The 81,545-nt window shown below is 56.0% G+C and carries 77 protein-coding genes; 48 read left to right on the forward strand and 29 right to left on the reverse strand.

Features of this window, described 5'->3' with window-relative positions; translation table 11 throughout:
- From VGC62_RS05870 to VGC62_RS05880, 3 genes are all read left to right on the forward strand, one after another.
- On the forward strand, window positions 1-623 hold a 623-nt coding region (locus VGC62_RS05870), incomplete at its 5' end, for a class I SAM-dependent methyltransferase (RefSeq protein WP_331186125.1).
- Window positions 624-627: 4 nt separating this feature from the next.
- Window positions 628-1,347, forward strand: a complete 720-nt coding sequence (locus VGC62_RS05875; protein ID WP_331186126.1) for a lipopolysaccharide kinase InaA family protein — start codon at window positions 628-630, stop codon at window positions 1,345-1,347.
- Window positions 1,344-1,571: a hypothetical protein gene (locus VGC62_RS05880; protein WP_331186127.1), complete on the forward strand. Its 228-nt coding sequence runs from the start codon at window positions 1,344-1,346 to the stop codon at window positions 1,569-1,571. Before VGC62_RS05875 ends, VGC62_RS05880 begins: the two co-directional genes overlap by 4 nt.
- A gap of 59 nt (window positions 1,572-1,630) precedes the next feature.
- On the opposite strand, the gene glpK is transcribed toward VGC62_RS05880, so the two are convergent.
- The gene (gene glpK / locus VGC62_RS05885) at window positions 1,631-3,136 is read right to left on the reverse strand and encodes a glycerol kinase GlpK (protein ID WP_331186128.1); all 1,506 of its coding nucleotides are present in this window, start codon (window positions 3,134-3,136) and stop codon (window positions 1,631-1,633) included.
- 340 nt (window positions 3,137-3,476) lie between these two features.
- Between glpK and ybaK the strand changes: the two genes are divergently transcribed.
- Both ybaK and VGC62_RS05895 read left to right on the forward strand, forming a co-directional pair.
- Complete coding sequence (gene ybaK, locus VGC62_RS05890) at window positions 3,477-3,947, forward strand: Cys-tRNA(Pro) deacylase (RefSeq protein WP_331186129.1); 471 nt, start codon at window positions 3,477-3,479, stop codon at window positions 3,945-3,947.
- Between the two features lie 98 nt (window positions 3,948-4,045).
- Window positions 4,046-4,828, forward strand: a complete 783-nt coding sequence (locus tag VGC62_RS05895; protein WP_331186130.1) for a PhzF family phenazine biosynthesis protein — start codon at window positions 4,046-4,048, stop codon at window positions 4,826-4,828.
- Window positions 4,829-4,847: 19 nt separating this feature from the next.
- Here VGC62_RS05895 and VGC62_RS05900 read toward each other — a convergent pair whose 3' ends face one another.
- The gene (locus VGC62_RS05900; protein WP_331186131.1) at window positions 4,848-5,933 is read right to left on the reverse strand and encodes an ABC transporter ATP-binding protein; all 1,086 of its coding nucleotides are present in this window, start codon (window positions 5,931-5,933) and stop codon (window positions 4,848-4,850) included.
- Window positions 5,930-6,850 carry an ornithine carbamoyltransferase gene (gene argF / locus VGC62_RS05905; protein WP_331186197.1) on the reverse strand — a complete coding sequence of 307 codons (921 nt, stop codon included), beginning with the start codon at window positions 6,848-6,850 and terminating at the stop codon, window positions 5,930-5,932. Before argF ends, VGC62_RS05900 begins: the two co-directional genes overlap by 4 nt.
- 452 nt (window positions 6,851-7,302) lie before the next feature.
- Here argF and VGC62_RS05910 point away from each other — a divergent pair, with 452 nt between their 5' ends.
- The 3 genes from VGC62_RS05910 (at window position 7,303) to grxD (ending at window position 10,325) form a co-directional block, all read left to right on the forward strand.
- Window positions 7,303-7,605 (forward strand): hypothetical protein, encoded by a 303-nt coding sequence (locus VGC62_RS05910; protein WP_331186132.1) that lies wholly within the window; start codon window positions 7,303-7,305, stop codon window positions 7,603-7,605.
- Between the two features lie 170 nt (window positions 7,606-7,775).
- On the forward strand, window positions 7,776-9,884 hold the full coding sequence (locus tag VGC62_RS05915; protein ID WP_331186133.1) for a molybdopterin oxidoreductase family protein: 2,109 nt from the start codon (window positions 7,776-7,778) through the stop codon (window positions 9,882-9,884).
- Between the two features lie 111 nt (window positions 9,885-9,995).
- Window positions 9,996-10,325, forward strand: a complete 330-nt coding sequence (gene grxD / locus VGC62_RS05920) for a Grx4 family monothiol glutaredoxin (protein ID WP_331186134.1) — start codon at window positions 9,996-9,998, stop codon at window positions 10,323-10,325.
- A gap of 201 nt (window positions 10,326-10,526) precedes the next feature.
- Here grxD and bfr read toward each other — a convergent pair whose 3' ends face one another.
- The 4 genes from bfr to pyrC all read right to left on the reverse strand — a co-directional run bounded on the left by bfr (window position 10,527) and on the right by pyrC (window position 13,331).
- Window positions 10,527-11,000 (reverse strand): bacterioferritin, encoded by a 474-nt coding sequence (bfr, locus tag VGC62_RS05925; protein ID WP_331186135.1) that lies wholly within the window; start codon window positions 10,998-11,000, stop codon window positions 10,527-10,529.
- Between the two features lie 201 nt (window positions 11,001-11,201).
- Window positions 11,202-11,420: a bacterioferritin-associated ferredoxin gene (locus tag VGC62_RS05930; RefSeq protein WP_331186136.1), complete on the reverse strand. Its 219-nt coding sequence runs from the start codon at window positions 11,418-11,420 to the stop codon at window positions 11,202-11,204.
- Between the two features lie 190 nt (window positions 11,421-11,610).
- Window positions 11,611-12,288 (reverse strand): ribonuclease T, encoded by a 678-nt coding sequence (gene rnt / locus VGC62_RS05935; protein ID WP_331186137.1) that lies wholly within the window; start codon window positions 12,286-12,288, stop codon window positions 11,611-11,613.
- Window positions 12,285-13,331, reverse strand: a complete 1,047-nt coding sequence (gene pyrC, locus VGC62_RS05940) for a dihydroorotase (RefSeq protein WP_331186138.1) — start codon at window positions 13,329-13,331, stop codon at window positions 12,285-12,287. The genes rnt and pyrC overlap by 4 nt, the downstream gene beginning before the upstream one ends.
- A 147-nt stretch (window positions 13,332-13,478) precedes the next feature.
- On the opposite strand from pyrC, the gene VGC62_RS05945 reads away from it, so the two are divergent.
- Together VGC62_RS05945 and VGC62_RS05950 are read left to right on the forward strand one after the other, a co-directional pair.
- Complete coding sequence (locus VGC62_RS05945; RefSeq protein WP_331186139.1) at window positions 13,479-14,387, forward strand: flagellar protein MotY; 909 nt, start codon at window positions 13,479-13,481, stop codon at window positions 14,385-14,387.
- Window positions 14,388-14,518: 131 nt separating this feature from the next.
- On the forward strand, window positions 14,519-15,736 hold the full coding sequence (locus VGC62_RS05950; protein ID WP_331186140.1) for an argininosuccinate synthase: 1,218 nt from the start codon (window positions 14,519-14,521) through the stop codon (window positions 15,734-15,736).
- Window positions 15,737-15,833: 97 nt separating this feature from the next.
- Here VGC62_RS05950 and VGC62_RS05955 read toward each other — a convergent pair whose 3' ends face one another.
- Window positions 15,834-16,175 carry a hypothetical protein gene (locus VGC62_RS05955; RefSeq protein WP_331186141.1) on the reverse strand — a complete coding sequence of 114 codons (342 nt, stop codon included), beginning with the start codon at window positions 16,173-16,175 and terminating at the stop codon, window positions 15,834-15,836.
- A 924-nt stretch (window positions 16,176-17,099) separates the two neighbouring features.
- Window positions 17,100-17,615 carry a hypothetical protein gene (locus tag VGC62_RS05960; protein WP_331186142.1) on the reverse strand — a complete coding sequence of 172 codons (516 nt, stop codon included), beginning with the start codon at window positions 17,613-17,615 and terminating at the stop codon, window positions 17,100-17,102.
- A gap of 1,205 nt (window positions 17,616-18,820) precedes the next feature.
- Here VGC62_RS05960 and VGC62_RS05965 point away from each other — a divergent pair.
- Entirely contained in the window at window positions 18,821-19,447 is a 627-nt protein-coding gene (locus VGC62_RS05965) for a response regulator transcription factor (RefSeq protein ID WP_331186198.1), read from the forward strand.
- A gap of 150 nt (window positions 19,448-19,597) precedes the next feature.
- Here the strand turns inward: VGC62_RS05965 and VGC62_RS05970 are convergent, their stop codons facing one another.
- The 4 genes from VGC62_RS05970 to metG form a co-directional block, all read right to left on the reverse strand.
- Complete coding sequence (locus VGC62_RS05970) at window positions 19,598-19,780, reverse strand: PA3496 family putative envelope integrity protein (RefSeq protein ID WP_331186143.1); 183 nt, start codon at window positions 19,778-19,780, stop codon at window positions 19,598-19,600.
- 105 nt (window positions 19,781-19,885) lie between these two features.
- Complete coding sequence (nth, locus tag VGC62_RS05975; RefSeq protein ID WP_331186144.1) at window positions 19,886-20,524, reverse strand: endonuclease III; 639 nt, start codon at window positions 20,522-20,524, stop codon at window positions 19,886-19,888.
- Window positions 20,525-20,576: 52 nt separating this feature from the next.
- On the reverse strand, window positions 20,577-21,620 hold the full coding sequence (gene rsxB / locus VGC62_RS05980) for an electron transport complex subunit RsxB (protein WP_331186145.1): 1,044 nt from the start codon (window positions 21,618-21,620) through the stop codon (window positions 20,577-20,579).
- A 104-nt stretch (window positions 21,621-21,724) separates the two neighbouring features.
- Entirely contained in the window at window positions 21,725-23,767 is a 2,043-nt protein-coding gene (metG, locus tag VGC62_RS05985; RefSeq protein ID WP_331186146.1) for a methionine--tRNA ligase, read from the reverse strand.
- A 175-nt stretch (window positions 23,768-23,942) separates the two neighbouring features.
- Here metG and apbC point away from each other — a divergent pair, with 175 nt between their 5' ends.
- Window positions 23,943-25,037, forward strand: coding sequence for an iron-sulfur cluster carrier protein ApbC (apbC, locus tag VGC62_RS05990; RefSeq protein ID WP_331186147.1), 1,095 nt, complete (start codon window positions 23,943-23,945; stop codon window positions 25,035-25,037).
- A 117-nt stretch (window positions 25,038-25,154) separates the two neighbouring features.
- On the opposite strand, the gene VGC62_RS05995 is transcribed toward apbC, so the two are convergent.
- A complete protein-coding gene (locus tag VGC62_RS05995; protein ID WP_002554837.1) occupies window positions 25,155-25,364 on the reverse strand; it encodes a cold-shock protein in 210 nt (69 codons plus the stop codon).
- 309 nt (window positions 25,365-25,673) lie between these two features.
- On the opposite strand from VGC62_RS05995, the gene dcd reads away from it, so the two are divergent.
- Both dcd and VGC62_RS06005 read left to right on the forward strand, forming a co-directional pair.
- Window positions 25,674-26,240, forward strand: coding sequence for a dCTP deaminase (gene dcd / locus VGC62_RS06000; protein WP_331186148.1), 567 nt, complete (start codon window positions 25,674-25,676; stop codon window positions 26,238-26,240).
- Between the two features lie 144 nt (window positions 26,241-26,384).
- Window positions 26,385-26,606: a hypothetical protein gene (locus VGC62_RS06005; RefSeq protein WP_331186149.1), complete on the forward strand. Its 222-nt coding sequence runs from the start codon at window positions 26,385-26,387 to the stop codon at window positions 26,604-26,606.
- A gap of 88 nt (window positions 26,607-26,694) precedes the next feature.
- On the opposite strand, the gene pdeM is transcribed toward VGC62_RS06005, so the two are convergent.
- Both pdeM and VGC62_RS06015 read right to left on the reverse strand, forming a co-directional pair.
- On the reverse strand, window positions 26,695-27,351 hold the full coding sequence (gene pdeM, locus VGC62_RS06010; protein WP_331186150.1) for a ligase-associated DNA damage response endonuclease PdeM: 657 nt from the start codon (window positions 27,349-27,351) through the stop codon (window positions 26,695-26,697).
- Window positions 27,348-29,840: a ligase-associated DNA damage response DEXH box helicase gene (locus VGC62_RS06015; protein ID WP_331186151.1), complete on the reverse strand. Its 2,493-nt coding sequence runs from the start codon at window positions 29,838-29,840 to the stop codon at window positions 27,348-27,350. The genes pdeM and VGC62_RS06015 overlap by 4 nt, the downstream gene beginning before the upstream one ends.
- Before the next feature lie 176 nt (window positions 29,841-30,016).
- Here VGC62_RS06015 and VGC62_RS06020 point away from each other — a divergent pair, with 176 nt between their 5' ends.
- The 7 genes from VGC62_RS06020 (at window position 30,017) to VGC62_RS06050 (ending at window position 37,552) form a co-directional block, all read left to right on the forward strand.
- Window positions 30,017-31,051, forward strand: a complete 1,035-nt coding sequence (locus VGC62_RS06020) for a ligase-associated DNA damage response exonuclease (RefSeq protein ID WP_331186152.1) — start codon at window positions 30,017-30,019, stop codon at window positions 31,049-31,051.
- Complete coding sequence (locus VGC62_RS06025) at window positions 31,048-32,763, forward strand: ATP-dependent DNA ligase (RefSeq protein ID WP_331186153.1); 1,716 nt, start codon at window positions 31,048-31,050, stop codon at window positions 32,761-32,763. The genes VGC62_RS06020 and VGC62_RS06025 overlap by 4 nt, the downstream gene beginning before the upstream one ends.
- Before the next feature lie 372 nt (window positions 32,764-33,135).
- Window positions 33,136-33,918 (forward strand): transporter substrate-binding domain-containing protein, encoded by a 783-nt coding sequence (locus VGC62_RS06030; protein WP_331186154.1) that lies wholly within the window; start codon window positions 33,136-33,138, stop codon window positions 33,916-33,918.
- A gap of 265 nt (window positions 33,919-34,183) precedes the next feature.
- Entirely contained in the window at window positions 34,184-34,912 is a 729-nt protein-coding gene (locus VGC62_RS06035; protein ID WP_331186155.1) for an ABC transporter permease, read from the forward strand.
- Entirely contained in the window at window positions 34,909-35,619 is a 711-nt protein-coding gene (locus tag VGC62_RS06040) for an ABC transporter permease (RefSeq protein WP_331186156.1), read from the forward strand. Before VGC62_RS06035 ends, VGC62_RS06040 begins: the two co-directional genes overlap by 4 nt.
- A gap of 37 nt (window positions 35,620-35,656) precedes the next feature.
- The gene (locus VGC62_RS06045) at window positions 35,657-36,775 is read left to right on the forward strand and encodes a succinylglutamate desuccinylase/aspartoacylase family protein (RefSeq protein ID WP_331186157.1); all 1,119 of its coding nucleotides are present in this window, start codon (window positions 35,657-35,659) and stop codon (window positions 36,773-36,775) included.
- A gap of 12 nt (window positions 36,776-36,787) precedes the next feature.
- Complete coding sequence (locus tag VGC62_RS06050; protein ID WP_331186158.1) at window positions 36,788-37,552, forward strand: ABC transporter ATP-binding protein; 765 nt, start codon at window positions 36,788-36,790, stop codon at window positions 37,550-37,552.
- 391 nt (window positions 37,553-37,943) lie between these two features.
- On the opposite strand, the gene VGC62_RS06055 is transcribed toward VGC62_RS06050, so the two are convergent.
- The 3 genes from VGC62_RS06055 to VGC62_RS06065 all read right to left on the reverse strand — a co-directional run bounded on the left by VGC62_RS06055 (window position 37,944) and on the right by VGC62_RS06065 (window position 41,637).
- The gene (locus VGC62_RS06055) at window positions 37,944-39,266 is read right to left on the reverse strand and encodes an MFS transporter (protein ID WP_331186159.1); all 1,323 of its coding nucleotides are present in this window, start codon (window positions 39,264-39,266) and stop codon (window positions 37,944-37,946) included.
- Window positions 39,267-39,567: 301 nt separating this feature from the next.
- On the reverse strand, window positions 39,568-40,812 hold the full coding sequence (locus VGC62_RS06060; protein ID WP_331186160.1) for an HlyC/CorC family transporter: 1,245 nt from the start codon (window positions 40,810-40,812) through the stop codon (window positions 39,568-39,570).
- A gap of 12 nt (window positions 40,813-40,824) precedes the next feature.
- A complete protein-coding gene (locus tag VGC62_RS06065) occupies window positions 40,825-41,637 on the reverse strand; it encodes a cytochrome C assembly family protein (RefSeq protein ID WP_331186161.1) in 813 nt (270 codons plus the stop codon).
- Between the two features lie 248 nt (window positions 41,638-41,885).
- Between VGC62_RS06065 and ffh the strand changes: the two genes are divergently transcribed.
- The 10 genes from ffh (at window position 41,886) to VGC62_RS06115 (ending at window position 54,582) form a co-directional block, all read left to right on the forward strand.
- Complete coding sequence (gene ffh / locus VGC62_RS06070) at window positions 41,886-43,262, forward strand: signal recognition particle protein (RefSeq protein WP_331186162.1); 1,377 nt, start codon at window positions 41,886-41,888, stop codon at window positions 43,260-43,262.
- Window positions 43,263-43,511: 249 nt separating this feature from the next.
- Window positions 43,512-43,763: a 30S ribosomal protein S16 gene (gene rpsP / locus VGC62_RS06075; RefSeq protein WP_331186163.1), complete on the forward strand. Its 252-nt coding sequence runs from the start codon at window positions 43,512-43,514 to the stop codon at window positions 43,761-43,763.
- 5 nt (window positions 43,764-43,768) lie between these two features.
- The gene (gene rimM / locus VGC62_RS06080; RefSeq protein ID WP_331186164.1) at window positions 43,769-44,305 is read left to right on the forward strand and encodes a ribosome maturation factor RimM; all 537 of its coding nucleotides are present in this window, start codon (window positions 43,769-43,771) and stop codon (window positions 44,303-44,305) included.
- Between the two features lie 3 nt (window positions 44,306-44,308).
- Entirely contained in the window at window positions 44,309-45,061 is a 753-nt protein-coding gene (trmD, locus tag VGC62_RS06085) for a tRNA (guanosine(37)-N1)-methyltransferase TrmD (RefSeq protein ID WP_331186165.1), read from the forward strand.
- Window positions 45,062-45,104: 43 nt separating this feature from the next.
- The gene (gene rplS / locus VGC62_RS06090; protein WP_063322826.1) at window positions 45,105-45,455 is read left to right on the forward strand and encodes a 50S ribosomal protein L19; all 351 of its coding nucleotides are present in this window, start codon (window positions 45,105-45,107) and stop codon (window positions 45,453-45,455) included.
- Between the two features lie 310 nt (window positions 45,456-45,765).
- Window positions 45,766-46,506: a thioredoxin fold domain-containing protein gene (locus VGC62_RS06095; RefSeq protein ID WP_331186166.1), complete on the forward strand. Its 741-nt coding sequence runs from the start codon at window positions 45,766-45,768 to the stop codon at window positions 46,504-46,506.
- Between the two features lie 133 nt (window positions 46,507-46,639).
- On the forward strand, window positions 46,640-47,944 hold the full coding sequence (locus tag VGC62_RS06100; RefSeq protein ID WP_331186167.1) for a homoserine dehydrogenase: 1,305 nt from the start codon (window positions 46,640-46,642) through the stop codon (window positions 47,942-47,944).
- A 105-nt stretch (window positions 47,945-48,049) separates the two neighbouring features.
- Window positions 48,050-49,474, forward strand: coding sequence for a threonine synthase (gene thrC / locus VGC62_RS06105; protein WP_331186168.1), 1,425 nt, complete (start codon window positions 48,050-48,052; stop codon window positions 49,472-49,474).
- Window positions 49,475-49,614: 140 nt separating this feature from the next.
- The gene (locus VGC62_RS06110; RefSeq protein ID WP_414705750.1) at window positions 49,615-53,214 is read left to right on the forward strand and encodes a transporter substrate-binding domain-containing protein; all 3,600 of its coding nucleotides are present in this window, start codon (window positions 49,615-49,617) and stop codon (window positions 53,212-53,214) included.
- Between the two features lie 84 nt (window positions 53,215-53,298).
- Window positions 53,299-54,582 (forward strand): EAL domain-containing response regulator, encoded by a 1,284-nt coding sequence (locus tag VGC62_RS06115; protein ID WP_331186169.1) that lies wholly within the window; start codon window positions 53,299-53,301, stop codon window positions 54,580-54,582.
- Here the strand turns inward: VGC62_RS06115 and VGC62_RS06120 are convergent.
- The gene (locus tag VGC62_RS06120; protein ID WP_331186170.1) at window positions 54,547-55,206 is read right to left on the reverse strand and encodes a response regulator transcription factor; all 660 of its coding nucleotides are present in this window, start codon (window positions 55,204-55,206) and stop codon (window positions 54,547-54,549) included. The two genes, VGC62_RS06115 and VGC62_RS06120, sit on opposite strands and share 36 nt — an antisense overlap.
- A gap of 95 nt (window positions 55,207-55,301) precedes the next feature.
- On the opposite strand from VGC62_RS06120, the gene VGC62_RS06125 reads away from it, so the two are divergent.
- Together VGC62_RS06125 and VGC62_RS06130 are read left to right on the forward strand one after the other, a co-directional pair.
- Window positions 55,302-55,481 carry a hypothetical protein gene (locus VGC62_RS06125; RefSeq protein ID WP_331186171.1) on the forward strand — a complete coding sequence of 60 codons (180 nt, stop codon included), beginning with the start codon at window positions 55,302-55,304 and terminating at the stop codon, window positions 55,479-55,481.
- Window positions 55,482-55,657: 176 nt separating this feature from the next.
- The gene (locus VGC62_RS06130; RefSeq protein ID WP_331186172.1) at window positions 55,658-55,954 is read left to right on the forward strand and encodes a DUF3509 domain-containing protein; all 297 of its coding nucleotides are present in this window, start codon (window positions 55,658-55,660) and stop codon (window positions 55,952-55,954) included.
- Window positions 55,955-56,246: 292 nt separating this feature from the next.
- Here VGC62_RS06130 and VGC62_RS06135 read toward each other — a convergent pair whose 3' ends face one another.
- Entirely contained in the window at window positions 56,247-57,131 is an 885-nt protein-coding gene (locus VGC62_RS06135; protein WP_331186173.1) for a TIGR02285 family protein, read from the reverse strand.
- Between the two features lie 301 nt (window positions 57,132-57,432).
- Between VGC62_RS06135 and VGC62_RS06140 the strand changes: the two genes are divergently transcribed.
- From VGC62_RS06140 to VGC62_RS06150, 3 genes are all read left to right on the forward strand, one after another.
- A complete protein-coding gene (locus VGC62_RS06140) occupies window positions 57,433-57,975 on the forward strand; it encodes a YaeQ family protein (RefSeq protein ID WP_331186174.1) in 543 nt (180 codons plus the stop codon).
- Between the two features lie 59 nt (window positions 57,976-58,034).
- Window positions 58,035-59,750 (forward strand): single-stranded-DNA-specific exonuclease RecJ, encoded by a 1,716-nt coding sequence (recJ, locus tag VGC62_RS06145; protein WP_331186175.1) that lies wholly within the window; start codon window positions 58,035-58,037, stop codon window positions 59,748-59,750.
- Window positions 59,751-59,870: 120 nt separating this feature from the next.
- Entirely contained in the window at window positions 59,871-60,977 is a 1,107-nt protein-coding gene (locus tag VGC62_RS06150; protein WP_331186176.1) for an NADH:flavin oxidoreductase/NADH oxidase, read from the forward strand.
- 56 nt (window positions 60,978-61,033) lie between these two features.
- Here the strand turns inward: VGC62_RS06150 and VGC62_RS06155 are convergent, their stop codons facing one another.
- From VGC62_RS06155 to bglX, 3 genes are all read right to left on the reverse strand, one after another.
- Entirely contained in the window at window positions 61,034-62,362 is a 1,329-nt protein-coding gene (locus tag VGC62_RS06155; protein ID WP_331186177.1) for a sigma-54 dependent transcriptional regulator, read from the reverse strand.
- Window positions 62,356-64,113 carry an ATP-binding protein gene (locus tag VGC62_RS06160; RefSeq protein ID WP_331186178.1) on the reverse strand — a complete coding sequence of 586 codons (1,758 nt, stop codon included), beginning with the start codon at window positions 64,111-64,113 and terminating at the stop codon, window positions 62,356-62,358. Before VGC62_RS06160 ends, VGC62_RS06155 begins: the two co-directional genes overlap by 7 nt.
- A gap of 181 nt (window positions 64,114-64,294) precedes the next feature.
- The gene (bglX, locus tag VGC62_RS06165) at window positions 64,295-66,589 is read right to left on the reverse strand and encodes a beta-glucosidase BglX (protein ID WP_331186179.1); all 2,295 of its coding nucleotides are present in this window, start codon (window positions 66,587-66,589) and stop codon (window positions 64,295-64,297) included.
- Window positions 66,590-66,926: 337 nt separating this feature from the next.
- Here bglX and VGC62_RS06170 point away from each other — a divergent pair, with 337 nt between their 5' ends.
- Genes VGC62_RS06170 through VGC62_RS06180 form a run of 3 tightly spaced genes read left to right on the forward strand, consistent with a single transcriptional unit; the run spans window position 66,927 to window position 68,912 of the window.
- Window positions 66,927-67,496 carry a LemA family protein gene (locus VGC62_RS06170; RefSeq protein WP_414705751.1) on the forward strand — a complete coding sequence of 190 codons (570 nt, stop codon included), beginning with the start codon at window positions 66,927-66,929 and terminating at the stop codon, window positions 67,494-67,496.
- Window positions 67,496-68,266: a TPM domain-containing protein gene (locus tag VGC62_RS06175; RefSeq protein WP_331186181.1), complete on the forward strand. Its 771-nt coding sequence runs from the start codon at window positions 67,496-67,498 to the stop codon at window positions 68,264-68,266. The genes VGC62_RS06170 and VGC62_RS06175 overlap by 1 nt, the downstream gene beginning before the upstream one ends.
- A gap of 28 nt (window positions 68,267-68,294) precedes the next feature.
- Entirely contained in the window at window positions 68,295-68,912 is a 618-nt protein-coding gene (locus tag VGC62_RS06180) for a TPM domain-containing protein (protein ID WP_331186182.1), read from the forward strand.
- Between the two features lie 19 nt (window positions 68,913-68,931).
- Here VGC62_RS06180 and VGC62_RS06185 read toward each other — a convergent pair whose 3' ends face one another.
- Genes VGC62_RS06185 through VGC62_RS06200 form a run of 4 tightly spaced genes read right to left on the reverse strand, consistent with a single transcriptional unit; the run spans window position 68,932 to window position 71,718 of the window.
- Window positions 68,932-69,894, reverse strand: a complete 963-nt coding sequence (locus VGC62_RS06185) for a GlxA family transcriptional regulator (RefSeq protein WP_331186183.1) — start codon at window positions 69,892-69,894, stop codon at window positions 68,932-68,934.
- 44 nt (window positions 69,895-69,938) lie between these two features.
- Window positions 69,939-70,262, reverse strand: coding sequence for a hypothetical protein (locus VGC62_RS06190; protein WP_331186184.1), 324 nt, complete (start codon window positions 70,260-70,262; stop codon window positions 69,939-69,941).
- Between the two features lie 56 nt (window positions 70,263-70,318).
- Window positions 70,319-70,780 (reverse strand): GNAT family N-acetyltransferase, encoded by a 462-nt coding sequence (locus tag VGC62_RS06195; RefSeq protein ID WP_331186185.1) that lies wholly within the window; start codon window positions 70,778-70,780, stop codon window positions 70,319-70,321.
- Between the two features lie 41 nt (window positions 70,781-70,821).
- On the reverse strand, window positions 70,822-71,718 hold the full coding sequence (locus VGC62_RS06200) for a chemotaxis protein (protein WP_331186186.1): 897 nt from the start codon (window positions 71,716-71,718) through the stop codon (window positions 70,822-70,824).
- A 296-nt stretch (window positions 71,719-72,014) separates the two neighbouring features.
- Here VGC62_RS06200 and hmpA point away from each other — a divergent pair, with 296 nt between their 5' ends.
- The 9 genes from hmpA (at window position 72,015) to VGC62_RS06245 (ending at window position 81,205) form a co-directional block, all read left to right on the forward strand.
- Complete coding sequence (gene hmpA, locus VGC62_RS06205; protein ID WP_331186187.1) at window positions 72,015-73,196, forward strand: NO-inducible flavohemoprotein; 1,182 nt, start codon at window positions 72,015-72,017, stop codon at window positions 73,194-73,196.
- 348 nt (window positions 73,197-73,544) lie between these two features.
- A complete protein-coding gene (locus VGC62_RS06210; protein WP_331186188.1) occupies window positions 73,545-74,054 on the forward strand; it encodes a disulfide bond formation protein B in 510 nt (169 codons plus the stop codon).
- Between the two features lie 471 nt (window positions 74,055-74,525).
- Window positions 74,526-75,461, forward strand: a complete 936-nt coding sequence (gene cyoA / locus VGC62_RS06215; protein ID WP_331186189.1) for a ubiquinol oxidase subunit II — start codon at window positions 74,526-74,528, stop codon at window positions 75,459-75,461.
- A 3-nt stretch (window positions 75,462-75,464) separates the two neighbouring features.
- Window positions 75,465-77,483 (forward strand): cytochrome o ubiquinol oxidase subunit I, encoded by a 2,019-nt coding sequence (cyoB, locus tag VGC62_RS06220; RefSeq protein WP_331186190.1) that lies wholly within the window; start codon window positions 75,465-75,467, stop codon window positions 77,481-77,483.
- Between the two features lie 3 nt (window positions 77,484-77,486).
- A complete protein-coding gene (cyoC, locus tag VGC62_RS06225) occupies window positions 77,487-78,113 on the forward strand; it encodes a cytochrome o ubiquinol oxidase subunit III (protein WP_331186191.1) in 627 nt (208 codons plus the stop codon).
- Window positions 78,114-78,452 (forward strand): cytochrome o ubiquinol oxidase subunit IV, encoded by a 339-nt coding sequence (gene cyoD / locus VGC62_RS06230; RefSeq protein WP_331186192.1) that lies wholly within the window; start codon window positions 78,114-78,116, stop codon window positions 78,450-78,452. It begins immediately after the preceding gene.
- 10 nt (window positions 78,453-78,462) lie between these two features.
- On the forward strand, window positions 78,463-79,353 hold the full coding sequence (gene cyoE / locus VGC62_RS06235; RefSeq protein WP_331186193.1) for a heme o synthase: 891 nt from the start codon (window positions 78,463-78,465) through the stop codon (window positions 79,351-79,353).
- Window positions 79,354-79,574: 221 nt separating this feature from the next.
- Window positions 79,575-80,477 (forward strand): glycosyltransferase family 2 protein, encoded by a 903-nt coding sequence (locus VGC62_RS06240; protein WP_331186194.1) that lies wholly within the window; start codon window positions 79,575-79,577, stop codon window positions 80,475-80,477.
- Between the two features lie 44 nt (window positions 80,478-80,521).
- Complete coding sequence (locus VGC62_RS06245; protein ID WP_331186195.1) at window positions 80,522-81,205, forward strand: CatB-related O-acetyltransferase; 684 nt, start codon at window positions 80,522-80,524, stop codon at window positions 81,203-81,205.
- Between the two features lie 30 nt (window positions 81,206-81,235).
- Here the strand turns inward: VGC62_RS06245 and VGC62_RS06250 are convergent, their stop codons facing one another.
- Entirely contained in the window at window positions 81,236-81,364 is a 129-nt protein-coding gene (locus VGC62_RS06250) for a hypothetical protein (RefSeq protein WP_331186196.1), read from the reverse strand.
- Window positions 81,365-81,545 lie beyond the last annotated feature (181 nt).

An 81,545-nucleotide genomic window follows, 5' to 3' on the forward strand; every position in this document is an offset into this window, starting at 1 on the left:
ACCATGCGCGAAAATATTTGCACAAGCATAAGGATGGATTGGCGCGCACGCTGTCTCATCGCCGGGATGAACAATTGGCCAGGCGCGCACTGGCATTAGCGGGTGAGCCAGGCCTGGTGATGGACTTGCCCTGTGGTGCCGGTCGTTTCTGGCCTTTGTTGGCGGAAAAGGCCAATCGAGTGATCATAGGCGCCGATAACTCAGCGGCTATGCTGGAGACGGCATGCAAGTCTCAATCACCGGAGGTGATGAAAAGGGTACAGCCCTTGCAGACGTCCGCTTTTGCGATTGATATGCCTGACAATGCTGTGGACAGCATTTTTTGCATGCGGTTATTGCACCACGTTGGTGATCCGCAGCATCGGGCGATCTTGTTGAAGGAGTTTCATCGAGTTACGCGCGATAGCGTGATTATTTCGTTGTGGGTTGATGGCAATTTCAAAGCCTGGAAGCGCAAGCGCGCCGAGCGTAAGCGCCAGCAGGAAGGCTACCAGAACCGTTTTGTGTTGCCGGTGGGCACAGTAGAAGCAGAATTCGAGCACGCAGGATTTCGCATCCAAGAGCGATTGGATTTCCTGCCGTTGTACGCCATGTGGCGAGTGTATCTATTACGTAAGAGGTAACAGGATGGCCGTTGATTTCGTAGCAGACCTGGCAGTACCGGCCAAGGACCGCTTCGCTTATTTCTGGAACACGCGCGGGGACTGGGTGGAGGAGCCTAATCGTCGTCGTGGTGGAGAAAGTGGTGTACAGCGCGTTGTATCGGAGAATGGTCGGCTGTTGTACGTAAAACGTCAGACTGGGCACATCTATCGTAGTTGGTTACATCCGTTCGGTCGTCCGACAGTGTTGCGTGAGCGCGATGCCCTCGAAGGCCTTCGTCAGCTCAATGTCAACGTGCCGAGAATGGTGTTCTGTGGCGCCGAACGCGACGAGAACAATGAATGGCGCGCGTTGCTGGTAACCGCTTCTCTGGATGGCTTCGAAGAAATCGAAAACTGGTACGCCTCAGGCGGTCGCGAACATTTTGGTGAGGTGCTGCATGACCAAATGCTCAAGGCGCTCGCGGAAAATCTGGCGCGTATGCACAAGGGCAGGTGGCAGCACAGCTGCATCTACATCAAGCACGTTTTTGTGCGAGTGGTAGGCGAGGGGGCTGACGCCAAACCTGAGGTGGCGTTGCTCGATCTTGAGAAATGTCGCCGCCGTCTGACGGCCTACGCGGCTGCACAACACGATATGAAGCAGTTGCGTCGCCATTCGTCGTTCAAATCTGCAGATTGGAGCAAGCTGGTCTACTTTTACGAGGCGGCATTTGGCAGCTCTATCAAAGGTTTAGATCGATGAAGTTAGAAGTGGCACGAGGTTTGTTCCTGGTCTCAGCATTGGGGATTGCCTCTATCGCTCTCGCGGCCTGGGATCAACCTGGGCCGAAGATCCTTGGTGCCGAACATGGCGAAGGAGTCTGCTATCTTCCACGCACAGCGAAGGCAGAGGTCGCTGCCCGGCCTGATCATGATTTGCTGTTATTGATGTATGGTCTAGTCCAGGGGGCAGGGCGACAAAATTGAATCCACCACTTGACTGAAAGGCCCGTTGATCGGGCCTTTTTTGCCTTCTGTGAAGCGTCTCAATCTGCCGATTCGTGTGGCTCCCAATCTCGAGTGCGGTCCACCGCTTTCTTCCAGCCGGCGTAGAGCTTCTCTCTTTCGGCCTCGTTACATTGCGGGTCGAATCTGCGTTCGATCACGGCCTTGTCTTTCAACTCGTCCAGGCTACTCCAGAAGCCAATCGCCAGACCGGCCAGATAGGCTGCGCCCAGCGCCGTGGTTTCGCGCATCTTCGGGCGTTCGACTTGGGTGCCAAGGATGTCCGCCTGGAATTGCATGAGGAAGTTATTCGCCACGGCACCGCCGTCGACGCGCAACGCTTTGAGGCGCTCGCCCGCGTCTTGCTGCATGGCGTCGAGTACGTCCCGGGTTTGATAGGCGATGGATTCCAGCGCAGCACGAATGATGTGATCGACCTTCACACCACGGGTCAGCCCAAACAAAGCACCGCGGGCATAAGGGTCCCAGTAGGGTGCGCCAAGGCCGGTGAAGGCCGGGACCAGGTACACGCCGTTGCTGTCCTTGACCTTGGTGGCGAAGTACTCGGTGTCTATCGAATCGTTGACGATCTTCAGTTCGTCACGTAGCCACTGCACGGTCGAGCCGCCGTTGAACACAGCCCCTTCAAGCGCGTAAGCAACTTCGCCACGCGGGCCGCAACCAATGGTGGTCAGTAAGCCGTGGTTGGATTTAACGGCTTTTTTGCCCGTGTTCATCAGCAAAAAGCAGCCGGTGCCATAGGTGTTTTTTGCCTGACCAGGCTCGACGCACATTTGCCCGAACAGTGCTGATTGCTGGTCGCCCGCGATGCCGGCAATCGGGATGCCGCTCTTGCTGTGGCCATAGACTTCGGACGACGATTTGACCTGCGGGAGCATCTCGCGTGGTATGTCCAGCACGTCTAGCATCCGTTGGTCCCATTCCAGGGTGTGGATGTTGAACATCAGGGTGCGCGAGGCATTGGTGTAGTCCGTGACGTGGGTCGTGCCGCCCGTGAATTTCCAGATCAGCCAGCTATCGACCGTGCCAAACAGCAGTTCACCACGACGCGCGCGTTCACGACTGCCTTCGACGTGGTCGAGGATCCATTTGAGTTTGCTGCCGGAAAAGTACGGATCGATGACCAGGCCGGTGGTTTCCTTAATGTAGTCCTCAAGACCCTCACGCTTGAGTTGCTGACAGATCTCGGTACTGCGTCGGCACTGCCAGACCACTGCGTTGTAAATGGGGCGGCCGGTGTCTTTTTCCCAGACCACTGTGGTTTCGCGCTGATTGGTGATGCCAATGGCGGCGATTTGGTTGTGATGCAGATTGGCCTGAGCCAGAACCTTGGTCATGCACGCGGTCTGGCTGGCGAAAATTTCCATGGGGTCATGTTCTACCCAGCCAGGCTGCGGGTAATGCTGAACGAATTCGCTTTGAGCCGTGCTGACCACATTGGCGTCGCGGTCGAAAACAATGGCGCGGGAGCTGGTCGTACCTTGGTCAAGGGCGATGATGTAGTTCTTATTCTTCGTATCAGTCATGTCGATTGCCTGGTAATAAAAGCCGGTTTCAAGAGCACTCATGAATCTGTAGTGCGACACCTGTGAGCAATGATCTTGTGCAGCCAGCGAAACGTCGCATCAGTTTACGTCCAAACTCCGGCCAGACTCACCGATGCACCAAGTAGCCTCTGAATATTCGTATTCGAAAAAATATAGACATAAACGAATCATGTCAAAGTCAAAAATGAACAGTCTCCTTCGTGTCGAGGGTTGTGGTTTTTATTGACGTCGGGCGCCACGGGGTGAGGCGTTTGCGGAGCAGATGGCCTAAAGTAATGGCACTTCTTTATACATTGCCAGGTACGTCTGGAGTGCCCGCATGACCCCCGCATTGGATTTACTGAAAAAAGTTCGCGCCGAACACCGTATTCACAGCTATGAACATGATCCCAAGGCGGCATCTTATGGCCTTGAGGCGGCTGAGAAACTGAGCTTGCCCCCCGCTCAGGTATTCAAGACATTGCTTGCGAGCACTGAAAAAGGTGAGTTGTTGGTGGCGGTAGTGCCCGTCGTGGGTACCCTTGATCTCAAAGCGCTGGCCCATGTTGCAGGCGCAAAGAAAGCTGAAATGGCCGACCCTGCTGCTGCGCAACGCGCGACCGGTTATTTGTTGGGCGGCATCAGTCCGCTGGGCCAGAAGAAAAGGCTTCGAACATTCATCGATGTATCCGCTCAATCCTTTACAACGATCTTCGTCAGCGCTGGGCGACGTGGGCTTGAAGTCGAGTTGTCAGCGGCTGTGCTTGCTCAACATACTCACGCGACATTTGCGCAGATTGGCCGCGATTGATTCAGGTGCATGGTTAGACTCCCTGAGTCACTGGTGTGTAGGAATGAGGTGTGGCGACCCGCTGGTCGCTGTTGTGATTAATCAATGGGATGTCCTCCATGCAGCTTGAATTTCATCAAGTAGATGCTTTTAGTGACCGGCCTTTCGCTGGCAATCCTGCGATGGTTTACCGACTGGATACCTGGCTCGCCGATGAATTGATGCAACGTATTGCTGCCGAGCACAACCTGGCCGAAACCGCCTTTTTGGTGCGTGAAGCCCAGGGCTGGCATATCCGTTGGTTCACCCCAGCCACTGAGGTGCCGTTGTGCGGTCATGCGACGCTGGCCAGTGCTCATGTGTTGTTCGAGATATACGGCGAGACGTCGGAGCGTATTGAGTTCATCGGTAAGTCAGGCCCGTTGAGCGTCAGTCGTGAGGGGGGGCGGCTGCTTTTGGATTTTCCGGCGATGCCCTCGATTGAGGTTGGCGTCACAATCGATATCGAGCGTGCATTGGGTGTTGAAGTGGTCGATGTATTGGGCGCTGCCGAGTTGATGGTGGTACTGGACTCAGAACAGGCGGTGCGCGACTGCAAACCTGATATGGCAGTTATCGCTCGGCTGCCGTGGCCAGGAGTGATCATCACCGCCAGGGGCGAGCAGTATGATTTCGTCTCGCGCTATTTCGCACCGGGCTTGGGGATCCCCGAGGATCCGGTGACTGGATCGACTCATTGCGCATTGATCCCGTATTGGTCGCGGCGGCTGAATAAGCTCAGTTTGAGCGCGTATCAATGCTCTACACGCGGCGGAGAGTTGTTCTGCCGCCTGGAAGGTGAACGGGTGAAGATTGGCGGATATGCAACGTTGGTGGCGAGTGGAAAGTTGACGGTCGGTTGATGCAGGACTTTGACTGCTCTTACGCAGGTTCTACGCTTGGAGCGTGAGCCGGTACACTCCCTACCGCTGGGAACAACACCAGATGCTCAGCGGTAACGTCTATGCCAACAAGATCACCGGCATTCAAATCGGTATGGCTTGGGAACAGAGCCTCCAGTTGAGTGCCCGTTGGCAACTGCAGACGATACAGGGTTGCGGCGCCCTGAAAGGTCTTGCTCGCCACGCGAGCCTTCAATGCGCTGTCGGGTGCATAAACGATGTCATCGGGGCGCAGCAATACATCCATTGGAGCGCCACTGATACCAGCGTAAGCCCGATTGCCACGCAACACACCCAATTCGGTCTGTACTGACTCAGCGTCGATCAATTGCCCACGAATGAAGTAGCCTTGACCAATGAAACTGGCCACGAATGGCGAGGCTGGCTCGTGGTACAGGTTGTAGGGCGTGTCCCACTGTTCCAGCCGGCCTTCTTTGAAGACCCCCACGTGATCGCTCACCGCGAAGGCCTCTTCCTGATCATGGGTCACCAAAATGGCACTGGTTCCGCGGGCCTTGAGAATGTCGCGCACCTCATGGCTCAGTCGCCGACGCAATTCGCCATCAAGGTTGGAAAACGGCTCGTCCAGCAACAGCAGTTGCGGTTCGGGTGCCAGGGCCCGCGCCAATGCCACGCGCTGTTGTTGGCCACCAGACAGTTCATGAGGATAACGTTTGCCCAGTGCGCTCAGGTTGACCAACTCCAGCATCTCGGTTGTCAGCTGCGCCAGCCGTGGGTGATTGCGAATGCCAAAGGCGATGTTCTGGGCGACAGTCAGGTGTGGGAACAGCGCGTAGTCCTGAAACACCATGCCAATGCGGCGCTTTTCGGGGGCCAACGTAAAACCCGCACGTGAGATGACTTCGCCATCAAGGACGACTTCACCCTCATGGACCGGCTCGAAACCAGCGATGGCGCGTAGCGTCGTGGTCTTGCCGCATCCCGATGACCCCAACAAACATCCGATGTCGCCAGCGTTGAGGTGCAGGTTCAAATCCTGCACCACGCGTTGGTTTTGATAACCACAGACCAGGTTGCGCAGCTTCAACAGCATGGGCGCACTCATGCAGGCCGTAACGCCGGAGCGACGAGGAACTCAAGCAGCGCCTTTTGCGCATGCAAACGGTTTTCCGCCTGATCCCACGCCACTGAGCGGGGGTCGTCCAGTAGGTCCTGGCTGATCTCTTCACCGCGATGGGCGGGCAGACAATGCATGAACAGTACGTCTTCAGCGGCCAGGTCCAGCAACGCACGATTTACCTGGAAGGGTGCGAACAAGGCAACGCGCTTGGCGGTTTCTTCTTCCTGCCCCATTGATGTCCACACGTCAGTGCTGACCAGGTGCGCGCCTTTTACAGCGTCACGGGGATCGCGTGTGAGCGTCACCCGGTTTCCGGCGAGTGCGAGGAAGCGCTGCTCGGGCTCATAGCCTTCGGGACATGCGATACGCAGATTAAAGTCGAACTGGATCGCTGCTTCTATATAGCTGTTACACATGTTATTGCCATCGCCGATCCAAGCCACCGTCTTGCCCTTGATCGAACCGCGATGCTCAAGGAAAGTCTGCATGTCGGCCAGCAACTGGCAGGGGTGCAGATCGTCGGACAGCCCGTTGATCACGGGAACGCGGGAATGGGCAGCGAACTCGGTCAGGTTGCTGTGAGCAAAGGTACGAATCATCACCGCATCAACCATGCGCGACATCACCCGGGCGCCGTCGGCAATAGGTTCGCCCCGACCCAACTGGGTATCCCGAGGGGACAGAAAAATGGCCTGACCGCCGAGCTGGATCATGCCCGCTTCAAAGGAAACCCGGGTACGTGTCGAAGATTTTTCGAAAATCATCGCCAGTACGCGGCCTCTCAGTGGCTCGAAAAGTACGCCGCGGTTACGCAGGTCCTTTAGCTCTATGCCTCGACGAAGCACGCCGACGAGTTCATCTGGCGTGTAGTCCATCATCGAGAGAAAGTGCCTTGCGCTCATCATTAACAACTACCTTTCTGCAACAGACCGCAGATCCTCAAAGCCGGGTTTTATCGGGAAAACGGGCGAGACCTGCGGCGAAAGCCGCACGGGGCGACGAATTAGGGAAGGCGCGATGGTATAAGCAAATGTCGCTTCGTGCCAATGCCCCGCGTCATCGGGATAACTTCCTCAGACGCTCGGTAGCCGGAAAGCGGGGTTTTTAGACGCTTTTTAGTATTTCCGGATGCTACTGTGGCACGAGCGATAAGGCACTTAGCCAGCTTCGCGCGTTTCGAAGGGCTCAGTTGTACACTGCCGATCTCTACGTTGGCAATTACTGCCGATACGGTAACAGTTGCAATCGGTCATGAAGCCTTCTGCGACATGCATCACGCCTCGCAAGCCTGAACGTTTCTTAATTATCCAGCGTGAGTTATAAATAGCGCCTATATGTACCTAGGGGGTGGGGAATGGATTCAAAAGAGAAACAACTGACGGAACTGCTTGGGCTCACTGCCCGCACCCTCACGCACCTCACCGCGTCCATGACCTCGATGTCATTCGAGCTGATGCGCAGCGACGATGAGGTCACGCGTTCTGCCGGTCGCCGCATGATTGATCGTATGGCGACCATCAGCTCCGGTCTGGACGACCACTGGCGCTTGATCGGTGAGTTGACCGGGGTTCAGGTCTCTCAGGAGCAGGTCGAGACAGTTCACGAGATTCAGCTCCAGCGCAAAGTCGTTACCCCAATCGGTGGCTCTGGGTCTTAGTCTGATCTGCATGTTGGTCAGTGCTTGGCTCTTTACTCGTGAGAGTGTCTATCGGCGCGCCTGATGCTGTGCGATTCATATCACGAACCCTTCTGGCGAAGTGCCGAACCAAGCTCCATAGTTTTGTTTCTGCGATCCCATGATTGCCTTACAAAAATATGAGGCTGGCGATGACCAAGACCCTCCACCACCGAGCCTGTCACCTGTGTGAGGCCATTTGCGGCCTGACCATCGAAACCACCCTCGACGATAATGCCGAGCCCCGCATTACCTCGATCAAGGGCGATGCGCTGGATACCTTCAGCCGTGGTCACATTTGCCCCAAGGCGGTGGCGCTACAGGATATCCAGAATGATCCTGATCGCATACGCCAACCGATGCAGCGAGTCGGTACACAATGGCGCGCTATCGGGTGGCAAGAGGCCTTTGACCTAGTGGCGGAGCGCTTGCTTGATATTCAGCAACGGCACGGGCAAAACGCGGTGGCGGTGTATCAGGGTAACCCCAGCGTCCACAACTATGGCCTGATGACCCACAGCAATTACTTTCTGGGTCAGCTGAAAACCCGCAATAGATTCTCCGCCACCTCGGTGGATCAACTTCCGCAGCACCTCACCAGTTACTTGATGTATGGCCACGGCCTGTTGCTGCCGATTGTCGACATCGACCACACCGACTTCATGCTGATCCTGGGCGGCAATCCGTTGGCCTCCAATGGCAGCATCATGACCGTGCCGGATGTGGAGAAGCGCCTGAGGGCGATTCGGGCGCGTGGGGGTAAAGTCGTTGTGGTTGATCCGCGCCGCAGCGAAACCGCCGTGATCGCCGATCAGCATCTGTTCGTGCGCCCTGGTGGCGATGCAGCGCTGCTGTTCGGATTGCTCCATACCTTGTTCGCCGAAGGACTGACCCGCGAAAGCCATCTTGCTGTCGACGGGTTGGATGAGGTACGGCACGCCATCGCTGGGTTGAATGCTGACGCCATGAGCCTGCGCTGTGGTGTGCCAGCTGAACAGATTCGTCAGCTTGCGCGGGATTTCGCTGCTGCCGATAAAGCCGCCTGTTACGGCCGTATGGGGATTTCCACGCAGTCGTTCGGCACGCTCTGCCACTGGCTGGTGCAACTGATCAATTTGGTCACCGGCAACCTTGACCGTGTGGGTGGCGCGTTGTGTACCGAGCCTGCGCTTGATCTGGTGCAATCAACTTCTGGCGGCGGATTCAATCGCTGGCAGAGCCGGGTCTCAGGTCTTCCTGAATACAGTGGAGAGCTGCCCGTCTCGGCGCTAGCCGAAGAGGTGCTCACCGAGGGCGAAGGGCAGGTGAAAGCGTTGATCACCGTAGCGGGCAACCCTGTGCTGTCGACACCCAATGGTCGACGTCTGGAGCAAGCGCTTGACGGACTTGAGTTCATGTTAAGCATCGATCTGTATATCAATGAAACCACTCGCTATGCGGACTTGATTCTGCCGTCGACGTCCGCTCTTGAAAACGATCACTACGACACCACGTTCAATATGCTTGCGGTGCGTAATGTCACGCGGTTCAACCAAGCTATTTTGGGCAAGCCTGAAGGCGCGTTGCATGACTGGGAAATCTTCGTCGGCCTGGCGCAGGCGTTTACAGCGAAGGCTCAACGTGAATTGAAACCCACAGTAGCGCCAATACAGATGATTGACCGAGGTCTTCGAGCAGGGCTGTATGGCGACGCTTCGTCATGGAAGCTTTCTATCGATACGTTGCGCGACTATCCCCACGGCCTGGACCTTGGCGCGCTCAAGCCGAACCTCGCCTCCCGTTTAAAGACCGCCAACCGACGTGTGCAGGCAGCGCCTGAAATCATTTTGGCGGATCTGGCACGCTTCAATGCCGCGCCAGCGCCGCAAACGGGCGAGCTTCTGCTGATTGGTCGTCGCCATGTGCGCAGTAATAATTCGTGGATGCACAATTACCATCGTCTGGTGAAGGGCAAGCCACGGCACCAGTTGCTGATGAATCCCGATGATCTCGCCAGTCGTGGCTTGATCGACGGACAAACAGTGCGGGTCAGCTCGCGTGTCGGCGTGATCGTAGTGCAAGTACTGGGGACCACCGACATGATGCCGGGCGTGGTCAGTCTGCCCCATGGTTGGGGGCATGCACGTCCAGGTGTGCAGATGGATATCGCCAGAGCCCAACCCGGCGTAAGCGCCAACGACCTGACCGACGAACGGCAGCTCGACGCGTTGTCTGGCAATGCCGCGTTAAACGGCGTGCCTGTGCAGGTTGCGGCGGCTTGAGTCGGTCTTATACTTTCGACTAAAGCCAAGACCGAGTGTTACGCTGGGGATTCCGTTACAATGCGCCACCGTGTCGACTCATAGAGTCGTAAAGTTAAGCCGAGGTGTTCCATGGATATCATCGAAACGATTAAAGAGCAGATCGCCAACAACACCGTTCTGCTTTACATGAAAGGCGCTCCGAATGCCCCTCAGTGTGGTTTTTCGGCCAAGGCTTCTCAGGCATTGATGGCGTGTGGCGAAAAGTTCGCGTACGTCGACATCCTGCAGAACCCGGAAATCCGCGCCAACCTGCCAAAATATGCCAACTGGCCAACCTTCCCGCAATTGTGGGTGGGTGGTGAGCTGGTCGGCGGTAGCGACATCATCACTGAGATGCAAGCCGACGGCTCGTTGCAGGCCTTGGTTAAGGAAGCTGTAGCGAAAAACGCAACTGCGTAAATTGCTGCGGTTTCTGTGGGAGCCAACCTGTTGGTGAAAAAGAGTATGCGGTGTGTCAGGCATGCCGTATCGCGAATATCTAGCCTGTACAGAGCGATGTCTGACCCAGGCTAGGTAGGTTTCCTACGAGCGAGCTACAGATCGCAGACGCAAAAAAGCCCCGCTTCTCGCATGAGAGCGGGGCTTTTCGTTGGTGCTAACTTACTCTTCGCCCATCTGCGATTGCAGGTAATTTTCGATACCCACTTTATCGATCAGGCCCAGTTGAGTCTCCAGCCAGTCGATGTGCTCTTCTTCCGATTCAAGGATATCTTCAAGCAATTCACGGCTACCGAAATCGCCGATCACTTCGCAATGAGCAATGGCGGCTTTCAGGTCGGTGTGACCAGTGCGCTCGATTCGCAGGTCGCACTCCAGCATTTCCTTGGTGTGCTCACCAATGAGGATTTTGCCGAGGTCTTGCACGTTAGGCAGGCCTTCGAGAAACAGAATGCGCTTGATCAGCTTGTCGGCGTGTTTCATCTCATCGATGGATTCGTGGTACTCGTGCTTGCCCAGCTTGTTCAGACCCCAATCTTCGTACATACGCGCATGCAGAAAATATTGGTTGATCGCGACCAGCTCGTTTCCGAGGATCTTGTTGAGATGCTGGATGACTGTAATGTCGCCTTTCATGATCGAGGTCCTGTCGATGAAATTGTATATAGGGCGCAAGTTTGAGCCGCTCATATACATCTGTCAAACCTAAGTTATTGAATAATAAGTAAAATTAAATAAGAATAAGAATGTTTGTGTTCCGCATCTTATCGCTAAGCGATTGAATTAATGGCATAAAAAAACCGAACACTAAGTCCGGTTCTTCAACACTGAGGTGATTCAGGCGACTGAAAATTCTGCGGGATAGGCCAGTGCCGCTTGGCTGACTTGCAGCTCAGTCAGGGTTTCACGTACCACTTGCTTCGCCACGCAGGCACATTTCCCACATTTACTGGCGACACTCAAGGTCTCGCGCACTTCACGATAGCTGCAGCATCCGTCCATGATTGCTTCGCGGATTTGTCCGTCGGTAACACCTTGGCAGAGGCAGACATACATAAATAAAAGACCGTCGCTGAGTTATTTGCTCAATGTGATGGATACTAATGTTAATGAGAATGCTTGTCAAAGCTACTTCATGAAGACTTTGTCAGGCGCGATGAGCGGTTGTCCGAGCATGGCCATGCAGGGGAATATCGCCCATAAAAAAACCGGCCAGAGAGGCCGGTTTTGGCATCGCGCGAAGACCTTAATCGTTGAAATCTTCCCAGCCGCCCATTTCTTTCCAGCGGTTGATAATCCCGCAGAACAGCTCAGCGGTCTTCTCGGTGTCGTAACGTGCCGAGTGAGCTTCGCGGCCATCAAAATCGATGTCGGCGGCCTGGCATGCCTTGGCGAGGACTGTTTGACCATAAGCCAAGCCCGCAAGTGTTGCCGTGTCAAAGCTTGAGAACGGGTGGAATGGATTGCGCTTCATGTCCAGGCGCGCCACGGCAGCATTGACGAAGCCGAGGTCGAAACTGGCATTGTGTCCAACCAGTATCGCGCGTTTACAACCGTTGGCTTTCAGGGCTTTACGCACGCCACGGAAAATGTCGGTCAGCGCTGTTTCTTCACTGACAGCCATGCGCAGCGGGTGGTCGAGCTTGATGCCGGTGAATTCCAGTGCGGCTGCTTCAATATTGGCACCTGCAAACGGTTCCACCCGGAAGAAGTAGGTGTGCTCAGGAAACACAAAACCTTTCTCATCCATGCCGATGGTGACAGCGGCAATTTCCAGCAATGCATCGGTAGCCGAGTTGAAACCACCGGTTTCTACATCGACAACGACTGGCAGGTAACCGCGAAAACGCGCTGCCATAGGATGTCTGGAGCCTGTACCGCCGCCAGAACCTTCCTGATCGTCGTCGTATTGGTTTTCACTCACGCGTGTTCCTCCAGCAGGCGCCAGCGCAGTTTTTCACCGGCGCGCAGCGGGATAACAGAAAGCTCGCCGAATGGCAGGCTGGTTGGCGCAGTCCACTCGTCACGAACCAGGGTGATGGTGTCGCTGTTGACCGGCAGACCATAAAACGCCGGCCCATTGCGACTGGCGAAGCCTTCCAGCTTGTCCAGCGCATTGCGTTGTTCGAACGCCTCGGCATACAACTCGATCGCCGCAAAAGCGGTGTAGCAGCCGGCGCATCCGCACGCTGCTTCTTTAGCGTGTTGGGCATGAGGTGCGGAATCGGTACCCAGGAAGAACTTACTGCTGCCACTGGTGGCTGCATCGAGCAGTGCGACCTGGTGCGTGTTGCGCTTGAGAATTGGCAGGCAATAGAAGTGCGGGCGAATACCCCCGACCAGCATGTGATTGCGGTTGTAAAGCAGGTGGTGGGCGGTAATGGTCGCCCCCACATTGGCAGAAGCTTCGTTGACGAACTGCACCGCTTCAGTGGTAGTGATGTGTTCGAACACCACTTTCAGTGTCGGTAGCAGTTCGACGACACGGCGCAAGTGCTCGTCGATGAAAATCTTTTCTCGATCAAACACGTCGATTTCACCGCGCGTGACTTCGCCGTGGACCAACAGCGGCATACCGACTTTGGCCATGGCTTCCAGCGTCGGCAGAATCTTGTCGATACTGGTGACGCCCGAATCAGAGTTGGTGGTGGCGCCCGCCGGGTAAAGCTTGGCGGCATGCACAAAGCCTGTGGCCTTGGCGGCATGGATGTCTTGCGGCTGGGTCAGGTCGGTCAGATAAAGCACCATCAACGGCTCGAAACGGCTACCAGCGGGACGTGCCGCGAGGATGCGCTGACGATAGGCGTCGGCTTCCTGTGCATTACGTACTGGCGGAACCAGGTTCGGCATGATGATGGCACGGTTAAACGTACGCGCAACGTCCGCAACGGTGTGGGGTAAAACAGCGCCATCGCGAAGATGGATGTGCCAGTCGTCGGGGCGCAGGAGGGTCAGGCGGTCGGACATTGGGGATTCCAGGCGGGTCAAACTCGCTGGGAATGCTACCGGAAAAGACTCATCCAGGCACTCGCTATCAAGTTTTGTAGGAAGGAACCGATAGCCACGTGTAAGCGATAAATTTTGTAACGCGGAAAAATTTATGTGGAGCCTCCCGTGCGCCAGCGATATTTAGCCCTGCTCAGCGTGTTTGCCAGCTTGCCGGCCGTGGCTCTCACTTTCCAGACACGTCTGGAGAATATCGAGTGGAAGGTCGAGGGCGATCAGTTTGAATGCCGACTCAGCCAGCCAATCACCGACTTTGGTGCCGGTGAGTTCGTGCGTCGTGCGGGCGAACAGGCGATTTTCCGACTAAAGGCCACGGGCTATGCGCCTGGCGCTGGCTCTGCCACGTTACTTGCCGCTGCGGCACCCTGGCAGCCTGGCCGCGGTGATCTCAACCTCGGTTCGGTGAAGGTCAGCAATGGTCAGATCCCCTTCAACACCTCGCAGGCCCAGGCAGGCAGATTGATCAGTGGCCTGATGGACGGTCGCAGTCCCGTTATCCGGCATGTCGCGCGTGATGGCAGCGGAGCAATGGAGATCCGTTTATTGCCGGTGAAATTCAACAAGGCTTTTGGCGATTTTCAGCTGTGTACTACAAAACTTCTTCCAATGAACTACGAACAAGTCAAGCAGGCGGAAATCGGTTTCCCTGGCGGTGGTATCGATCTTGACGCGGCTGGTAAAGCGAAGCTGGACGTGGCGCTGGCCTATATGAAAGCCGATCCTACGGTTAATCATGTCGAATTGGACGGTCATTCCGACAACAGCGGCAACCGTCTGACCAACCGAGATCTGTCCCGTCGTCGAGCGTTGGCGGTCATGGATTATCTGAAATCAAAAGGCATCCCGGAAGAGCAGATCACTCTGCGTTTCCACGGCGAGAGCTACCCGTTGGTACCCAATACCAATAATGCCAATCGAGCCCGCAACCGCCGGGTGAATATTCATCTGGAACGCGTTGCGCCCAACAATAACCCCGCGCCGGTTGCAGCGGCAGGCAGTGCTGCGTCCACTTCCTGATTTCCGATAGAGAGAGTCGTTCACTCGACATAATTTGTCGCTTCGTCGTCACAAGCTGTCGCGACACTGTAAATCCACGGGGTAGAACGGTAGAATCGTCGGTTTTCCGTACAACGCGTTGGAGTGATGGCATGTCGGACGTAAACAAGGTAGTTCTCGCGTATTCCGGAGGCCTGGATACTTCGGTAATCCTCAAGTGGCTGCAGGATACGTACAACTGCGAAGTGGTGACCTTTACCGCCGACCTCGGTCAAGGCGAAGAAGTCGAGCCAGCACGCGCCAAGGCACAAGCCATGGGCGTCAAAGAAATCTACATCGATGATCTGCGCGAGGAGTTTGTGCGCGATTTCGTGTTCCCTATGTTCCGCGCCAATACCGTCTATGAAGGTGAGTACCTGCTGGGTACGTCCATCGCCCGTCCGCTGATCGCCAAACGTTTGATTGAAATCGCCAACGAAACTGGCGCTGACGCCATTTCCCATGGCGCGACTGGCAAGGGTAACGACCAGGTTCGTTTCGAACTCGGTGCCTACGCGCTCAAGCCAGGCGTGAAAGTCATTGCCCCGTGGCGTGAGTGGGACTTGCTGTCGCGCGAAAAGCTAATGGATTACGCCGAGAAGCATGCGATCCCGATCGAGCGTCACGGTAAGAAAAAATCCCCGTATTCGATGGATGCCAATCTGCTGCACATTTCCTATGAAGGCGGCGTGCTGGAGGATACCTGGACTGAACACGAAGAGGACATGTGGCGTTGGACCAAGTCCCCGGAGGATGCGCCGAACACCCCAACGTATATTGAGCTGACCTACCGCAACGGCGATATTGTCGCGTTGGACGGCGTCGAAATGACCCCCGCTACCGTACTGGCCACGCTCAACCGCATCGGCGGTGAAAACGGTATCGGTCGTCTGGACATTGTTGAAAACCGCTATGTCGGCATGAAATCCCGCGGTTGCTACGAAACACCGGGCGGCACCATCATGCTGCGCGCTCACCGCGCCATTGAGTCGATCACGCTTGACCGAGAAGTTGCTCATCTGAAAGACGAGTTAATGCCTAAGTACGCCAGCATGATCTACACCGGCTACTGGTGGAGCCCTGAACGTCTGATGATGCAACAGATGATCGACGCATCTCAGGCTTATGTGAACGGCGTAGTGCGCCTGAAACTTTACAAAGGTAACGTCATCGTCACCGGTCGCAAGTCCGATGATTCGCTGTTTGATGCCAACATCGCAACTTTTGAAGAGGACGGTGGTGCTTATAACCAGGCGGACGCTGCAGGTTTCATCAAGCTCAATGCGTTACGCATGCGTATCGCCGCGAATAAGAACCGCAAGTTGTTCTGATCGTAAAAAGGCAGATAAAAAATAGCCCCAACTATCTGGGGCTATTTTTTTATCAGGTTAGGAGAGCGCTTCTCCTGATGTGAGTTATATCAATACGTTAGCGCTCTGTTGCGCGCTTCTTTGTCAGTGGTTTGCTACGCACCGTGTAGGTAGACTTTTCCTCATGAATCGTAGTGTTTGATGTATGGGACTGCCACTTGAGCATCGTCATCACATCGTCGATATCTTTGTTGTAGCGCTTCATTAGTGTTGTCAGTTTCTTTTCGAACTCCAGTTCTGTGATCAGTTCTGTCTCATTTTTTAGTGACTCAAGCCGTGCCAATTTTATCTTTAGCGCGTCTTCCAGTTCGTGAAATTCTTTTAGTCGTGACATAGTATTCCCATCATTCGGTATAGGGGGGTAGGTGATGCGTGATACATGTGTAGTCTTGATTTTCATTTTCGGCTTTGCATAATAGATAGCTTTGTATGACTTTAGTCGCTTTCCTTGGTGATTGCCTTCTCGGCTTAATGGTTTAGAGTTGGAAGTTGGGTTTTGTAGAGAAAAATATGTTTATAAAACAAGGGCGTGAAGAATATCTCATTGTGTGCAACGAAGAAGCGCGGTTCAAAGTCGTCGTTTCCCACTTTAAGTGCCGTAATTTCTGAGCGTTATTCTCTAGTTTTAAGGCGTTGAGGATATGATTTCCTACATTTCATTTGGCAAATTATCCGTTGATGTGCGTAAGTTCGTTGTACAAGAAAAAATCGAATTTTCAAGACTGATTTATCATTTCTGTATTTGCGTGTAGTGCCGTAGCGAATTGCATCATATCAAAAGGTATTGGGGCGAAGCTGATAGAGGGAGCTTGAGAGTTTTAAGCATGTTGTTTTTTTAATTTCGTGGCATTGTTTAGAGTGGCATTGTTTAGAATCACTGTAAGAAGAGTATCAATGTCAGGGCGCACAAAAAGTAGAATAAGAAACCACAGATGAAATTGTAGAGGCTTCTCACCCAGGTATGGAGGGGTGGTGGCTACAGATACCTCCGACAATGTGGCAAATATCGTAACGATGCTGAAGGGGGGGTGGCTCGGTTGAGTATCTTCATGTGATATTCCTCACAGGCATAATGGATAGCGGGAGTGACTGCTCCTTGCTTCAATCAGTGAGTGCTCGAACTGCAATAAACATAATGATTGCTGAGTAATAGACTCAACTCTCAAGTGTCAGCGAGATGTTTAGAACACTCGCTGGCGCTACAGCTTCTGCCGAGCCATCTTGACAGGGTGTCAGCCGTCAGCGGCCTTGAGTGTTTATATGCTGGTTGTGTCCATGGGAAGACGAACAACCGGTTCGGTCAATCTTGCGACGCAGACCATTCCTATTCTTTCACTGCTCGTTGCTTGAACTCAATGCGGTAGGCTTTCCCGATATGCCATACGTCCCGGATGCTCAAGCCTAGCAGTTGAGCTATTTCCGGGGCGGTGTAACCCAAGCTTGAATAATGCATTGCGTGACCAGCAACTACGTCGTCTACCGTTGCAATATCCTTCTGCCTTTCAGGTCTGTTACCTCGAACAGGTTGGCTGTACCGGATGGTCAGTCCATTTTCGTAGGCCAGGCGCTTGATATCTTTCCTATTCATTCTCAGGGAGTACTGCAGTGCCGAAACTCCAGCACCTTTGGCGATAAGGCCTTTGAGCAGTTCCACTTTTGCCTGTATCAAGATGTCAGCGTCAGCGTCTGACTCAGGTGTTTCCGTGATAGTGGGTTCTGTACAGGACTCTCCGGATTCGCCATCCTGTACGACGTTGATAACACCACCTTTGGCAACGAATATTTGGACTGCCGTGGCAAGTTTCAGGCTGTCAGTGTCATGTGACGAAGAGGTTTGCATTTTTTTTGTTCATGATATATTCCTCATTGAACATGTTGATATGCATGCTCTTGTATGTTCGGTATCGCTTATGCGTGCGTGAGAAAAATCAAATAATTATGGGGTTTTGTGATGCCCCCGATGACTGCTTAAGTAGGGCGGTAGGCAGTGTTGTATTTGAAAGCATCGGGTCAATAGGGCTAGCTTTAGTTGATGATTTTCCGCTATTAACGACGACCTGTTACTCAAAAAAGTAACGACTGGTAATAAAATTTGCAAGTAAAAAATTAATTTTTCTTGAATTGTTTTTTTTGTTGGGGCTCGGTCTTACATGGGGAAGGTATATGTCTTTTAGTCTTGTAGTATTTTTCTGCTTTGCCGGATTTGCTATGGATTTAAAGCGAGATATAGTATTACGTACCAGTCGAACGAGCACTATTTTCAGCAGGCCAGACTAAAGATACCGTATTGCGATAATGAATAACTATTTAAGTTTTCTATTCTGGATTCATCATTTCCTACGAGGGTTGGGTGGGGCCCCCTGATGAGGGGGTGTGACAGAAAAACCAGACGAGGCATTAGAAATATCCGATTATGGTGTAGGAATATTCCTGAAATAAATAAATATGGAAATTTACGAACACATGTGTGTGATTTTTTAAACGTGGCGGGAGAGTTGTCAGCAGCGTTCCGAAATACTTTATGATTTTTGTTTTTTGGCACGGCTGGTAATTAGGCTTACGCTGACAAGCAATGAAGTTTTCCGAGAGTGGTCCTACGCCCGGAGAAGGCTATAGCGCCTTGTGAGTCAAATGGTCGAGATCTGACCTTGATGCTCCGCTTTTTACGCGCTCCTACCGTGGTTGCTTTCAAAAATTTTACCTGACCAAACGCCTGCATATGCCTTGTTCAGCAGGAGGTCAGGGTAATAAGTCCAATGAGGTATTAGAGATGAACAAATCTACTGGAATAACGGCTGAAAGCGGATTACGGTCGAATGCATGGATAACCCAAATGCTGCGTCTGCGAGCTGATCCCATGGAGGGGAGGGCTGTGAATATATTGAAATCGTCATCGCTTAGGGCAAGTCGTGTAGGACCGTTCTGTTGTGGGCGTGTGAAAGGTCTTTGCCTGTTGATCTGCGGGGGGAGGCTTCATGCAAAGTACTAAACGACTAGGCTATTGTGCGGGCTCTGAAAATTCGAACAGCGAAAAATGGACTGCTCATGAATAAAGTGTTGATCGTCGATGATCACCCTGTCATTCGCCTTGCCGTGCGCATGCTGATGGAACGTCATGGTTATGAGGTCATCGCGGAGACGGATAATGGAGTGGACGCGTTGCAGCTGGCACGCGAGCATCTGCCTGATATCGTCATTCTGGACATTGGTATTCCCAAGCTTGATGGTCTTGAAGTCATTGCACGCCTTTCGGCAATGACCTTGCCCTTCAAGGTGCTGATTCTGACCTCTCAAGCACCAGGGCATTTTTCTATGCGTTGCATGCAGGCGGGGGCTGCCGGTTACGTTTGCAAGCAACAAGACCTTACCGAATTGCTGAGCGCTATCAAGGCTGTCTTGTCGGGTTACAGCTATTTCCCCAATCAGGCGCTGCACACCGTTCGCTCAAGCTTGGGGAACGCCAGTGAGGCAGAAATGGTTGACCGACTTTCTGGCCGCGAAATGATGGTATTGCAGCAACTCGCACGAGGAAAAACCAATAAGGAGATTGCTGACGGCATGTTTTTAAGTAACAAAACAGTCAGCACTTACAAAACCCGCCTTCTTTTGAAACTCAACGCCCATTCACTGGTCGATCTGATCGAGCTCGCTCAACGCAACGGGCTGGTTTAGGTCGTCGAGCTGGCAAAATTAACAGGTCTCATTGTAATCTTGGGGGCGTCCTGTTTGGAATATATGCTTCCGGCGCCATGAAGCCTCTCAGAGTTCGGAGAGGCTTCGATCAGCATCATCCCCTAGGGAAGGGGCCAAGGGTGTAGGAAGTCAAAGATCGAAGTCGTAGTCTGCCAGCTGTTTTTGCAGGCGACGTTCTTCAAGAAGATTATCGATGGTGCGGCGTTTGCTAAGATTGGTTTTGGCGCTTTCGGCGGGTAATTGTGCATTCTCGTCAGACTCGACGGCTACGAAGTCATCTTCCACATCCAGTTGCTCTTTGCCAGTGCTCATAAGTTGACTCCAGGCTGAGGCGGTTCTTGGCGGACCTTATAGCGACAATCCCTCTCCGGGTAAAAAAGATTTTTTCAATCGATTGCCCTATGAAACATCTATTGCTCAATCGTCAGAGGTTTTGTCCTTGTATTCGCAAAGGTCTTCGATTCGGCAACTACCGCACCGAGGCTTTCGCGCCTGACAGACATAGCGGCCATGCAAAATAAGCCAATGGTGGGCGTCTAGCAAAAACTCTTTGGGCACGAATTTCATCAGCTGCTTTTCAACTTCGGCAACGTTCTTTCCTTTGGCGATGCCGGTACGGTTGCTGACTCGAAAAATATGGGTGTCCACCGCCATGGCGATCTGCCGGAACGCGGTATTGAGCACTACATTCGCTGTTTTGCGGCCAACGCCCGGTAAAGCCTCCAGCTCCTCTCTCGTCTGCGGAACCTCACCACCATGCTTCTCGATCAATAGGCGGCAGGTCTCGATAACATTCTTTGCCTTGCTGTTGTACAGGCCAATAGTCTTGATGTACTGCGATAACCCTTCGACCCCCAAGGCGTAGATGGCCTGCGGGGTATTTGCCACAGGATAGAGGCGGGCGGTTGCTTTATTGACGCTCACGTCTGTCGCTTGAGCCGAGAGGATCACCGAGATCAACAACTCAAACGGTGTTGTGTAGACCAGTTCGGTCTTCGGCTCGGGATTATCCTCATGAAGCCGGCGAAATATTTCCAGACGTTTTGCTGCATTCATGACGTGAGTTGTTCCTTGAAAACGTGCGGCTGTTTAATTGTTGATAACTGAATCAGGGCTTTGCACGGACAGCGGCAGGTGTTTCGAACTGACGCAGTGTTTGCTCTGCCTTGTCGACATCTGCGTTGAGGAGTGCAATCTGATCGACAGGTGCCTGCGCGCCCAGGGCTTTTTTCAGGGCGGCGCGGCGCATTGCCAACTGAATCTTCGCGCGATTCAACGCCGCAGTATCGGGCCGGGCCATTACAGGTGTATCGACAGTCACAGCAATATCGTTCCCGGCCGATTGCAGCACCTTCAGTTTCTGCTCCGCTGCTTCAAATTCTCGTTGCAACTCGACTAGGCGTGCTGCTTGTTCAGCAATCGGAGGATGGCCGAATGCTTTCAGGGATTTATTGAGTTGGGTTCGACTCATTGCCACGGCAATACGCGCCTGCTTCATTGCGGCGTCGTCATTGGCAACCTTTTGAGTGCAGTCCCTTTCAGCGATTACCTGTGCGGGTTCCGCCGAAGTGTCCGAGAGCGCCGCAGGTCTATGAGCCCTAGCCAATCGTTCGGCCTGCCGAAGGTTCTCTTCTCTCTTGAGTCGAGCGTTACGTGTTTCGAATCGGTATCGGGCGTGGTTGCGTTTTGCGTTGCGTGCCTGGCGTTGTGCTTCGTTTAGCGCCAGTCCACCAATTATCGGAGTGACCACCTCTAGGGGCAGTGGGTGCATTTCAATGCAATCGACAGGACAGGGGGCAATACACAGATCGCAGCCGGTGCATTCATCAATGATGACCGTGTGCATCAATTTGGCTGCACCGATGATTGCGTCTATCGGGCATGCCTGTATGCACTTTGTGCAACCAATGCATTCTGCCTCACGGATAAACGCCACTTGGGCTGGAGCGGGTCCGCGATCAGTATCAAGCTCGATGATGGGAACGTGGAGCAATCGAGCCAGTAGAGCAATGGTTTCGTCGCCGCCTGGTGGGCATTTGTTGATAGCCTCACCATTGGCCACGCCTTCTGCATAGGGCTTGCAGCCTGGATGTCCGCATTTGCCACACTGCGTCTGGGGTAAAAGGGCATCGATGCGTTGGATCAGGCTCATGCTTGAATCAGTGCCTTGGCTGGGTGAGGCTGTTTTTGCCGTGCAGGCGAGGTCTTTGCCAAATACGGCCCGGCAACCGCATGCGATCACCAGGCATCTTCAGTTTACTTGATGCGTTGACCTGGCTTGGCACCGCTGTCAGGGCTCAGCAGGTAGATCTCTTCACCTCCGGGGCCTGCGGCCATCACCATGCCCTCAGAAATACCGAAACGCATTTTTCGAGGCTTGAGGTTGGCAATCATCATGGTCAGGCGACCTTCGAGCTCCGCTGGGTTCGGGTAAGCGCTCTTGATGCCAGAAAATACGTTACGTTGCTCGTCACCAATGTCCAGCGTCAGGCGCAACAGCTTGTCGGCACCTTCCACGTGTTCGGCTTTCAGGATCAGGGCGACCCGCAGGTCGATGGCGGCGAAGGCATCGAACTCGATTTCCGGTGACAGAGGGTCCTTGGCCAGTTCTCCGTTGCCTTGCGGTCCGGTGTCGGTCGCATTGGCAGTCAGATCCTCTTTGGATGCCGCAGTCATGGCTTCAACCTTGGCCGGATCAATGCGTGTCATTAGGGGCTGGAATGGATTTAACTGGTGGTTGCTCAGCAGGGTTTTGTGATCATCCCAGGTGAGTGATGCGACGTTCAGGAATCGCTCGGCATCGGCGGCAAGCAAAGGCAGCACTGGTTTGAGGAAGATCACCAATTGGCGGAACAGGTTGATGCCCAAGGCACACACTGCCTGGACTTCATCTTGTTTGCCTTCTTGTTTGGCCAGTGACCATGGAGCCTTGTCGGCAATATAAGCATTGGCGCGGTCTGCCAGTGCCATGATTTCACGCATGGCGCGGGCGAAGTCGCGTGCTTCGTAAGCGTCGGCGATGCTGGGTGCGGCAATCAGGAAGGCATCGGTCAGCTCAGGTGCGGCATTGTCCGCAACCATCACTCCTGCGTTACCTTTGTGGATGAAGCCTGCGCAGCGACTGGCAATGTTGACCACTTTGCCGATCAGATCGGAATTGACCTTCTGCACAAAGTCTTCCAGGTTCAAGTCCAGGTCATCAACGCCGCGGCCCAGTTTGGCTGCGTAGTAATAACGCAGGTATTCCGGTGATAGATGGTCGAGGTAAGTTCGAGCTTTGATAAAGGTGCCGCGAGACTTCGACATTTTCTGACCATTGACCGTCAGGTAGCCGTGAACGTTGATGCCGCTTGGCTTACGGAAGCCCGACCCCTCAAGCATCGCTGGCCAGAACAGCGCGTGGAAATTAACGATGTCTTTGCCGATGAAGTGGTACAGCTCGGTGGTCGAGTCCTTGTTCCAGAATGCGTCGAAATCCAGATCAGGGCGTCGGGCACAGAGGTTCTTGAAGCTGGCCATATAGCCGATCGGCGCATCCAGCCACACGTAGAAATATTTACCGGGTTCGTCCGGGATCTCGAAGCCGAAGTACGGCGCATCGCGCGAGATGTCCCATTGCTGCAGACCGGCGTCCAGCCACTCGGCGATCTTGTTTGCCACGGCGTCTTGCAGCGTGCCGCTGCGCGTCCAGCTTTTCAGCATGGCGTCGAAGGCCGGCAGGTCAAAGAAGAAGTGTTTGGAATCCTTCAGGACCGGCGTGGCGCCCGAGATCGCTGATTTTGGGTTTTTCAGGTCAGTCGGTGCATATGTGGCGCCGCATTTTTCGCAGTTGTCACCGTATTGATCTTCCGTGCCGCATTTCGGACAAGTGCCCTTAATGAAGCGGTCGGCCAGGAACATCTTCTTTTCCGGGTCAAAATACTGGGTGACCGAGCGTGTGACGATGTGCCCGGCGTCACGCAGCCTGATGTAGATCAGGCTCGACAGCTCACGGTTTTCTTCGGCATGGGTCGAGTGGAAGTTATCGAAGTCCACCAGGAAGTCGGCAAAGTCGGCGCTGTGTTCAGCCTGCACATTGGCGATCAGTTGCTCTGGCGTGATGCCTTCTTTTTCGGCGCGCAACATGATCGCCGAGCCGTGAGCGTCGTCCGCGCAAACGTAGATGCACTGATTGCCGCGGTGCTTCTGGAAGCGCACCCACATGTCGGTCTGGATGTACTCCAGCATGTGACCAAGGTGAATGGAACCATTGGCATAGGGCAGGGCGCTGGTAACGAGAATCTTGCGTGGCTCGGACATGGGGCTCGGCTACTTGAAGTGAAACGGAGGTCGGCCACTATAAAGGGCTGAGCATTTTTTTTCACCCATAGTACCGTCGCAAACGTGCTGCAAGGGCAGGGAAACCATGCCGCCACCCGACAGAAGGGGTAGGATAGCCGCCTGTTTTGCTCAGTCTTTATTTCGGGAGTGACCCATGAGCGCTGTTAACCGCGCAGCGGTGGAAGCCGTCCTTCGCCAGTATACCGATCCTTATCTGAACCAAGACCCGGTGAGTGCCGGGTGTGTACGAGCCATTGACATCCAGGGTGATCGGGTCAACGTTCGTCTGGAGCTTGGTTACGCCGCGGATCTGTTCAAAAACGGTTGGGCCCAGATGCTGCAAATCGCCATCGCAGGCCTTGACGGTGTCGCATCGGCGAAGGTCGACATCGATACCGTTATTACGCCTCACAAAGCGCAGGGGCAGATCCCTGGTTTGGCCAATGTCAAAAACATTGTTGTTGTCGCATCGGGTAAGGGGGGCGTGGGAAAATCCACGACCGCAGCCAATCTTGCTCTGGCGCTGTCGCGTGAAGGCGCCCGAGTCGGCATTCTCGACGCCGATATATATGGCCCGAGTCAGGGCGTAATGTTTGGCATCCCTGAAGGCACGCGGCCGAAGATCAAGGATCAGAAGTGGTTCGTACCGATCGAAGCTCATGGCATCGAAGTGATGTCGATGGCCTTTTTGACTGACGACAATACGCCGATGGTCTGGCGCGGTCCGATGGTGTCGGGCGCATTGCTGCAGTTGATCACTCAGACAGCCTGGAATGACCTGGATTACCTGGTCATCGACATGCCGCCTGGTACTGGCGATATCCAGCTGACATTGGCGCAGAAAGTGCCGGTCGCGGGTGCTGTTATCGTCACCACTCCACAGGATCTAGCGCTGCTGGATGCCAGGAAAGGCGTGGAGATGTTCCGCAAGGTCAATATCCCAGTGCTCGGAGTGGTCGAAAACATGGCCGTGCATATTTGCTCGAACTGCGGTCATGCCGAGCATTTGTTTGGTGAGGGGGGCGGGGAGAAGCTAGCTGCGCAATACGACGTCGAATTGCTGGCTTCGTTGCCTCTGTCGATGTTGATTCGTGAGCAGGCCGATGGCGGTAAGCCAACGGTGATTGCCGAACCTCAAAGCCAGATTGCGATGGTATATCAAGAGTTGGCGCGTCATGTAGGCGCCAGGATTGTGTTGCAGGAAGCGGCTTCACCCGCGATGCCGAACATCACCGTCAGTGACGATTGACGTAAAACCTTTGGGAGTGAGTTCGCTTGCTCCCTTATTTTTCCTGAGGTTGCTTTCTTGCGGGCATTAAAAAACCCCGCTTTTGAGGGCGGGGTCTTTTAAGCGATTCAGTACAAGTTAGATAACTTGAACTTCTTCAGCTTGCATACCTTTCTGACCGCGGGTAGCGATGAAAGAAACCTGTTGGCCTTCTTTCAGGCTTTTGAAGCCGTCGGATTGGATTGCTTTGAAGTGTACGAACAGGTCGTCACCCGATTGTGGAGTGATGAAGCCGAAGCCTTTTTCATCGTTGAACCACTTAACGGTACCAGTTTGGCGATTAGACATGGTGTATCTCCTTGGACAAAGTTAACTGCGACTCAGGAAGAACCCTGGCCGAGACTGAGTGCAAAGAGCAGGAAAAATTCTTGGAGATGGTTGGATCGAAATTCAACATCGTGTAGAGATTCTCAGTGACACAAGCAACACAGTGGACCCACCTTAACCGTTTTTTTGAGATGTGCCAATGGTCTCTTCACGTTTATTTCGAGAGAGGGCCTCCCGTTTCGCTGTCAGCCTCGTACAGCCTTTGAACCCGACGCCCCGGCCCGGTAAGATGCCGGACATCTTTTTCACCTTGCTATTCAGGACATCGCCATGAGCATCAAATCGGATAAATGGATTCGCCGCATGGCGCAGGAACACGGCATGATCGAACCCTTCATAGAGCGTCAGATACGCGGCGAGGGTGCTGATCGAGTGATTTCATTCGGCGTCTCAAGCTATGGCTACGATGTGCGTTGTGCCGACGAATTCAAGGTGTTCACCAACATCAATTCGGCCACTGTCGATCCAAAGAATTTTGATGAGAAAAGTTTTGTCGACGTTAAAAGCGACGTTTGCATCATCCCGCCAAACTCTTTCGCACTGGCGCGTACCGTCGAATACTTCCGTATCCCGCGCAACGTACTGACCATCTGTCTGGGCAAAAGCACCTACGCCCGCTGCGGCATCATCGTTAACGTGACACCCCTGGAACCCGAGTGGGAAGGTCATGTGACACTGGAGTTTTCGAACACCACTACGTTGCCGGCGAAGATTTATGCCAATGAAGGCGTCGCCCAGATGCTCTTCTTGGAATCCGATGAAGAATGTGAGGTGTCTTACAAGGATCGTGGCGGTAAATACCAGGGTCAACGGGGCGTCACCCTGCCGCGCACCTAAGGCATTCAAGTATTATTTAGGCAAAAACTGCCGTTGGTCATTTTGAAACTGAATTAGTCTCGATACGGGCACTCTACAGCTCTACAGACTGAAACGTTCCCACTTGCTGTATGCGTGTGAAGCCCAATGCTCACGGAGTGCCCTATGAAGAGACAACAGCAGAACCCCCGCTCCAAGGAAGTGGATCCGGAGCACAATCAGGTAGGACTCCTGGCCTGGTCGCTGTTAGCGCATCCTCAATTGAACATGGTCGGAGGTGGCATCCCCGGTCAGCCGAACCCTGATACTCCTAACGACTACCCGCAACCTGAAGAACCGGGCGAGCCTACTTTGCCCGATGAGCCGCCACCTGCGCCTGTCGCTTGAGGTCCTGCCCTGCCGAAATGGCCGTTTCGGCAGGGTTTTCTCTGAGCGCTCGTTAGGTTGAATTCGCTCGGATCGATGAGTCGGCTCGTCAAGGGGTTTCCCAGATCGCCCCGTCGCCGATGACATAGATTCGACTGTCTGTCGTGTGCTCGACATTCATCCCACCCGTGAATGCGCCGAAGGCTGGCAGTAACGTGATTGTTTCCTGCACGTAAAAGCATGGCAGTCTCAGTCGCTGTCGTCCTTTGCCGTACAACCGGTAGACAGGATGTACGTGACCGGCCAGCACATGATGGGTTGGGTGCGGATGTGGCTCGTGTTGCAGTGCGAACGGCCCTGTTAGCAACGGCTCTGTCACGACGTCAATACCCAGGCCCTGTGGAGGGTCGCCCGCCCGTTTGTCATGGTTGCCGCGGATCAGCGTGATGTCTAAACCGACATGCCGTGCTCGCCACTGGTCAAGCGCCGCTAATGTTCCGGTCGCATGGGATTGCGGGGCGTGCAGAAAATCCCCAAGGAAGATCAAGTGATCGCAGGCCCATGTTCTCAATAATGCATCCAGGCGTAGCAGGTTGTTTTCGGTAGTGCCGTGGGGAACGGGCTGGCCAAGCTTTCGATAAGCCGCTGCTTTGCCGAAATGTGCATCGGCAATCAGTAAGGTGCGTTCGGCGGGATAGTAGACGGCCTTGTCCGCCAACAAATACAACTCTGCACCGGCCAGCTCAAGGGGCAGCCAAGGCTTCAACTATCGACCTCAGGTCCGGCCGCTTTCTCCAGATCGCGCACCATGCGCGTAATGCGGTCGGACAGTTTCTCGCTGCTGAGGCTTTCGCGCATCCTTTCGACCAACAGCGGAAAGGCCAAGGGCGTGGGACGCTTGACCAGTTGTAAATCCAACTGGCGACGGTTGATGTGCTGCAAGGTGCGCTCAAGTCGCGCGACATCCAGTTCCTGACGCATGACTTCCTCCTCGGCCTGTGTCAGCAGTAGATTGGCCGGATCATATTGTTTGAAAACTTCGAAAAACAGCCCGCTGGACGCCTGAAGCTGGCGATTGCTTTTCGGTGCCCCCGGATAACCAGAGAAGACCAGCCCAGCGATGCGGGCGATTTCCCGAAAGCGCCGCAAGGCCAGTTCCCCTGCATTCAGACTGGCGATGATGTCGGGAAGCAGCTGATCTTCTGAAAACAACGTCGGCTGCAGTTGCGCGGCCCAATCGATTTCGGTAGCGCTGAGGAGTTCGAAGCCATAGTCGTTGACCGCAATGGAAAACGTCAGCGGGCAATCTCGACTCAGGCGCCAGGCCAGCAGGCTCGCCAGGCCCAGATGAACATGGCGTCCGGCGAAGGGGTAGAGAAAGCAGTGCCAGCCCTCGCGAGACTTCAGCACCTCTGCCAGCAAGGTGTTCTTGCGCGGCAGGGCGGACCATTTGCGTTGCACTTCCAGCAAAGGCCTGACAGCCAGCATCTCCGGGCTTGAGAAATCTTCATGGGCTGCGGCGTCGAATTTATCCACTACCGCGTCGGCCAGTTCGCTGGAAAGTGGCATCCGTCCGCCATTCCAGCGCGGGACGGCGGCTTTTTTGCTAGTAGCGCGTTTTACGTAGGCGGTCATGTTTTCGACGCGCACCAGCTCCAACAGACGCCCACCAAAGAGAAAACCATCGCCGGGCTTGAGGCGCGCGATAAAGCCTTCTTCGACGCTGCCGAGCGATCCGCCGCCACCGCCTTTGCGCCAATATTTCACGTTGATGCTGGCGTCGCTGACGATGGTGCCGACGCTCATTCGATGCCGACGCGCCAGCCGTGCATCAGGCACGCGCCAGACGCCGTGTTCGTCAGGCTCGACCCGTCGGTAATCGGGGTAAGCGGTCAGCGACAGCCCGCCATGGCGCACAAACGCCAATGCCCAACGCCATTCGTCATCGGTTAAATCTTGATAAGCCCAGGCGGTGCGCACTTCGGCGAGCAGTTCATCAGGTAAGAAGCCGTCGCCCAGCGCCATGCTCACCAAATGCTGTACCAGGACATCCAGCGACTTGTGCGGCGATTCCCTTGGCTCAATCATGCGCGCCGCCACTGCGTCGTGAGCTGCCGCCGCTTCTATCAGTTCCAGGCTGTGGGTTGGCACCAATGTGACCCGCGATGGCCTGCCAGGTGCATGCCCTGAACGCCCGGCGCGTTGCATCAGGCGCGCAACGCCTTTTGGCGAGCCGATCTGCAACACGCGCTCCACCGGCAAAAAGTCCACCCCCAGATCGAGGCTCGATGTGCAGACCACCGCTTTGAGGTGGCCTTCCTTGAGCGCGCGCTCTACCCAATCGCGGACCTCTCTTGACAGTGAACCGTGATGCAAAGCGATCAGGCCTGCCCAGTCGGGGCGCACGTCGAGCAACGCCTGGTACCAGATTTCTGACTGCGCGCGGGTATTGGTAAACAACAGGCAACTGCTGCTGGCCTCGACCTCGGCAACCACTTGCGGCAACATCCGCAGCCCCATGTGGCCCGCCCACGGAAACCGCTCGATGGAGGGTGGTAACAGGGTGTCTATGATCAGCTCCTTAATCACTTTGCCCTGTACCGTAATGCCGCCCTCGCCGAGCAACACCTGTTGCGCATGGGCTTGATTGCCGAGGGTGGCGGACAGACCCCAGACGATTAACTTAGGGTTCCAGCGACGTAATCGCGCCAACGCCAGTTGCAACTGCACGCCGCGTTTATTGCCAATCAATTCGTGCCATTCATCGACCACGATCATTTTCACGGTCGACAGGGCAACCTGTGCGTCTGCACGGGTGAGCAACAGCGTCAGGCTCTCGGGCGTGGTGATCAGCGCGGTGGGCAAGCGCCGTCCCTGTTTTGCTCGCTCGCTGCTACTGGTGTCGCCTGTTCGCAGGCCGACCGACCAGGGGATATCGAGCGCCTTAAGCGGCGCTTCCAGCGCTCGGGCGGTGTCAGCGGCTAAGGCACGCATCGGCGTGATCCACAGCACGCTCAGAGCGGGGGCAGGCGGTTTGCGTTTTTTTGGTTTGTCATCGGCAATGGGTGGTGCGCAGTGGGCGAAACGATTGAGCGCGCCGAACCATACCGAGTAGGTTTTGCCTGCCCCGGTGCTGGCATGCAACAAGCCTGACTCGCCTCGCTTGACTGCGGCCCAGACCTCTTTTTGGAACGCAAACGGCTTCCAGCCACGGGTGGCAAACCATCGCTGGGCGAAATCGGAAGATTTGGGCATGCGTGGGCTGACGACTCTGGGCTGGGTTAAGTCAGAGACAGCCGGGGCAGGGGATTAGTTTGGTGAAAGTGCAAGTCCTGTTGGCGACAACGGACTCTGGCATCCTGCCCGATTCCGGGAACGATCCACCGCGCGTTTCGCTCATAACTGACAAGCCCTCTTCATCTGGTCATACCATGGATCTTGTCGTTGCCCGCCCCGAAGGTTTGTACTGCCCGCCGGGCGATTTTTATATCGATCCGTGGCGCCCGGTCGAGCGTGCGGTCATCACCCACGCTCATGGCGATCATGCGCGCACTGGTAATCAGCACTATCTGGCGGCGGCGTCTGGCGAGGGTATTCTGCGTTCACGACTGGGCCTGGACATCAACCTGCAAACCCTCGAGTACCGCGAAAGTATCACTCATCACGGCGTAAAACTGAGCCTGCACCCGGCTGGCCATGTGCTCGGCTCGGCGCAGGTACGCCTGGAATATCAGGGCGAGGTCTGGGTTGCTTCGGGCGATTACAAAGTCGAACCTGATGGCACCTGCGCGCCATTCGAGTCGGTGCGCTGCCACACCTTCATCACCGAATCGACCTTCGGCCTGCCGATCTATCGCTGGCAACCGCAGTCGCAAATCTTCACCGGCATCAACGATTGGTGGCGGGCCAATGCCGCAGTGGGCAAGGCCAGCGTTTTATTCGCTTATTCCTTCGGCAAGGCCCAGCGCATCTTGCATGGCATAGACCCAAGCATCGGCCCGATTTTGGCGCATGGCGCGGTCGAACCGCTCAACCGCGTTTATCGCCAAGCAGGTGTGCGCATTCCGGAAACGCTATACGCCGGCGACTTCAAAAAAACAGATCCGGCGCTGCGCCATGCATTGATCATCGCTCCGCCCTCCGCGGGCGGCAGCACCTGGATGCGCCGCTTCGGCGACTTCAGCGACGCGTTCGCCAGCGGCTGGATGATGCTGCGAGGCACCCGACGTCGGCGCGGCGTGGACCGCGGCTTTGTGCTGTCCGATCACGCCGATTGGCCAGGCCTGTTGTGGGCAATCGAAAACACTGGCGCCGAGCGGGTGATGGTGACTCACGGTTCAGTGGCCGTATTGGTGCGCTATCTGCGTGAGTTGGGGCTCGACGCACAGGGTTTTTCCACCGAATACGGTGATGAAGAAGACGACGCTGCGGCCAAGTCTGAAGCAACCAGCGAGGCCAGCGCATGAAAGCCTTCGCCGAACTGTATTCGCTGCTCGATGCCACGACCTCCAGCAACGCCAAACTGGCGGCAATGCGGCAATACTTTGCCAGTGCGCCACCGGAAGATGCTGCATGGGCGGTGTACTTTTTGTCCGGTGGACGTCCTCGACAGTTAGTGCCGACGCGCTTGCTCAGGGAGCAGGCCACCCGTCTGTCGCAGCTACCGCAATGGCTGTTCGAAGAAAGCTACCAGGCCGTGGGTGACCTCGCCGAAACCCTCTCGTTGCTGCTGCCGCAAGCTGAATACAACTCCGATGTGGGCCTGGCCGCTTGGATGGAAGACAAACTGTTGCCATTGCGCGGCCTTGCGCCGCAGGCATTGGTTGAGCGATTGCCGACCCTCTGGGCGCAGTTCGACCGGCTAAGCCTGATGGTGTGCTTGAAGTTGATCACCGGCAGCTTTCGCGTCGGTGTGTCGAAACTACTGGTCACCCGCGCTCTAGCAGCCTTGGCCAACATCGACAGCAAACGGGTGGCACAACGGCTGGTGGGCTACACCGACCTGTCTCATCAGCCCAGCGCCGAGGACTTTTTGACGCTGATCGCGGCAGAGTCCGAAGACGAACATGCTCAGCGTGGCGGTCAGCCGTATCCGTTTTTTCTCGCCCATGCGATGCAACAACCGGTCGAGCAGTTTGACGCCCTGCTTGGGCCGGCTGAGAACTGGCAAGTGGAATGGAAGTGGGACGGCATCCGTGCCCAAGTGGTCAAGCGCGAGGGGCGATTGTGGATCTGGTCCAGGGGCGAGGAATTGGTGACTGACCGCTTCCCAGAACTGCACAGCCTCACGCAATGCCTGCCGGACGGCACAGTGATCGACGGCGAGATCGTAGTGTGGAAAGCGCCAACCGCTGAAACCGACCATCAGGACGGTTTTGCCCTCACTGCCCCCGCTCCCGACACCCCGAGCGCTGCATCGCCGTCGGTGCTGCCATTCGCCCTGCTGCAGCAGCGTATAGGCCGTAAGACTCTGGGCAAGAAAATCCTTGAAGACGTGCCGGTGGTAATCCTGGCCTACGACTTATTGGAATGGCAGGGGCATGATTGGCGCAGCCGCCCCCAACATGAACGCCGCACGCAATTGGAAACCCTGGTTCAGACCTGCCAAAACCCGGTGTTGCTGCCTTCCCCAGTGCTCAGTGGCGAGGATTGGCTGGACCTCGGCAAACAGCGCGAAGCGTCCAGGAGCCTAGGGGTCGAGGGCATGATGCTCAAGGCGCGGGACTCGCTGTACGGTGTGGGCCGTACCAAAGACATGGGCGTGTGGTGGAAATGGAAAATCGACCCGTTCAGCGTCGATGCCGTTTTAATCTATGCGCAACGTGGTCATGGGCGTCGCGCAAGCTTGTACAGCGATTACACCTTCGCGGTGTGGGACGGTCCGCAAGACGCCAGTGAACGCACGCTTGTGCCCTTTGCCAAGGCGTATTCCGGGCTGACCGATGAAGAAATGCGCAAAGTCGATGCAATCATCCGCAAGACCACCGTCGAGAAATTTGGCCCGGTGCGCAGCGTTACGCCGACCCTGGTGTTTGAGTTGGGATTTGAGGGCATTGCCCTGTCCAAGCGGCATAAAAGCGGGATTGCCGTGCGGTTTCCGAGGATGCTCAGGTGGCGACAGGACAAGCCGGTCGCAGAAGCGGACAGCCTGGCGACGTTGCAGGACTTGCTGGGCTGATGCGCCGTTTTGGTGCGGTCGATTCGGCGCGCCCTGTTTTGGGCTTGGAAACCTCCACGCGGTGGCCGATCTGTTCTGTCGGAGCCAATTTGTGAGCGTGGGAGTTTACGCGGAGTATCGGGTACGCCGCTTCGCGAATAAGTTCGCTCCTACAGAAAGCCTCTGCCGCAATTCTTGCTACCCTCTCCCCCGACCCCAACAAGCCCGCGAAAAGACGGAGATGGCTCAAAGTCACCATTGCGACAACTGCGTACATTTAAAACGCACGTTCGTATCTTTGGTTCGGAAATTGCTGTCTATTTGCGTCTGGCACTCGCCGGTAGCAAGCCTTCGCGTGTTCCCAACGCTCAATTTGGTTTTAAGGACTGAACGATGAAAAAAGCATGGCTGACCCTTTCTGCACTCGCCATCTGTCTGGCCGCTGGTAACGCAATGGCCAAGGAATACAAGGAGCTGCGTTTTGGCGTCGATCCTTCCTACGCACCGTTTGAATCGAAGGCCGCTGACGGCAGCCTCGTTGGCTTCGACATCGATCTGGGCAACGCGATCTGTGCAGAGCTGAAGGTCAAGTGCAAATGGGTTGAAAGCGATTTCGACGGCATGATTCCTGGCCTCAAAGCCAACAAATTCGACGGCGTTATCTCCTCGATGACCGTTACCGAAGCGCGTGAGAAAGTCATCGACTTCTCTTCTGAGCTGTTCTCCGGCCCAACTTCGCTGGTGTTCAAGAAAGGCGCAGGCTTCACCGCAGACCCAGCGTCGCTCAAAGGCAAAACCGTTGGCTATGAGCAGGGCACCATTCAGGAAGCCTACGCCAAGGCCGTTCTGGACAAGGCTGGCGTGAAAACCCAGGCTTACGCCAACCAGGATCAGGTTTACGCGGACTTGGTATCGGGCCGTCTGGACGCCTCTGTTCAAGACATGCTGCAAGCTGAACTGGGCTTTCTGAAGTCGCCACAAGGCGCCGATTACGAAGTCAGCAAGCCAATCGATAGCCCTCTGCTGCCAGCCAAAACTGCGGTCGGTATCTCGAAAGGTAACAAAGACCTGAAAGCACTTTTGGATAAAGGTATCAAAGCGTTACACGACGACGGTAAATACGCCGAGATCCAGAAGAAGCACTTCGGCGATCTGAATCTGTACAGCGGTAAATAAGAAAACAAACGCCCCTCGATTTCAGCGATCATCCAATCCCTCGCTGACAGACCGTGTGAAAGCGTAGCGAGCGAAAAGGCACTACGAGGCAAAAAACAGGCGCAAAGCGGCCGCAATCGCGACTGACTTCAGATGTTCTAAATGAGCATTTTTCGCCTGTTCTAACGCGGTATTGTGCGCGTAACGCCGAAGGTGCCCAGCCCGCAGTAGTTTTTACACGGCCCGTGAAATCGATGGGCGTTTTTATTGACTGTATAGGTTGCACATGTTCGAAACCCTCCTGCAAAACCTGGGACTGTCAGCATTCAGCTTGAAAGGCTTCGGCCCGCTGCTGCTCGAAGGCACCTGGATGACCATCAAATTATCGGTAATGTCGCTGCTGCTGGCCATTTTGCTTGGCCTGCTGGGCGCCAGCGCCAAACTGTCCAAAGCCGCTATCCTGCGAGTACCCGCTCAGGTGTATACGACCTTGATTCGTGGCGTACCCGATCTGGTGCTGATGCTGCTGATCTTCTATAGCCTGCAAACCTGGCTCAGTACCCTGACCGACGCCATGGAATGGGACTACATAGAAATCGACCCCTTCAGCGCAGGTGTCATCACACTTGGCTTCATTTATGGCGCTTATTTCACTGAGACTTTCCGTGGCGCGATCCTCGCGGTTCCGCGTGGTCAGGTCGAAGCAGCTACCGCCTATGGCTTGTCCCGCAGTCAGCGCTTTCGTTACGTGGTGTTTCCGCAAATGATGCGTTTCGCGCTGCCAGGCATCGGTAATAACTGGCAAGTGGTGCTCAAGGCCACCGCGCTGGTGTCGATCATCGGCCTGGCCGACCTGGTCAAAGCTGCTCAGGACGCTGGCAAAAGTACCTATCAGCTATTTTATTTTCTGGTGCTCGCCGCATTGATCTATCTGTTGATCACCAGCGCCTCCAACGTCGCGCTGCGTTGGGCTGAACGGCGTTATGCAGCAGGCAGCCGGGAGGCTCAACGATGATCGAACTGCTTCAGGAATACTGGCGTCCCTTCCTTTATACGGACGGCCAGAACATTACTGGCCTGGCCATGACCCTTTGGCTGCTCAGCGCCTCGATCGCGATCGGCTTCGTTGTGTCGATTCCGCTGTCGATTGCTCGTGTATCGGGCAACCCGCTGATCCGCTGGCCGGTACAGTTCTATACCTATCTGTTCCGCGGTACGCCGCTCTATATCCAATTGCTGATTTGCTACACCGGCATCTATAGCATCGCCGCCGTGCGTGAGCAGCCAATGCTCGGCGCGTTCTTTCGCGACGCCATGAACTGCACCATTCTCGCCTTTGCCTTGAATACCTGCGCGTACACCACCGAGATTTTTGCCGGCGCGATCCGCAGCATGAACCATGGCGAAGTCGAAGCGGCCAAGGCCTACGGTCTGACCGGCTGGAAGCTCTATGCCTATGTGATCATGCCGTCTGCCTTACGTCGGTCGCTGCCGTATTACAGCAATGAAGTGATTCTGATGCTGCATTCGACCACCGTGGCCTTCACCGCCACTGTGCCGGATATCCTGAAAGTGGCACGTGACGCGAACTCGGCGACATTCCTGACCTTTCAATCGTTCGGCATCGCGGCGCTGATCTACCTGGCAGTGACCTTCATTCTGGTCGGACTGTTCCGACTCGCTGAACGCCGCTGGCTGGCGTTCCTGGGCCCCGCTCACTAGGCTGCTTCTCTCTAGGCTCCGACATTAGGACTTTTCAATGCGACACCAAACTCACGATCTGTTGGCGCCAGTGCCAGGCACGGCGCGACAGATCCACAGTTTCCATTACGGCCCGGAAAACGGCGCCTGCAAGGTTTACATCCAGGCTTCGCTGCACGCCGATGAACTGCCGGGCATGTTGGTTGCCTGGCACCTCAAGCGGCGTCTGACCGAACTTGAAAGCGCCGGACAACTGCTGGGCGAGATCGTCGTCGTTCCAGTGGCTAACCCGATTGGCCTTGAACAAGTGCTGATGGACATTCCGCTGGGCCGTTATGAGTTGGAAAGCGGGCAGAACTTCAACCGCTGGTTTGTCGACCTGAGCCAGCAAGTGGGCGATGAAATCGAATCGAGCCTCACTGACGACGCCGACCACAACGTACGATTGATCCGCACCACCCTGCTTGCAGCATTGAAAGCGCGTGTCGCCAGCACTCAGTTGGAATCCCAGCGCCTGACGCTGCAGCGTTTGGCATGCGATGCCGACATGGTGCTGGACCTGCATTGCGATTTCGAATCGGTCGAGCATTTGTACACCACGCCCGAGGCTTGGTCGCAGGTCGAGCCGCTGTCGCGCTACCTTGGCGCTCAGGCGAGCTTGTTGGCGACCGATTCCGGTGGGCAGTCGTTCGACGAATGTTTCACGCTGGTGTGGTGGCAACTGCAACAGCGTTTCGAGAGCCGCTTCGATATAGCGCAGGGCAGCTTTTCGGTCACGCTGGAGTTACGCGGTCAAGGGGATGTCAATCACGCCCTCGGCAGTCGTGACTCTCAGGCGATCATCAGCTACTTGATGCACTACGGTGCAATCGCTGGCGAGCCCGAGCCTCAACCTCAATTGTTGTACCCGGCGACGCCACTGGCGGCGGTCGAACCGGTTGCCACGCCTGTCGGCGGCTTGCTGGTGTTCTGTACACAGCCGGGCGAATACGTCGAGGCGGGGCAATTGATCGCCGAGGTCATCGACCCGATCAGCGATTCGGTCACCACGATCCAGGCGCTCAACGCTGGCCTGATGTACGCCCGATCCTTGCGACGCATGGCGACTGCCGGCATGGTCATTGCGCATATTGCTGGCGTTGATGCTTATCGCAGCGGCTACCTACTTTCTCCTTAAGGATTGCCAGTCATGTACAAACTGACCATCGACGGTCTGCATAAAAGCTACGGCGACCACCAGGTGCTCAAAGGCGTTTCGCTCAAGGCCAACGTCGGCGACGTGATCTGCCTGATCGGCGCCAGTGGTTCGGGCAAAAGTACCTTCCTGCGCTGTATCAACTTTCTCGAACAGCCCAATGATGGCGCGATGACTCTAGATGGGCAGCAAATCCGCATGGTCGGTGATGCCACTGGCATGCGCGTGGCGGACCCGGCCGAACTGCAACGCATCCGAACGCGTCTGGCCATGGTGTTTCAGCACTTCAATCTGTGGAGCCATATGACGGTGCTGGAAAACATCACTATGGCCCCACGCAGAGTGCTGGGCGTTTCGAAAATCGAAGCCGAAGACCGTGCTCGCAAATACCTGGAAAAGGTCGGTCTGCCGCCGCGTGTTGCTGACCAATACCCGGCGTTTCTGTCTGGCGGTCAGCAGCAGCGCGTGGCGATTGCCCGCGCGCTGGCAATGGAGCCGGAGATCATGCTGTTCGACGAGCCTACGTCAGCACTCGACCCTGAGTTGGTGGGGGAAGTCTTGAAAGTGATTCAGGGCTTGGCCGAAGAAGGCCGCACCATGATCCTGGTAACCCACGAAATGGGCTTCGCGCGCAAAGTGGCGAATCAAGTGGTGTTCCTGCACCAGGGCCAGATCGAAGAAGTAGGCCACCCGGATGAGGTGCTGGGTAATCCGAAGAGCGAGCGGTTGAAGCAGTTTTTGAGCGGGAACCTGAAGTAGCCAGCACCCTCTGTGCCCTCTGTAGATACTCTGTTCCCGGTCAAGCTTTCAGCAGGTGTTATTCGCTGAAAAGCTTGGCCGTATAAAAAGGGCCAGAACGCCCTGTAGGAGCGCGGCTTGTCCCGCGACCTGGCGCGCAGCGGCAGTAAACCCGGTGTGCGCGGTCTGCCTGTCCCACCGTGTGCGCAGGTTTACGACGGGTTCCCCGCGGCTCGCGGGACAAGCCCGGCTCCAACATTTGGGGCGCACTTCACAGTGGAGCGAACGTGTTCGCGAAGCGGTCTGCCTGACACGGCGCATCATGCCTGTTGCCAACACCTTGGCTCTTGGTAAGTACAAGCAGGTTTCTGATCGGTCCCGCGGCTCTGCGTGGGGACCGATCTTGTTTGGATTACGCAATCGTATCCAAATCCCGATGTCGAGTTTCTTTCAGGCACAACACGGCAATCAGGCTGAGCAATGCTGCCGCCGACACGTACCCGCCAACCCAGCTCAATCCGCCCATCTCCACCAGCTTCTGCGCAAAGAACGGTGCCACCGAGGCCCCGACAATGCCGCCGATGTTGTAGGCCGCTGATGCGCCGGTATAACGCACACGCGTAGGAAACAGTTCAGGCAGCAGTGCGCCCATCGGGGCGAAGGTCACGCCCATCAGGAACAGCTCAATCGACAGAAATAGCGCCACTGCCCATGTCGTGCCGTGGGTCAGCAATGGCTCCATGAGGAACCCAGACAAAATCGCCAACACGCCACCAATGATCAGCACCGGCTTGCGCCCGAAACGGTCGCTGGCCCAGGCCGATAGCGGCGTCGCAAGGGCCATGAACAGCACCGCGAAGCACAGCAGGGCGAGGAAGGTTTCACGCGTATAGCCCAGGGATTTCACCCCATAGCTCAGGGAAAACACCGTCGAGATATAGAACAGTGCATAGCACACCACCATCGACGCCGCACCCAGCAACATCGGTACCCAGTACTGGGCGAATAGCTCGGTAATCGGCATCTTTACGCGTTCATGGCGCGCGATGGCTTTGGCAAAGACCGGGGTTTCTTCCAGTTTCAAACGCACGTACAGACCGATGATTACCAGTACTGCACTGAGCAGGAATGGAATCCGCCAGCCCCACGAACGGAATTGCTCGTCGTCCAGCGTCATTGCCAAGGTCAGAAACAGGCCGTTGGCGGCGAGGAAACCAATCGACGGACCTAACTGCGGAAACATGCCGAACCAGGCTCGCTTGCCTTTCGGCGCGTTTTCGGTGGCCAACAGCGCTGCGCCGCCCCATTCGCCGCCGAGCCCCAGGCCCTGACCGAAACGCAATACGCACAGCAGAATCGGTGCCCAGGAGCCGATGACGTCATAGCCAGGTAATACGCCAATCAGCGTGGTGCATACGCCCATCAGCAGCAACGAAGCAACCAATGTCGATTTACGGCCGATGCGATCGCCGAAGTGACCAAACAGCAACGATCCGATTGGGCGGGCGAGGAAGGCAATACCAAATGTCAGAAATGCCGACAGCATTTGTGCGGTGCTGGAGGTTTGCGGGAAGAATACCGGCCCGATCACCAGTGCCGCAGCGGTGGCATAAACGTAGAAGTCGTAGAACTCGATGGCAGTACCGATGAAGCTGGCGGTCGCGACTCGGGCGGTAGAGTTGACAGGACGAGCCTGCGCGTTGTCGCTCGGTTGGTAGGCCGATGTTGTTGTCATACGGGTATCCCTGGGCAGTCATCTTGCCTGTCAGCGGCCATCGAAAAGTCGCACGCGCGCTGGGGCAAACGTTAATTATTTTGGGTACAGCGCTGAACAGACTAGCCCGGATCAGGGCGGGGCATTGGCAATGCTCGGGATGAGAGCACGGCGCCAAGGGACTTGCACAAAACGTCAGGCTGAGTGACTGGCCGGATCGCACTTTGTGCGGGTAGCACGCGGATCGGCGGGGCTGGGTAAGCGGCCCGATTATGAAAGGGCATGGTTATGCACACAAGTGCTTCAAACGGTCATCCAACCCCTAATGCACTGCTTTAGGCGTCGTGCTTTGCCACATCATGACGCGCGTGACCCGATTGTCTTCGGTTTCCAGGGTTTCCAGGCGGTACGGGCCAATCTTCAGGCACACGGCGCTTTCGGGGATGGTTTCCAGTGCCTCGGTGATCAGGCCGTTGAGGGTTTTCGGTCCGTCGGACGGCAAATGCCAGCCGAGGCTTTTGTTCAGTTCACGAATCGATGCCGCGCCATCGACCACCAATCGACCGTCGGCCTGTGGATGGATATGCGGGTTACTCATGGACTGTTCGTTTTCGAATTCGCCGACGATTTCTTCCAGGATGTCTTCCAGGCTCACGATTCCGAGCACTTCGCCGTATTCGTCCACGACCACGCCAGTGCGTCGCTGCTGCTTGTGGAAATTCAGCAATTGCAACTGCAGCGGCGTGCTTTCCGGGACGAAATAGGGTTCGTAACACGCCGCCATCAATTCTTCTTTGGTCAACTGCCCGCGCGGTAACAGGTGGCTGATCATCCGGGTGTTAAGGATGCCCTCAACCTGATTGATATCGTTGTGATACACCGGCAGGCGGGTGTGCCGGGAAATGATCAGTTGCTCGACGATGTGCTCAATACTTTCGTCCAGATTGATGCCATCGACTTCGCTGCGTGGTACCAGGATGTCGTTGACCGTCATGCTGTCCAGCGCGTAAATCCCGGAAATTACCTGCGCACGGCCCGATTGCGGCACGGTGTGTTCCTGATAAACGGTTGGGCTCAGATCGTCTTCGTCGTCGGCAAAAGAAGTCGCGTTGCGCTTCGACAGAAAGGGTCGCAGCAATAGTTTTGCGATGTTTTTGTACAGCCAGGTCAGCGGTCTGAGCAGTTGCATCGGGGTTCGCAGCAAGCTGTTGCCCAGCAGCAAAATGGCTTCGGGGCGGCGTGCCGCGAGTTTGCGCGGGATGAACTCAGCGAAAATCAGCAAAACGCTGGTGACCACTAGCCATGCGATTGTTGGGCCATTGGAATACCAGGTGGCAAGCGCAAGGAGAGTGGCGACCACCGTGACCAGCGTTTTGATCAAGGTATTAGCCAGAACCAGGCTATTGAGGTTGAACGCCAGTGTTGGTCGGGGAGGATCGCTCGCCCGATGCTTTACACGAATGGCCCTGATCTGGTGATGTGCGGCTTCTACTGCCGTGAGCAATCCGGACCACAGGGTCAACAGAATGAGAACCGCGAGCATCGTGCCCATGGGCAAGTTATCCATTATCAGCGCCCGTCAGATATGCAGTATGTATTCGCGTACCAGCTTGCTGCCGAAATAAGCCAGCATCAGCAGGCAGAAGCCGCCCAAGGTCCAGCGAATAGCTTTGTGCCCGCGCCAACCGAGGCGGTTTCGGCCCCACAACAACACGCTGAAGACAATCCAGGCCAGAATCGACAGCAGGGTTTTGTGTACCAAATGCTGGGCAAACAGGTTCTCGACGAACAGCCAGCCGGAAATCAGCGACATCGACAGCAGTGTCCAGCCGGCCCACAGGAAACCAAACAGCAGGCTTTCCATGGTTTGCAGCGGTGGGAAATTCTTGATCAGGCCGGACGGGTGTTTGTTTTTCAGTTGACGGTCCTGAACCAGCAGCAACAAGGCCTGGAACGCCGCGATGGTGAACAAGCCATACGCCAGTATCGACAGCAGGATATGGCCGATAATGCCGTTTTCTTCAATGATTGGCTGAAGCGTGCCCAAGGGCGCGAATTGCGCCATGAGCGTCGTCACAAGGCCCAGCGGAAACATCATGACCAGCAGGTTTTCGACCGGAATGCGGATGCATGCCAGCATGGTCACGATGATGATGGCGACCGCAATCAGGCTGGCGGCGCTGAAGAAGTCCAGACCCAGGCCGATGGGGCGCACCAACTGACCAAACAGGGCGCCGGCCTGACACGCGACGGCAAGGGTGCCGATCAGGCACAGCAGCCACTTGTCGACCTTTGCGCCACGGCGCAGGCGCAGGCCTTGATAGAGTGTCGCAGCGGCATAAAGGACGGCGGCGGCGAGGCTGGGTAGCAAACTGGGTGACAAGGGGAACATAGATCCTGTTGGGCATGCCCGAAAGGCGCTGAGTTTGGCATAGAACCGACATTTCACGAAAGACCACAGAAGCAGACTACCTGTGGTGTCCGTAGCGCGGACTCTTCGCTATAATCCGCGACCTGCTCAAGCCATAGGCTCGCCGAGCGCTGTTCATCCGCACTGTGTTCATCCGGTGCTTTATATAACAGGGTCTTTACGGGCCGGGCCGCACAACCGGGGTTCGCCACGAACCTAAAGGATCGCGCATGTTTGAAAATCTGACAGATCGTCTCTCGCAGACCCTGCGCCAGGTCACTGGCAAGGCAAAGCTGACCGAAGACAACATCAAGGACACCTTGCGTGAAGTACGTATGGCTTTGCTCGAAGCCGACGTCGCCTTGCCGGTGGTCAAAGACTTCGTCAACAAAATCAAGGATCGCGCCGTTGGCACCGAGGTGTCGCGCAGCCTGACCCCAGGCCAGGCGTTCGTGAAGATCGTCCAGGCAGAACTTGTCGACATGATGGGGGCCGCCAACGAAGAGCTGACCCTCAACGTGACGCCGCCAGCGGTCATATTGATGGCGGGCTTGCAGGGGGCGGGTAAAACCACCACGGCGGGGAAACTGGCGAAATTCCTCAAAGAGCGCAAAAAGAAAACCGTCATGCTGGTGTCGGCAGACGTATATCGTCCTGCGGCCATCAAGCAGTTGGAAACACTGGCGAACGACATCGGCGTGACATTTTTTCCGTCCGATCTCAGCCAGAAGCCGGTGGACATCGCCGAAGCCGCTATCCGCGAAGCGAAGCTTAAGTTCATCGATGTGGTGATTCTCGACACCGCCGGTCGCCTGCACATCGACGCTGAGATGATGGGCGAGATCCAGGCCCTGCACGCGGCAGTCAAACCTGCGGAAACCCTGTTCGTGGTGGATGCCATGACCGGTCAGGACGCGGCCAACACGGCCAAGGCCTTTGGCGACGCACTGCCGTTGACCGGCGTGATCCTGACCAAGGTCGACGGTGATGCCCGTGGCGGTGCCGCGTTGTCGGTCCGCGCCATCACCGGCAAGCCAATCAAGTTCATCGGTATGGGCGAGAAGAGCGACGCGCTCGAGCCATTCCATCCGGACCGCATCGCTTCACGCATTCTGGGCATGGGCGACGTGCTCAGCCTGATCGAGCAGGCCGAGCAGACCCTCGACAAGGACAAGGCCGACAAACTGGCCAAGAAGCTGAAGAAGGGCAAGGGCTTCGACCTCGAAGACTTCCGTGATCAACTGCAGCAAATGAAAAACATGGGCGGTCTTGGCGGCCTGATGGACAAGCTGCCGAACATGGGTGGCATGAACCTGGCGCAGATGGGCAACGCTCAAGGCGCGGCAGAAAAACAGTTCAAGCAGATGGAAGCCATCATCAATTCGATGACTCCGGCCGAGCGTCGCGACCCCGAACTGATCAGCGGCTCGCGCAAACGCCGTATCGCCATGGGTTCCGGCACTCAGGTGCAAGACATCGGGCGCCTGATCAAGCAGCACAAACAGATGCAAAAGATGATGAAGAAGTTCTCCGCCAAGGGCGGAATGGCCAAAATGATGCGTGGCATGGGCTCAATGATGCCTCGTGGCGGCATGCCGAAAATGTAATTACGCTGCGCGGGAGCTCCTTGCCGCGCACCACTTCTTTGGGAGGTCACTCCCATTGACCCGCATTTGCGGGGACTTGCCGGCCTTCCTGTAAGGCAGGCTCATGGCAAATCTTGATGGCACGGTTGCAGGCGACGGAAAAAGTCATTTGCAAAAGTCGGGATATTCCTTAGAATATGCGGCCTTTCGGGCACCCGTGCCCGCTGTGCATCTTAGATTTGCAGCACCGACTACAGGAACGATGTTCACATGCTAACAATCCGTCTTGCCCTTGGCGGCTCCAAAAAGCGCCCGTTTTACCACCTGACTGTGACCGACAGCCGTAACCCACGCGACGGTTCGCACAAGGAACAAGTAGGTTTCTTCAACCCGGTAGCCCGTGGTCAGGAAATCCGTCTGTCCGTGAACCAAGAGCGCGTAGCCTACTGGCTGAGCGTTGGTGCACAACCTTCTGAGCGCGTTGCCCAGTTGCTGAAGGAATCTGGTAAGGCTGCGGCCTGAGCCTTATGAACGCGACGCCAGTTTCTGCTGACGACTTGATCGTTATCGGCAAGATTTATTCGGTACATGGCGTTCGCGGCGAAGTGAAAGTCTTTTCTTTCACTGATCCGATTGGAAACCTGCTGGACTACAAAACCTGGACGCTTCGGCGCGAAGGTAGCGTAAAGCAGGTAGAGCTGGTCAGCGGACGCTTGCAAAACAAGTTCCTGGTCACAAAGCTCAAAGGTCTTGATGACCGTGAAGAAGCTCGTCTTCTGGCCGGTTTTGAAATCTGCGTGCCGCGTAACCTGTTCCCTGATCTGACCGACGGCGACTACTACTGGTATCAGCTTGAAGGTCTGCAGGTCATTGACCAACTCGGGCAACTGCTCGGGAAGATCGATCACCTCCTCGAAACTGGCTCTAACGATGTCATGGTGGTTAAACCCTGCGCTGGCAGTCTGGATGATCGCGAACGCTTGCTGCCCTATACGGAGCAATGTGTGTTGGCCGTCGACCTGAACGCAGGCGAGATGAAGGTGGATTGGGACGCGGACTTCTAAGCAATGGCTAGCCTGCGCATAGAAGTGATCAGTCTGTTTCCCGAGATGTTTTCCGCCATCAGCGAATACGGCATTACCAGCCGTGCGGTGAAACAAGGGCTGTTGCAGCTCACTTGTTGGAATCCGCGGGACTACACCACGGATCGACATCACACTGTGGACGATCGCCCGTTTGGCGGTGGCCCTGGCATGGTGATGAAGATCAAGCCTCTGGAAGATGCTCTGGTTCAGGCCAGGCAGGCGGCAGGGGAGGCGGCGAAGGTGATTTACCTGTCGCCACAAGGCCGCAAGCTGGATCAGTCTGCGGTACGCGAACTGGCGCAGGAAGATGCACTCATCCTGATCGCAGGTCGTTACGAAGGCATTGACGAGCGTTTTATTGATGCTTATGTCGATGAAGAGTGGTCGATTGGCGACTATGTACTTTCCGGTGGCGAGCTGCCGGCAATGGTCCTGATAGATGCGGTTACGCGGCTGCTGCCTGGAGCTTTAGGGCATGCGGACTCCGCGGAGGAAGATTCCTTCACGGATGGTCTGCTGGATTGCCCGCACTACACCCGACCGGAGGTGTATGCGGATCAGCGTGTTCCCGACGTGTTGCTAAGTGGCAATCACGCACACATCCGGCGTTGGCGTTTGCAGCAGTCCCTTGGGCGGACCTATGAACGACGCGCCGATCTTCTGGAAGGCCGCTCGCTTTCTGGAGAAGAGAAGAAGCTGCTGGCGGAATATCTCCGTGAGCGGAACGATAGTTAACGTATCGATGGTAAATCCAGTTGGTTTACCTTAGGAGCACAGCATGACTAACAAAATCATTCTTGCACTCGAAGCAGAGCAGATGACCAAAGAGATCCCTACCTTTGCCCCGGGCGACACTGTTGTCGTTCAGGTGAAAGTGAAGGAAGGCGACCGTTCGCGTCTGCAAGCGTTCGAAGGCGTTGTAATTGCCAAGCGTAACCGTGGTGTGAACAGTGCTTTCACTGTTCGTAAAATCTCCAACGGTGTTGGCGTTGAGCGTACTTTCCAGACCTACAGCCCGCAAATCGACAGCATGGCAGTGAAACGTCGCGGTGACGTTCGCAAAGCCAAGTTGTACTACCTGCGTGACCTGTCTGGTAAAGCAGCTCGCATCAAGGAAAAACTGGCTTAAGTCCAGCGCTCCGATGCAAAAAAAAGCAGCCTGCGGGCTGCTTTTTTGTTGAGTGGCGTTTAGTTTCTCCCACACAGATCTATCTCCATTTGGTTTGCGCACGATTGCCGGAAATGCAGGCCAAATACCCACTGCTGGGGCAGCAGGCGGCGGGTATTTACGACAAGTCTTACGTCACTCGGCGTCGGCCTTGCGGGCCTTATGTGGTAGGCTTTGCCGGTTTCGCAGACAGGAGCGTCAGAAAACCTTTTTGGACGTCCACGTCCGCTGTTTTCAATCTGCACGTCTGCCCACCGCCCGAGGAATTTTCATGCGCGTGACTCGTTTTATTGCCACTGCCGCAGTCGTGCTGGCAAGTACTTTCAGTTTGTTCGTTCAAGCCGATGAGGTGGCCGACAAGGCTATTCGTAAGACGCTGGAGTCGCTCAATCTTGAGTTGCCAGTCGAAAGCATTGGTAGTAGCCCGTTGAGTGGCCTGTACGAAGTTAAGCTCAAGGGCGGTCGCGTGCTGTACGCCAGTGCCGACGGTCAGTTTGTGATGCAGGGCTACCTGTTCCAGATTCAGGATGGTAAACCGGTCAATTTGACTGAAAAAACCGAGCGCTTGGCGATTTCGAAAACCATCAACGGCATCCCCGCTGGCGAAATGGTGGTTTATCCTGCGATCGGGGAGACAAAATCCCACATCACCGTTTTCACCGATACCACGTGCCCGTATTGCCACAAACTGCACGCCGAAGTGCCTGCGTTGAATAAAATGGGCATTGAGGTTCGCTACGTCGCGTTTCCACGCCAAGGGCTGGGTTCGCCAGGTGATGAGCAGCTGCAGGCAGTCTGGTGCTCCAAGGATCGCCGTGGCGCCATGGATCGCATGGTCGATGGCAAGAATATTCAAGCGCCCAAGTGCGACAACCCAGTCACCAAGCAGTATGAAATAGGGCAGTCCATTGGCGTGAATGGCACGCCGGCTATCGTTCTGGCCGACGGTCAGGTGATTCCGGGCTATCAGCCCGCGCCGCAAGTGGCCAAACTGGCCCTCAGCGCGCAGTAATCCTGCTGGTGCGGTGTGCCGCGACCAGCATTGAAGCGCCGGACATCCCGTCGCTTGATCAATAGTAAGCCGCTGTTAACTGCGGCTGTTTCCACGGCCGGCCTCGCGTCGGCCGTTTTATGGGGAGTTCATAGTGAAACCGGTCAAAGTAGGCATCTGTGGGCTGGGTACTGTCGGTGGCGGTACCTTCAACGTGTTAAAGCGTAACGCCGAGGAAATTTCCCGTCGTGCCGGGCGTGAAATCGAAGTGGCACAAATTGCCATGCGTACGCCAAACCCCAATTGCCAGATTACCGGTACCCCTACCACGACCGACATATTCGCCGTGGCTTGCAACCCTGAAATCGACATCGTCATCGAATTGATCGGTGGTTATACCCTCGCTCGTGAGCTGGTGCTCAGCGCTATCGAAAACGGCAAGCATGTGGTCACCGCCAACAAGGCGTTGATCGCTGTCCATGGCAACGAAATCTTCGCCAAGGCCCGCGAGAAGGGCGTGATCGTTGCGTTCGAAGCCGCTGTGGCGGGCGGTATCCCGGTTATCAAAGCCATTCGTGAAGGCTTGTCGGCAAACCGTATCAACTGGGTCGCGGGCATCATCAATGGCACTGGCAACTTCATCCTCACTGAGATGCGCGAGAAAGGTCGTGCCTTTGCGGATGTGTTGGCCCAGGCGCAGGCGCTGGGTTATGCGGAGGCCGATCCGACATTCGACGTCGAAGGCATCGACGCTGCACACAAACTGACGATTCTGGCGTCCATTGCGTTCGGCATTCCACTGCAGTTCGACAAGGCCTACACCGAAGGCATCACCAGTCTGACCACTGCTGACGTGAACTACGCCGAGGCGCTGGGCTATCGCATCAAGCACCTTGGCGTCGCGCGCAGAACCTTGGAGGGCATCGAGTTGCGTGTCCATCCGACCCTGATTCCGGCTGACCGGCTGATTGCCAATGTCAACGGTGTGATGAATGCGGTCATGGTCAACGGTGATGCGGCCGGCTCTACCTTGTTCTATGGCGCTGGCGCCGGCATGGAGCCGACGGCCTCGTCGGTAGTGGCAGACTTGGTGGATGTGGTCCGCGCCCTGACCACCGATCCAGAGAACCGCGTGCCGCACCTGGCGTTCCAGCCCGACTCGTTGTCGGCCCATCCGATCCTGCCGATCGAAGCCTGCGAGAGCGCTTATTACCTGCGCATTCAGGCCAAGGATCACCCGGGCGTTTTGGCGCAGGTGGCGAGCATTCTGTCGGCGCGTGGCATCAATATCGAATCGATCATGCAGAAGGAAGTCGAAGAACACGATGGTCTGGTACCGATGATTCTTCTGACTCATCGCGTGGTCGAGCAGCGTATGAACGACGCCATTGAGGCCCTGGAAGCCCTGCAGGACGTGGTTGGACCGGTGGTTCGTATCCGCGTCGAACATCTCAACTAATAGCAGTTGCAAGCTACAAGTGACAAGCTGCAAGCCAGAGGCTTTCGATACTCGGCGTGCAGCTTGAGGCTTGAGGCTTGTAGCCCAAACCGAAGGTTTGATTTTATGCGCTACATCAGTACCCGTGGCCAGGCACCGGCCCTGAACTTCGAAGACGTGCTGCTCGCTGGGCTTGCCAGTGATGGTGGCCTGTATGTGCCGGAAAACCTGCCGCGCTTCACTCAGGAAGAAATCGCCTCCTGGGCAGGGCTGCCATATCACGAACTGGCGTTTCGGGTTATGCGCCCGTTCGTGACCGGCAGTATCCCGGACGCCGACTTCCGAAAAATCCTCGAAGAGACTTACTCTTCGTCAGAGCATGGCGTGTTTGCTCACAGCGCAGTGGCACCTCTGCGTCAGCTCAATGGCAACGAATGGGTGCTTGAGCTGTTCCATGGTCCGACTTTGGCGTTCAAGGATTTTGCGCTGCAACTGCTGGGTCGGTTGCTGGATTATGTGCTGACCAAGCGCAATGAACGCGTAGTCATCATCGGCGCGACTTCCGGCGATACCGGTTCTGCGGCGATCGAGGGCTGCCGTCGCTGCGACAACGTCGACATCTTCATCCTGCATCCGAGCAACCGTGTCTCGGACGTTCAACGTCGTCAGATGACTACCATCTTCGGCGATAACATCCATAACATCGCCATCGAGGGTAACTTCGACGACTGCCAGGAAATGGTCAAGAACAGCTTCGCTGACCAGAGCTTCCTCAAAGGCACGCGTCTGGTTGCGGTGAATTCGATCAACTGGGCACGGATCATGGCCCAGATCGTTTACTACTTCCATGCGGCGCTGCAATTGGGCGGTCCGGCGCGCTCGGTGGCTTTCTCGGTGCCCACCGGCAATTTCGGTGACATCTTCGCCGGTTACCTGGCGCGCAACATGGGTCTGCCGATCAGCCAACTGATCGTTGCAACCAACCGCAATGACATCCTGCACCGCTTCATGAGCGGCAATCAATACGTCAAGGAAACCCTGCACGCCACATTATCGCCGTCGATGGACATCATGGTGTCGTCCAATTTCGAGCGGCTATTGTTCGACATGCACGGGCGCAATGGCGCTGCTATTGCCGGTCTGATGGACAACTTCAAGCAGGGTGGCGGTTTCAGTGTCGAAGAGGACCGTTGGACGCAAACCCGCAAGCTGTTCGACTCGCTGGCCATCAGCGACGAGCAGACGTGCGAAACCATTGCCCAAGTGTTCGCCAGCACCGGTGAACTGTTGGACCCCCATACGGCGATTGGTGTAAAGGCCGCTCGTGATTGCCGCCGCAGTCTAGATACCCCGATGGTGATTCTCGGCACGGCGCACCCGGTCAAATTTCCTGATGCGGTACTCAAGGCTGGTGTAGGAAAAGCGCTTGAGCTGCCTGCACATTTGTCTGATTTGTTCGAGCGCGATGAGCGTTGCACCGTGCTGCCAAATGACTTAAAAGCCGTGCAGGCCTTCGTCAGCCAGCACGGTAATCGTGGCAAACCGCTTTAACGGTATAGCCATGTAACAACTTCGGGCCCGCCTTTCGGCGGGCCTTGTCGTTTCTGCATGCCACACTTCAGGAGTTTAGAAATCTTACGGATGAGTCATTAGTTGTGAAGCAATCAAGGATGTATGCCTTCCAGGCGTTCATGAACAAAAAAACGATGAAGCGTGCGCTGGCGGCGGGGGTGTTGCTGCTGACCTGTACGTTGAGTCAAGTCAGTACGGCGGCGCAAAGCTTGCCATTTACCCTTGTGGCGCCTTTTCTAACGTTGCAGCCGTTGATGCTCGATGGCACTGATCGTCGATGGCTGAGCGAGCGCGGGACGCTGCGGGTAGGTATATCGATTGCCGACTACGAACCTATTGACATCACCAGCGATCGCAATCGTTATCAAGGTATCAGTGCTGACTATCTGAGTCTGGTCAGCGCGAAGCTGGCGGTTCCGGTGAGTGTGGTCGGGTTTGCCAAGCGAGATCAGGCAGTTGCGGCCTTGCTCGACGGGACTGTCGATGTTCTGACCAGCGCCAATGGTTTTGAGCGAGGTATCAAAAACCTGGCGTTCAGCCATGAATACATGCCGGACAGGGCTGTGGTGGTGGGCCGTGGCGATGACTCCAGCCTGTCCCCGTCGCTCAAAGGCAAGCGCATTGTGTTGATGGATGGATACGCCGATGCAGATGTACTGCATAAGGCTTACCCACAAAGCGAAATTATTCTGGCGCCGAATCTATACAGCGCCCTTGAGGCGCTGAGCCAAGGGGATGTCGATGCCTTTATCGGCAACGAGGTCATCGTTAGGTCTTATAACTCTTTGCGACCGTATCTGGGGCTGCAAATCAAATTTGAGGGATCGCTGCCTGCCGTTGGCTTCTCATTTGCTACCCGTGAGAGTGACCTGCGCTTGCGCACGCTGATGGATCGGGCACTGATGGGCCTGGATAAGTCCGTCGGGCGTGAAATATTGGGCCGATGGACGGTGGGACTCGGCGCCGACATTGCGCGTCAACGCATCAGCTTCAACGCGGTCGAGCAACGCTGGATACGCCGACATACACAGGTCACCGTCGCCTCAGGCCAGCTTCCCCCTTACATCTATCAGGACATCAATGGTCAATGGATAGGACTGAGTGTCGATGTACTGAACCGGATCTCCCGCATGACCGGCTTGCAATTCGTTCACAAGCCGATGACGTCGACACAAGAAACTCTCGATACGTTGCGCAGCGGCAAGGCAGATATGAATACCAGCCTTGCGGAGAATGCCGAGCGTAAGAAATTCCTCGATTTCACTTACTCGTTTGGTGGTAATAGCTGGGTGTTTGTCGTGCGAGAGGACCGCTCACCGAAAATCAGCCTTGAGGAGCTTTCAGGCAAGGTGCTGGCCTTGCCCGCCAAGCACGCGCTGGAGGACGCGATTCGCAATGAGTACCCGAACATCTCGCTGCGGCTGGTTGAGACCTACGACGATGCCCGAAAACTGGTTGAGACTGGTCAGGCCGATGCAACGATTCAGAACGAAGCCGGCGCTTGGCTTTATCCTTCCGGCAACCTGAAAGTCGCTCGAAGCGTTGAAGGCCGCTGGTCGCCCGATCGATTTTCGGTGGTCAAATCCCATCCTGAACTGCTGAGCATTTTGAACAAAGCGCTGGAGGAGTTTCCGGTTGCTGAAATGCGCGCGATTCGAATGAAATGGCTGGGTGCTGTGATCGCTCAGCCTTCAATATGGCGACGGATTCCGCCTGGGGTTTATTGGGCGATAGCCGTGGCGTTGCTGTTGGTACTGGTTTCGCTCGGCTGGAGCAGCCGGTTGAAATACCAGATCCGTCAGCGATTGCAGGCAGAAGAACAACTCAACGACCAACTGGCTTTCAAGCGCGCTCTGCTCGATGGTATTCCCAACCCCATCTATGTTCGCGACCTCCAGGGACGGTTGATCACCTGTAATCGCAGTTATGAGGAAAGTTTCGGTATCAGTTTTGAGCAAATGAATGGCCGCCGGCTGATCGATGTGGATTTGATCCCCAGGGCGAGCGCTGAGCAGATGCACGCCGATTATCTGAAGTTGCTGCAAACCCAAAAGCCCGTGTTTGCTGATCGCAGCATGGCGTTATTCGGAAACTCTATTGAGGCTTATCAATGGACGGTGCCGTTTTACCGCGCTGACGGCCAGTTGCAAGGGTTGCTGGGGGGGTGGATTGACATCACTGAGCGTAAGCACCTGGAAATACAGCTCAAAGATGCGCAGCAAAAAGCTGAAAGCGCGAACCAGGCGAAGACAACGTTTCTGTCCAACATGAGTCATGACATCCGAACTCCGATGGGCGCGATTATCAGTCTGTTGGAGCTGGATCGAGAGCAGGCGATACGCCGCGGTGAACAACAATCACAGGGGCTTGAGTTGGCGCGGCGGGCGGCCAACGAGTTGATCGCCCTGATCGGCGAAAGCCTTGATATGGCGAAAATCGAAGCTGGCAGTCTGAAACTCTCTCCCGTGGAAACTTCGCTGCGGTCGTTCTTCGAGCACACTTGTCATTTGTTCGACGCTCAAGCTTTGGCTGCCGGGACGACGCTTACGCTTGAAATCGACGAGCAGGTTCAGGGGTATTACGCCCTCGATCCCCTGCGTCTAAGGCAAATACTGCATAACCTGATCGGCAATGGGTTGAAGTTTACGCCGGGCGGACGGGTGTCGGTTTGGGTGACACTGACCCCCTCAGAGGCGCAAAAGGCAGGGTTGAGCATTCTTGTCGAGGACACTGGCGCAGGGATGACCGTCGACCAGCAGAGTGGATTGTTTCAGCGTTTTGCCCAGGCCGACGATGCTACAGCGGCAATCTATGGTGGCAGCGGCCTGGGGTTGAGCATCTGTAAGCAGTTGGTGGAGTTGATGGGCGGGCAGATCAGCCTCGTCAGTGAGCTGGGGCAGGGGACGAGGGTCAGTGTTGAGCTGCCGCTTGTTGCTGTCCCTGCTCCGATAAACGCTGCGCAAGAGCTTTTGCCACTTGGCATTACCAAGCATGCCTTGCGTCTGTTGGTAGTGGATGACGTTTGTGCCAATCGAATGGTGCTGACTCAGCAACTGGAGTTTCTCGGGCATGAAGTCGTGGCGGTCGAGAGTGGTGAGCAGGCGTTGTCGTTGTGGTGCAAAGGGAAATTCGACGCAGTTCTCACCGATTGCAACATGCCCGGTATGTCCGGTTATGCCTTGGTGCAGGCCATTCGCGACATTGAGCGCCAAGAGCAACGGCAGTCGATCCTGATCATAGGCTGCACGGCCAATGCCATGCTTGATGAAAGCACGCGCTGCGAGCAATCGGGCATGGACAGCTTATTGGTCAAACCTGTGTCACTGGCGCAGTTGGCCGAAAAACTCGATGCCGTTGTGCCCCTTGAAGGCTGCGCGGATTTTGATATCCAGACGCTGTATCGCCTGACCCAGGCCAACGAGGATCAACTGCAGCGAATGCTTGCCGTGCTGAGGAACAATTTGTCTGAGGAGCAGAAATCCATCGGCTGCGCAGTAAACGCGCTGGACTGGAAGGCCCTGAGCGCCATCACGCATCGTTTGAAGGGGGTGGCATGCCTGATCGATGCGGTGCCGTTGGCCAAGGCGTGTAGCCAACTGGATCAAAGCATACGTCTGCAATCGAGTGAGTCACTGGTGCAGGTTTGCATGCAGCTTGAGGTGTCTATCGAATCCTTGTGCGCGGGCCTTGAGCCCCATCTAAAGAACATAGCGTTTTAGGACGTGTCCTATTCGGTGGGGTTTTCAGCCACCTTAAAGTACAGGTCCATTGGTTGAAAACCGCCCGATCCAAGAGGCTCACGTGTGCGTTCGCTCAAAGTCCTGATTCTGGAAGACAACTCTTTTCAATTGATGGCCCTGCATCAAATGCTCAACGCCAATCAGGTATTCGACGTCCTGACGGCAGACAGTGTTGATGCCGCACAGCGCTCGCTGAGCAATCGCGGCGCTGTAGACATCGCCATCTGCGACCTGCAAATGGACGGCCCGGACGGCCTGTCGCTGATTCGCCACTTGGCTGAAACGGGCCAGGCTGGCGCTGTGATTATTCTTAGCAACGCCGAGCAATCGGTATTGGAGGGCGTAGGTCAGTTGGTGCGCCAACAAGGTATTGCGGTGTTGGGGTGTCTGCAAAAACCGGCATCGGTCGTGACGCTCGGCGAGCTGTTGGACCGCTGGCAGCCTCAGACAGAGGACGTTGTTGAGCCGTCGGCGGCGGCGCCTGCCGTTGAGTCGTTTTCGCAGGACGAACTGCATCAGCGTGAAGCGGGGCAGTCGGTAGGTGAGAGCAGACGTTACGATCAGTGGATCGCGCATTTCCAGCCCAAGGTCTCACTGGTCGGGGAGCTGATGGGTGTCGAGTTGTTGGCCCGATGGCAGCACCCTACACGCGGCTTGTTGGCTGCGGGCCAGTTCATTCCCCAGCTGGAAAAAGCCGGGCTGATGGACGCATTGACTTGGCGCATGCTTGAACTCGGATTAACGTTGTCGACAGAACGGTTGCACAGCACGGGTCAGGCTTTGCCCGTTGCGGTCAATGTGCCGCCAGCGATGCTTGATCAAGCCACTTTTGTGCCGAAATTGCTGGCATTACTGGAGCAATTTCCGGTGTGCCCGCAAATGCTCACCCTTGAGGTTGTCGAGCAGTCAGCGCGACAGATGGGTGTGGTTCAGTTCGAAAACCTTTTACGGCTTCGCATGGCGGGTTGCAGGTTGTCCATCGACGATTTCGGTACCGGCGCGTCGAACATTCAGCGCCTGCTGGAGATGCCATTCAATGAATTGAAGATCCCGGCTGAGTTCGTGCGCGGGATGGCCGATGACCGACGTAAATCAGCGGTGGTCGCAGGTGCGATGTACATTGCGCAAAAAATGGCTTTGGATGTGGTGATCGAAGGCATGGAGACGGCAGATGACTTCGATGCGCTGTTGCAACTGGGCAAACCAGTCATTCAGGGTTATTTCATTGCCAAACCCATGGGGGAGGCAGATCTCAGACTGTGGATCGAAGCGTACCGGCGTCAGCCGCCGTTGCGGACCCCAATGCAGGTGTCAAGCCAGGCCGTGTTCCTGGAGGTAAATGAATAGAGCCGCGTCGTTGCTCAGCCCAAGCTTGCGCATGGCGCTAATCTTTTGGGCGCTGACGGTCTGCTTGCTGCGACTAATCTGAAGGGCGATGGCGCCCACCGAATGGCCGGCAGCGAGCAAGCGGAGGACTTCGAGCTCCCTGGGCGACAGGTCTTGCGGCGCCACCAACGTGTTCGAACCGAAGTCTCCGGCCTCAAGTAATGTGCGTTTGACCGAATCAGCGACAAAGGTCTTGCAGTGTCGGATGCTGTCTATCGCTGTTGGCAACTCGCTGGCGACGCTACTTTTGCTCAACAAGCCTTGAATCCCGAGAGCGAGCATGGCGCGGAAAAGCCCCGCATGGTTGAGCATAGTGACGACAATGATCGGCAGCGTTGGGTACTCACGCCGAATTCGCTCAAGTAAGCGCAAGCCGTCGTTTTGATCTTCGACGGGCATCATGAAATCGGTTACTAGCAGGTCGCAGGGTTCGGTTTTCAGGTGTTGCAGCAGTTCATGCGGAGCGCTGGCCTGCGCGACGACCCAGGCGTGGTTCCCCTGTTCAATCACCACTTTGAGACCGATCAGGAAAATCGGGTGATCGTCGGCAAGAACGATCCGCAAGGGTTGAACTTCAGTGGCCATAACGGCTCCCGGAATTAAGTTTTCGGACGCGTCCTAAGGGTAATGAATCCGAAGCCGTTCAGACTGACCGCTCATTTACCTGAAAGGAGTCGAAGATGAATCCTCACAAGGAACATACGGTGTGTCAGGCCTCTTCTGCAGCGCTGCCTGTCGTTTCTGTGGCTCGGGTCACGCCCAGTCATTATTCGACGCGTAAAGCCATCTGTCGTTATCGCCATATTCAGCATTTCGATGCCATTGAATCCCTGGCGCCGCTCTTCCAGATCCGTGGCTGATCAACTCGTTTTAGGGGGGGCGAGGGAGTGGGGGATTTTTTATCTGTCACATTCGGCAGGCATGCTCCAGTGCCAGGTCGCAGTCATCATCCTGCTCACGGCGTGAAGAACTTTCCAGTTGCGCCGAGGGTCATTGATAAGCACCTTTGCATTCAAACTGTTGAGTGGTGATCCAGATGGAAAATATCAGCTTGTTACTCAGTGAGGCACTGGCACCTTATCAAGCAAGCCTTGGGCCTGTTGGCGCGCAAGGCGAGCGTCTGGTGACATTGAAAAATGCAGTCGGTGCAACAGTCATCGAGCGTGTGTTTTCTTCGGCGCAGTTGGGCGACAGACGCCAACTGACCGATGTGGTGGACGGCTTGCACCGTGACCTGATGGTGGCCGAAGGACGTATCGAGCCTTGTGTCATTGCTGCCATGCGAAATGCAACACAAGTCGCAGCTTTTGCCGCCCCTCAGGCATTTGTTTAATGACCGGGAGGGAACCTTACGCGGGAATAAGGCTCCTATCCATTACGGCAGGTTCAGGCATTGTGCTCCGGTGATTGATGCCTGTCGTACGGGCCCAAATGGGTCACGGTTAACCCCGAGTGGTCTCCCCGCTGCTCGGGGTTTCTTTTTTTGTGCGATTTGAAAGTCGGGTTGCCAATAGGGCGCTGCTGTTTCTTGGGGGAAGGTATTGAATACGACGCTGACTGTCCAGGGTGTCGCGAGCAAGCTTGCTCCTCCAGGCTGCGGCTGATGACGATCTCCATAATCCTCACTAATCATCAAAGAACGTCTTTGCGTCCTGCAGATACTCTTCGGGTTTGGCCATCCATTGCGCATAGAAACCAATCAGTCTGGTGGTGCGCAGTACGCGCATTTCCCGGTTGATGATTTCCATGGCTTCGCGGCCTTTCTCGGTTTTCGAACAACCAATGTGAGCGAATTGATACTTGGGTGCGTCCTTGACCGAATAGAACTCCAGTTCGCTTAACGGAACACCTTGTTGCTGCGCATGGAACCGCGCTTCTGGCCAGTAACTGATCATCGCCTGAAAACGCCCCATGCGCGCCATCTGCAGCATGCTGCCCACTGCCGCATTGCCGTAGTGCAGGACCAGATTGTCCTGCGTCGAGGTTTTCAGCACCTTGTCGATAAGTGGTCCGTAGCTGCGTTCGGCGACGATACCGATTTTGACCGTATGACTGTTCAACAACGCCGCCAGATCGATATACCCATCCTCGGTAATAAAAGGGACGAACAGCGCGTGGTCTTTCTGTTCAACGACCAGGCCGTTAGCAGGTGTGGCGTAAGTGGGGATGGAAAACAGAATGTGTTTCTCCCGTTCGGCGGTCCACAAAAGCGTCGGATCGCACGCAAATACCTCGGGGTCCTGAAGCATCTGAATTCCGCGAGCGCGGTTGACGTGCATGAGCTGATGATCGTATTGCGGCATGCGCGCAATCAGCTCGGGCATCAATTTGTCGATGGCACCCTGGCCCTGGAAGGGGCCGGAAAAGATAGTCAGCGGAGGGAAATCACGCAGCAACCAGATCAACGTCTCCTTTGCCTGGCCTTGGCTCGGCACTGCTGCAAAGAGCGTCGCGGTGATCAGCAAAGCAAGTAGACAAGGCCGAGCGGGCCACCAAGATCGATTGACCATCCGTTACTGTAATCCCTGAAAAAATAATCTGAGGTCAAGGTGGGTCAAAACACAGCCGATCTCAGGCGATAGATTGCCGGCAACACGACCAAGCCACTCTCGGCACTTCATGGTAAAGAGCCTCGCTACGGTAGCGACGATGTGGATCAATTATTTAACACAGCACCACTGTCGCATCAGTAAAGCACTGCTCGTATGACACGGCATAATCTATTTATGCCAGCGGGTCAGCCGAGTTCGGTCGTTCAATGAGTCAGCATCGGTTAGACTTGCCGCCTTTCCCGCCTGCAGAAGCCCGTTCATGGCCCAGCCGTCCACGACCTACAAATTCGAATTGAACCTCACCGACCTTGACCGTGGGGTCTACGAGAGCGTCAAGCAAACAATCGCCCGGCACCCATCGGAAACCGAAGAGCGCATGACCGTGCGCCTGCTGGCTTACGCCTTCTGGTACAACGAACACCTGTCTTTTGGTCGTGGTCTTTCGGACGTAGACGAACCCGCCTTGTGGGAAAAAAGCCTGGATGATCGTGTGCTGCACTGGATTGAGGTCGGTCAGCCCGATGCCGATCGACTGACCTGGTGCTCACGCCGCACCGAACGCACCAGCCTGTTGGCTTATGGCAGCTTGCGTGTTTGGGAAGGCAAGGTAATCCCGGCGATCAAGACGTTGAAGAACGTCAATATTGCCGCTGTCCCGCAAGAAGTGCTGGAGACGTTGGCCAAAGACATGCCGCGCGTCATCAAGTGGGATGTGATGATCAGCGAAGGCACGATCTTCGTGACCGATGATCGCGGTCAGCACGAAGTGCAATTGCAATGGTTGGCAGGTGAACGCGGCTGATCGTCGCTGTGAGTGCTGTCACACCGGAATCAGTTTTAGAAGACCCTGGCGGAACCCGCATGCGTATCGAACCCCGTCTATTGCCCGACACCTTACCTTTCCTCGGTGATATACCGCCCTTGCTCACTCGCTTGTATGCCGCGCGCGGCGTGCTCTCGCAAGACGAACTGGACAAAGGGCTGGCGCGGCTGATCCCGTTTCAGCGGCTCAAGGGCATCGATGTTGCGGTAGACCTTCTGGTGAGCGCGCTGCAACAGCGCCAGCGCATCCTTATCGTCGGTGACTTCGATGCCGATGGCGCCACGGCGAGCACGGTTGGCGTGCTTGGCTTGCGCTTGCTGGGTGCGGCCCATGTGGATTATCTGGTGCCGAACCGCTTTGAGTATGGTTACGGCCTGACCCCGGAAATCGTCAAAGTTGCGCTTGAACGCACGCCTGACTTGCTGATGACCGTGGACAACGGCATCTCCAGCGTCGAAGGTGTGGCGGCGGCCAAGGCGGCGGGCTTGAAAGTGCTGGTCACCGATCACCATTTGCCGGGCCATGAGTTGCCTGCCGCGGATGCCATCGTCAACCCCAACCAACCGGGTTGCGAGTTTCCAAGCAAGTCGTTGGCGGGCGTTGGTGTGATTTTCTACGTGTTGATGGCCCTGCGTGCGCGCCTGCGTGATATCGGTTGGTTCGAAGCAAGCGGTCAGGCACAGCCGAATCTCGGCGAGCTGTTGGATCTGGTCGCGTTGGGCAGCGTCGCCGACGTGGTGCCGTTGGACGCCAACAATCGCATCCTTGTGCATCAGGGTCTGATGCGCATCCGTGCCGGTCGTGCGCGTCCGGGGTTACGCGCAATTCTTGAAGTGGCGCGTCGCGAACCGTCGCGCATCACCTCGACCGATCTGGGTTTTATCCTCGGGCCTCGGCTGAACGCCGCGGGCCGTCTGGACGACATGAGCCTGGGCATTGAATGCCTGTTGTGTGAGGACGAAAACCTCGCGCGGGAAATGGCCGTACAACTGGACGAATTGAACCAGGATCGCAAATCCATCGAGCAGGGCATGCAGCGTGAAGCGCTGGCTCAGCTCAAGGATTTGCCCATCGAGTCCATGCCGTTTGGCTTGTGTCTGTATGAGGCAGAGTGGCATCAGGGCGTGATCGGTATTTTGGCCTCGCGTCTGAAAGAGCGTTATCACCGGCCAACCATTGCGTTTGCCAGCGCCGCAGAGGGCGTGCTCAAAGGGTCGGCGCGCTCGGTGCCGGGCTTTCATATCCGCGACGCGCTGGACGCTATCGCGGCCAGGCATCCTGAGCTGATCAGCAAGTTTGGCGGCCATGCGATGGCGGCGGGGCTGTCCCTGCCAGCAGAGAACTTCCCTGCGTTCGCTGCGGCGTTCGATACTGAAGTTCGGCGTCAGCTCAACGAAGAGGACCTGACCGGCCGTTTGTTGTCCGACGGTACCCTGGCAGTTGAGGAGTTTCATCTGGACTTGGCCCGTGCCCTGCGCAATGCGGGTCCCTGGGGGCAGCATTTTCCTGAGCCGTTGTTTCATGGGGTGTTCCAGCTGGTTGAGCAGCGCATCGTTGGCGAGCGGCATCTGAAGATGGTGCTGAAGACCGAGTGCGGCACGGTCAAACTCGATGGCATTGCCTTCAGCGTCGATCTCGATGTATGGCCCAATCCAACCATCCGTTGGGTCGAACTGGCGTATAAGCTGGATCTCAATGAATTCCGAGGCAATGAAACCGTCCAACTGATGGTGGCGCACCTGTCGCCGCGCTGACATCGCATGGTGCAGATCGCTCGGTGCAGGAACCCTCACTTCTCTTGGGTTGTCGACTAGGCTCAATGTTTCGAAAAGACAGATGCATGCAATCCCGATTACTTGACGTGAGAGGTCCCCATGAGCCTGCTGCTTGAACCCTATACCATTCGCCAACTGACCCTGCTTAACCGCATTGCGGTATCCCCCATGTGCCAGTATTCCAGCGTCGATGGCCTGGCCAACGATTGGCATCTAGTCCACCTGGGCAGCCGAGCGGTGGGCGGCGCCGGCCTGATTTTTACCGAAGCCACGGCGGTCACCCAAGACGGTCGCATCACACCTGAAGACCTCGGGCTGTGGAATGACGAACAGATTGAGCCGTTGCAGCGCATTACCCGTTTTATTACCGCCCAAGGCGCGGTGGCTGGTATTCAGCTGGCGCATGCCGGGCGCAAAGCCAGCACTTGGCGCCCGTGGCTGGGCAAACAGGGCAGCGTGCCGCTGGATCAGGGTGGCTGGCAGCCGTGGGGCCCTTCGCCTATTGCCTTCGACCCGAACTACGCGGTGCCAACACCGCTGGATGAGGTGCAGATCAAAGAAGTGATCCAGGCCTTCGTCGACTCTGCCAAGCGCGCACTGATCGCTGGTTTCAAAGTGGTAGAAGTCCACGCGGCCCACGGTTATCTGCTGCATCAGTTTCTTTCGCCGCTGAGCAACCAGCGCCGCGATCAGTATGGTGGCTCGTTTGAAAATCGTATTCGCCTGACCCTCGAAGTCACCGAAGCCATTCGTGCCGTCTGGCCAGAAGAGTTGCCAGTGTTCGTGCGTGTGTCGGCCACCGATTGGGTCGAGGATGGCTGGAACCCCGATGAAACGGTCGAACTCGCTCGTCGCCTGAAAGTGCTCGGCGTGGATTTGATCGACGTGTCTTCCGGAGGCACTGCGGCCAATGCGGAAATTCCGGTGGGGCCGGGTTATCAGACCCGATTCGCCGAACGCGTGAGGAAGGAGGCCGGCATCGCCAGCGGGACCGTAGGCATGATCACTGAGCCTGCCCAGGCCGATCACATCTTGCGCACAGGTCAAGCCGATTTGATCCTGCTTGCCCGCGAGCTGCTGCGTGATCCGTACTGGCCGCTGCATGCGGACGATGATCTGGGGGGGCGCAAAGCAACCTGGCCTGCCCAGTACCAACGCGCGACCCATCGCGATCAACCGATTCATGAGTCTGATTTGCGCGATTAGTCAGTCTAAGGTGGTTTTGTTGGAGGTTCCCGGTTGGCCAGACGCCGACCGGCTTTTCAATCCAGAAAACTTTCCCGCAACAAACCATGGCGTTGCATCTTCTCGTTCAGCGTCCGGCGGGGCAGTTGCAGCTCATTGAGTACTGCCTTGATATCGCCCTTGTGCCGGGTCAACGCGGCGCGCAGGCAGTGAGCTTCGAACGCCTCTTGTTGCGCGGCCAGGGATTGCCCCGGTTGCAGGTCAATCTCGGTCGGATTATCCAGCCCCAACACCTGGCGCTCCGCCGCGTTCGTTAGTTCACGGACGTTGCCCGGCCAGTCATGGCTGAACAAGTGGCTCTGTTGCACGCTGCTGAGTCTCGGTGTACTGCGGCCCAGACGTTGTGCCGCCGCGTGGGCAAAGTGGTTGAACAGCGAGGGAATATCCTCGCGCCGCTCACGCAACGGCGGCAAGCGCAGCTCTGCCACGTTCAGACGGTATGCGAGGTCCTCGCGAAAACGCCCGGCGCGGGCTTCCTCCAGCAAGTCCGGCTTGGTCGCGGCAATGATTCGTAGATCGACCTCAATGCTTTGGTTCGATCCCAAGCGCTCCAGCCGACGCTCCTGAATCACCCGCAACAGCTTGACCTGCTGCGCCAGCGGCATGCTTTCTATTTCGTCGAGGAACAGCGTTCCGCCATCGGCGTATTCCAGTTTGCCAATGCGCTTACCTTGCGCGCCGGTGAATGCTCCGCTCTCATGACCAAACAACTCGGCTTCGAACAACTGCTCGGGAATCGCTGCACAATTGAGCGCCACGAACGGTTGGCTTGCCCGAGGTCCGAAGTCGTGTAGACAACGCGCGACCATTTCCTTGCCGCTGCCGGTTTCGCCACGAATCACCACATTGACAGGTAAGGACGCCAGCTCCAGCACTTGGCGGCGTAAGGTCTGCATGCTGTCAGACTGGCCGATCAGTGTCGTATCCAGCCGAGTTTTGGCATCCGCACGCTCATGCAGGCGACGATTTTCCAGCACCAGTGAGCGCTTCTCGAGGGCGCGCCGCAAACTGCTCATCAGGGTTTGTGGGGTGAACGGTTTTTCCAGAAAGTCGTAGGCGCCTTCACGCATAGCGTCGACGGCCATCGGTACGTCGCCATGCCCGGTCAGCAGAATGACCGGAAGGTCGGCATCTTGTAATTGCAGTTGCGCCAGTAACGCCAGACCGCTCATGCCTGGCATGCGCACGTCGCTCAGAATCACGCCGGGAAAGTGTTCCGGCAGGTTCGCCAGGCAATCCTGCGCTCGGCTGTAAAGTTGCACACTGAAACCGGACAGCGTCAGCCATTGCTCCACCGCTTCGCGAATAGGGGCTTCGTCGTCGACCACAATTACAGAGTTCAGCATGCAGTTTCAGTCTCCGAAGCGTTGGGCAGGCAAAAGAAGAACAGGGCGCCCGGCCCGTAATTGGTCGCAGTCAGGCGTCCGCCGAGTTCATGGATGATCGCGTAGGACACAGCCAGCCCCAGCCCCAGGCCGTCGCCTACTGGTTTGGTGGTGAAAAACGGATCGAAAATGTTGGCCAGATGGGCCCCGGCGATTCCGCCACCGCTGTCGCCGACGCTCAGGCGCCATGTATCGTCTTGCTGGGCGATGCGGATGTGCAGACGCTTGAAGGGTTTGTCGCTCATGGCATCCAGGGCGTTGCGCAGCAGGTTGATCAGCACTTGTTCCAGTCGGATCGCATCGCCGCGAACCCAGGCTGGGCGCGTCAGCTCAAGCACGCAACCGACGTGCTCGTCGCGCATCCTGGCGTCGAGCAACAAAAGGGCCTGGTCGACCACGCCAGCAAGGTCGAGGCGCTCACGCAGTCCGCTGGGGCTTTTGCGGGCGAAGGTTTTCAGGTGGCCCGTCAGCGCGGCCATGCGCGTCAATTGCTGATCGAGCAGCGTCAATGCGTTGTAGGCATCATCGACTCGGCCGTGGTCCAGCAGCAGACGCAGCGTCGCCAGTTGCATGCGTTGCGCGGTCAGCGGTTGGTTGATTTCATGGGCTAACGCGGCGGACATCTGTCCCAGCGCCGCCAGTTTGGTGGATTGCACCAGACCGTCCTGCGCGGTGTGCAGGTCCTGTGTTCGTTCTTCCACCAGATCCTCGAGTTCCTCTCGGCTGCGTTGACGCAGCCCGGCCAGTCGCCAGCGTTGATAGAGAAACAGGCCGAGAAACACCAGCGTCAGCCAGGCGCCCGCGGCAGCCAACGCTGCGTTGCGGATGTCCTCGGCGGCCAGTTGCGGTTTGCGCAACAGGTGCAACGTCCAACCTTCGGGGGCCAGCGGCAGCGATTGCCAAAGATAGTCAGCGGTGCCTGTCGGTGCTTGCACCCGACTGAAATGGCTACTGTCGCTGAAGGCTTGCAGGGGGTGTTGATCCAGCGGCTTTAACGGTTGTTTGTCGTATTGCCGGGTGGAAGCCAGCTCCAAATGATCTTGCTCAGACAGCGGTCGCAACGTCCGATAACGCCAGCCCGGTTGGTTGGCCATGAATACGATGCCTTTGGCGTCGCTCACCAGCAACAGATCATCACCCTGCGCCCAACTGTGCTCCAGCCCCGGAAACTCAAGCTTGACCACCATGGCGCCGAGGAAACGCCCGTCTGTGTCGCGGACCGCATTGGACAGGAAATAGCCAGGGATGCCGCTGGTCACTCCCACGGCATAAAAGCGACCCGTGCCTTGCGCTTGGGTCTGCTGGAAGTACGGTCGGAATCCGTAGTTGTGCCCCACGTAGCTGCTGGGCAGGCGCCAATTGCTTGCACCCACAGCAAGGCCGGTGTGGTCGAGCAGTTCGAGGGTCGATGATTGGGCGGCGCCATTGATTTGTTCGAGTTTCAGGTTCAGCACGTGAGTCGTCTCAGCGCTTACCGGGCCGCTTAACGCTGAGCGCAGCTCGGGGTCGAGGGCAAGCACAGCGGGTAGGGCGCGATAACGTTCGATCAGGGTTTGCAGGGTGTTAGCGTACAGCGACAGTTGATCACGCGCGCGATTGGCATCGTCCTCCAGCACATGACGCTGCGCCTGATGCATTGCCAGCGTCGCCGCCAGCACAGCGCCAGCGAGGATCAGGGCTACAGAGAGGAAGAGGCGGGCGGCGCGAGGCATAAAAACGGACCTGTTGAGGATTGATCTGTAGGAGCAAGCTTGTTCGCGAGGCGAGGTTTCAAGAGCACCCCATTGTTCGCCTCGCCAACAAGTTGGCTCCTACAGACGATGCGGTGTATCAAGTACACCGCTCTGTCCCGCTCGCCAACAAGTTGTCCCCTACAGAGCGCAAACCAAACCCTTACAGCAAATTGAAGGTGGCCTCTTTCACGTCCACCGAATCGAGCCCGATCATCACTTTGAACGCGCCCGCTTCTGCTGCGTACTTCAGCGACGGGTTGAAGAATTTCAGGTCTTCTTCGCTCAAGGTGAAGGTCACGACCTTTTCTTCGCCCGGTTCAAGCATGACTTTTTCAAAGTTCTTCAGCTCTTTAACCGGACGGCTCAGCGATGCTGCGATGTCCCTCAGATAAAGCTGAACCACCGTGGCACCAGCGACTTTGCCAGTGTTTTTAACGGTCACGCTGGCGGTCAGTTTGTCTTTGCGAGTCATCGTGTTGTTCGACAACTTGATGTCCGACACGCTGAACTGGGTGTAGCTCAAGCCATAGCCGAAGGCGAACAGTGGGCTGGTAGGCTCTTCGAAATAGTTCGAGGTGTAGTTCGAGTCATTTACCCGGTACGGTCGGCCGGTGTTCAAGTGGTTGTAATAAGCAGGGACTTGACCCACCGAGCGCGGGAATGTCATGGCCAGTTTGCCCGAGGGGTTGTAGTCGCCGAACAGCACGTCCGCCAGCGCGTTACCGCCTTCAGTGCCCAGGAACCAGCTTTCGACCAGGGCATCGGCCTGTTCGTTTTCTTCACCCAGCGCCAATGGGCGCCCATTCATCAACACCAGCACCAGCGGCTTGCCGGTGGCTTTGAGGGCCTTGATCAGATCGCGTTGACGACCAGGAATGACGATGTCTACCCGACTTGCGGCTTCGTGGGACATGTTGCGTGATTCGCCCACGACGGCGACGATCACATCGGCTTGCTGCGCCACTTTCACCGCTTCGTCGATTATTTCCTGTGCCGGACGTGGATCGACACCGATCTTGTCGTCCATGTTGTTCAGGTAGGTAATGGCATGCTGGTTGTCGGTAACGTTGGCGCCCAGGGCAAATACCAATTTGGCTTTGTCACCGACCGCATTCTCCAGACCGTCATAGGCGCTGACGGTTTGTCGGGCAAGACCTGCTGCCGACCAACTGCCCATCATGTCCATCGAGCTTTTGGCCAGCGGACCGATGACGGCGATAGTGCCTTGCTTCTTCAAGGGCAGGGTCTGGTTGTCGTTCTTCAGTAACACGATGCTCTTGCGTGCTACGTCGCGAGCCGCTTCACGGTGCAGGCGGCTCTCCGCGTTGCGGTCAGCCGGGTCGTTGTCCGCTGAGCCGATACGCAGGAATGGGCTGGCAAACAGTCCCATTTCCCATTTTGCACCCAGCACTTCGCGCACAGCCTGATCGACTTCCTTGATCGACACTTCGCCGGTTTTGACCAGATCCGGGAGCTCTTCACCGTAAGCCTTGTCGTTCATGCTCAGGTCAACGCCGGCTTTGATGGCCAACTTGGCAGCTTCGCGGAAGTCCTTGGCGACGCCATGGTCGATCAGTTCTTTGATTGCGCCGTGGTCGCTGATCGTGACCCCTTTGAAACCCCATTCCTTGCGCAGTAAATCCTGCAGTAGCCACGTATTGGCAGTGGCGGGCACGCCGTTGATCGAGTTGAGTGCGATCATCACGCCGCCAGCACCCGCATCGATGGCGGCGCGGTAGGGCGGCAGATAATCCTGACGCATGCGCACCGGGCTCATGTCCACTGTGTTGTAATCACGGCCACCTTCGACTGCGCCGTAAAGGGCGAAGTGTTTGACGGCCGCCATGATGCTGTCCGGCGCTTGCGTGCTATTGCCTTGAAAGGCTCGCGTCATGGTGCTCGAAATGCGTGACACCAAATACGTGTCTTCGCCGAATCCTTCGGAGCTGCGGCCCCAACGCGCATCACGGGTGATGTCGACCATCGGCGCGAAAGTCATGTCCAGGCCGTCCGCCGCCGCTTCTTTGGCTGAGATGCGTCCGGTTTGGGTGATGGCGTCCATGTCCCAGCTCGCGGCCAGGCCGAGGCTGATCGGAAAAATGGTACGTTGGCCGTGAACAACGTCGAAGGCGAAGAACATCGGGATTTTCATGCGGCTGTGAGCGACAGCCGCGTCCTGCATGGCGCGGTTGTCAGGTAGCACAACGGAGTTGAACGTCCCGCCGATTCTGCCGGCGGCAATTTCCTTGAGAATGTCCGGCTTGGGCATTTCCGGGCCGATACTGATGAGGCGCAGTTGCCCGATTTTTTCATCGAGAGTCATCTGTTTCATCAATTTGGAGATAAAGTCGTTTTTGGCCTGCAAAGTAGAAACATTGTTCGCGTCAGTGCTGGCGGCAAGCACAGAATGACTGGTCAAACCAATGACAAGACCCAGTAAACACAGCTTATTCATGAATGATTTCTCAAGGCGTTGTCCGGCAACTTGCGTGTCATGCCGGGCGGCCGTTATTTTCGGGGTTTCAAATCTTCGGCTTTTATTGTCTTCAGGACGAGGCGGTCGCTGAACTCTTGAGGCCGATGAGTATCTGTAGCGCAGCGAGTTTTATCTGATTGCGGCGTGGCAATCCAGCACCTGACAGCGTGTTGGGGCGAGATTATGCCGGGGATCGTCTGATTTGGCTAAAGTCATATCTGACGCAAGAGATATCCAACACCCATTAAGGAGCACCAAGTCCATGCAATTACACCGCTGTGAGCATTTGCGAGGTCATCGTTACAAATTGTCACTGATGCTCTTGATGGTGCTGAGCTCATTGTTGGCCGGTTGCGGCATCAACAATATCCCCACCTACGACGAGCAGGTGAAGGCTGCCTGGGCGCAGGTACAAAACCAGTATCAACGCCGCGCCGACCTGATTCCCAATTTGGTGGAAACGGTAAAGGGTTATGCCAAGCAGGAGCAAGACACGCTGACGGCGGTGATCGAAGCACGGGCCAAGGCGACGTCGATTCAGGTTGACGCCAACACCCTCAACGATCCGGTCAAGCTCAAGCAGTTTCAGGATGCGCAGGGTCAGTTGACCGGTGCCTTGAGCCGTTTGATGGTGGTGTCCGAGCGTTATCCGGACCTCAAATCCAATCAGAATTTCCTCGCGCTGCAATCGCAGCTTGAGGGTACTGAAAACCGTATCGCAGTAGCACGACGCGATTTCATTGCCTCGGTGGAGCGTTATAACACTGAGATCCGCACTTTCCCTGGTCGTCTTTGGCACACCGTGATGTACAGCGACTTGCCGATTCGTCCTAATTTCGAAGCCACCACGCCGGGTTCGGATAAAGCGCCGGAAGTGAAATTCTGATGCGTATGCTGCGGCTGGTCATGCAGGTCGCGTCGTTATGCGTGTGCGCGATGATCATTGCCTTGCCAGCGCAGGCCGCGCTCAATTTTCCGGCATTGACCGGGCAAGTGGTTGACAGCGCTGACATGCTCGACGATCAAAGCGCGGAGCATTTGTCGCAAATGCTCCGCGCTCATCAGCAACTGACTACCGAGCAGGTTGTGGTGGTCACAGTGCCGAATCTGCAGGGCATCAGCATCGAGGATTACGGCTATCAGCTCGGGCGGCATTGGGGGATCGGGCAGAAAGACAAGGACAATGGCGCGCTGCTGATTGTCGCGCGCGATGATCGCAAGGTGCGCATCGAGGCGGGCTATGGTCTGGAGGGGCGACTGACCGACGCGCAGTCGTCGGTGATCATCAATCAGATCATTACGCCTGCGTTCAAGAAGGGTGATTTTGTTGGCGGCATCACTCGGGGTACCGAGGCCATCATTCAGGTACTGGGTGGCGACCCTCTCGCCGAGCCTGCAGCTAGCGCTGCCGCTGGTGATGTAGCGTCCGGTTCGACCCTCCAAAGCGTTGGGTTTCTGATCCTGTTTCTGATTTTCGTCTTCATCAGCATGAGCGGCGGCGGGGGCGGAGGACGTTCAGGTCGGGCCGGATACATCGGCGTCATACTGGGCGGGCTAAGCGGCTTGGGTTCGCGTGGCGGTGGAGGTTCAGGTGGTGGTGGGTTCAGCGGCGGCGGTGGCAGTTTTGGTGGCGGCGGCGCGTCAGGCAGTTGGTAATTGATCGCTCAACAGGGATTTGCACAGCATGTCGCTACTTAATGAAAAAGAACAACGGCAAGTCGCCCAGGCCATCGATCATGTCGAGCGGACCACCGATGCAGAGCTGGTGACCGTGCTGGCGGCGGCGGCGGACGATTACGCCTACGTGCCATTGATCTGGGCGGGGCTGGTCGCGTTGCTGGTGCCAGGGCTGATCAACCTGTCTTCAGGTTGGTTGGACGCCAATCAATTGTTAATGACGCAAATCGCAACGTTCATCGTCGTCGCGCTGATCTGTCGCTTGCCGGCCGTCACCAGCCGCTTGGTGCCAGAACGCGTTCGGCATTGGCGCGCGGGCAACCTGGCGCGTCGGCAGTTTCTTGAGCAAAACCTGCACAAGACCATCGGTGGTACCGGGGTTCTGATATTCGTCAGCGAGGCTGAGCGATATGTCGAAATCCTGGTCGATCACGGGATCTCTCATCGGGTGGACGACCAGGTTTGGCGATCGATGGTGGATGTGTTCACTCAGTGCGTACGAGACGGCAAGACGCTAGAGGGCTTTCTCGGCTGTATTGAGTCGTGTGGTCAGTTATTGAGCGAACACGTGCCGGTGACTCAGGGGCGCAATGAGTTACCGAATCGCTTGGTAGTACTGGGCTGAACCTGACATAGCCGCATCGTCATCCCGCTTGACGAAAACTGTCCCGGTATTGTGTCGGAGTCACCCCAAGGCTTTGGTTGAAGATCAGCCGCATGCGGGCGGCGCTGCCGAAGCCGCAGTGATAGGCCACGGCTTTGATTACCATATCGCTGCCTTCCAGCAAATGCCGAGCGGCGTCGATCCGGGCGCGTTGCACGAACTGCGCAGGTGTGACCTTGGCGTCGCGGACGAAGATGCGAGCGAAGCTGCGAGGACTCATCGATACCACTTCGGCCAAGCGTTCGACGGAAAACGGTTCGGCGATATGTTCCATCACGTAGCGCTGAATTTTCGCTACGGGAGAATCGTCTTCGACCGGCGCCGTCAGATACGGGCTGAATTGCGATTGCCCACCCTGGCGCTGAACGACGACCAGCAGACGCTTGGCCACCGCCAGTGAAATCGTTGCGCCATGGTCTTCTGCGACCAGCGCTAGCGCCATGTCGATACCTGCGGTTACCCCGGCTGAGGTTATCAGCGCACCATCGCGCACGTAGATACGATCCGGCTGGACCTGTGCCAGCGGGAACTGATCAGCCAATTGCTGAGCGTGACTCCAGTGAGTGGTGACCTGCTTGCCATTGAGCAATCCGGCGTGGCCAAGGATAAAGGCACCGGTGCAGATTGAGCCATAGCGCTTGGCCTTGGGCATGGCGGCGCACAGCCAATCGGTTATTTTTGGCATGGCCTGGGCTTGTGGCAGCAGCGGACCTCCAGGCACGAGCACCACATCGAACTGATCGGGCGCATTGTCGATTTCCAATTGCGCACCCAAATGCATGCCGTTGGAGGCGAGAATCGGATACGGCTCGGCGCCAATGGTGACGATCCGATAACCGTCCTCGGCACCCAGGAAACGGTTGGCCTCAGCGAAGACATCCAGCGGCCCGGCAACGTCAAGCGACTGCACGTTTGGGAACAACACGATTGCCACGCTTTTCATCGCTGAGTCTCAGGCACTTTGTAGGGGCGAAGGCGGACTGAGCATTACTTCTTCGGCAATGTGGTCAGGTTGTCCCATTCGGTGCTGGTGGCTTTTTTGTTGTTGCGGTCGTACAAGCACAGCTCGGTGCCGGTTTTGTTTTTCATGAACGCTTGTTTGTACTGGCCTTTGATAAGCAGTGCGTTGTAACCGACGCTGTCATCGAACAGTGCCGACGTGCCAGCGGGCTTGGCATTTTTTAGTTGGCTGACTTTAACGCAACTGTCTATCACGTCTTTGTCCAGCGCGTTCCATGCCTCTGTGCTGGATGCGTAGGTCTGGCTGGTGAATCCTGCCAAGGCAAGCAACAGCAGCGTGGTGGTTTTCATGTGCAACTCCATTGGTGTCGTTATTGCGGTAAGGGTGACAACCTGTTTGGAGTAGGTCAGACCGGATCCAGTTCGGCGCGTCGCACGTATTCCATCCCGGCGCGCTCATATAGGCGCCGGGCCGTGAGGTTGCTTTCCATGACCTTGAGGTCCGCACGGCCTTCGCGACGTTGATAAAAGACGCCAAACACATGCTCCAGTAGACGTTGGCCGATACCTTGACCCTGCGCGCGAGGATGCACCACCAGATTGCGGACGAAGGCGCTGGTCCAGCATTGGGCGACGCCCACAACGCCCAACGCGTCCTCGACCACGAAACATAACTGTCGGTCGAGTTCCGGGTCTGTGTCGAACGCATTCAGCCAGGTGCGAAAGTCCGCGACTTGACCGCCGCCGTGCTGGCGACCCAGTAACAACAGTTGGTGGATTTCGAATGCGTTGTCTGCAGTGAACTCGACACCCCGCAAGGTGGCTGGCCAGTTAACAGTTTCAGGGGCTTGCAGCAGGTAGCGACGCATCAGCCAGTAATGTCTGGCGGACGCATCAACTGGGCCGGGCTTCAGATGCCCTGTGCTTCTACCGTACGCGCGGCTTCGATCAAGCATCGTGTCAGCTCTGGTGAGGAAAACTTGGTCAGTACAGCGTTCGCCCCCGCCGCTTTGGCTTTTTCGGCGTTCATCGCGCTGTCCAGAGAAGTGTGCAGCAGAACGTACAGATCCTGGAAGTCAGGCGTTTCGCGTAGAGTTCGTGTGAAAGCGTATCCATCCATCTCAGACATTTCAATATCGGACACCACGATGTTGATCTGCGCAGCGGTGCCTTGCAGGTCGAGCAATTGATCAATGGCTTCCCTGGCGCTACGAGCGGTATGGCATTCGATCCCCAGGCTTCGCAGGGTAATGATCGACTGTTGCAGCGCGACCTGACTGTCATCGACCACTAGAATCCGCGCCTTTGCCAGTACTTCTGCGTCTTCCGGCCTCAGCTCGGCACGCTCGGCGGTAATCCGGGCGGGCGCAATACCGTGGATGACTTTCTCGATATCGAGCACTTGAACCAGAGTGCCGTCGACCTGTGTCACACCGGTGATGAACGATTTGTTGCCAGCACCAAACGGCGGCGGGCGGATGTCGGTGGTCAGGCAGTGGACGATTTTACTCACCGCCTGCACATGTAAACCCTGCTTTGAACGACTGACATCCGTGACGATTAGGCAACCGCCATTGGGGTCTTCCAATGGGCGTTCACCAATCGCCCGGCTAAGGTCGATTACCGACAAGGATGTGCCGCGTAACGTCGCGACACCTTTGACATGGGGATGTGATTCCGGCAGGTGGGTCAGGGGAGGGCAGGGAATGATCTCGCTGACCTTGAGCAGGTTGATCGCCATCAGCTTGCCGCTGCGCAACGTGAAAAGCAGGAGCGAAAGTGAATCAGCGCGAACGTTTTTGGACATATGAACCTTCTGACATGAGTTGTTGGCTGCACGCAGCGGCAAACAGCTTTCGATGACGGGTTATCGACTTGCGGGCGACAGGCTTTAGCGCTTTCGGACTTGGGTGCTGTCCCGGCGTATTTTCGATATTGAGTGCATGGAGTTAAAAAGACCAATATTGGTCGCAATGACATCAAAAAGGTATTGGTCAATTTGACAATAAACTATATAAGTTTCTGATTTTAAACGAATAAATTGATGGCACGGTTTCTGATACAGGACAGATAACTTTTCAATCCTCATGTCAGGAGTCACCCATGTTGAATGCCCAGGATCGTGCGATCGTCAAAGCCACTGTTCCGCTGCTGGAAAGCGGCGGTGAGGCACTGACGACTCATTTCTACAAAATGTTGCTTAAGGACTATCCGCAGGTTAGGCCGCTGTTCAACCAGGCGCATCAGGACAGTGGTGCCCAACCTCGGGCCTTGGCCAACGGCATTCTGATGTATGCCCGTCATATCGATCAGCTTGAGCAGTTGGGCGATCTGGTGGCCCAGATCATCAACAAACACGTCGCGCTGCAAATTCTCCCTGAACACTACCCACTTGTAGGCACCTGCCTGTTAAGGTCCATCTCGCAAGTGCTGGGCAGCGAAATCGCTACACCCGAGGTCATCGGGGCTTGGGGCCGAGCCTACCAGCAGTTGGCGGACATTTTGATCGGCGCAGAAAAATCCATGTACGACGAGAAAGAGCAAGCCCCAGGTGGCTGGCGCGGTCCTCGTGAGTTCAAGGTCGCTGCCAAGGTCCGGGAGAGCGCGGAAATCAGCTCGTTCTACTTCTCGCCGGCAGATGGCAAGCCGATTCTGGATTTCATTGCGGGTCAGTATATCGGCATGCAGCTGTTTCTGGATGGCGAAGAGATCCGTCGCAACTATTCGCTTTCCGCGCTGGGGGGCAACAATCAATACCGTATCAGCGTTAAACGTGAACCGGGCGGTCGTGCCTCTAACTACCTACATGACAAGTTGCATGTGGGTGATCGAATCAACCTGTTCACGCCAGCAGGTGATTTCACTCTCGCGCATAACGACAAGCCACTGGTGCTGATCAGCGGCGGGGTCGGGATTACGCCGACTCTTGCGATGTTGGAAGCGGCATTGAGTACTGCGCGCCCGATCTACTTCATCCACTGCGCGCGTAACGGCGCAGTGCATGCATTTCGTGACTGGATCGAGGGCCAGGTTGCCGAGCACCCACAACTGAAGCGTTTCTACTGCTACAACGAAGACGATGGCGTGAGCCCGGCCGCCGATGCGATAGGTCTACTGGATCAAGCGCGTCTTGAGCAATGGTTGCCGGAGAATCGTGACCTTGATGCTTACTTCCTGGGGCCCAAAGGTTTTATGGTCGCGATCAAGCGTCAGTTGAAAATTGCCGGGGTTCCAGAGAAACAAAGCCGCTTCGAATTTTTCGGTCCGGCGTCTGTTTTGGAGTAAGCCTGCGACGTGTTGTCCTGCGGCAAAAAGCCGCACGCTTCTATATATATAGAAGCGTATCGTTTCCGAGTGTCTTCTGACCGGTAAAAATGAGCGCAAGCTGATCCGTTGCCTGCTGGAAGACATAGCCTTTGGTCCTGGCGATGATCAGGATCGGCGAGTCTGTGCGGTAAAGCGGGTGACCACTTGGCGGTCAAAAGACTCCGTATGGCCGTCGTGGGTTGAGTTGCCTGACGTCGGCCCTGATCATCGCGCCCGGCGCGGGGGTGGTGGGGCGGTGTTAAGCTCTCAGCCGGTGTGGGCATCGAAGCCCCGGTACGCATGGACTCCATTTCAAAGGGTATGTGAATGAGCGACAACACGGTTTATCTGCAGCGCGAAAAGCGGTTTTTGGTTTTGCTGGGTATCATCTGCCTCGCGCTGATCGGCGGTGCCTTGTACATGCAGGTCGTGCTCGGCGAGGCACCTTGCCCTCTGTGCATTCTGCAGCGGTACGCATTGCTGTTCATCGCGATCTTCGCGTTCGTCGGTGCGGCCATGCCTGGACGTGTGGGCGTCACGATTTGTGAAGCGTTGGTTATTTTTAGCGCGGTGGGCGGCGTGGTTGCTGCAGGGCGCCACGTTTACATTCAGACTCATCCCACGGAGAGCTGTGGTATCGACGTGCTGCAACCGATTGTTGATGGCCTGCCGTTGGCGTCGATGTTTCCGTTGGGTTTTCAGGTCGGTGGCTTCTGTGAAACGCCATATCCGCCAGTTCTCGGATTATCGCTTGCGCAGTGGGCTCTGATTGCATTTGTTTTGACGGTAGTCCTCGTTCCAGTCGGTATTATTCGCAATCGCCGAAAAGCGCGATGATTACAAAGTGTTGCGGCATGCATCACCCCGGACCCGTTAAGAAAATCGAGCCTTTTTGATGATTTATGGGCGTGATGTATGGCGCTATTTTTACCGAACGGGAAATTAACTGTTGCGCAATAAGTCATAGTCAATAAAACTTTACGTATCTACAATCGCCCCACTTAACGCCAGCAAGCTTGACGGCTAGCGGAAAATTAGGTCAGAAAGCGTTGTTTACGCTGCTGTATATGCGATTTTGGACGGCTTCTTGCGTGAAATTCTGAATGTCTGCGCCGAAAGGAATTGGTCTGCGAAGGCCACATTGCCACCATTCAAATAAGAAACCACAGTTACTCCGGATTTGTTACGAGGCCACCCGCTTCATGACAGGCCCCAGTTCAATCCAAAAATTTGCCAGCACCTGGCAGGGTGAAGTGTTGGCGGTCGAAACCCAACTGCGATGCGAAAGCTGCTTTTAGAGGTCGTGAGATGAGTAAAAAAAGGTACCCCAGGTTTTTTGGCTTCTTGGCCCTTTTCAGCATGCTCCTGCTCAGCGGGTGCGATTACACCCTGCTGAATCCCAAGGGCCATGTCGGCGTACAAGAACGTGACCTGATTGTCACTGCTACCTTGCTGATGCTGCTGGTGGTCGTTCCGGTCATTTTTATGACCATCATCTTTGCCTGGAAGTATCGCGCTTCGAATAAGAGCGCGACTTACACGCCTGACTGGGCTCATTCGACCAAAATCGAACTGGTTGTCTGGTTGGTGCCCTTTGCGATCATCGCCGTGTTGGGTTACATCACCTACAAGTCGACGCACGCGCTGGACCCATACCGTCCGCTCGAGTCCGACGTCAAGCCGGTGACTATCGACGTCGTCGCGCTGGACTGGAAGTGGCTGTTCATCTATCCGGAACAGGGCATCGCCACCGTCAACAAAATCGTGTTCCCGGCCAATACCCCGGTCAATTTCCGCATCACCTCCGACACGGTCATGAACTCGTTCTTCATTCCTGGGTTGGGTGGTCAGATCTATGCGATGGCCGGCATGCAGACCAAGTTGCACTTGATCGCCAATGAAAACGGCGTGTTTGACGGTATCTCCGCCAACTACAGCGGCGCAGGTTTCACCGGCATGAAGTTCAAGGCAGTCGCGACTACCCAAGCTGATTTCGATGCCTGGGTCGCTGAGGTCAAGAATTCACCTAAACAGCTGGCAACGGCTGAATACACTGCGTTGGCCAAACCTAGCGAACGGAACCCCGTTGAACTCTACTCCTCGGTCACTCCTAACCTGTTTCAGACCATCATCGACAAGTATGAAGGTATGAAGCCGGGCAAGATTGTCCACGAGAAGAAAGAAGTGGCCGGTATGGAAGGGTTGGACATGGGTAAGCATTCAGCTGCTGAGGCAGAGGAGTAAACGATGTTTGGTAAATTAAGTCTGGACGCGATTCCGTTCCACGAGCCGATAGTGATGATCACGATCGCTTTGATCGCTATCGGCGGTTTGGCGGTCTTCGGTCTGATCACGTATTTCAAGAAGTGGACTTACCTGTATACCGAGTGGCTGACCTCAGTCGACCACAAGAAAATCGGTGTGATGTACATCGCCGTCGCGATGATCATGCTGCTGCGCGGTTTTGCCGACGCCGTCATGATGCGCTCTCAGCTGGCCCTCTCCACTGAAGGCTCGCCTGGCTATTTGCCGCCTGAACACTATGACCAGATCTTCACCGCTCACGGTGTGATCATGATCATCTTCATGGCAATGCCATTCTTCACCGGCCTGATGAACATCGTCGTGCCGCTGCAGATCGGCGCCCGTGACGTTGCCTTCCCGTTCCTGAACTCGTTGAGCTTCTGGTTGCTGGTGTCCGGCGTGATCCTGGTTAACGTGTCTCTGGGTGTCGGCGAGTTCGCACGCACTGGTTGGGTCGCTTATCCACCGCTGTCTGAGCTGGGCTACAGCCCCGGCGTTGGCGTTGACTACTACATTTGGGCACTCCAGCTATCAGGACTCGGGACAACGCTAACCGGCGTCAACTTCCTGGTCACCGTGCTGAAGATGCGTACTCCCGGCATGAAACTGATGGACATGCCGATCTTCGCCTGGACCTGCACCTGGTCAAACGTTCTGATTGTGGCATCGTTCCCGATCCTGACCGCGACCTTGGCGCTGCTGACCCTAGACCGCTACATGGACTTCCATATCTTCACGAACGAGTTGGGTGGTAACCCAATGATGTACGTGAACCTGTTCTGGGCGTGGGGTCACCCTGAGGTTTACATTCTGGTTCTGCCGGCATTCGGGGTCTTCTCCGAGGTCATCTCAACGTTTACCGGCAAGCGTCTGTTCGGCCACCACTCGATGATCTACGCCAGTGGCGCGATCACCGTTCTGGGCTTCATGGTCTGGCTGCACCACTTCTTTACCATGGGGTCGGGTGCAAGCGTCAACGCCTTCTTCGGTCTGGCGACGATGCTGATTGCCATCCCGACGGGTGTGAAGCTATTCAACTGGCTGTTCACCATCTACCAGGGTCGTCTGCGATTCAGCGGGCCAGTGTTCTGGACCCTGGGCTTCATGGTCACCTTCTCCATTGGTGGTATGACAGGCGTTCTGCTGGCAATCCCGGGTGCTGACTTCGTACTGCACAACAGCCTGTTTGTAATCGCTCACTTCCACAACGTCATCATCGGCGGTGCGGTCTTCGGTTACATCGCCGGCTTCGCGTTCTGGTTCCCGAAAGCGTTTGGTTTCAAGCTGAACGAGAAATGGGGCAAGGCAGCGTTCTGGTTCTGGCTATCTGGTTTCTACGTAGCATTCATGCCGCTGTACGCACTGGGCTTCATGGGCATGACCCGTCGTCTGAACACCACTGACAACGCGGACTGGACGCCGTATCTGCACGTAGCGTTCTGGGGCGCGATGTTGATCGCCATCGGTGTTGCCTGCCAGTTGATCCAGCTCTATGTGAGTATCCGTGACCGCGAGCAAAACCGCGATCTGACCGGTGACCCATGGAATGGCCATACGCTGGAGTGGTCGCTTTCGTCGCCACCTCCGTTCTACAACTTCGCTGAACTGCCGAAGGCTGGAGAGATCGACGCGTTCTACGCGGCCAAGCGTGACGGTGAAGCGTACAAGGTTCCGGCTCACTATTCGGACATCCACATGCCCAATAACACCGCAACCGGCTTGGTCATGGGTCTCCTGCTGACCGTGTTTGGTTTCGCGATGATCTGGCACATCTGGTGGCTGGCGATCGCAAGCCTGGTTGGCACCATCGGTTACTTCGTCATCCACGCGGCACGTGACGATCAGGGCTACATTGTTCCTGCTTCGGAAGTGGCGCGCATCGAAGGCGAGCACCACAAGATCCTCGCCTCGGTTCGTAATGCCCAGGCAAACACTCCTGTCAACAAGCTGGAGCAGGCATAAACAATGTCCAACTTAGTATTTGAAGGTGCTAAAGGTCATGACCACGGTCATGACCATGCCCACGATCATCATGATACCGGTGAGATAAAACTCATAGGCTTCTGGATCTACCTGATGACGGACTGCATTTTGTTTGCGTCGATCTTCGCCGCATACGCAGTGCTGGTTAACAACGTCGCAGGTGGTCCGGCGGGCCACGACATTTTCGAACTGCCTTATGTCTTGGGCGAAACAGCTTGCCTGTTGCTCAGTTCCATCACCTACGGCTTCGCGATGCTGGCGATGCACAAAGGTAACAAGGGTGGCGTTCTGGGTTGGTTGTTCGTGACCTTCCTGTTCGGTCTGGGCTTCATCGGCATGGAGATCAACGAGTTCCACACGCTGATCTCCGAAGGCTACGGTCCAAGCCGCAGCGGCTTCCTGTCGGCGTTTTTCACGCTGGTCGGTACTCACGGTCTGCACGTGACCAGTGGTCTGATCTGGATGGCGATCATGATGTATCAGGTCCAGAAACATGGCCTGACGTCGACCAACTCTACTCGTCTGAGCATGCTGAGCCTGTTCTGGCACTTCCTGGACGTGGTCTGGATCTGTGTGTTCACCGTTGTCTACCTGATGGGGACCATTTAAATGGCTAATTCACATCATCACGCTGACGATGCCAACGCTGGTCACGGCAGCGTAAAGTCCTACATGATCGGTTTCGTACTGTCGATCATCCTGACCGCGATTCCATTCGGTCTGGTGATGTTCCCGACCATTTCGAAAGTCGCGACCCTGTGGATCATTCTGATTTTTGCAGTCGTGCAGGTACTGGTTCACCTGGTGTACTTCCTGCACCTGGATCGCTCGGCAGCACAGCGTTCGAACGTAATTGCCTTCGCCTTTGCGGGCTTGGTTATCTTCCTGCTGGTTGGCTTGACGGTCTGGATCATGTTCAGTATCCACACCGCCATGATGGCGCACTGAGGGAACCCTGATGTCACTGAAGCACTTTATCCAAATCACCAAGCCGGGGATCATTTTCGGTAACGTGCTTTCGGTGGCAGGTGGCTTTTTTCTGGCTTCCAAAGGGCATGTCGACTTCGGTCTGTTTTTGGCAGCGATAATTGGCACCTCGTTGGTTGTGGCGTCTGGGTGTGTGTTCAATAACTGCATCGATCGCGATATCGACGTGAAGATGGAACGCACCAAGAACCGCGTACTGGTTCAGGGCCTTGTTTCGTTGAACATGGCACTGATCTTTGCAACGGTTCTGGGTATAGCCGGTGTAGGTTTGCTTTACACCAAGGCCAACCCATTGGCGGCGTTGTTTGCAGTGATCGGATTTGTGATTTATGTCGGCTTTTATAGCTTGTACCTGAAGCGCAAATCCGTTCATGGCACATTGGTGGGCAGTCTCTCGGGAGCGATGCCTCCGGTGATCGGCTACGTGGCGGTGAGCAATTCTTTCGATCTGGCTGCGCTGACCTTGCTGGTTATGTTCAGCCTTTGGCAGATGCCTCACTCCTACGCTATCGCGATTTTCCGCTTCAATGACTACCTGGCTGCCTCGATTCCGGTTTTGCCGGTCAAACGTGGCATCCGGGTGGCCAAGCTGCACATTCTGATCTACATCCTGGCCTTCGTGCTGGCGACCTTGATGTTGACCTTCGGTGGCTACGCCGGTCTCAACTATCTGGCCGTCGCAGCTGCCATGGGCATGTACTGGCTGTACATGGCCTGGACAGGCTACAAGGCCAAGGATGACACCGTTTGGGCACGCAAGTTGTTCGTGTTCTCCATCTTCACCATCACGGCTTTGAGCGTGGCGATGTCGCTGGACTTTCAGGTAACCAAAGAGCTGCTCGTCACTTACGCAGCCCCTTGATGCACTGAGCTGAAACACAAAAAGCCCCGCTGTTCGAAAGAGCAGCGGGGCTTTTTCATGTTCTCTGGACTGAGCAACGGCCTCGGTCAGTGCGTTATGTTTTGCTGCGTATGAATCTGCCCATGACAAAACCTATCGCCTTGCATCATCATGTGTTCGTTCTATACAAGGATTGTGGTCAAGGTTGCGCAAACCGATCGCCCAGCGATAAAAAATGAATTATGACTGACGAAAATATTTCCGACTGTTCGCAAACAACGGATTCGATACCTCTCGTATCGATCATTGCGCCCTGCTATAACGCGGAAAAATATTTGGAAGGCGCGCTTGAAAGTATTTTTGCCCAGGACTACGGCAATTTTGAAGTCATCATCGTTGACGATGGTTCGACGGATAATAGCGTTGCAATGCTTCAAGCGTTACAAGGCAAATACGACTTCCAGCTGTACTCGCATGCCAACCAGGGTGTCAGCGCGACACTCAACCATGGCCTGAAATATGCCAAAGGGGTCTATGTTTCAACGCCAGACCTGGATGACATCATGCTGCCCTCCTCGGTACGTGTTCGCGCCGAATACCTCAATGAGCACCCGGATGTGGGTTGCGTGGGTGCGCTGATCATTTATATGGACAGCGAAGGCAATGACACCAAGGCGCAGAAACTGGATGGCATCAAAGCGCTGAGTTTCGACGAGATTTTGGGCGATGCCATAGTGGTGGGCGCGCCGGTCTCTCTGTACCGTATGGATGCGCTCAAGGCGGCTGATTTTTACGATCCTGATATCAAGGTTCAGGACTTTCAGATGACCCTCAGGATTGCTCACAAGGGGTATGGCGTCCATGTTCTGCCCGTTAGCGTCACGCGCTACCGTCGGCATCCGAATAATCTGTCGCGCCGGTACAAAGTCCTGCTGGATGCAGACCTGCGCACAATTGCCCCGTATCGCTCGCACCCGGCCTACAGCAGAGGCCACACCGCGATTATCAATAAGGCGCTGAAGTATGCGGTGGTGACTGACAAGAAGCACGCCTGGAGCCTTCTGCGTTCAATCCCTTTTCGGCAGTTCAACAAGACGACGTTTCGTCGCTTCAAGCGGTTGCTGCTGCATCGTGAGAGCAACTGAATGTGCGATTAACGGCGCCTTCTGCAATTCTCAGTGGATTTTACATGAAATTCCTCGAACTCCTCAAAACGCGTAAAACCAGAAAGCGTTTGCGTCAGATGGACAAGCTCGAAAGAGCAGCAGAAAAAATCCGTGTGCGCTACCCCAATTATGTCGTCGGTACAGGCACTTACGGTATTCCAGAGGTCTTCGAGTTCGGTGATGACACGATTTTGCGCGTGGGCTCTTATACGTCTATTGCAGCGGGTGTGCGCATTTTGTTGGGTGGTGAGCATCGCACTGACTGGCTCACTACATACCCGTTCCCGGCGATGATGGATGGCCTTGAAGACATCAAGGATTACGCACCGAGCAAAGGCGATGTGGTCATTGGTAGTGATTGTTGGGTTTGCGCCAATGCGATGATTCTTTCCGGTGTCACAATTGGTCACGGAGCGGTTGTTGCCGCAGGTGCGGTGGTTACTCGCGACATAGCACCCTTCGCGGTCGTTGGCGGCAACCCCTGTAAATTCATTCGTTGGCGATTCGACGAGGAAATACGCCAGCTGCTGCTGGATACGGGATGGTGGGACTGGTCAATCGATGAGGTGAAATCGGTTGCCCGGATATTGTCTGGTTCGGACATCAGCGCCTTCGTGGCCTACATAAAGTCCCGAAATGCAGCCGGTGCGTCACCACTGCTGCGGCCGGCGAATGATGGTAATTCTCAATCAATAGGAGCGGTATAGGTTCGGCGACAAAACACTTGGTGGCGTTTATTAGAGCTGCCATGCCCCTTCAGACAACGCATAGGCATCCACTTGGGCCTGCATCGCGAACAGGCTCAGGGCCAAGCCGAGCAGGCCGGTGTCAATGTGATAAGTCGAGTTAACGTTGTGTGCCAGCACCAGGCCGGACACCGTTGTGCAAGGTGCTTGCTTGAGGAAGATGTTCGCTGGTAATTGAGCATTATCACCCTACGGCTGTTTCTTCTCGTCAGCGGTCGGCTCCTTCGCAGGGCCCAATACGATCGCCAGATGCCGCAAATCCTCAATCACTACGCTGAAGCTTTTCCCTGACGGGCTCGCC

Origin of the sequence: Pseudomonas sp. (genome assembly GCF_036404235.1) — a bacterium.
Taxonomy (GTDB): Bacteria; Pseudomonadota; Gammaproteobacteria; order Pseudomonadales; family Pseudomonadaceae; genus Aquipseudomonas.

Coding starts and splice junctions, on each gene's coding strand:
- VGC62_RS05875 (WP_331186126.1), top strand. CDS start 628: ATGGCCGTTGATTTCGTAGCAGACCTGGCAGTACCGGCCAAGGACCGC.
- VGC62_RS05880 (WP_331186127.1), top strand. CDS start 1,344: ATGAAGTTAGAAGTGGCACGAGGTTTGTTCCTGGTCTCAGCATTGGGG.
- glpK (WP_331186128.1), bottom strand. CDS start 3,136: ATGACTGATACGAAGAATAAGAACTACATCATCGCCCTTGACCAAGGT.
- ybaK (WP_331186129.1), top strand. CDS start 3,477: ATGACCCCCGCATTGGATTTACTGAAAAAAGTTCGCGCCGAACACCGT.
- VGC62_RS05895 (WP_331186130.1), top strand. CDS start 4,046: ATGCAGCTTGAATTTCATCAAGTAGATGCTTTTAGTGACCGGCCTTTC.
- VGC62_RS05900 (WP_331186131.1), bottom strand. CDS start 5,933: ATGAGTGCGCCCATGCTGTTGAAGCTGCGCAACCTGGTCTGTGGTTAT.
- argF (WP_331186197.1), bottom strand. CDS start 6,850: ATGAGCGCAAGGCACTTTCTCTCGATGATGGACTACACGCCAGATGAA.
- VGC62_RS05910 (WP_331186132.1), top strand. CDS start 7,303: ATGGATTCAAAAGAGAAACAACTGACGGAACTGCTTGGGCTCACTGCC.
- VGC62_RS05915 (WP_331186133.1), top strand. CDS start 7,776: ATGACCAAGACCCTCCACCACCGAGCCTGTCACCTGTGTGAGGCCATT.
- grxD (WP_331186134.1), top strand. CDS start 9,996: ATGGATATCATCGAAACGATTAAAGAGCAGATCGCCAACAACACCGTT.
- bfr (WP_331186135.1), bottom strand. CDS start 11,000: ATGAAAGGCGACATTACAGTCATCCAGCATCTCAACAAGATCCTCGGA.
- VGC62_RS05930 (WP_331186136.1), bottom strand. CDS start 11,420: ATGTATGTCTGCCTCTGCCAAGGTGTTACCGACGGACAAATCCGCGAA.
- pyrC (WP_331186138.1), bottom strand. CDS start 13,331: ATGTCCGACCGCCTGACCCTCCTGCGCCCCGACGACTGGCACATCCAT.
- VGC62_RS05950 (WP_331186140.1), top strand. CDS start 14,519: ATGTCGGACGTAAACAAGGTAGTTCTCGCGTATTCCGGAGGCCTGGAT.
- VGC62_RS05955 (WP_331186141.1), bottom strand. CDS start 16,175: ATGAAAATCAAGACTACACATGTATCACGCATCACCTACCCCCCTATA.
- VGC62_RS05960 (WP_331186142.1), bottom strand. CDS start 17,615: ATGCAAACCTCTTCGTCACATGACACTGACAGCCTGAAACTTGCCACG.
- VGC62_RS05965 (WP_331186198.1), top strand. CDS start 18,821: ATGAATAAAGTGTTGATCGTCGATGATCACCCTGTCATTCGCCTTGCC.
- VGC62_RS05970 (WP_331186143.1), bottom strand. CDS start 19,780: ATGAGCACTGGCAAAGAGCAACTGGATGTGGAAGATGACTTCGTAGCC.
- nth (WP_331186144.1), bottom strand. CDS start 20,524: ATGAATGCAGCAAAACGTCTGGAAATATTTCGCCGGCTTCATGAGGAT.
- rsxB (WP_331186145.1), bottom strand. CDS start 21,620: ATGAGCCTGATCCAACGCATCGATGCCCTTTTACCCCAGACGCAGTGT.
- metG (WP_331186146.1), bottom strand. CDS start 23,767: ATGTCCGAGCCACGCAAGATTCTCGTTACCAGCGCCCTGCCCTATGCC.
- apbC (WP_331186147.1), top strand. CDS start 23,943: ATGAGCGCTGTTAACCGCGCAGCGGTGGAAGCCGTCCTTCGCCAGTAT.
- VGC62_RS05995 (WP_002554837.1), bottom strand. CDS start 25,364: ATGTCTAATCGCCAAACTGGTACCGTTAAGTGGTTCAACGATGAAAAA.
- dcd (WP_331186148.1), top strand. CDS start 25,674: ATGAGCATCAAATCGGATAAATGGATTCGCCGCATGGCGCAGGAACAC.
- VGC62_RS06005 (WP_331186149.1), top strand. CDS start 26,385: ATGAAGAGACAACAGCAGAACCCCCGCTCCAAGGAAGTGGATCCGGAG.
- VGC62_RS06015 (WP_331186151.1), bottom strand. CDS start 29,840: ATGCCCAAATCTTCCGATTTCGCCCAGCGATGGTTTGCCACCCGTGGC.
- VGC62_RS06020 (WP_331186152.1), top strand. CDS start 30,017: ATGGATCTTGTCGTTGCCCGCCCCGAAGGTTTGTACTGCCCGCCGGGC.
- VGC62_RS06025 (WP_331186153.1), top strand. CDS start 31,048: ATGAAAGCCTTCGCCGAACTGTATTCGCTGCTCGATGCCACGACCTCC.
- VGC62_RS06030 (WP_331186154.1), top strand. CDS start 33,136: ATGAAAAAAGCATGGCTGACCCTTTCTGCACTCGCCATCTGTCTGGCC.
- VGC62_RS06035 (WP_331186155.1), top strand. CDS start 34,184: ATGTTCGAAACCCTCCTGCAAAACCTGGGACTGTCAGCATTCAGCTTG.
- VGC62_RS06040 (WP_331186156.1), top strand. CDS start 34,909: ATGATCGAACTGCTTCAGGAATACTGGCGTCCCTTCCTTTATACGGAC.
- VGC62_RS06045 (WP_331186157.1), top strand. CDS start 35,657: ATGCGACACCAAACTCACGATCTGTTGGCGCCAGTGCCAGGCACGGCG.
- VGC62_RS06050 (WP_331186158.1), top strand. CDS start 36,788: ATGTACAAACTGACCATCGACGGTCTGCATAAAAGCTACGGCGACCAC.
- VGC62_RS06055 (WP_331186159.1), bottom strand. CDS start 39,266: ATGACAACAACATCGGCCTACCAACCGAGCGACAACGCGCAGGCTCGT.
- VGC62_RS06060 (WP_331186160.1), bottom strand. CDS start 40,812: ATGGATAACTTGCCCATGGGCACGATGCTCGCGGTTCTCATTCTGTTG.
- VGC62_RS06065 (WP_331186161.1), bottom strand. CDS start 41,637: ATGTTCCCCTTGTCACCCAGTTTGCTACCCAGCCTCGCCGCCGCCGTC.
- ffh (WP_331186162.1), top strand. CDS start 41,886: ATGTTTGAAAATCTGACAGATCGTCTCTCGCAGACCCTGCGCCAGGTC.
- rpsP (WP_331186163.1), top strand. CDS start 43,512: ATGCTAACAATCCGTCTTGCCCTTGGCGGCTCCAAAAAGCGCCCGTTT.
- rimM (WP_331186164.1), top strand. CDS start 43,769: ATGAACGCGACGCCAGTTTCTGCTGACGACTTGATCGTTATCGGCAAG.
- trmD (WP_331186165.1), top strand. CDS start 44,309: ATGGCTAGCCTGCGCATAGAAGTGATCAGTCTGTTTCCCGAGATGTTT.
- rplS (WP_063322826.1), top strand. CDS start 45,105: ATGACTAACAAAATCATTCTTGCACTCGAAGCAGAGCAGATGACCAAA.
- VGC62_RS06095 (WP_331186166.1), top strand. CDS start 45,766: ATGCGCGTGACTCGTTTTATTGCCACTGCCGCAGTCGTGCTGGCAAGT.
- thrC (WP_331186168.1), top strand. CDS start 48,050: ATGCGCTACATCAGTACCCGTGGCCAGGCACCGGCCCTGAACTTCGAA.
- VGC62_RS06110 (WP_414705750.1), top strand. CDS start 49,615: ATGAACAAAAAAACGATGAAGCGTGCGCTGGCGGCGGGGGTGTTGCTG.
- VGC62_RS06120 (WP_331186170.1), bottom strand. CDS start 55,206: ATGGCCACTGAAGTTCAACCCTTGCGGATCGTTCTTGCCGACGATCAC.
- VGC62_RS06125 (WP_331186171.1), top strand. CDS start 55,302: ATGAATCCTCACAAGGAACATACGGTGTGTCAGGCCTCTTCTGCAGCG.
- VGC62_RS06130 (WP_331186172.1), top strand. CDS start 55,658: ATGGAAAATATCAGCTTGTTACTCAGTGAGGCACTGGCACCTTATCAA.
- VGC62_RS06135 (WP_331186173.1), bottom strand. CDS start 57,131: ATGGTCAATCGATCTTGGTGGCCCGCTCGGCCTTGTCTACTTGCTTTG.
- VGC62_RS06140 (WP_331186174.1), top strand. CDS start 57,433: ATGGCCCAGCCGTCCACGACCTACAAATTCGAATTGAACCTCACCGAC.
- recJ (WP_331186175.1), top strand. CDS start 58,035: ATGCGTATCGAACCCCGTCTATTGCCCGACACCTTACCTTTCCTCGGT.
- VGC62_RS06150 (WP_331186176.1), top strand. CDS start 59,871: ATGAGCCTGCTGCTTGAACCCTATACCATTCGCCAACTGACCCTGCTT.
- VGC62_RS06155 (WP_331186177.1), bottom strand. CDS start 62,362: ATGCTGAACTCTGTAATTGTGGTCGACGACGAAGCCCCTATTCGCGAA.
- VGC62_RS06160 (WP_331186178.1), bottom strand. CDS start 64,113: ATGCCTCGCGCCGCCCGCCTCTTCCTCTCTGTAGCCCTGATCCTCGCT.
- bglX (WP_331186179.1), bottom strand. CDS start 66,589: ATGAATAAGCTGTGTTTACTGGGTCTTGTCATTGGTTTGACCAGTCAT.
- VGC62_RS06170 (WP_414705751.1), top strand. CDS start 66,927: ATGCTCTTGATGGTGCTGAGCTCATTGTTGGCCGGTTGCGGCATCAAC.
- VGC62_RS06175 (WP_331186181.1), top strand. CDS start 67,496: ATGCGTATGCTGCGGCTGGTCATGCAGGTCGCGTCGTTATGCGTGTGC.
- VGC62_RS06180 (WP_331186182.1), top strand. CDS start 68,295: ATGTCGCTACTTAATGAAAAAGAACAACGGCAAGTCGCCCAGGCCATC.
- VGC62_RS06185 (WP_331186183.1), bottom strand. CDS start 69,894: ATGAAAAGCGTGGCAATCGTGTTGTTCCCAAACGTGCAGTCGCTTGAC.
- VGC62_RS06190 (WP_331186184.1), bottom strand. CDS start 70,262: ATGAAAACCACCACGCTGCTGTTGCTTGCCTTGGCAGGATTCACCAGC.
- VGC62_RS06195 (WP_331186185.1), bottom strand. CDS start 70,780: ATGCGTCGCTACCTGCTGCAAGCCCCTGAAACTGTTAACTGGCCAGCC.
- VGC62_RS06200 (WP_331186186.1), bottom strand. CDS start 71,718: ATGTCCAAAAACGTTCGCGCTGATTCACTTTCGCTCCTGCTTTTCACG.
- hmpA (WP_331186187.1), top strand. CDS start 72,015: ATGTTGAATGCCCAGGATCGTGCGATCGTCAAAGCCACTGTTCCGCTG.
- VGC62_RS06210 (WP_331186188.1), top strand. CDS start 73,545: ATGAGCGACAACACGGTTTATCTGCAGCGCGAAAAGCGGTTTTTGGTT.
- cyoA (WP_331186189.1), top strand. CDS start 74,526: ATGAGTAAAAAAAGGTACCCCAGGTTTTTTGGCTTCTTGGCCCTTTTC.
- cyoB (WP_331186190.1), top strand. CDS start 75,465: ATGTTTGGTAAATTAAGTCTGGACGCGATTCCGTTCCACGAGCCGATA.
- cyoC (WP_331186191.1), top strand. CDS start 77,487: ATGTCCAACTTAGTATTTGAAGGTGCTAAAGGTCATGACCACGGTCAT.
- cyoD (WP_331186192.1), top strand. CDS start 78,114: ATGGCTAATTCACATCATCACGCTGACGATGCCAACGCTGGTCACGGC.
- cyoE (WP_331186193.1), top strand. CDS start 78,463: ATGTCACTGAAGCACTTTATCCAAATCACCAAGCCGGGGATCATTTTC.
- VGC62_RS06240 (WP_331186194.1), top strand. CDS start 79,575: ATGACTGACGAAAATATTTCCGACTGTTCGCAAACAACGGATTCGATA.
- VGC62_RS06245 (WP_331186195.1), top strand. CDS start 80,522: ATGAAATTCCTCGAACTCCTCAAAACGCGTAAAACCAGAAAGCGTTTG.